General features: G+C 47.3%; 109 protein-coding genes, 1 tRNA gene and 1 pseudogene (1 of these 111 running past the window's edge). 54 read left to right on the top strand and 57 right to left on the bottom strand.

From position 1 onward, the window contains the following. The 4 genes in view from F458_RS0100580 to F458_RS0100565 are tightly spaced (at most 11 nt apart) and all read left to right on the top strand, a layout consistent with a single transcriptional unit that may run on beyond the window. Positions 1-1343, top strand: partial view of a carboxyl transferase domain-containing protein gene (locus F458_RS0100580; protein ID WP_018981423.1) — the 3' portion only. 265 nt of this gene lie to the left of the window's left edge; only the last 1343 of its 1608 coding nucleotides appear in the window; its start codon lies beyond the left edge, outside the window; it ends in the stop codon at positions 1341-1343. An 11-nt stretch (positions 1344-1354) separates the two neighbouring features. Beyond that, positions 1355-2161, top strand: a complete 807-nt coding sequence (locus F458_RS0100575; protein ID WP_018981422.1) for an enoyl-CoA hydratase/isomerase family protein — start codon at positions 1355-1357, stop codon at positions 2159-2161. After that, complete coding sequence (locus tag F458_RS0100570; protein WP_018981421.1) at positions 2154-4151, top strand: acetyl/propionyl/methylcrotonyl-CoA carboxylase subunit alpha; 1998 nt, start codon at positions 2154-2156, stop codon at positions 4149-4151. Before F458_RS0100575 ends, F458_RS0100570 begins: the two co-directional genes overlap by 8 nt. Next, a complete protein-coding gene (locus tag F458_RS0100565; RefSeq protein ID WP_018981420.1) occupies positions 4144-5040 on the top strand; it encodes a hydroxymethylglutaryl-CoA lyase in 897 nt (298 codons plus the stop codon). The genes F458_RS0100570 and F458_RS0100565 overlap by 8 nt, the downstream gene beginning before the upstream one ends. Before the next feature lie 38 nt (positions 5041-5078). Here the strand turns inward: F458_RS0100565 and F458_RS0100560 are convergent, their stop codons facing one another. The 3 genes from F458_RS0100560 to F458_RS0100550 all read right to left on the bottom strand — a co-directional run bounded on the left by F458_RS0100560 (position 5079) and on the right by F458_RS0100550 (position 8309). After that, positions 5079-6335, bottom strand: a complete 1257-nt coding sequence (locus F458_RS0100560; protein WP_018981419.1) for an NRAMP family divalent metal transporter — start codon at positions 6333-6335, stop codon at positions 5079-5081. 86 nt (positions 6336-6421) lie between these two features. Then, on the bottom strand, positions 6422-7609 hold the full coding sequence (locus tag F458_RS0100555) for an MFS transporter (RefSeq protein ID WP_018981418.1): 1188 nt from the start codon (positions 7607-7609) through the stop codon (positions 6422-6424). 166 nt (positions 7610-7775) lie between these two features. Then, positions 7776-8309 (bottom strand): SRPBCC family protein, encoded by a 534-nt coding sequence (locus F458_RS0100550; protein WP_018981417.1) that lies wholly within the window; start codon positions 8307-8309, stop codon positions 7776-7778. A gap of 305 nt (positions 8310-8614) precedes the next feature. Between F458_RS0100550 and glgC the strand changes: the two genes are divergently transcribed. Next, entirely contained in the window at positions 8615-9868 is a 1254-nt protein-coding gene (glgC, locus tag F458_RS0100545) for a glucose-1-phosphate adenylyltransferase (RefSeq protein WP_018981416.1), read from the top strand. A gap of 14 nt (positions 9869-9882) precedes the next feature. Here the strand turns inward: glgC and F458_RS0100540 are convergent, their stop codons facing one another. Further along, positions 9883-10686: an alpha/beta fold hydrolase gene (locus tag F458_RS0100540; RefSeq protein ID WP_018981415.1), complete on the bottom strand. Its 804-nt coding sequence runs from the start codon at positions 10684-10686 to the stop codon at positions 9883-9885. A 95-nt stretch (positions 10687-10781) separates the two neighbouring features. Here F458_RS0100540 and F458_RS0100535 point away from each other — a divergent pair, with 95 nt between their 5' ends. Then, entirely contained in the window at positions 10782-11597 is an 816-nt protein-coding gene (locus F458_RS0100535) for an acyl-CoA thioesterase (protein WP_018981414.1), read from the top strand. A gap of 212 nt (positions 11598-11809) precedes the next feature. Here F458_RS0100535 and F458_RS0100530 read toward each other — a convergent pair whose 3' ends face one another. Both F458_RS0100530 and F458_RS0100525 read right to left on the bottom strand, forming a co-directional pair. Beyond that, positions 11810-12655, bottom strand: coding sequence for an HDOD domain-containing protein (locus F458_RS0100530; protein ID WP_018981413.1), 846 nt, complete (start codon positions 12653-12655; stop codon positions 11810-11812). Between the two features lie 122 nt (positions 12656-12777). After that, positions 12778-13821 (bottom strand): 2-dehydropantoate 2-reductase, encoded by a 1044-nt coding sequence (locus F458_RS0100525; protein WP_018981412.1) that lies wholly within the window; start codon positions 13819-13821, stop codon positions 12778-12780. Between the two features lie 93 nt (positions 13822-13914). Between F458_RS0100525 and F458_RS0100520 the strand changes: the two genes are divergently transcribed. Both F458_RS0100520 and F458_RS0100515 read left to right on the top strand, forming a co-directional pair. After that, positions 13915-15159 carry a glycosyltransferase gene (locus tag F458_RS0100520; protein WP_026294384.1) on the top strand — a complete coding sequence of 415 codons (1245 nt, stop codon included), beginning with the start codon at positions 13915-13917 and terminating at the stop codon, positions 15157-15159. Positions 15160-15223: 64 nt separating this feature from the next. Next, on the top strand, positions 15224-15661 hold the full coding sequence (locus F458_RS0100515) for a hypothetical protein (RefSeq protein WP_018981410.1): 438 nt from the start codon (positions 15224-15226) through the stop codon (positions 15659-15661). Here the strand turns inward: F458_RS0100515 and F458_RS0100510 are convergent. Beyond that, positions 15654-16079: a SufE family protein gene (locus F458_RS0100510; protein WP_018981409.1), complete on the bottom strand. Its 426-nt coding sequence runs from the start codon at positions 16077-16079 to the stop codon at positions 15654-15656. The genes F458_RS0100515 and F458_RS0100510 overlap by 8 nt on opposite strands. Then, entirely contained in the window at positions 16076-16501 is a 426-nt protein-coding gene (locus tag F458_RS0100505; protein ID WP_018981408.1) for a DUF2750 domain-containing protein, read from the bottom strand. The genes F458_RS0100510 and F458_RS0100505 overlap by 4 nt, the downstream gene beginning before the upstream one ends. Before the next feature lie 171 nt (positions 16502-16672). On the opposite strand from F458_RS0100505, the gene F458_RS0100500 reads away from it, so the two are divergent. Both F458_RS0100500 and F458_RS0100495 read left to right on the top strand, forming a co-directional pair. Further along, positions 16673-17521, top strand: coding sequence for a hypothetical protein (locus F458_RS0100500; protein ID WP_018981407.1), 849 nt, complete (start codon positions 16673-16675; stop codon positions 17519-17521). 2 nt (positions 17522-17523) lie between these two features. Continuing rightward, positions 17524-17973 carry a hypothetical protein gene (locus tag F458_RS0100495; RefSeq protein WP_018981406.1) on the top strand — a complete coding sequence of 150 codons (450 nt, stop codon included), beginning with the start codon at positions 17524-17526 and terminating at the stop codon, positions 17971-17973. Positions 17974-17979: 6 nt separating this feature from the next. Here the strand turns inward: F458_RS0100495 and F458_RS0100490 are convergent, their stop codons facing one another. Next, positions 17980-20346, bottom strand: a complete 2367-nt coding sequence (locus tag F458_RS0100490; RefSeq protein WP_018981405.1) for an EAL domain-containing protein — start codon at positions 20344-20346, stop codon at positions 17980-17982. Positions 20347-20361: 15 nt separating this feature from the next. Continuing rightward, positions 20362-22920: an HWE histidine kinase domain-containing protein gene (locus F458_RS0100485; RefSeq protein ID WP_018981404.1), complete on the bottom strand. Its 2559-nt coding sequence runs from the start codon at positions 22918-22920 to the stop codon at positions 20362-20364. 75 nt (positions 22921-22995) lie between these two features. On the opposite strand from F458_RS0100485, the gene F458_RS0100480 reads away from it, so the two are divergent. From F458_RS0100480 to F458_RS0100470, 3 genes are read left to right on the top strand one after another with little or no spacing between them, the layout of a single operon-like run. After that, complete coding sequence (locus F458_RS0100480; RefSeq protein WP_018981403.1) at positions 22996-23592, top strand: heme oxygenase-like domain-containing protein; 597 nt, start codon at positions 22996-22998, stop codon at positions 23590-23592. Between the two features lie 51 nt (positions 23593-23643). After that, positions 23644-24453 (top strand): exodeoxyribonuclease III, encoded by an 810-nt coding sequence (gene xthA, locus F458_RS0100475; RefSeq protein WP_018981402.1) that lies wholly within the window; start codon positions 23644-23646, stop codon positions 24451-24453. A 12-nt stretch (positions 24454-24465) separates the two neighbouring features. Then, positions 24466-25113: an energy-coupling factor ABC transporter permease gene (locus F458_RS0100470; protein ID WP_018981401.1), complete on the top strand. Its 648-nt coding sequence runs from the start codon at positions 24466-24468 to the stop codon at positions 25111-25113. A 67-nt stretch (positions 25114-25180) separates the two neighbouring features. Here the strand turns inward: F458_RS0100470 and F458_RS0100465 are convergent, their stop codons facing one another. From F458_RS0100465 to F458_RS0100450, 4 genes are all read right to left on the bottom strand, one after another. Continuing rightward, complete coding sequence (locus F458_RS0100465; protein ID WP_018981400.1) at positions 25181-28771, bottom strand: LamG-like jellyroll fold domain-containing protein; 3591 nt, start codon at positions 28769-28771, stop codon at positions 25181-25183. Positions 28772-28832: 61 nt separating this feature from the next. After that, a complete protein-coding gene (locus tag F458_RS0100460; RefSeq protein ID WP_018981399.1) occupies positions 28833-29465 on the bottom strand; it encodes a hypothetical protein in 633 nt (210 codons plus the stop codon). A gap of 315 nt (positions 29466-29780) precedes the next feature. Next, positions 29781-30341, bottom strand: coding sequence for a phosphoribosyltransferase (locus tag F458_RS0100455; RefSeq protein WP_026294383.1), 561 nt, complete (start codon positions 30339-30341; stop codon positions 29781-29783). A gap of 92 nt (positions 30342-30433) precedes the next feature. Then, positions 30434-31636, bottom strand: coding sequence for a lipoprotein-releasing ABC transporter permease subunit (locus tag F458_RS0100450; protein WP_018981397.1), 1203 nt, complete (start codon positions 31634-31636; stop codon positions 30434-30436). Positions 31637-31843: 207 nt separating this feature from the next. Between F458_RS0100450 and F458_RS0100445 the strand changes: the two genes are divergently transcribed. Genes F458_RS0100445 through F458_RS0100430 form a run of 4 tightly spaced genes read left to right on the top strand, consistent with a single transcriptional unit; the run spans position 31844 to position 37822 of the window. Continuing rightward, positions 31844-32443, top strand: a complete 600-nt coding sequence (locus tag F458_RS0100445) for a PilZ domain-containing protein (protein WP_026294382.1) — start codon at positions 31844-31846, stop codon at positions 32441-32443. Positions 32444-32493: 50 nt separating this feature from the next. Further along, the gene (gene mfd, locus F458_RS0100440) at positions 32494-35985 is read left to right on the top strand and encodes a transcription-repair coupling factor (RefSeq protein WP_018981395.1); all 3492 of its coding nucleotides are present in this window, start codon (positions 32494-32496) and stop codon (positions 35983-35985) included. Next, a complete protein-coding gene (locus tag F458_RS0100435) occupies positions 35986-37296 on the top strand; it encodes a CsiV family protein (RefSeq protein WP_018981394.1) in 1311 nt (436 codons plus the stop codon). A gap of 1 nt (position 37297) precedes the next feature. Continuing rightward, on the top strand, positions 37298-37822 hold the full coding sequence (locus F458_RS0100430) for a cob(I)yrinic acid a,c-diamide adenosyltransferase (RefSeq protein ID WP_018981393.1): 525 nt from the start codon (positions 37298-37300) through the stop codon (positions 37820-37822). Here the strand turns inward: F458_RS0100430 and F458_RS0100425 are convergent. Continuing rightward, positions 37819-39189 carry an SLC13 family permease gene (locus tag F458_RS0100425; protein WP_018981392.1) on the bottom strand — a complete coding sequence of 457 codons (1371 nt, stop codon included), beginning with the start codon at positions 39187-39189 and terminating at the stop codon, positions 37819-37821. The two genes, F458_RS0100430 and F458_RS0100425, sit on opposite strands and share 4 nt — an antisense overlap. Continuing rightward, positions 39173-40168, bottom strand: a complete 996-nt coding sequence (gene nagZ / locus F458_RS0100420; RefSeq protein ID WP_018981391.1) for a beta-N-acetylhexosaminidase — start codon at positions 40166-40168, stop codon at positions 39173-39175. The genes F458_RS0100425 and nagZ overlap by 17 nt, the downstream gene beginning before the upstream one ends. Before the next feature lie 75 nt (positions 40169-40243). On the opposite strand from nagZ, the gene F458_RS0100415 reads away from it, so the two are divergent. Continuing rightward, the gene (locus F458_RS0100415; RefSeq protein ID WP_018981390.1) at positions 40244-42547 is read left to right on the top strand and encodes a penicillin acylase family protein; all 2304 of its coding nucleotides are present in this window, start codon (positions 40244-40246) and stop codon (positions 42545-42547) included. Further along, on the top strand, positions 42544-43023 hold the full coding sequence (gene ybaK / locus F458_RS0100410) for a Cys-tRNA(Pro) deacylase (RefSeq protein ID WP_018981389.1): 480 nt from the start codon (positions 42544-42546) through the stop codon (positions 43021-43023). The genes F458_RS0100415 and ybaK overlap by 4 nt, the downstream gene beginning before the upstream one ends. On the opposite strand, the gene F458_RS0100405 is transcribed toward ybaK, so the two are convergent. Further along, positions 43001-43393, bottom strand: coding sequence for a rhodanese-like domain-containing protein (locus F458_RS0100405; protein ID WP_018981388.1), 393 nt, complete (start codon positions 43391-43393; stop codon positions 43001-43003). The two genes, ybaK and F458_RS0100405, sit on opposite strands and share 23 nt — an antisense overlap. Positions 43394-43403: 10 nt before the next feature. Next, positions 43404-44165: a sulfite exporter TauE/SafE family protein gene (locus tag F458_RS0100400; RefSeq protein ID WP_169334817.1), complete on the bottom strand. Its 762-nt coding sequence runs from the start codon at positions 44163-44165 to the stop codon at positions 43404-43406. 76 nt (positions 44166-44241) lie between these two features. Between F458_RS0100400 and F458_RS0100395 the strand changes: the two genes are divergently transcribed. From F458_RS0100395 to cspE, 5 genes are all read left to right on the top strand, one after another. Further along, positions 44242-45105, top strand: coding sequence for an MBL fold metallo-hydrolase (locus F458_RS0100395; protein WP_018981386.1), 864 nt, complete (start codon positions 44242-44244; stop codon positions 45103-45105). Beyond that, on the top strand, positions 45105-45521 hold the full coding sequence (locus tag F458_RS0100390) for a YeeE/YedE family protein (protein WP_018981385.1): 417 nt from the start codon (positions 45105-45107) through the stop codon (positions 45519-45521). Before F458_RS0100395 ends, F458_RS0100390 begins: the two co-directional genes overlap by 1 nt. Before the next feature lie 9 nt (positions 45522-45530). Further along, entirely contained in the window at positions 45531-45950 is a 420-nt protein-coding gene (locus F458_RS0100385) for a YeeE/YedE family protein (protein WP_018981384.1), read from the top strand. Between the two features lie 4 nt (positions 45951-45954). After that, positions 45955-46269: an ArsR/SmtB family transcription factor gene (locus F458_RS0100380; protein WP_018981383.1), complete on the top strand. Its 315-nt coding sequence runs from the start codon at positions 45955-45957 to the stop codon at positions 46267-46269. A 654-nt stretch (positions 46270-46923) separates the two neighbouring features. Further along, a complete protein-coding gene (cspE, locus tag F458_RS0100375; protein WP_018981382.1) occupies positions 46924-47136 on the top strand; it encodes a transcription antiterminator/RNA stability regulator CspE in 213 nt (70 codons plus the stop codon). A 298-nt stretch (positions 47137-47434) separates the two neighbouring features. On the opposite strand, the gene F458_RS18810 is transcribed toward cspE, so the two are convergent. From F458_RS18810 to thrS, 8 genes are all read right to left on the bottom strand, one after another. Next, a complete protein-coding gene (locus F458_RS18810; RefSeq protein ID WP_018981381.1) occupies positions 47435-48007 on the bottom strand; it encodes a hypothetical protein in 573 nt (190 codons plus the stop codon). A gap of 147 nt (positions 48008-48154) precedes the next feature. Then, positions 48155-48454 carry an integration host factor subunit alpha gene (gene ihfA / locus F458_RS0100365; RefSeq protein ID WP_018981380.1) on the bottom strand — a complete coding sequence of 100 codons (300 nt, stop codon included), beginning with the start codon at positions 48452-48454 and terminating at the stop codon, positions 48155-48157. 3 nt (positions 48455-48457) lie between these two features. Further along, positions 48458-50845: a phenylalanine--tRNA ligase subunit beta gene (gene pheT, locus F458_RS0100360; RefSeq protein ID WP_018981379.1), complete on the bottom strand. Its 2388-nt coding sequence runs from the start codon at positions 50843-50845 to the stop codon at positions 48458-48460. An 18-nt stretch (positions 50846-50863) separates the two neighbouring features. Next, on the bottom strand, positions 50864-51844 hold the full coding sequence (pheS, locus tag F458_RS0100355; protein WP_018981378.1) for a phenylalanine--tRNA ligase subunit alpha: 981 nt from the start codon (positions 51842-51844) through the stop codon (positions 50864-50866). A 314-nt stretch (positions 51845-52158) separates the two neighbouring features. Next, entirely contained in the window at positions 52159-52515 is a 357-nt protein-coding gene (gene rplT, locus F458_RS0100350) for a 50S ribosomal protein L20 (protein WP_018981377.1), read from the bottom strand. Between the two features lie 17 nt (positions 52516-52532). Continuing rightward, complete coding sequence (rpmI, locus tag F458_RS0100345; protein ID WP_018981376.1) at positions 52533-52730, bottom strand: 50S ribosomal protein L35; 198 nt, start codon at positions 52728-52730, stop codon at positions 52533-52535. Between the two features lie 114 nt (positions 52731-52844). Continuing rightward, the gene (gene infC / locus F458_RS0100340) at positions 52845-53387 is read right to left on the bottom strand and encodes a translation initiation factor IF-3 (RefSeq protein ID WP_083928550.1); all 543 of its coding nucleotides are present in this window, start codon (positions 53385-53387) and stop codon (positions 52845-52847) included. An 82-nt stretch (positions 53388-53469) separates the two neighbouring features. Further along, the gene (thrS, locus tag F458_RS0100335; protein WP_018981374.1) at positions 53470-55386 is read right to left on the bottom strand and encodes a threonine--tRNA ligase; all 1917 of its coding nucleotides are present in this window, start codon (positions 55384-55386) and stop codon (positions 53470-53472) included. Positions 55387-55665: 279 nt separating this feature from the next. Between thrS and F458_RS0100330 the strand changes: the two genes are divergently transcribed. The 3 genes from F458_RS0100330 to F458_RS18805 are packed head-to-tail and all read left to right on the top strand — an operon-like array spanning position 55666 to position 58339. After that, positions 55666-56568, top strand: a complete 903-nt coding sequence (locus F458_RS0100330) for a fructosamine kinase family protein (protein ID WP_018981373.1) — start codon at positions 55666-55668, stop codon at positions 56566-56568. Between the two features lie 15 nt (positions 56569-56583). Beyond that, positions 56584-57327 (top strand): pteridine reductase, encoded by a 744-nt coding sequence (locus tag F458_RS0100325; RefSeq protein WP_018981372.1) that lies wholly within the window; start codon positions 56584-56586, stop codon positions 57325-57327. Between the two features lie 52 nt (positions 57328-57379). Then, positions 57380-58339, top strand: coding sequence for a DUF3080 family protein (locus F458_RS18805; RefSeq protein ID WP_018981371.1), 960 nt, complete (start codon positions 57380-57382; stop codon positions 58337-58339). On the opposite strand, the gene F458_RS0100315 is transcribed toward F458_RS18805, so the two are convergent. Next, on the bottom strand, positions 58336-59400 hold the full coding sequence (locus F458_RS0100315) for a mechanosensitive ion channel family protein (RefSeq protein ID WP_018981370.1): 1065 nt from the start codon (positions 59398-59400) through the stop codon (positions 58336-58338). The two genes, F458_RS18805 and F458_RS0100315, sit on opposite strands and share 4 nt — an antisense overlap. Before the next feature lie 97 nt (positions 59401-59497). Then, a complete protein-coding gene (locus F458_RS0100310; protein ID WP_018981369.1) occupies positions 59498-61378 on the bottom strand; it encodes a prolyl oligopeptidase family serine peptidase in 1881 nt (626 codons plus the stop codon). A gap of 201 nt (positions 61379-61579) precedes the next feature. On the opposite strand from F458_RS0100310, the gene F458_RS0100305 reads away from it, so the two are divergent. After that, positions 61580-62146 carry a DUF924 family protein gene (locus F458_RS0100305; protein WP_018981368.1) on the top strand — a complete coding sequence of 189 codons (567 nt, stop codon included), beginning with the start codon at positions 61580-61582 and terminating at the stop codon, positions 62144-62146. A gap of 22 nt (positions 62147-62168) precedes the next feature. On the opposite strand, the gene soxR is transcribed toward F458_RS0100305, so the two are convergent. Both soxR and F458_RS0100290 read right to left on the bottom strand, forming a co-directional pair. Then, a complete protein-coding gene (soxR, locus tag F458_RS0100300) occupies positions 62169-62606 on the bottom strand; it encodes a redox-sensitive transcriptional activator SoxR (RefSeq protein WP_018981367.1) in 438 nt (145 codons plus the stop codon). 254 nt (positions 62607-62860) lie between these two features. Next, positions 62861-63862 (bottom strand): adenosine deaminase, encoded by a 1002-nt coding sequence (locus tag F458_RS0100290; RefSeq protein ID WP_018981365.1) that lies wholly within the window; start codon positions 63860-63862, stop codon positions 62861-62863. A gap of 354 nt (positions 63863-64216) precedes the next feature. Between F458_RS0100290 and F458_RS0100285 the strand changes: the two genes are divergently transcribed. After that, on the top strand, positions 64217-65545 hold the full coding sequence (locus F458_RS0100285) for an NCS2 family permease (RefSeq protein WP_018981364.1): 1329 nt from the start codon (positions 64217-64219) through the stop codon (positions 65543-65545). 72 nt (positions 65546-65617) lie between these two features. On the opposite strand, the gene F458_RS0100280 is transcribed toward F458_RS0100285, so the two are convergent. Next, on the bottom strand, positions 65618-65869 hold the full coding sequence (locus tag F458_RS0100280; RefSeq protein WP_018981363.1) for a hypothetical protein: 252 nt from the start codon (positions 65867-65869) through the stop codon (positions 65618-65620). A 435-nt stretch (positions 65870-66304) separates the two neighbouring features. On the opposite strand from F458_RS0100280, the gene guaD reads away from it, so the two are divergent. Further along, complete coding sequence (guaD, locus tag F458_RS0100275; RefSeq protein ID WP_018981361.1) at positions 66305-67669, top strand: guanine deaminase; 1365 nt, start codon at positions 66305-66307, stop codon at positions 67667-67669. A gap of 69 nt (positions 67670-67738) precedes the next feature. Here guaD and F458_RS0100270 read toward each other — a convergent pair. Together F458_RS0100270 and F458_RS0100265 are read right to left on the bottom strand one after the other, a co-directional pair. After that, positions 67739-67815 (bottom strand) — tRNA-Val (locus tag F458_RS0100270). Between the two features lie 142 nt (positions 67816-67957). Next, on the bottom strand, positions 67958-68995 hold the full coding sequence (locus tag F458_RS0100265; protein ID WP_051084984.1) for a hypothetical protein: 1038 nt from the start codon (positions 68993-68995) through the stop codon (positions 67958-67960). A 527-nt stretch (positions 68996-69522) separates the two neighbouring features. On the opposite strand from F458_RS0100265, the gene F458_RS0100260 reads away from it, so the two are divergent. After that, positions 69523-69906 carry an ACT domain-containing protein gene (locus F458_RS0100260; protein ID WP_018981359.1) on the top strand — a complete coding sequence of 128 codons (384 nt, stop codon included), beginning with the start codon at positions 69523-69525 and terminating at the stop codon, positions 69904-69906. Further along, positions 69899-70378: a PTS glucose transporter subunit IIA gene (locus tag F458_RS0100255; RefSeq protein WP_018981358.1), complete on the top strand. Its 480-nt coding sequence runs from the start codon at positions 69899-69901 to the stop codon at positions 70376-70378. The genes F458_RS0100260 and F458_RS0100255 overlap by 8 nt, the downstream gene beginning before the upstream one ends. On the opposite strand, the gene F458_RS0100250 is transcribed toward F458_RS0100255, so the two are convergent. Beyond that, a complete protein-coding gene (locus F458_RS0100250) occupies positions 70375-70806 on the bottom strand; it encodes an OsmC family protein (protein ID WP_018981357.1) in 432 nt (143 codons plus the stop codon). The two genes, F458_RS0100255 and F458_RS0100250, sit on opposite strands and share 4 nt — an antisense overlap. Before the next feature lie 237 nt (positions 70807-71043). Between F458_RS0100250 and F458_RS0100245 the strand changes: the two genes are divergently transcribed. The 4 genes from F458_RS0100245 to F458_RS20320 are packed head-to-tail and all read left to right on the top strand — an operon-like array spanning position 71044 to position 73340. After that, positions 71044-71397, top strand: coding sequence for an ArsC family reductase (locus tag F458_RS0100245; RefSeq protein WP_018981356.1), 354 nt, complete (start codon positions 71044-71046; stop codon positions 71395-71397). Continuing rightward, positions 71390-72523, top strand: coding sequence for a succinyl-diaminopimelate desuccinylase (gene dapE, locus F458_RS0100240; protein WP_018981355.1), 1134 nt, complete (start codon positions 71390-71392; stop codon positions 72521-72523). The genes F458_RS0100245 and dapE overlap by 8 nt, the downstream gene beginning before the upstream one ends. Next, positions 72520-73194: a M15 family metallopeptidase gene (locus F458_RS0100235; RefSeq protein WP_018981354.1), complete on the top strand. Its 675-nt coding sequence runs from the start codon at positions 72520-72522 to the stop codon at positions 73192-73194. Before dapE ends, F458_RS0100235 begins: the two co-directional genes overlap by 4 nt. Then, positions 73191-73340: a DUF2897 family protein gene (locus F458_RS20320; protein WP_018981353.1), complete on the top strand. Its 150-nt coding sequence runs from the start codon at positions 73191-73193 to the stop codon at positions 73338-73340. The genes F458_RS0100235 and F458_RS20320 overlap by 4 nt, the downstream gene beginning before the upstream one ends. Before the next feature lie 6 nt (positions 73341-73346). Here the strand turns inward: F458_RS20320 and F458_RS0100225 are convergent, their stop codons facing one another. The 3 genes from F458_RS0100225 to astE are packed head-to-tail and all read right to left on the bottom strand — an operon-like array spanning position 73347 to position 75125. Next, the gene (locus F458_RS0100225) at positions 73347-73673 is read right to left on the bottom strand and encodes a heavy metal-binding domain-containing protein (protein WP_018981352.1); all 327 of its coding nucleotides are present in this window, start codon (positions 73671-73673) and stop codon (positions 73347-73349) included. Next, complete coding sequence (locus F458_RS0100220) at positions 73670-74086, bottom strand: HIT domain-containing protein (protein WP_018981351.1); 417 nt, start codon at positions 74084-74086, stop codon at positions 73670-73672. The genes F458_RS0100225 and F458_RS0100220 overlap by 4 nt, the downstream gene beginning before the upstream one ends. Continuing rightward, on the bottom strand, positions 74079-75125 hold the full coding sequence (gene astE / locus F458_RS0100215) for a succinylglutamate desuccinylase (RefSeq protein ID WP_018981350.1): 1047 nt from the start codon (positions 75123-75125) through the stop codon (positions 74079-74081). Before astE ends, F458_RS0100220 begins: the two co-directional genes overlap by 8 nt. A gap of 315 nt (positions 75126-75440) precedes the next feature. Here astE and betB point away from each other — a divergent pair, with 315 nt between their 5' ends. From betB to F458_RS0100155, 12 genes are all read left to right on the top strand, one after another. Continuing rightward, complete coding sequence (gene betB / locus F458_RS0100210; RefSeq protein WP_018981349.1) at positions 75441-76904, top strand: betaine-aldehyde dehydrogenase; 1464 nt, start codon at positions 75441-75443, stop codon at positions 76902-76904. 9 nt (positions 76905-76913) lie between these two features. Beyond that, the gene (gene betA, locus F458_RS0100205) at positions 76914-78587 is read left to right on the top strand and encodes a choline dehydrogenase (protein WP_018981348.1); all 1674 of its coding nucleotides are present in this window, start codon (positions 76914-76916) and stop codon (positions 78585-78587) included. A gap of 344 nt (positions 78588-78931) precedes the next feature. Then, positions 78932-79417 carry a Na+/H+ antiporter subunit E gene (locus F458_RS0100200; protein ID WP_018981347.1) on the top strand — a complete coding sequence of 162 codons (486 nt, stop codon included), beginning with the start codon at positions 78932-78934 and terminating at the stop codon, positions 79415-79417. After that, complete coding sequence (locus F458_RS20315; RefSeq protein WP_018981346.1) at positions 79414-79692, top strand: monovalent cation/H+ antiporter complex subunit F; 279 nt, start codon at positions 79414-79416, stop codon at positions 79690-79692. Before F458_RS0100200 ends, F458_RS20315 begins: the two co-directional genes overlap by 4 nt. Further along, the gene (locus F458_RS0100190) at positions 79676-79969 is read left to right on the top strand and encodes a cation:proton antiporter (RefSeq protein WP_018981345.1); all 294 of its coding nucleotides are present in this window, start codon (positions 79676-79678) and stop codon (positions 79967-79969) included. Before F458_RS20315 ends, F458_RS0100190 begins: the two co-directional genes overlap by 17 nt. Beyond that, complete coding sequence (locus tag F458_RS18800; protein WP_018981344.1) at positions 79966-80229, top strand: Na(+)/H(+) antiporter subunit B; 264 nt, start codon at positions 79966-79968, stop codon at positions 80227-80229. Before F458_RS0100190 ends, F458_RS18800 begins: the two co-directional genes overlap by 4 nt. Then, positions 80204-80896 carry a Na(+)/H(+) antiporter subunit B gene (locus F458_RS18795; protein ID WP_018981343.1) on the top strand — a complete coding sequence of 231 codons (693 nt, stop codon included), beginning with the start codon at positions 80204-80206 and terminating at the stop codon, positions 80894-80896. The genes F458_RS18800 and F458_RS18795 overlap by 26 nt, the downstream gene beginning before the upstream one ends. Then, positions 80893-81192, top strand: coding sequence for an NADH-quinone oxidoreductase subunit K (locus F458_RS0100175; protein WP_018981342.1), 300 nt, complete (start codon positions 80893-80895; stop codon positions 81190-81192). The genes F458_RS18795 and F458_RS0100175 overlap by 4 nt, the downstream gene beginning before the upstream one ends. Further along, on the top strand, positions 81185-82645 hold the full coding sequence (locus F458_RS18790) for a complex I subunit 5 family protein (RefSeq protein ID WP_018981341.1): 1461 nt from the start codon (positions 81185-81187) through the stop codon (positions 82643-82645). The genes F458_RS0100175 and F458_RS18790 overlap by 8 nt, the downstream gene beginning before the upstream one ends. A 2-nt stretch (positions 82646-82647) precedes the next feature. Then, positions 82648-85767, top strand: coding sequence for a complex I subunit 5 family protein (locus tag F458_RS20965; RefSeq protein WP_018981340.1), 3120 nt, complete (start codon positions 82648-82650; stop codon positions 85765-85767). Between the two features lie 266 nt (positions 85768-86033). Then, a complete protein-coding gene (locus F458_RS0100160) occupies positions 86034-87614 on the top strand; it encodes a sensor histidine kinase (RefSeq protein ID WP_026294374.1) in 1581 nt (526 codons plus the stop codon). Further along, positions 87592-88272 (top strand): response regulator transcription factor, encoded by a 681-nt coding sequence (locus F458_RS0100155; protein WP_018981338.1) that lies wholly within the window; start codon positions 87592-87594, stop codon positions 88270-88272. Before F458_RS0100160 ends, F458_RS0100155 begins: the two co-directional genes overlap by 23 nt. A gap of 75 nt (positions 88273-88347) precedes the next feature. Here the strand turns inward: F458_RS0100155 and F458_RS0100150 are convergent, their stop codons facing one another. Together F458_RS0100150 and F458_RS0100145 are read right to left on the bottom strand one after the other, a co-directional pair. After that, positions 88348-89199 carry a universal stress protein gene (locus tag F458_RS0100150; RefSeq protein WP_018981337.1) on the bottom strand — a complete coding sequence of 284 codons (852 nt, stop codon included), beginning with the start codon at positions 89197-89199 and terminating at the stop codon, positions 88348-88350. Positions 89200-89208: 9 nt separating this feature from the next. Continuing rightward, positions 89209-90699, bottom strand: a complete 1491-nt coding sequence (locus tag F458_RS0100145) for a SulP family inorganic anion transporter (RefSeq protein ID WP_018981336.1) — start codon at positions 90697-90699, stop codon at positions 89209-89211. Positions 90700-91000: 301 nt separating this feature from the next. Between F458_RS0100145 and F458_RS0100140 the strand changes: the two genes are divergently transcribed. Then, positions 91001-91660 (top strand): hypothetical protein, encoded by a 660-nt coding sequence (locus F458_RS0100140; RefSeq protein ID WP_018981335.1) that lies wholly within the window; start codon positions 91001-91003, stop codon positions 91658-91660. A gap of 57 nt (positions 91661-91717) precedes the next feature. Here the strand turns inward: F458_RS0100140 and metE are convergent, their stop codons facing one another. Beyond that, the gene (gene metE / locus F458_RS0100135) at positions 91718-93994 is read right to left on the bottom strand and encodes a 5-methyltetrahydropteroyltriglutamate--homocysteine S-methyltransferase (protein ID WP_018981334.1); all 2277 of its coding nucleotides are present in this window, start codon (positions 93992-93994) and stop codon (positions 91718-91720) included. A gap of 99 nt (positions 93995-94093) precedes the next feature. On the opposite strand from metE, the gene F458_RS0100130 reads away from it, so the two are divergent. Both F458_RS0100130 and F458_RS0100125 read left to right on the top strand, forming a co-directional pair. Further along, on the top strand, positions 94094-94996 hold the full coding sequence (locus tag F458_RS0100130) for a LysR family transcriptional regulator (protein WP_018981333.1): 903 nt from the start codon (positions 94094-94096) through the stop codon (positions 94994-94996). Between the two features lie 272 nt (positions 94997-95268). Beyond that, the gene (locus F458_RS0100125) at positions 95269-96795 is read left to right on the top strand and encodes an FAD/NAD(P)-binding protein (protein WP_018981332.1); all 1527 of its coding nucleotides are present in this window, start codon (positions 95269-95271) and stop codon (positions 96793-96795) included. Between the two features lie 544 nt (positions 96796-97339). Here F458_RS0100125 and F458_RS0100120 read toward each other — a convergent pair. Further along, complete coding sequence (locus tag F458_RS0100120) at positions 97340-97666, bottom strand: hypothetical protein (RefSeq protein ID WP_018981331.1); 327 nt, start codon at positions 97664-97666, stop codon at positions 97340-97342. A 1137-nt stretch (positions 97667-98803) separates the two neighbouring features. Here F458_RS0100120 and F458_RS0100115 point away from each other — a divergent pair. Beyond that, a complete protein-coding gene (locus F458_RS0100115; protein ID WP_018981330.1) occupies positions 98804-101479 on the top strand; it encodes a TonB-dependent receptor in 2676 nt (891 codons plus the stop codon). A gap of 189 nt (positions 101480-101668) precedes the next feature. Here the strand turns inward: F458_RS0100115 and F458_RS0100110 are convergent, their stop codons facing one another. Next, entirely contained in the window at positions 101669-102058 is a 390-nt protein-coding gene (locus tag F458_RS0100110) for a hypothetical protein (RefSeq protein ID WP_018981329.1), read from the bottom strand. Positions 102059-102201: 143 nt separating this feature from the next. Here F458_RS0100110 and F458_RS18780 point away from each other — a divergent pair. Further along, positions 102202-103339: pseudogene (locus tag F458_RS18780) on the top strand (IS110 family RNA-guided transposase). 429 nt (positions 103340-103768) lie between these two features. On the opposite strand, the gene F458_RS0100100 reads toward F458_RS18780, so the two are convergent. The 6 genes from F458_RS0100100 to F458_RS18770 form a co-directional block, all read right to left on the bottom strand. Next, entirely contained in the window at positions 103769-104218 is a 450-nt protein-coding gene (locus F458_RS0100100) for a hypothetical protein (RefSeq protein WP_018981327.1), read from the bottom strand. Between the two features lie 509 nt (positions 104219-104727). Continuing rightward, positions 104728-105108 (bottom strand): hypothetical protein, encoded by a 381-nt coding sequence (locus F458_RS0100090; protein ID WP_018981325.1) that lies wholly within the window; start codon positions 105106-105108, stop codon positions 104728-104730. 118 nt (positions 105109-105226) lie between these two features. After that, positions 105227-105517: a hypothetical protein gene (locus F458_RS0100080; protein WP_018981323.1), complete on the bottom strand. Its 291-nt coding sequence runs from the start codon at positions 105515-105517 to the stop codon at positions 105227-105229. 134 nt (positions 105518-105651) lie between these two features. Continuing rightward, the gene (locus tag F458_RS0100075) at positions 105652-106179 is read right to left on the bottom strand and encodes a hypothetical protein (protein ID WP_232362618.1); all 528 of its coding nucleotides are present in this window, start codon (positions 106177-106179) and stop codon (positions 105652-105654) included. A gap of 38 nt (positions 106180-106217) precedes the next feature. Then, positions 106218-107450: a hypothetical protein gene (locus tag F458_RS0100070; protein ID WP_018981321.1), complete on the bottom strand. Its 1233-nt coding sequence runs from the start codon at positions 107448-107450 to the stop codon at positions 106218-106220. A 636-nt stretch (positions 107451-108086) separates the two neighbouring features. Then, the gene (locus tag F458_RS18770) at positions 108087-108344 is read right to left on the bottom strand and encodes an antibiotic biosynthesis monooxygenase family protein (protein WP_018981319.1); all 258 of its coding nucleotides are present in this window, start codon (positions 108342-108344) and stop codon (positions 108087-108089) included. 225 nt (positions 108345-108569) lie between these two features. On the opposite strand from F458_RS18770, the gene F458_RS0100055 reads away from it, so the two are divergent. Further along, positions 108570-109529, top strand: coding sequence for an IS30 family transposase (locus F458_RS0100055; protein ID WP_018981318.1), 960 nt, complete (start codon positions 108570-108572; stop codon positions 109527-109529). 25 nt (positions 109530-109554) lie between these two features. On the opposite strand, the gene F458_RS0100050 is transcribed toward F458_RS0100055, so the two are convergent. From F458_RS0100050 to F458_RS0100005, 9 genes are all read right to left on the bottom strand, one after another. Further along, positions 109555-109923 (bottom strand): hypothetical protein, encoded by a 369-nt coding sequence (locus F458_RS0100050; protein ID WP_018981317.1) that lies wholly within the window; start codon positions 109921-109923, stop codon positions 109555-109557. A gap of 64 nt (positions 109924-109987) precedes the next feature. Continuing rightward, the gene (locus F458_RS0100045) at positions 109988-111472 is read right to left on the bottom strand and encodes an HNH endonuclease signature motif containing protein (RefSeq protein ID WP_018981316.1); all 1485 of its coding nucleotides are present in this window, start codon (positions 111470-111472) and stop codon (positions 109988-109990) included. Between the two features lie 133 nt (positions 111473-111605). Continuing rightward, positions 111606-111893, bottom strand: a complete 288-nt coding sequence (locus tag F458_RS0100040) for a hypothetical protein (protein WP_018981315.1) — start codon at positions 111891-111893, stop codon at positions 111606-111608. Between the two features lie 50 nt (positions 111894-111943). After that, a complete protein-coding gene (locus F458_RS0100035) occupies positions 111944-112207 on the bottom strand; it encodes a hypothetical protein (RefSeq protein ID WP_018981314.1) in 264 nt (87 codons plus the stop codon). Between the two features lie 146 nt (positions 112208-112353). Further along, positions 112354-112665 (bottom strand): hypothetical protein, encoded by a 312-nt coding sequence (locus F458_RS18765; protein ID WP_018981313.1) that lies wholly within the window; start codon positions 112663-112665, stop codon positions 112354-112356. A gap of 115 nt (positions 112666-112780) precedes the next feature. After that, positions 112781-112978, bottom strand: a complete 198-nt coding sequence (locus tag F458_RS0100025; RefSeq protein WP_018981312.1) for a hypothetical protein — start codon at positions 112976-112978, stop codon at positions 112781-112783. A gap of 156 nt (positions 112979-113134) precedes the next feature. Next, entirely contained in the window at positions 113135-113851 is a 717-nt protein-coding gene (locus tag F458_RS0100020; RefSeq protein ID WP_018981311.1) for a TIGR02391 family protein, read from the bottom strand. 110 nt (positions 113852-113961) lie between these two features. After that, positions 113962-114432, bottom strand: a complete 471-nt coding sequence (locus F458_RS0100015; RefSeq protein WP_018981310.1) for a hypothetical protein — start codon at positions 114430-114432, stop codon at positions 113962-113964. 526 nt (positions 114433-114958) lie between these two features. Next, on the bottom strand, positions 114959-115343 hold a 385-nt coding region (locus F458_RS0100005; RefSeq protein ID WP_018981308.1), incomplete at its 5' end, for a hypothetical protein.

The raw sequence follows: 115343 nt of genomic DNA, 5'->3' as shown, positions 1-115343 counted from the left end.
CCGGCGTCATTGCAGGGATTGGCCGGGTCAGCGGTATCGAATGCATGGTGGTGGCCAATGATGCTACGGTAAAAGGTGGCACCTACTACCCCCTGACAGTGAAAAAACATTTACGGGCGCAGGAAATCGCCATGCAGAACAACCTGCCCTGTATTTATCTGGTTGATTCCGGCGGTGCCAACCTCCCCCGTCAGGACGAAGTATTCCCTGATAAAGAGCATTTTGGGCGGATATTTTTCAATCAGGCCAATATGTCAGCAAAAAATATTCCTCAAATCGCTGTTGTGATGGGCTCATGCACAGCCGGTGGCGCATATGTTCCGGCCATGGCCGACGTCAGTATCATCGTTAAGGAGCAGGGAACTATTTTTCTGGGCGGCCCCCCCCTGGTAAAAGCTGCGACAGGTGAGGTAGTTTCAGCCGAAGAACTCGGTGGTGGTGATGTCCATACCCGTACATCCGGGGTAGCCGATTTACTGGCAAATAATGACCATCATGCCTTGGCGCTGGCCCGGGATACGGTTAGCCGCCTGAACCGCACAAAGTCTGTAGGGCTGGATATTAAAAAACCCGTCGAGCCGCACTACCCGGCTTCAGATATTTACGGCATCGTACCCAAAGACAGCCGTAAATCATATGATGTAAAAGAGATTATCGCGCGCATTGTAGATGGTTCAGAATTTGATGAGTTTAAACCGCTTTATGGTACTACGCTGGTATGTGGCTTTGCGCGTATTTTCGGCTATCCGGTTGGGATTGTCGGCAATAACGGCATTTTATTCGGCGAAAGCGCACTCAAAGGCGCGCATTTTGTAGAGCTATGTGCTCAGCGCGGTATTCCGTTAATCTTTTTACAGAATATTACAGGCTTTATGGTTGGCAAACAGTATGAAGCCGGTGGTATTGCCAAACACGGCGCCAAAATGGTAACCGCAGTGGCGTGCGCTAACGTGCCCAAACTGACGGTGCTGATCGGCGGCAGTTTTGGTGCGGGTAACTATGGCATGTGTGGACGTGCTTACGATCCGCGTTTTTTATTTATGTGGCCCAATGCGCGTATTTCCGTGATGGGCGGAGAACAAGCTGCCGGCGTGCTGGCGCAGGTTAAACGTGATCAAAAAGAACGTGCTGATGAGCAGTGGTCCGAGGAAGAAGAAGCAAAATTCCGGCAGCCTATTGTCGATACGTATGAGAAGCAGGGCCACCCCTACTATGCCTCAGCTCGTCTCTGGGATGATGGCGTAATTGATCCGGCGGATACCAGAATGGTGCTGGGATTGTCACTTTCTGCAGCACTCAACAAGCCCATTGAGGAAACTCAATTTGGCATATTCAGAATGTAAGGAGTGAGCGTATGACCATCGAAAACTCAGCCGTCCTTTACCACGTCAGTGAACGTGGTGTGGCAACGGTAACGCTTAATAATCCAGATAAACATAACGCATTCGATGATGCGATGATTGGCGCGTTGACTGATTATTTTACTCAGGCGGCTAATGACAGCGCTGTGAGAGTTGTAGTACTTGAAGCGCGTGGTAAAAGTTTTAGCGCAGGGGCGAATCTTCAATGGATGCAGCGTATGGCCGGCTACAGTGAAGAGGAAAATGAGCGCGACGCCATGGCGCTGGCAACCATGCTGCAAACACTGTACACCCTGCCCAAGCTGACCATTGCCAGAGTACAGGGTGCTGCGTTTGGTGGCGCTATCGGGCTTATCGCCTGTTGTGATATTGCTATTGGTAGTCGCTTGAGCAAGTTTTGTCTCAGCGAAGTGAAAATTGGCTTGATACCCGCCACCATCGCACCTTACGTTGTTGAAGCAATGGGTGCACGGGTATGCCGACGCTACTTCCAGACCGCAGAGGTTTTTTCTGCGCGACGGGCTCGCCGACTGGGTCTGCTTAGTGAAGCGGTAACCGAAGACGAACTTGACAGCACCATCGATGACATCATCAGCCAGGTGATTAAAAATGGGCCCAGCGCAGTAGGCCAGGCGAAGACCCTCGTAGAGTATGTTGCAGGCGTACCCATTGACCAGTCGCTAATGGAAAAAACGAGTAAGTGGATAGCCAGCGTGCGTGTATCAAAAGAAGGCCAGCAGGGTCTGAATGCGTTTTTAAATAAACAAAAGCCGGCCTGGCAGGAGTCACAGAATGATTAAAAAAATTCTTATTGCAAATCGCGGTGAAATTGCCTGTCGAGTAATTAAAACTGCACGCAAGCTCGGCATTGGCACCGTAGCCGTATACTCGGACGCCGATGCCAGCGCCCTGCACGTCAGTATGGCAGATGAGGCAGTAAACATAGGGCCTGCGCCTTCCAAGGACAGTTATCTGCGGGCTGATGTAATTCTCGATGTCGCGCAAAAATTAGCGGTGGACGCAATTCATCCTGGTTACGGCTTTTTATCCGAAAACGCCGACTTTGCCCGCGCTTGTGCTGATAATCATATTACATTTATCGGGCCTGGACCCGATGCGATATCAGCGATGGGGTCCAAATCTGCCGCTAAGAACATTATGCAGAAAGCCGGTGTTCCGCTGGTGCCTGGCTATCATGGGGATGATCAGTCAGATGAGACTTTAAAAAAGCACGCTGATGAAATGGGTTATCCCGTCTTGCTCAAAGCGGCAGCCGGTGGTGGTGGTAAAGGTATGCGCCAGGTGTGGAATGCGGATGAGTTCGACAGCGCACTGCGTGCAGCACGCCGTGAATCTATGGCGAGTTTCAGTGATGATGTAATGCTCATTGAAAAATATCTGACGCAGCCGCGTCATGTAGAGTTTCAGGTTTTCTGTGATACCCACGGTAATGGCGTGTATTTGTTTGAACGGGATTGCTCGGTACAGCGGCGGCATCAGAAAATTATAGAAGAAGCTCCTGCTCCGGGCATGGACGAAGCGGTACGCCGACGTATGGGTGAGGCAGCCATACGCGCGGCTCAGGCTATCAATTATGTGGGTGCAGGCACGGTCGAGTTCCTGCTTGATGGTGAAGATTTCTACTTCATGGAAATGAATACCCGCTTGCAGGTTGAACATCCGGTTACCGAAAAAATTACCGGCGAAGATTTAGTTGACTGGCAGATCCAGGTTGCCAATGGCCAGCCGTTACCTAAAACTCAGGACCAGTTACAGTTACATGGTCATGCCTTTGAGGCCCGTCTTTACGCTGAAGATCCGGCAAATGGCTTTTTACCCGCCACAGGCCGACTCACACTGCTGCAACCACCTCAGGAATCAAAGCATGTCCGGGTTGATACTGGTGTCGTTCAGGGCGATGAAGTCTCTGTTTATTACGACCCCATGATTGCCAAGCTAATAGTCTGGGATGAGAACCGTGAGCGCGCGCTACAACGGCTGCTAGCGGCGTTACGGGATTACCATGTCGCTGGTGTCACTACAAACCTGGAATTTTTATATAACGTGGCTGCCAGCCAGCCTTTTCAGGATGCTGAGCTTCTCACTACGTTTATTGAAAAACATGAGTCACTCCTGTTTGCCCGTCCCACGCAGATAGATGACAAAATGCTGGCCGCTACCGCTATGCTGGTACTTTTGTCCAACCAGCACCCGGTAACCAGCGACGGCGATCCTGGCTCCCCATGGGCCATGCCACTGGCATGGCGGGCAAATTTCAGGCATGAGCAAACTCTGACATTCACCATAGGTGATACCACCGCCGACGTCAGAGTTGCGCATTGCGGCACACCCAAATCGCCCAATCAATGGCAGATGAAGGTGAACAATCAAACCTACCAGGTTAGCGGGCATGTGGACAATCATGTGCTTTATGCGCAAATAGATGGCTACCAGCAGCGCATCGGCTGGGCGTCAGATTCCGCGCGCTACACGTTATTTACCCCCCAGGGCGCATTACATCTTGACTACCATATGCCAGATACCGGGCACGCTGATGATTCAGCACATGATGGCGGATTTGCCGCGCCCATGAATGGCACAATGGTTGATGTATCCGTGGCCGAGGGTGATAAAGTCAAAAAAGGCGATACATTGCTGGTCATGGAAGCTATGAAAATGGAACATAATATCACTGCCCCTGCAGATGGCACGGTGAAAGCTATTTTCTTCGCACCCGGTGATCTGGTAGATGGCGGTGCGCAGTTGCTGGAGTTTGAACCAGATGAATAATTTTCCAGAAACGGTAAGTCTGGTTGAGGTTGGACCACGAGATGGCCTGCAAAATGAAAAGTCAGAGGTGAGCACACAAACCAAAGTAGACCTGGTTGAAATGCTGGCAGATGCTGGTCACAGACATATCGAAACCGGGAGTTTCGTGTCTCCCAAATGGGTGCCACAAATGGCCGATTCAGATGCGGTTTTTGCGCAGATCAAGCGGCGCGAGGGCGTAACCTATTCGGCGTTGACACCAAACATTAAAGGTTTCGAAAATGCTCTCGCGGCCAGGGCTGATGAGGTGGCTATTTTTGGTGCGGCTTCTGAATCTTTTAGCCAGAAGAATATCAATTGCTCGGTGGATGAAAGTCTGGATCGATTCGCCCCAGTGGTAAGCCAGGCAAGAGCCAATGGCCTGCGGGTACGCGGTTACGTATCCTGCGTTCTGGGCTGTCCTTATGAAGGTGAAATTGCGCCAGCTGCTGTAGCCAGTGTCGCGAAAAAAATGCTCGACATGGGCTGCTACGAAATATCGCTGGGCGATACAATCGGCACGGGAACGCCTGTCAAAACGCAGCGCATGCTGGAAGTTGTGGCAGACGCAGTGGGCGTTGATAAGCTTGCTGCGCACTTTCATGATACCTATGGGCAGGCGCTGGCCAACCTGTATGTTGCGCTCTCTTGTGGTGTATCGACTATCGACAGTGCGGTGGCCGGCTTAGGCGGCTGTCCTTATGCAAAAGGTGCCAGCGGTAATGTAGCCACTGAGGATGTCCTTTATATGCTTGATGGAATGGGCATACACACTGGTGTAAATATGCAAAAGTTGCTTAGGGCTTCTGTCTTCATTATGCAGGCAGTGGGTCGCCCCCCGTCTTCAAAAGTCGCCAACGCGATGGGATAACAGTCCTTTGAAAAAGAGGCGGCATGCGGCCTCTTTTTTTAGCTGCTGACGAATTGCCACCAGATAAAAACGCCCAGAAAACCAAATAGATAAATCAGTCCCGCCAGGCTCAAGCGCCGTAGCCAATGAGTAGCTCCAAACGAACTTTCTGTACGCGAGGTATTAACCAAACGATGATTTAACCAGGCAAATAATGGCGTGGTAGTAAAAGCCAGAGTCATGGCGAATCCAAGCATAGCCAGTAATGCAGATTGAAAAAACAGCACAATAATAAAACTGATAATCGCCACGAGTAGCAAAGTTTTGGTAAAGTGACGTTCAGGTTCATCGTTGGTTCCCCTGAGCAAACCCAGCGCTTCAGTGATAGCCCGGCAATATCCATCATAGACAGTCAGCGCTGAACCGAATATGCACAAAAAGGCAATAGTCGCAATAAGATAACGCGACCATTCTCCAATGGTAGAGGCGTACAGGCTCACCAGTTGCCGAGAAAATCCAATGCCACCGACCGCCATATCTTTTCCACTGCCATACAATATAAGCGCTCCAAGTGCTAAAAATACCACCGCAAGTAGCGTCGTTGTAATATACCCCAGATTAAAATCAAACAGCGCTGACGCTGGCGTCACGCTAACTGAGTCTTGCTGCCGCTTGAGCCATAATGAAGTGATCGCTGATATTTCGATGGGCGCTGGCATCCACCCCATGGTAATAACCAAAAAACCTATGGCAGCAACCGTCCAGGGCGATTCACCGGAAAAATCTGGTGGCGCGGCAGGCCCGTTAAAGCCAGCGACCACTGCGGCGGTGACGGTACTAATTACCAGCAGAAGCATGATAAGTTTTGCCGCCTTATTCATCGCTTCAAAATGTCCGGCCAACAAAATAAACAATATCGTTGCAAGAACAATGGCAGCAAGCATTGGAACCGGGACTGTAAAAGGCAAGAAATAGCCCAGTAAACTGGCTGCAAACATTAACAGCGCAGCGGCATTTACCACAGCCGCAACGCAGTTTATCACCATGGCCATCAACAGATAGCCCCTACCCATGCTCAGGTAGCCCTGTTGCAATGTCTGTCCACTATCTACGGTGTAGGTGACGGCGGCTCGAAAAAACGGATATTTAAGAATATTAACGGCAATGATTAATATAACCAGCTGCCAGCCATAATGCGCGCCTGCCTGTGTCGCCGCCACCAAATGGCTCCCACCTATGGCGGCTGTGGCCATAAGTATTCCCGGCCCCAGGGATTTAATGAGACGGCTGGCAGTATTTAATTGAGACTGTAACATCACTCATCGTCCTGCTGGTGACACGCCTAAGCGTTAAGGTAAATTAGCGGTCATCATGACAGGCGAAATGGAATAGATAAACCGCGTTACTGCTTTGCTTTCTCGGCTGGCAGAATAAATGTCAGAGCAATAGCCACACACAGCATACCAGCCATCACATAAACAACTGAAAATCCGATAAGAGATTGGAGCATGGCGTAAAAAGCACCAAAGCCCAGTAAAATAATGCCAATTGCAGTATTACTGAATGCCACCAGCTCGGTTCGGTCCTGCCCTTCAGTGACATCCAGACTGTAAGTCTGACGCCCTGTTCGAACACCGGTATGGGCAATGGCCAGTACAAAAAACAGCAGTCCTGATATCCAAAGCGATGGGGCCGGTAATACAAGTAAACCAATACAGGCGGCGGTAGCGATAATGCCTGCTATTTGCAAAGCCAGGCGTGCACTTTTATCGGCCACTTTGCCCCAGACTATTGATGAAAACAACGCAGCTGAAGCCTCTGCTGCCAGAAAAAGGGGTAACAGTGACTTCGCGTCGGCTTCACTTTCCAGCATAAAGTAAGGAGCAACGAGTGCAGAATGCACAAAAAGTCCCCGAACCAAAATAAAGCGATAGACAATGGAGTCAAAGTTATGAAACCGTGGCGGTGAATGGGCGTCATGATTTTCGCTCGTCTCACGCGAAACATCCACGTAGGTTTTTATCGGCAACAAAATAATAAAAGTGAACAGGAAGGCCACAGCAGCTGCGCTGATTAGAAACAGAATTGCTTCTTGACCCAGCACATCCTGGTAAAATACCAATGGGACAGCTACAAGCAAAGTAACGATGCCAGAAATTGTCGATGCCTTGCCCAGCAGGGCACCTCGTTCGCCCTTATTGGCTATATCGGCCTCGATATCTTTTATAGTCAGTGAGCAGGCTGCACGCCCCATGCTCAGAAGCCCCAGAAGGCACAGAATCGCCCAACCAGCCTGACTATTATCCAGACTCAGGGCGGCGATGAGCATCCCCATTACAGACAACGCCTGTACGATAATTCCGGTCCGCCATATAATATGCCGGGTACGCATCTTTCGCAGCAAAATACCAATAACAGCCTGAGGCAACAAAGCGCCGGACTCTCTAATCGGCACCAGCCAGCCTATCATCCAGGGCGGCGCGCCCAGTGAAATAAGTAAAGCCGGCAACGTTGTTTTTGCTGATATCAGCAAATCTGCCAGCTTGTTGGCAGATAGCGCTCCTACCAGCCGATTTTTTTGGCCAGCCATTGATGCCCTCTGCAAAACGTTATTTTTAGGTTCACAGTCCCTCGCAAAACAAGCCATAAACAACTTTGGGCTAACTTTCCAAAGCGTAGATTTTCAATAGTTTAAATTCATTCAGGCAGATAGTACAGACTCGTATTCGGGTTGGCAGCGCACTTACCCCGGTCAATCAGGTTTTATTTTCCACCACTGTTTTGAGGTTTTCCAGGCCTGTTTCGAAATCAGGCCCAATCATGTCGTCGATCATCAACACAAAATAGCGGTCTAGTGGATTTGCACCTACTTCTCCTTTATCACTCCATATAACCCGTGTGCCATCGGGCGTTTCCTCAAGTAAAATTTGTCCGGTGGTCCCCATTTCATATTCAGCGAATCGTAAACTATAGCGAACTCTGCGGTTATGTTTGAGCTGCGTAATTTCCAGCTCACCGCTTCCTTCGCTCGCACTATGCCACTTTGAAAACATACCTATAGCACGGTCCGGCCCGCCATATTCAATTTGCATATTCGGGTCGCGCTGGAACCAGACCCCCCAACTGCTCCATTGTTTAAGATCCACGACACTGGGATAAATATCCTCAGGCGAGGCATTAATAACTATGCTTCTTTTGACCTCATATTCTTTTGGTAGTAACAAACCTACACCAACAAAAACCACCAAAACTGCTGTCATTAAAAATATGAGTTTCTTCAGTAAGCTCATGATTTATCCATGTTTTATATAACTCATATTGATTATAACACTTTTTTAACAATTTACCTTTCATGGATAGTTTCTCGGTGTTCAGCATCAGCCTGTAGTCTGTCTGGTAACTTATACTGATTGTCGTATTTACCATTGTCTCCTGAGCCTTTTTAACGTTTTTAACGTTTTATTTATATTCCCCAAGTTGTCTGGGTGGTTTATAACGGGATCATGTGTACACTAATAAGCTTGCCACCCAAAAACTAATTAATGGGCACATTTTCCCTATTTGATATGAAGGAAAATCGCACAGGAGAGATACCATGGCAGATCACAAAAATCGCTACATCAGTAATTTAACACGCGATACCTATGCGCTGATTCTGGCCGGCGGTAAGGGCTCCAGGTTGCATGAGCTAACAAACTGGCGGGCCAAACCCGCGTTATACTTTGGCGGCAAATTTCGGATTATCGATTTTCCGTTATCTAATTGCATCAATTCTGGTATTCGCCGAGTGGGTGTAGTCACCCAATATAAGTCCCACTCTCTGATCAGACATCTGACCCGGGGCTGGGGCCACTTTAAAAAAGAGCTTGGTGAATCTGTTGAAGTTTTACCCGCTTCCCAACGGTTCTCCGATCACTGGTACGCCGGCACTGCTGATGCGGTTTTTCAGAATATCGACATTATCCGGGATGAGCTGCCCAAGTACGTCATGGTTCTTTCCGGCGATCATATTTACCGAATGGATTACGGAAATATGCTTGCTCACCATGTAGAAACGGGCGCAAAAATGACAGTGTCATGTATGTCAGTTCCCACGGAAGAGGCTGCCGGCGCATTCGGTGTAATGTCGGTAGAAGACGATCTTCGTATCACCGGATTTGAGGAAAAGCCAGCTCACCCGGCCCCCCAGCCTAATCGGGAAGGATACTGCCTGGCCTCAATGGGTAACTATGTTTTCGATACAGAATTCTTGTTTGAACAACTACGTCGGGATGCTGAAACCAAGGGCTCTGAGCGGGACTTCGGTAAAGATATTATTCCATCAATTATAGCCGACCACAGTGTCTATGCATTTCCTTTTGAAGGTAGTAGTGATGCGACAGCCTACTGGCGCGACGTAGGTACTATTGACTCATTCTGGGAAGCCAACATGGAAATGGTGGCACCGGTGCCTCAGCTCAATTTATATGACCAAAAATGGCCTATCTGGACTTATCAGGAGCAGCTACCACCGGCAAAATTTGTCTGGGATACCGATGATCGGCGCGGTGAAGCAATAAACTCTGTGGTTTCCGGTGGCTGTATTATATCCGGCTCTACGCTAAGGCAAAGCCTGGTTTTCTCCAATGTCCATGTTCATTCGTACGGCCAGATAGATGAGGCCGTTATCCTTCCGGATGTGGAAATCATGCGCCATTGTCGTCTGCGAAAAGTCATCATCGATCGCGGAAGCGTTGTTCCGGAAGGTATGGAAATTGGCTACAATCATGAACATGATCGCGAACGTGGCTTTCGGGTTTCAGATAAAGGCGTGGTATTAGTTACCAAGGAAATGTTGCAGGCGCTTTAGCAGCGCCTGCATGACTACCTGCTTTTCTCCCACTGCTGAATCGTCGTCGTAATCTTTTCAGCTAACTCTAACGGGTGCTCCAGCGGCAACATATGACCACCGGGTACCCGGGTATGCGCAATGGGATTGTGTCGAATAAAACGTCGCCAGTACTCAGGTTTACAGACATTTGAGTCCTGACCGGTTATCAGCAGACCGGGGCACCGAAGCTTGCCTTTAAACTTATCCAGATTATGGGGCAAATGTCTGAATATATCGGCCTCAACCTGCGCATCAAATGTCAGTACTTGATGGTCGCCCTCAACTGCAGTGGCGGCTTTGACATAATCTGCCACGCAAGCAGGCTGCATGTTTTTGAATAACCCCTTGCTTTTAAAATACTCAACCAGATCGGCGTCTTTTGACCACCGGGTATTTCGGTTTTGAGCAAGTCCGGCGGGGGTGAGTTTATCCATGTAAGCAGTTTTTTTGGCTAACCTTATTAACAGACTTTTTGGCCCTAATACTAATGGGGGATCTATTAGAATCACGCCTTTAAACATTTTGGGATACAAACACGCTGCCATAAACGTAATCACCGCGCCAAAGGAGTGACCAACCCCGTAAACTTGTCCATCCGGGCAATTACACCTGACATAGTCCTGCAACTCCTCAACCTGGTTAGCCCAATTTTTATTAACCGGCAACTGTGGGTTATGCCCAAACTGCGGCTTTGCATGGAGTGTCCAGGTTGCCGGTAAATGAGCAAACAGTTGCTGATAGCTTTCTGCCGGAAAACCGTTCGCATGGGCAAAATGCACCGAAACTGATGAAGCCAATTGGTTGTTACCTCTACAAGAATGGAAAAAGTCCGTTGGCGATTATCGCACCTTACGGTAGGATACCATACCCTACTCATCAGACCAGAACACCTATGCATATTGATGAACTTCTGACATTTTCTCAGCCAGCGTGGATTAACGAGACAACGGCTGTTTATCGTGAACGCATTATCAGTGCCGATTGGGGCCAGGGCAGAACCGCATTTGGGGGCATCACTGCGGGCATGGTGTTTACTGCCATCAACGCTCAGGTGGAAGACAGCCGGGTTTTACGTGCGTTTAATACCAATTTTATTGGTCCTATTACGCTCGATTACCCTTTCGATATCGAGGTGGTCAAGCTCAGAGAAGGCAAAAATGTCAGTCATTTTAGCGGCCAGATAATTCAAAATGGCAAGGTTTGCGTCGCCAGTCAGGCATGCTTCGGCGTTGGCAGAGTATCAAAAATCTCAGTGGAAAATCATGAGGTCCACGCCATGTCAGCCCCGCGTAAAGCGCAGTTTATCCCACAAATCCCTAAAGTGACGCCTAAATTTTTACGCCATTTTGACCTGGCGATTGCAGAAGGGGGCGTTCCGTTCACTGGGCGCAAAACCCATCATTATCATGGCTTTATGCGCTTTAGTCAGGCCCCTGAGACACTTACCGACGGGCACCTTATCACTATGATTGATGCCTGGCCACCAACCTTACTACAGATGATGAGGTGGCCTGCCCCAGCCAGTACTGTGACCTGGAACATAGAATTCATCCACCCCCACCGGCCCGTTTCCGGTGCCGACTGGTTTGCCTACCAGGCCCACACCCGGCAGGCGGCAGATGGTTACGGTCATACTGAAGCCACAATATGGGACAAAGATAATGAAGTGGTAGCAATCAGCAGACAAACCGTTGCGGTATTTGATTAGAGCAAGTTTGCAGCAAAATAGAAGAACCTGAGAGACGCGTGTCGAGGCCGTGGCAACTAAAGACATGCAAGTATAAGAAAAAAGTAACAGGCATAGATAGATGGTGGTTGTGATATTTATCCAAAGGAATGCAGAGTGGGGTTAGCCCCTGGTTAACCTACATCCCCTACCCGTTTGTAATCAAAAAATGAGCACTGTCTGCATACTTACTTTTAATAAAGCACAAATGCGCTGGGGTTAAACAGGGCAATAACGCTGATACATTGCAGGTTAGTAATATCAAGTGCATCTTCTAAGTCTGATCGCTGCAGGTCCAGAGATTCATGCATTTCTTTTTGCAAGTTGCTATAACCGAGATAGATTTCAGGGTACACATTATCCAGTGCCAGAGTATAACTTAACTGCAAAATACGGTGCTCCACGGGGCTTGTCGACGAGATCTCATCATGAATATGCTCTACAGGCTCATAAATACAGGCAGGAATCGACCATTGTTTTACCATCTCGGCGGACAATGCAGAATAGGTAAATCCCAGTACGGCCTCTTGCAAACTGGCCGGGCTCACCCTCGCATTGAAATGCTGACACCGCTGCGCCTGCTCTGGTGCCTGTGAAACAATGACTAATTCACCGATGTTGTGTAACAGTCCGGCAACAAACAGCCGCTCTGGCTCTTTGATATTTTTGCTTTCAGCCAGATATTTTGCCAACAATGCACAGCTGACACTCTGTTCCCAGAATTTATCCAAATCTATGATGCGCGATTCTATATCGCTGAATGCATGGCTGATACCGTAGGCCAGCGCAAGATCGTAGGCTGCCCGGGTGCCAATCACCTGCAGCGCTTTTGAGATTGTATCTATCCGTTTTGGGAACCGGTATAAAGCACTATTGGCGACTTTAAGAATCTGACTGGCAAGGGCCGGATCAAAACTGATAATTTCAGCCACGTCATCAATACTGGCCGCGCCGTCATCCATACTCGCCTTTAACCGGGTGACTGCGTCAGGTAAAACAAAAATTTCCCCTGCGCGGGCGGCGATCTGCTGCAATTTCATTATGTACTCCTCGGTAACCTCTTTGGCCAGAAAGACAACACTGTCTCCATGGCGCTATCCCGGTATCCTCGTTATACATTAACTGTATGTCTAAAACAGGTATTCAGCCATTAACCTGCTTATCAAATTTTGTAACTGCTTTTTTCCAAACGTTTTATTTTTATCTCGTTGAGTAGTTCACTGGCGCTTAATGCTTTATAACTACCGGTCTCCCGGCGCTGTCTGTTAGCCTCATAAATTAAATCTATTATCACCTTATTGGCGGGGCAATAGTTTCTTGCTAATACCCCCTGGCGCACCACTTCACCATTTAAATCTTCAACCTCGGTAGGTTTTCCCTGTTGCAAATCCCACCACATTGATGTTTTTACAGTAGGATCGATGTCTAACATCGTAGCGGCAACCCGCCTGAACATAAAATCAGGCAGACTCAGGATAAATGGCAGCCACTTTCCGTCTACTTTGGTAACCTTTGCCAACGCAATACGGTTAGTGCTGGCCACCTCCAGCCATTCTCGCATTAAGTGAGCGATAACCTTACGATATCCACGATCTTCAAGCATTTGCTTTACCGGCAGGTCGCTTAATGCATTAACCGCGTTACTCAGATTAAGCTGTAATTTGGCGGCCTGAATCGCATTAATGTCTGATACTAACCGAACCTGGAGCAGCTCGGAATTGAGCGTTTTTGATAATTCAGGAAGTACTCGCCGTATCTCTTTGGGCAAGGTAAGTCTACCTTCTGAACCGCGATGCAGGGTACCGTCTTCCAGCCTCACCACGTTGAAAGGCACCACAGCACTAAAGACTTTGCAGTTTGGAAAGGCGGTTCTCATCTGGTGAACCGCGCGTAATCCGTTTTGGCAACAAATGACAATACTGCCGGTTTTGACCAAAGCCCTGAGCTCACGCACGGCTAGATTAAGACTGGTACATTTTACGGTCAGCCAGATGACTTCGACGATGTCTTGCTCGCGGCTGTGGTACTGGTAAATGGCAGGTACCTGCGCTGCGTTGCCCTGATAATCCGACAGTCGAAGACCCTTGGTCAACGCCTTAATCGTTTTATCTCTGCCTATCACGCGAACCTGATGGCCGGTTAACGCTAAATTACCAGCCAGATAACTGCCAACCAATCCGGTACCGAAAACTAAATGCATGCGCATATTCAATCTTTCAACTAACCGGCTTCCAGCATGCCCTTTATCGGAACAATTTGCTATATTTGTGCTTCTTTTGTTCGCTGGAGTCCCCCTGGTTTGACAACACGTCGTCTTGTAGTTATCGGATATGTCTGGCCTGAACCGAACTCTTCGGCAGCAGGTGAAAATATGCTGGGCTTGCTAACAGCGTTTTCTGGTGGCGGCTGGGATATCACTTTTTTAAGTGCAGCAGCAGATTCTGCCCACATGGCGAACCTTACAGAGTGTGGTATCGCCACACAGCGGATTAATGTCAACTGCAGTAAATTTGACGCACTGATAGCAACATTAGCCCCTGATGTGGTAATTTTCGATCGCTTCATGACCGAAGAACAATTTTCCTGGCGAGTCAGACAACACTGCCCGGGGGCATTGCGGGTGCTTAACACCGAAGATCTACACAGCCTGCGCCATGCAAGACAGCAGATTAGCAAAGGTAAAACTGAGCCGCCGAAAAACCCCACAATGCCATTTAACGATGATATGGTTCAGCGTGAGGTGGCAGCGATAATCCGTAGTGATTTAACCCTGGTAATTTCCCAGTCTGAGTATACCCTGCTTACTGAGCAATTTGCTATTTCGCCAACACAGCTTCTGGTGCAACCACTTATGATAGCTCCGTTAGCGGCAGTGAGCACAGATGAAAGCGCGCGCAATGGATTCACCTTTATCGGCAACTTTCGTCACGCCCCCAACTGGGATGCGTTGCTGTATTTAAAAGAAACCCTCTGGCCTAAAATACGCGCTGCCCTGCCCCATGCCTCACTTTTTGTATATGGTGCCTATCCGGGTAAAAAGGTGACTAACTTACATAACGCTAAGAACGGCTTTCTGATTGAAGGTTGGGCGCCGGATGCGCGAATCGCTCTGTCCAGACATCGGGTGATGCTCGCCCCGCTTCGGTTTGGCGCCGGGGTCAAAGGCAAGTTAGTTACAGCCATGCAATGCCAGTTACCCAGCATTACCACCGCCATTGGAGCAGAAGGTATCGCCAGCGATGATGCCTGGCCCGGAGCAGTCACAGACAACGAGGATGAATTTGTCTCGCAAAGTGTATTTTATTATGAAAATGCGGCTGCCCGTCAGCAAGCTGTCGAAAAAGGCAATATTATTATTGCCCGGCAGTTTGATACAAAAACGCATCAGTATGCGTTAACGGCAACGATCAGCAATTTACTGGAGCGTCTTGAGGCCCACCGGGCCAGTCTTTTTTACCAGCAGTTGCTATGGCATCAGAATCTGCGAGCTACTCAGTATATGTCGCAATGGATAGAAGCGAAAAACGCGAAAAACAACAGCTAAATACAGATTTCTCTGCTATATCTTTGAAGAGATATATCTTTCAGCAGATAACCCGGTGGCCGCAATGAATATATTCATACCTTTAATTGTTTTCACCACGCTTATTTGTTCAAAACCTGTGATTGGTGCACCATCGCCCCACCCGGAAGGTGTCATGCTTTGTCATGGTATAGCTGATATCGTCGGTCGTATTAAACAACAGCGGCAGACAGGTAAATCCGAATCGGATAATGACGGCCTGGAAATCCTGCGCCAGCTGGAAAGAGAAGTAAAGCAAGATTTGATCACCCCGGTGGATGCATTTCTGGCTAACACTGAACGCCTGCCGGCGCGCTGGAGTGCCGCGTTATTTACCCATGCCTGCCTGTATAATTATACCGGAAATCTTGCTCAGGTTGCCCTGATGAGTACGCTAATCAGTCAGCGGTGTGATCTGAAACACACAGGCATAGCCTGCATCGACAAAATCTTTACCACTTTACCACAACAAACCGCTATCTGAGTGGTGATGTAGCCAAACTTGCCAGCTCCTGAAGTCGGCAAATAACCGCGCCTATGCCATCTGCGCGAGACTGGCTCAGCTGACGGATCACACCCGCATTATGCAAATAAGTAGCGAAATCGAAGCTGCTGACCTCAGTAACTGTCAGCTCATTGGCCTTTTCCAACACGATAGCCAGTACCCCGCGGATTATTTTTGCATCTGACCAGGCTGCAAACTGACTATTTTCTGTCTTGTCATCACAGGTTTGCCACACATAAACCTGACTTTGACACCCTGAGACCTGAAAAGATGGATCCAGCCACTTATTATCTGGTTGCCGGAGGGTTTTGCCAGCCAGCATAATTTGTCGAGTAACATTATCCCAGCCGCGGGCACCGGCCACTGCTTCAGCCAGGGGCAGACGACAATCACTCATTTAGCAACACCACTGTCGGCAAAATACGTAAGCAGCTCGTCTGCACTCATCACCATGCCGTTATCATCGGCAATGGGAAAGATTACTACGCCAACATTGTTTTTTTTCAGACCAGGTAGCCAGGTGTCCAAGAATTCGGAAAGCTGCAGACTTACCGGCTGACTGATATTATCATCTGGTACCGGCCACAGCGCCACCAGCGACTGGTGTGGCCACACCGGCAAAAGCGCACTAAATTCCGCCACCGTTGCGCACTGTTCAGGGGCTATCATTACATAGCCTTCAGCACCTTGTCTTAACCACAATGCGCCGGCTTTCTCGCTATATTGCATGAACAGCGCCTGGCGCTCCTCTGCAGACAATGATGCGGCCTGTTTGATGAGCGAAGATGAAAGCGCGTTTGTTACAGTTTCTGGAAACAACTGAATACTCCAATGGACAAATAAACGTATTATACGGACGAAGCTTTACTGGCGCCAATCTGATACCGAGACTGCTCTCCCCTAGTTCGGAGCGTCAGATGCGCAATTATGTTTTATCCTAAATACACCTCATGGTAATGTGTAGCATACTTTTTTTACCTGTTTGCCGTAATGGATTCCGAGTTTTACTTATCGTCTAATAATAACGAAAAAACGCTGGCATTAACTGAAGAGCAGTTCAGGGAGCTAAAGCGGGCGCGTAAACGATTGTCGCTGATTCACGCAGTGTCGTACAAGTACAAGCTGGTCCTTTCTAACTACCAGCTGGTTGAAGAAAACATGGCACAGCTGGGTGAATTATATACCAGTCAGCATAATATCAGTGACATAGAAAGAATCAGGCCGCAACTCAATGCCAGCATAAATAATTATGTATTGAGCGCGAGAATTTTCACCAGCCAGCTAAAACGGCATGTGCAAAGTTGTCTGCCTCTTGAGCGTGAACTGGTAACCCAGCTTTCCGATCAAATGGATAAGCTGTACAAAAACTCGTTTGCTTATCGTTTTGTGGATTCCATGTATGACTATGTGACTTATTACGGTCTCAGCGTTCATGCTTTTCGGTGTCGCTCATTTGTACGGCTGGATGAGCAGGAACAACCTGTGCGCGAATACGATTTTCGGGCCTATATTGAGCGGGAATATATCGGTGGGCCGGCCGATTTCAGAGCATCGGTGCTTACAGAAACACCTGACCGGGTGGATGTTTTAGCCCTTTTAGCAGAGTTTAATAAAAGCCTGGAAATTTTGCATAATCAGGCCATGTCTATGCTGACAGCGGTGCTGACGAAATCTCGTACGAGCGTGGCAGAGTTTGTGAATGTTTTCATCGGGCAGTTTGGGAATCAGCATGCAAATGTGTTTGTTATTCATAAAACACGCGCATTTGGCGATAAGGTATATGAGAGTTTTCCGTTATCGGTATATCTTGATAACGAACTGCTGGCGGAGCAGGTTTGAACATGATGAGTGATGCTTCAGCACCTTTGGTGCTTTCTACCGATTACGAAACTCACGATGTCATCAGTATACATTACCGGCATTTTTCGGTCTGGCTCCGTGATGACTTGCTTGCTCCGCTTTCCGGTGTGGTGACAGAAATTGAGTTTCCCTGGAGCGAAAGTGCTATGCAGAATAATTTTCAGCACCATTTGGACAATATTGCCCAACATGCGCTGGATACAATGGCATTGATTGACAATACCCTGCGCACAGAGAACTGTAAGATTATTTATTGTGAAGTTAATAAGTACGCCTGCGCTGTGTCTTTATTAGCGCCCTTGCCACAACTGGTCTATCAGGGCATGCAAAGTATGCCCTGTCCGTCGATATTCTCGCTACCAACCATGACCAACCATGAGGTATCGGCCAGTCATTTTGTCAAAGAGCGGCGAAGTAAACTGAGTTTCTGAATAACGTTACGGTGTCGCAGCCGGGGCTTGTAAAGAAGGTAAAAGCTCATTGATGGTCATGGGACGTGAATATAAAAAACCCTGCATCATGTCACAGCCAGCTTGTCTGGCAAACATAGCCTGCTCTTCGGTTTCAATTCCTTCCAGCAACACTGACTTACCCAGACGGTTACACATCTGGATTAGGGTATCGATAATGATTCGCTTTGTTTCGTGGCCATTATCGCCGGGCAGTAATGACTTATCCAGTTTGACAATGTGAGTATAAGGCTCACTAAGCTCAGAAACAGAGGCATAACCGGAGCCAAAATCGTCAATCGCTATGGTAAAGCCGGCCGTATAAAGCTCACGTAAAATGCGTCGTGTGCCGATGTCGTGCATAGCAGATTCTGTTACTTCCAAGACGATATCATCGGCATTTACAGAAAATTCATCCAAAAATGTCATAAACTGTTTGACCAGCTCACTGGAGTTTAGCTGCAGAATAGACACATTAACATGCACTCGGATGTGCCCTAATCCGGCTTCTTTGAGTAACGCACTGGCAATGCACACTTCTCGCAACATTTTCAGCCCCAGCTCGTTAATCAGGCCCGTCTCCTCGGCAATGGGAATAAACGAATCGGGATGGATATCGCCAACCTCCTGGCTTTGCCAGCGGCAAAGCGCCTCCAGCGCCACAATTGTTCCGGTGCTATCGACGATGGGCTGATAGACAGCATAAAGTTCATGATTGACGATAGCATCCAGTAACCCCTGTTCCACATAGAGCCGGTACTGAATCGCCGCGTCCTGCTGCGATGTATAAAAGACCACCTGCCCCTTACCCTGACGTTTTGCTTCGTACATAGCGATATCAGCGTGCTTGAGTAGTTCGTTCGCGGTTTTGCCATCCTCGGCCTCAGCCACGCCAAGACTGACACCAACAGGCAATAATAAATCGTTGACAACAATTGCGTCATCAAACACCGCTAACAACCGTTCACTGAGGGCCTGCAAATCGTCACTTTGTTGTACCAGGATAACAAACTCATCGCCACCATGACGAATCAGCGTGTCATTCTCGCGAATGGTGTGTTTTAAGCGCATAGCGCATTCACATAGTACTTCGTCGCCCACGTCATGACCGTGGGTATCGTTAATCGCTTTGAAGCCGTCCAAATCAATGAAGATTAAGGCTTGAATATTGTCACTGAAAACCCGGTCATTGAGCGCTAACTTTAAATAATTTCTGTTACCTGCACCCGTTAGCGAGTCTGTGAACGCCAGCGACTCGAGTTGTTTTTCAGCACGGGTCAATTCAGAAATGTCAGAGACTGTCGCAATGTATTTTTCTTCATCACAGGAAGCTGTGAGTTCAGTCACTGTCAGCAGAGCAGGAAACTGCTCGCCCCGGGCATTAAATAGATTTATCTTTTCTCGGAGCATTATTGATTTATTTTTTGTCATGGCAACACTATGCGAGTCGACACCAAAATCAACCAAAGATTTTCCAATTAACTGCCCCGTCTTCCCCACCATCAGATCAACCAATGCCCGGTTACAATCTATAATGGTAAAATCCCTGGTCAGGACAGCCACGCCTTCGGCTAACTGATCCAGGATAATGCTCGACAGACGTAGTTTTTTGCTTTGGCGCTGACGCTCCGTGACATCTATAACAGCGCCAATATGCACCTGGGACTCTGCAACGTTGATGTCACTAAATAGAATATCGACCCAGATATCGTTCTGACTGTCGATACAAATGGTTTTATGCAGGCTTTTATTCTGCTCAATGCAGGCGGCAACTTCCTGACGCTCTTCTTGTTTAAATAAATCATAAAAGCGGTTCAAATCAATCGACGTTGAGGATCCAAACCGATGGAGCAAACTCTTTGCGCCGGTAAATATGAATCCTCGACCATCCCCTTTCATCTCCATGACGCCCAGCTGGGCCGCCTCCGCGGCCAACTTGAACCGTTTTTCACTGTCCTGGGCTCGCTGTTCAAGGGCAAATCGCTGAAGCGCCGTTTCGCACGTTACTTTAAGCGTCTTAGCATTAAAAGGCTTTACCATGTAGCCATAGGGCGAGGCCTCAAGTGCGCTGGCCAGCGTAGCATCGTCGCTGTAAGCTGTGGTAAAAATCACCGGAACCCGTTGTATTCGACCGATAGCATGCGCAGCGTCAATGCCGTTACTGCCTTCTGCAAGATGAATATCCATTAAAATAAGTTCAGGGCTGAATTTTTCGGCCAACTCCAGCGCCTGCTCTTCCGAGCGGGCCAGACCAACCACCTGGGCATCCAGTGCTGCCAGCTCTCTGGCCAGATAAGTCGCTGCGATAGTGGTGTCTTCGACCACCAATACCCGCTTATTTTCTAACAGACTCATTTTTATCCTTTTCATTTAGGGCTGAAGCAGTTCATACAAGGTATGATGCAGCAACTTATCAGATACAGGCTTGGTCAACAGCGGCACCGAGCGCAATGCGGCGGGCACGTTGAGCGCATCCCCATAACCACTTACAATTATGCTCGGTATATTCAGCATCAGCGCCTGTTCGATAATGTCAAAGGTAGTAGAGTCTCCCAGATGCACATCGCTCACCAGCAGCTCAGGCAGGCACCGGTCCAGATGCTGTCTGGCAGACTGTAGATTACCGGCAATGAAAACCTTACCAATTCCCAGTCGCTTGAGCTTTTTCTGCATATCTAATGCTATGACCAGGCTATCTTCAATAACCAATGCGCTTTCGGGCATGCCTAACTGCGGGGCAGTCGGGGTTTCATCAGACGCTATTGGTAAAGGATTGGCGTTGTAAGTTGTGAAAAACCGGTTAGGAATACGAATACTCGCTTTCAGACCATCTGGTTCAAACCTCACATCTACATCTCCCCCCAACTCGTGAGGAACGGTGTTTTTTATTAAAATCATGCCAAAGCCTTCGCGCTCAGGAATCCTAACCGGAGGGCCACCACTCTCACACCACGCAATCTGCAAATCATTGCGCGCATCGATATACCAGGAAAGAGCCACGCTACCTTTATGTTCAGACGGCGACAGTGCACCGTATTTGGCGGCATTGGTGAACAATTCATGAATAACCAGTACAACCGGTGTAGTGGCGTCGGGGACAAATGCCACCTCGGGACCGTCAAAACGGATAGTCGCCTCACTTTGTACGTAAGCCTGAATTTCGGTAGTGATTAACTGGCGAAAACTCAGGTTATCCCAATGGGACGCGGTGAGTTGATCGTGGGCGGAGGCCAGTGCGACTATCCGGCCTGAGAGGGTTTCCACAAACTCATCCAGGGTACGTCCGGACTGGTCGGTTTGCACTACAATTGCATTGACCAGATTCAGAATATTGCGCACCCGGTGATTCAGCTCTGAAATTAGCACTTCATGTTTACGTCTGGCCTGCTGCTGCATATCACTGCGATCCTGCAGGTGTCGGATGATGACTTCAAGCAGTGTCACGCGCAATGAATCGGCACTGTTAATATCTTTTTCCTGCCAGTGTTCGCATTGATCTTTGTAGGTTTGTTGCCATAGGGCAAAACTTTCACGGGGTGCAAGCCGATCTTCATTGGCTACTTGCGTTACAGGCTTATCGGGGTTGCCGGCCCAGTTGACAGTTTGGGTTTGAGCATTGCGGAAAAAAAGCAGATAATCCCGTGGATTTTTCGATATGGGAATAGCGAGTACACCGGCCACTTTATCGGTCTGTGTATCATAATCATTCAATACCTTAGCCACACTGGTTATAGCGATAACCTCACTGGAGGCCTGCCGGTTAAGGTAGCGGGTGAGCTGACGAACCTGTTCATGGCGAAGGCTAATCCCCGAACTTTGGTATTCTTCATCAACCACCGCACCAATTCCATCACAATCTATTAAACTTCGCATTGTGGCGAACTGGCGTCTCAGTAATGCTATAAGTGTTCCTTCACCGCCAATGGTTGCCATAATCTGATTATGCACATTACGCACACGATTACTTTCAGTTTCACGCTCCTGCATCAACCGCGAGGTAAGCTCTAGTGAAAATATTTCGGCAAAGAGTTCCAGTTCCGTGCGCATAAAGTACGAAGGTACTTTCGGGCTATAATGGTGACAGGCGATAAGCCCCCACAGTTTTCCATTAATCACTATACTGACTGACAAAGAAGCCTCTACACCCATATTTTTCAGGTATTGAATATGGACTGGCGAGACGGCGCGCAATGTAGACAGTGATAAATCAATATTCTGCTGCTCATCGGTTACACCCGGCACAACCGGTACCGGGTCACTGTGCACATCGTGAATTACCCGCAACAAGTTTTTAAGGTAGAGGGCTCTGGCCTGACGGGGGATATCTGATGCCGGATAGCGCAAGCCAAAAAAAGCATCCACCTGATAGCTTTTTGCCTCGGCCACGACCTCGCCGGAGCCGTCAGACAAAAACTGATAAATCATTACCCGGTCATATCCGGTAATAAGCTGCAAATACTGTGCAGTGGTACTTATCAGCGTCTGGCTATCACTGGAATGATGAAACTGACCGAGCATTGCCCGAACAAATGAATCTTCTGACACCCTGTCGGCAGTGATCTTTTCAAACTCGACAATAATAAAAGTACCGTTATCATGAACAGAAATATCGACCGCAACGCCAGTTTTTTCAATATAGCGATTAAACAGGCGTTCGTTGCGTCCGGTTATACTGGCAGCCTGATACGCAGAACGAATATCATGCAACAGTTGCGCATCGACCCAGTTGCTGAAAGGACTGGCAACAATCTCGTCACTTTCAGCGCGAAAATAATCGGTTGCATTGGCCGAACAAAAAGCAATAATCCAGTCGTATCTTAGCGCAACCAGGCAGCCAAAAGACTGTGTATGGGCAAGCAGATGGATGGGTTCTCTGTCGCAACTTGTCAGGTCTACAGACGAAGCAATTGAAGATTGGTCATTTTTCATAGTTTACTTCTTTACCGCAAAATGACGTAGGGATGTCCTACAAAAAACGAATAAACGATCAGGACACCAAATGCAATGAATAACATTTTTGTCGAGCTCAAACACGGAACTAAGGAAGCCCACACTGTATTGGAAGCCACCTATCCGTTTAATACAATGATGAAATCGGAAATATTTGATCGTCAGGCATATAGTAAAAATATTACGGTACTGGCAAGCTTCCATCACTATGTTTATGAACTATTAAAAAAGTTTAATGGTTGTGTATCGTTTACACAGTATATGCAAGCAGAAGATGTGGTAGTAGCAGTGGACAGCGATTTACACGCCCTGCTCAGTAACCCGCAATATTGTGACTTTCCCGCCGTGATAGATGTTCAGGAACCCGAAGCCATGCTTGCAGCAGCCTATGTATGGATGGGATCATCGATGGGCGCGCGAATTTTGTACCGGTGGCTCAACCACGCTGGCTTTGAGTCGCTGCCTATGAATTACTATGAGACAATGATTGGTCTTGGCAAGCAGTGGGAACTTTTCGTCCGAGACGGACAAGTGTGGGCAGATGTTCACCGAGTAAACCCTAAAAAGTGTATCACCAGCGCCAACCAGTTATTTGAAGGTCTCAGGCTTTGTGCCCAGTCGTTGACACACCAGCAGCGTCATCCGGCCTGAGCGCCTTTTTATATAATTTTTTGCACCAACCTGACAATAATGAAAAAGATTATGAAATTTATTTCTTTTAATATAAACGGCATCCGGGCAAGGCTTCATCAGTTACAGGCAATTGTTGATAAACATGATCCTGATGTTATTGGCCTGCAGGAAATCAAAGTTCAGAATGACCAGTTTCCTGAAGAGGCAGTTCGTGACATGGGCTATCATGTTTATTATCACGGGCAGAAAGGTCATTATGGCGTTGCATTCATGTCGAAAAGCGCGCCTGATAACGTTCAGTACGGTTTTCCTACTGACGATGACGATGCGCAGCGACGCATGATTATGCTGACATTTTCTTCTGGCAGAGACAAACCACTGACAGTGCTAAATGGTTATTTTCCTCAGGGAGAAAATAGAGAGCATGAAACGAAATTTCCTGCCAAACGCCAGTTTTACGCAGATCTATCCGACTATCTGGAAACACACCATACACCTGAAGATGATGTAATCATCATGGGCGATTTAAATATCTCACCGCAGGACATTGATATCGGAATTGGGGAGCAAAATAAAAAACGCTGGTTAAGAACAGGTAAGTGTAGTTTTCTTCCAGAAGAAAGAGAATGGATCCAAAGGTTGTATGACTGGGGGCTGACAGACAGCTACCGCCATCAGAATCCTCAAACTGATGACCAGTTCAGCTGGTTTGATTATCGGTCTAAAGGGTTTTTGGACAACCGTGGTTTACGAATTGACCATATACTGGCAACAGCCAATGTTCATAGTGCCTTACAGCAAACTGGTATTGACTACGAACTTCGCGGTATCGAGAAACCATCAGATCATGCGCCTATCTGGGCTGACTATAAGGACTGATCAGCTCCGCCTATGAGCGCCTTGCAAACTGTAGCTTTAGTCATATTTCTGGTCACGCTGGTTCAGGTAATCAGATCGACGGATGTTCGAGAAATCTGGACATCTTCATCAAGTCGGTTGGCAATTACTAATGCCACCGCTTTGGTGATGTTATTATGGTTCCTGCGGCTGCACACCTCGCTGGGCCCGGATATACACTTTCTGATGACCGGCGCGCTGACTCTCACCCTTGGGTTTAGAGCAGCGACGTTAAGTGCTTCGCTGTGTTTACTGGTGCTTTGCCTTGCAGGTCAGTCTCAATGGGTAATGATTGGCGTCAATGGTATCGCCAAAGTGCTGCTGCCCATAGGCATTACCTACATTATCTTTGCATTATCCTGGCATAAATTGCCCCGCAATTTTTTGGTCTATATTTTTCTGTGTGCGTTTTTACCCGCGGCCCTGGTCCTTGCCATTAGCATGCTTACGCTGGGCGGATACTACGTACTCGATGACGTTTACAGTGCGCAGGCTATTATCGACAACTATCTGATGATAATTCCGTTAATGTTATTTCCAGAGGCGCTGCTAAACGGTGTAGCAATTACCTTACTGGTTATCTATAAACCTGAATGGGTTAACACCTTTCATGATAAGTTTTATTTTGATAACGACCAGTGATTATCAGTCTATAAAAACAAAGAAGACGGCTAAGCGCCGCCTTCTTTAAGTTTGTAGTATCGAAGGTTTAATTCTGAACCCCGGTATACAGTTGAATGATATCCGCAGCTGAAATAGCTTCGTCATAAATTTTAAGCTCATCAACAATACCGTGATACGGCGTGTCCCAGAAGTTGACGCCGATACTAAATCCGGTGCTCTGCTGATTACTGAAGATATCCGGAAACTCATTACCAGCAAATACCTGCGATCCGTTGAGATAAACCTCTAGCATTCCGTCCTCTACCACATACACGATATGAGACCAGGTATTAATCGGAATTTGCGTCCCCATGGCAGCGTCATACCACTGTGTGCCGGACCAGACCATAGAATTTTCAGACACGCCTCCATGCCCTCTTGGAACCAGACTTACCCAACTATCGGCATTGGCATAGCCAAACAGTGCCGAGGTGAACATGGTTAACTCGGTAGGGTTAAGCCATACAGAGACACTGTATGTATCACTGGTTATCAGATTATCTGGTAAGCGCACACCCGATTGACCATCCAGCATCAACCCCATGCTGTTTACCCCCCCTGTATATGACGGGCTATCTCCGGCTTCGCCTATCAATGCGCCTATATCGGTGCCCGAGCCAAAATTACCCGTAGCATCTTCTAGTGTAAGCGTATCGAAATTGAATTCTGCAACCGGTGAAACCGGCCCCAGGGAGCGTACAGTAACAGTAAACTCGCGGGTCATTTGTTCGCCATCGAGCACAATCGTTGCGGTCAGGGTGACCTCTGCATCTGATGCCTCTTCACCGGGTCGGGTAACGTTACCGCTGGTACTGATAATCTCCGGGTGAGACGAAGACCAGCTGATTGATGACGCAAACATACCGGTTACCGGCAAGTGAAGGTCAGTCTTCACAGCATTGAGATTGTTACCCAGGCTCAATGCCTCGGTGACAGTCGTCAACATCTGCCGGGGTGACTGGCGTTCAATATCCAGCGCTACAATTTCGGTCTGAGACAGAGCATCATCATACACTGCTACTTCATCGATCAACCCGTTATACGGCGTGTCCCAATAGTTTACGCCCAGCGTAAAGGTTCCCTGCGCACCGGTAAATACATCGTTGAAGTTGGTCCCGCTGTACGCCTGCTCACCGTTAATATACAAGTTGATATCGCCGTTATTGACACTAAAAGCTACGTGACTCCATGTATCGGTAGGGATTCGGAAGCCTGCAGATGCATCGTACCAGGCGACGCTACCCCGCCACAACATAGTGTTATCGTCCCAGCTCCAGGGCACCAGACTTATCCAGTTGTCAGTACTTGCAGCACCGAAAAATGCCGGAGAAAACTGTGACAGCTGTGCGGGATTCAACCACAACGAGACTGTATAGGCGTTATTATCGATAAGGCCATCAGGCAGACGTACACCACTTTCACCGTCCAGCCACAAACTCTGTTGGTACTGGCCTTGTGCGTATTCTACACTACCGCCAAGGTTGTCCGGAGTCGCTCCCGTCGCAGTGCCGGCGGGCTGATAATTCAACGAGTCGGATAAATCACTTTCAAACCGATAGAACGCAACCCGGTTATACGGTTTTCGCGCCGCAACACTGACAGTGTAGGTGCGAGTTACTGATTCGCCATTTAGCTCTATCGTCGCGGTCAGCGTAACCGTTGCATCTTCCTCTCCAGGTGCCGGACGGATTACCTCACCGTCTGTACTAATCACTGACTCATTACTTGATGTCCAGGAGATTGACGCGCCCATCGCCCCGGTCTCAGGTAATACGATTGAGCTACTGGCACTAGACGGAATAATCAAATCATTACTGGTCGCTGCTACCGCTTCACTGGTACTCATTGCCGGTATTTGTGTTCCCCATACCGACGCGCCAGACTCGCCAAGGGCAGTGAAAGTGGGCACCAGCTGTTGAATATTATCATTAAACTGCCAGGCCGCGACGCCTTCAAAAGTCCCCAGATCATCGACCATCAGAGTAATCTGATTGCCATCGTGAAGTCTATATTCACCACTGAAATCGCCCGCTATCGTTCCGTCACTTTGTAAACGCATGTAGGAAGAAACTTTCGGCTCACGATTGATATCTTTTTCATGATTTACAAACCGGTAAGTGCCCTGAATGTCGTTTTCATCGACAATATTTTCACCTTGCACCGGAACATATCTGTGCGGTGAGGCGACAAGCCAGTCATCCTCGTTGATAAACATCTCATGGACACGAATTTCATGACCTTCCCCGCGGTCAGGAAAACGTGTGTGGAAAATTACGTAATGATTTTCTGTATCAGGGTCGTAGTAAGCTGAATTATGGCCGGGTGCCATATAGCCATTATCGCTGCCAGGTTCACCCGGCTGGACGTCAAACAAGTAACCGCCCATTAGCTTGACACCGTAAGGCTCAATGTTTGACCAGCCACCACTGGCCCCTATCATATCCTGGCCCTCGGCATCCACAAACGGACCTTTGGGGCTTCTGGAGCGGGCTATACGCATATTATAGCCATCATTTTGCTCGTAGCCGCCAAACGAGGTAAAAAGATAGTAGTAATCCGATTCAGGGCTATACAACATATAAGGTCCTTCTATGGCACTGTAGAAGCCCCCCATGATTTTGGTGCCAAAGCCCTGCCCTTCCAAAGGAAAACCTGTAGCGGGATCCATCTCGAGCACGAAAATACCACCCGAATAAGAACCGTAAACCATCCATAACCGGCCCTCTCTGCCGTAGAAAACATCAGGGTCAATGGCATTAGGATGGTAATTACCATTATAATTTTCGCCGTTTATGGCCGGGTTCTCATCGCCAATATGACCGGACCGTAAAAACAGCCCCCGATCTTCATAGGGGCCCTCGATATTGTCAGAAACAGCAACTCCCATATAAGAGCGAGAGGCATCACACAGTCCGGTATCTACCGAAGCACAATGGTTATAGTAAAAATAATAGTTATCATCTTCCAACTGGATAACATCTGCCGCCCAGGAACCGACGGTACCGCCAGACCATGCTATCCCTTCGGCAGCTTCTTCCTCATAGGTATCGAAAAAGGGGCTATCTTCGACACCATCGCCCGCCACGGAATACCAGTTTACCAAATCGTCACTTCTGGCTGCTGCCAGGTGTGATCCAAATACATAGTATTCTCCGCTGTCCAGACGAATAACTGAAGGATCGTGGACACTGGCATTATCAAAACTGATCGGTGCATCAACCGTTGGGTCCGGAGCGCCCTCTTCAACAAAGGCGTAAAGTGCAGAGGAGTAGTTAAGACGGGCACGTTGCATGGCGAAGCGGATTCGAATAGCTTCAGTGACATCATTAACTTTAAAATAAGGATGACCCTCTTGCGTCATCCCATCTGCATTGTTTACCTCATGGCTGCTATCTGTTACCACCAAACGTATTTGCTCGGCACCCGCTAAATCGGTTTCAAGACGAATGGTATTATCAGAGTAAAAACCGCTGCCACGTACATAAACTGGTTTGGCTTGCTCTATTGTGGCGCTCTCGACCTTCTCCCATTGTGCATATGCCGACGGTGCTAATAAACTGGCTAGCGCAATGGCACTTAACTGTGATGTGGCAGGCACCAGCCGGTTGCGAAATGTCTGGAAAGACAAATTTTTCATTTTCAAAAACTCCTGAAAAAAGTGACAAAAGCCGACAACTCAACTGGCTTTGTGATAAAAACTAGCGAGCTATTTTTCTTCTGACAGCCGCCACTGCACCTAACGCTAGTAGTAGTCCGGTAGCCGGCGCGGGTACTTCTGCTGCGGCCAGACTGATATTGCTTACCGTAAGACTGTCAGCGGGTATGAAGTCATAGTCCATTACACCAAATTCAAGACTCACCATTTCACCGGCCCAGGAACTGATATCAAAGGAGCCACCTGCGGATAAATCGATAATATCGTCAGAGGAAAGGTCACGCAGCTGGACAAAAAACAGATCCGTCGCTGCATCAGTTAGTGAGGCACTAACATCAAGTGACAACGTCTGAGCATCGGGAGCAAGCAGAGCCTCCTGAAACATGCTCACAGACCAGTAATCATTTTGAGCATCGGATGATGTTGCCAGTGTGACCTGGTTATCACCCAGCATAAAATTGTCGGCATACTGGCTAAAAATCTCGCCGGCATTGGTCACATCGGCATCAGAGTCGTAGTTGTAGCTGATAACTTCAGCTTCCCATCCGGAAAATCCTGATGAAAAGTCTGTGTTGATGAGATCTGCATTCACTGTCTGTGTATTTAGTGCAAGCAACAGGCTGCCGGCAATAAGACATTTTTGTGTGGTGTTATTTGTTAAACATTGTAAACCCATGGGTATCTCCCTCAATCATTAGGTATTATTGTAATACTATTAAAGTCTCTCTAATTGTGATTGAAAAGTAAACACCCAATAACATTATTTTTACAGAAACGCGGGTAAGCCCATTTTGGTGATATAAGGCGTACGCAGAGACGGGGGGGTAGAATGATATTCAACTAACAGGACTGGCTACTGGCAATTTGAAAAGCTGCAAATAATATTATTATATTACTTAAAAATCATAGATATAGAGCCGGATGGATGATAAAGAAAAAAAAAGCCGGTAGTCACGCTAAAATGGCTACCGGCTTGATGTGTTATAACAGCTTACTTAAATAAAATATCCATCACGTCAGCAAGTTCAGATTTACCTTCGCGAATTTCTTCTTCGCTCAGGCCAGCAACCTCGTGAGGAAAAACCAACCACTCGTCAGACTGATTAATATAATAATCCGGAACAATATCGGTTTTATTATTTTGCGGCTTATACCAGGGGCAGGCAATACGGATATCAGACGGAGTATTCAGTCGCATAAGGGTATTAATCTGGTTGATTAATGCATCCACGCTGCGCCCTGAATCAAACACATCGTCGACAATCAGTAGCTTATCGTTAGCATTGGCATTTTCTACCAGGTAGTGCAACCCGTGTACACGGATCTCTTTCGCTTGTTTGTTGATGCCATAGTATGACGAGGTTCTTACTGCAATATGATCAGTCGGACTGTCTTTGAATTCAAAAAACTCCTGTACAGTAATACCGATAGGTGCGCCACCGCGCCAAATGCCAACAATAAAATCCGGGCGAAAATCGTCCGCATAGACTTTTGCTGCCAGACGAAAGGAATCCTGTATTAAAGACTGCGACGTAATAAAATTCTTTTTCATGCGACTTCCCGCCCCAAAATTGAAAGGACGGGGATTATAAGTAATTTGAGCGGCACTTGCATCACCAAACTTTATCCATGCCCGGCCCGGGATCATTCATTTTGCAATGCGGTAGCCGGTTGGGTTTGCATCGCGCGGTAAGCCGGATACAAACTTGCGATAAAGCACAAGCCCAATGACAACAGCGTATAGGTAGCCACCTGTGGCCAACGAATATCCACCGGCACCGCAGTGCCATCTGCCGACAGAGCAAGTGAGACGCCCAGCCACTCAAGCATGTCATTAAGCGTCAGAGCGACGACCACGCCAAGCACCAGCCCTATGGCTGCGCCACGCACGCCATTAAAGACACCGTTTAGCATAAAGATAGTCATCAGTTTATACTGGCCCAGCCCCTGAGTCTGTAAGATGGCAATATCACCTTGTTTTTCACTTACTACCATTACCAGGGCCGATACGATATTAAATGCTGCTACCGCAATAATAAGCACTAACATTAAAAACATCATATTGCCTTCCATTTTGACTGCATCAAACAAAGGCCCTTGACGGGTGCGCCAGTTTTCACTGCTAAGCTTTGCCTGGTCAAGCTGCGCCACAGTACTCTGATAAGCAAAGGGTTCGTTTAGAAACAAACGATAATCAGCGGGGCTTTGCGTTGATTTACGCATCATTCGTTTTAAATCATCAACAGGCATAAAAACAAACTTTTCGTCTAACCGGGAGCCCACATTATGGACCCCGGCAACAGTGACCAGGCGCTGACTCGGTAACCGGCCAAATGGCGTGTAGACACTGGCGCCAGCCATCAGCAGCCGTACTTTGTCCCCCACGCCAATCTGTAACTGACGCCCTAACGCTTTGCTGATTACCACCCTGAAGCTACCCTGGGTCAATGTGTCAATCTGACCCAGCTGCATATTATCTGCTAAAATGCTCTGCTGCATATCGGCGGCGACCACGCCCTGGATTTGGATGCCCCGTAAACCATTGCGAGATTGTAATACGCCCTGTGCTTCCAAAAATGGCGTGACTTTTTTAACATTATTCAATCTTGCCAGCGTTTGCTGACTGACGCCTTCATCGTGCGCTACCACAATATGCGGCACCAATCCCAGGATGCGGGACTTAAGCTGGGCTTCAAAACCATTCATTACTGAAACCACGACAATCAGGGCCATTAAACCAAGCGCTATACCGGCTACAGAAAAACGATTAATAAAAGAAACAAAGCTGTTTTGCTTGCTGGCAGTGGAATAGCGCCAGGCGATAAAGGCAGATATCGGATGAAACATATCGGTCCGTCAGTTGATCGAATTGAGGCAAGATGGCTTATTCAACTTGATTGTTAAGAAGCGTCGCCAGGTTCTTTCGGATAATTGCTATCAGTTACCTGGCAATACCACGCTGCGGGTCATAACCGGTTTAGCAAAAATACTGATATACTGAGTATATAGTCTACGTGCAAGCGCATGGTCGTACAAGAATTAGGTGGTAACAATATGGACACATTATCGCTGGAAGAAAAAAAGGCCCAGTTCGATGAGTTTTTTGTCATCAGTCACGAGTTGAAGGTAAACATTAAACCGCTTGGCGCTGATGAGGTACTGCCCCACCAGTCTGAATTAGAAGATACCATGCCCTATGCGTTTCGCATTGCCGCAGAAATGTCGGCGCTGGACGCCGCCGCTTTACGCCCCCTGCGCGGAATCAGTGAGCATGCTTCCGCACTGGCCGATTATCTTAATCATCAGTCAAAGAAGATTGACCTGATGATGTCTTATATCCTCCATCAGCAGGATGAACCTGAACACCGCTTTTTAACCATTAAATTTGGTGGCGGTGGCGTTGTGGTCAATTACCCATCGCCACTTGAAATCGGTACTATTGTTCAGATAAAGCTGTTTTTGACTGAAGAAGCCGCAGCTATTTTCTGTTATGGCGAAGTTATTACTTGTCAGCAGAATGAGGATGATTACCATATATCTTTTATTTTTACCCGTATTCGCGAAAAGGACCAGGAACTGTTGGTCCGGGCAAGTCTGCATTTGCAAACATTGCAGTTGCGAAAACGCGCGCAAGCCAGAGGACAGGACCAGTAAATGCTGGCTTGAGTCAACTGGCCTACCCAACTCGTTAAGTATCAGGTGCTATGACAGTAAAACAAACCACCCTGCCACTACCTAAATCAAAATCCGAAGGGCGCGTCCAGGACCACCAGCAATGGGGGCATTTACAGGGCAGTAGTCGTGCGCTGGCTATAGCCAAAGCATTTGAAGAAAGTCAGGGGCCGGTTGTTCTGTTAACTGCAGATACCCCCTCGGCATTAAAACTTCAACAGGAGATCGCGTTTTTTCTGCCCTCCGGCGATACGCAGATTACCCTGTTTCCGGATTGGGAAACCCTGCCCTACGATATGTTTTCGCCTCATCAGGATATTATTTCCCAGCGGCTTGAAACCCTCTATCACTTTTCCTCACAGCGGCATGGACTGTTCATTGTTCCGGTAAATACACTGATGCAACGCCTGGCACCAGTGGACTATCTCAATAAATATCTGTTGATGCTAAATCAGGGGCAAACTCTTGACCGGGAACAATTTCGCCGCAACTTAGAGCAAGCAGGCTACCTGCATGTCAGTCAGGTTATGAGCCATAGTGAGTTTTCGGTACGCGGTTCTGTCATTGACTTGTTTCCCATGGGCAGTGAACGGCCTTTTCGTCTTGATTTGTTTGACGATGAAATTGAAAGCATTCGCTATTTTGACCCGGAAACGCAGCGCTCCGCCGATGAAGTCAGTGAAATAAGACTGTTGCCGGCCAGAGAGTTTCCCACCGATAAAGCGGCGATTTCTCTTTTCAGGCAACAATTTCTCGACCGGTTTGATGCCAGTCAGGCTAATGAGTCAGTGTTTGCGCAGGTCAGCAAAAACACCATGCCCGCGGGTGTGGAATATTACCTGCCATTGTTTTTTGAACACACTGCTACTCTGTTTGATTACCTGCATCCCCATACCACCTTAATTTTGCACGGTGATTTGCAGCAAGCAGCCGATTTTTTCTGGCGGGATGTCAATGAACGTTATGAACAGCATCGCTATAATCTCGCCCGACCGTTATTAAAACCTGATGAGCTTTTCTTACCGCTTAACACACTGTTTGAACAAATTAAGCAGTGGCCGCGTTTATCGCTAAAAGAAGAGGTTCTGGAGGAAAAAGCCGGCCAGCACAACGCACCTTGTGAGAAACTCACAGAGATCGCGCTTAATCCGCAGAAGAAACAGCAAGCTGAAGCGCTGCTGGCTACGCTGGATAATGTGACCGCTACGCATGGGCGTACGCTGTTTATCGCAGAATCGCCAGGACGCCGTGAAAACCTGCTGGAGATTCTTGGTAAAAGCAATATACGGCCGGGCCAGTTTACATCGTTTGATGACTTTTGCCGCAGTGATGCCAGTATGGGTATTGCTATTGGCATGGTGGAAAACAGCTTTAGCTGGAAAAGTCATGACAGCCATCTGTTTATTATCACTGAAACAGAATTACTCGGCTATAAGGTCAGTCAGCGCCGACTAAGGGAAAAGCGCTCTACCACAGATGAAAGTGCCATTATCCGCAATCTGGCTGAGTTATCTGTGGGTCAGCCGGTAGTTCACCTTGATCATGGCGTAGGGCGTTATATTGGTCTACAGACGCTGGATGCCGGGGGCGTTGCCACAGAATACGTATGTATTGAATACGCCAAGAAGTCAAAATTGTATGTACCTGTCTCTTCGTTACATTATATTTCCCGGTACACAGGCGGTGATGTTGATCACGCGCCGTTACATTCACTGGGTTCTGATGCCTGGAGTAAGGCTAAGCAAAAAGCCGCTGAGCGGGTTCGCGATGTCGCGGCCGAATTACTGGATGTCTATGCCAAACGCGCGGCAAATCCTGGCTTTGCCTATCCCATTGAGTGGGAAGAGTATCAGACGTTTGCCAATAGCTTTCCGTTTGAGGAAACCGCCGACCAGCAACAAGCCATCAATGCGGTTATTCAGGATATGGGCAGTCCGCAGGCTATGGACAGACTGGTGTGCGGCGACGTCGGTTTTGGTAAGACAGAGGTTGCTATGCGCGCTGCATTTCTGGCAGCCAATCAGGGTAAGCAAGTGGCGATTCTGGTTCCCACCACCCTGTTAGCACAACAACACTATGAAAACTTCCGTGACAGATTTGCGCAATGGCCTTTTAATATTCAGGTCATCAGCCGCTTTGTCAGCGGAAAGTCACAAAAGTCAGTGGTTGAGGGGATCAGTAATGGCCAGGTGGACATTGTAGTCGGTACCCACAAGTTATTGAACGATGATATCAAGTTTGATGATTTGGGTCTGGTGATCATTGATGAGGAGCATCGTTTCGGGGTGCGTCAGAAAGAAAAATTCAAAGCGCTGCGCGCCGATGTGGACATCCTTACGTTAACCGCTACGCCGATTCCCCGTACCTTAAATATGTCACTGTCAGGGATGCGTGATCTGTCGATTATCGCTACTGCACCGGCCAAACGTTTATCAATTAAAACCTTTGTTCAGCAACGCAACAAACCTGTTATCCGCGAGGCCATCATGCGCGAAATTCTGCGCGGTGGTCAGGTGTACTTTTTGCACAATGAAGTCGAAACGATAGAGCGTACCGCCGAGGAAGTGGCCGAAATCGTTCCTGAGGCTCGTGTGGCCATCGGGCATGGCCAGATGCGTGAGCGCGAGCTTGAGTCTATCATGAGCGACTTTTACCACCAGCGATATAATGTGCTGGTGTGTACCACCATCATTGAAACTGGTATTGATGTACCGACCGCCAATACGATTATTATGGACCGGGCCGATCATCTGGGCTTGGCACAGCTGCATCAGCTTCGCGGCCGGGTAGGACGTTCGCATCATCAGGCGTATGCCTATCTGCTCACGCCGCATCCAAAACGAATGACCCGCGATGCTGCGAAACGTCTGGAAGCTATCTCCAATCTTGAGGATCTGGGGGCCGGATTTGCGCTGGCTACCCACGACCTGGAAATCCGGGGAGCCGGTGAACTGTTAGGCGATGATCAATCTGGTCAGATTGCCTCAATCGGCTTCACTCTGTATATGGATATGTTGGATCAGGCAGTCACTGCGCTTAAAGAAGGACGTGAGCCATCGCTGGATGAAAGTCTTGCGGGCCAGACCGATGTGGAACTACGCATCCCGGCCCTGTTGCCTGAAGATTATATTGCTGATGTCAATACCCGGCTTTCGCTGTACAAACAACTGGCCAGCTGTAAAACTCAGGCTGAAATCGATGAGTTTCAGGTGGCTCTGATCGACCGGTTCGGCTTACTGCCTGATGCAGCTAAGAACCTGGTAAAAATTGCTCAACTGAAACTTATTGCCCATTCCCTGGGCATAGTAAAAATCGATTTGTCAGCTAGCGGCGGAACCCTTGATTTTAAACAGGACACTGCCGTAGATCCTGGCTACATTATTAAATTAGTACAAACCAAACCTGAGACATTTAAATTTGAAGGAAGTCAAAAACTGAAAATTGTCAGCAAAACAGATTCAGCGAAAGACCGTATTGCGTTAATAGAAGGCATCTTAAGCGACTTTGCCAGGGAGACACGCTAAATGAGAATGTTATTTGCCGGGCTGTTCGCAGCATTGACTCTGGTTGTCTCAGCAAACGCGCAGGCACAACAGGACTGGTGGTTTGATATTGAAGTGATTCTTTTTGATCGCGGTCAGTCGGTAGAAGGATTACAGGAAGAATTCGAGCGGGCCCCTGCGCTGGGGACGGTGAGCGCAAACTGGGATTTACTCGGCGCGTTATTTCAGCCGGATATTGGTTTGCTCAAACAAACGCTCCCCGCCTGTGATACCCCAACATCTCCAGTTTGGGTAGAAAAAACGTCTCTGCCGAAGATTACCGGCTACCGGCCTACGTTCGACCTGGCAGACTTTGAACCTGAAGAAAATGATGAATTAACGCAATCTCAGGCCAGTGCCACCTCCGATTCATCTTTTGACCAGTTAGCATCGACAGAACAGGAAAAGTCTCTTACACCGTCAGAAATAGCGCGTTTGTGGCTTGCATTTCACGGCCCGGACAGTACCGCTATTGAGATTCCTGAAACGCGTTACTGTGAACCCTCGCAACCGTGGATAAGCTGGCAGAACAACCAGTGGCACGTGCATCAACCCGACAATAGCCTGCCCTTTCCGGATCACATTCCGATTGAACCACAAGGCTATGATGAATTTGACGGTACTGCGCATATTCTGAGTTCACAAAGCAATGAACTGACGAAATTATCTCAGCAAATTCGTCAAACCCGCGGGCTTACCCGCTTATTGCATCTAACGTGGCGTCAACCAGTTGTATTTGGTCAGGATAAAGCGCCTTCAGTACGTATTTTTGCGGGTAAGGATTACAGCAAGCAGTTTACACATTCAGGAACAGCCCGTGCTGAGGTTCTACAAACCAGTGGAAGCAGACAACCGAATAAAGACCCCGAGGCCGATGTATCGTCTGCAGACTCTTGGTCTGTATTACAGGCGCGTCTGAATCGGCCCGAGCCGGTGCCGTTTGAACAAATGATGTCAGCGCGCACCGATGCAGGGGTTACGAATCAGGCCAACACGCTATCTTCGTTGCAGAACGAACAACAGCAAGGTCCGATCTGGCAAATGGATGGTTATTTGAAGGTATATCTGAAAAATATCAATCAAGTGCCTTACCTGCATATAGACTCCAGGTTGTTTTATCGACAGCCAGTACCGTTAGCCGCGTCTGACGCCACCCAGCCAGAGTATGAGCTAGTGGCAGTACCCTTTCATCAAGTGCGTAGGGTAATTAGCAAACAGCTTCATTATTTCGATCATCCCTTGTTTGGTATGGTGGTAAAAATCAGACGATTTAAAGTACCGGAAGGAATTTAACGTGAAAATTTATACTCGTGGTGGTGATAAGGGCCAGACCCGCATTTATGCCGATAAGCCTGTCAGGGTGAATAAAGATGATGACATTCTGGCTACCTATGGCGATATTGACGAGCTGAATAGCCACGTAGGTGTGCTCATCAGTCTCTCGCCAGCCTGTGATGAAATACTGCAAACAATCCAACAACACCTGTTTCAGCTGGGTTATGCGATTTCCGCCACCTCCTCTTTGAGTGAACAGGATGTGAGTTTTATTGAACAGCAGATTGATAGCCTGACCGAAGAATTACCGGCGCAAACTCACTTCATTTTGCCCGGCGGTAGTCAGCCAGCGGCGCAGGCCCATGTCTGTCGGACAATATGCCGCCGCGCCGAGCGCACGTTGGTGCACTTAGCCTCTCATCACGATGTCACCCCTGCCGCGCTGGCATATATTAACCGGCTGTCGGATTACTTTTTTGTGCTGGCACGGTACCTCAATCAGCAGGCTGGAGTAACCGACGTTAGCGTACCCACGCGAAGCTAAAATCGCGTCAGGGCAACACCTGCGGTAACGATCACAGCCATTATCACATTCAGCACGGCCCCCTCTCGGGCCATTTGCTTTACGGTGAGCTCACCACTGCTATAGACAATGGTATTAGTAGGCGTAGCGACAGGCATCATAAATGCGCAACTGGCGCTGATTGCAGCGGGCATCATTAACACCAGAGGATCAACCTCAAGCGCTACCGCTGCACTGGCCAGAATAGGCATCAGTAACGTTGCCGTGGCGGTGTTAGAAGTGACTTCGGTAACAAAACTCACCACAAGGCAGAGGACAAAAATAACGCCTATTAGCGGAAAAACGCCGACCTGACTAAACGCTTCACCCAGTAACTGGCTTAATCCCGATTGTGTAAATGCACCAGCCAGGCAAATACCGCCGGCATACACCAACAGCAAGCCCCAGGGAATCTGAACCGCGGTGTCCCAGTCAAGTATCTGACCCGGTTTGTTGCGATTACCATCAGGGATCAGACACATCAGAATTACACCACCAATCGCAATGGTGCTGTCACCGACCTGTGGCATATTCAGCCAGCTTGTCCAGTAAGGCCTGAAAACCCACGCCAGCGCAATACAGCCAAAGGTGATCAGCACACGGCGCTCAGCGCTTTGCCACGCCCCCACCTCAGGTAACTGAATACTAGGCATGGGACCGGTGCTTCGCGTCAGCCACAGTGCCATAAGCGGAATACCAACCATTACAATTGGTATCGCGGTACTCATCCAGTTCAAAAAGCTAATTTGCTCACCCGTGGTTTGGGTATAAACGCTCATAAAAATAATATTGGGTGGTGTGCCTATAGGTGTCCCTATTCCTCCAACGCTGGCCGCATAGGCGATACCCAACAGCAGCGCCACCGCCAGGCGTGGTGACTGCATCGCATTTATTATCGCCATGGCAATCGGTAACAGCATCAGGGCCGTTGCTGTATTAGATATCCACATACTCAGTAATGCCGAGGTGAGCATAAAGGCAATGACCAGACGCCGTGCACTGCCGGCGCCTGTGAGTTTGATCATATATACCGCCAGACGCTTGTGCACACCCGATTTTTCTAATGACTTAGACAGCATAAAAGCGCCCATCAATAGAAGAATAACGTGGCTGCCAAGCGCACTGGCGGCGTCATTAAAACTCAGTACTCCTGCCATCGGAAAAGCGACAAAGGGAATCAAGGCAGTCAGCGCAATGGGCAGCGCCTCAGTGATCCATAACATGGCCACAAGAACTGTTAACGCCCCCGTCAGTGCCTGTTCACTGGTGAGTCCGCCCAGCGCTAAACCCTGCCATGAAATAACGCTGGCTGCGGCGCTCAGCACCACCCATTTATAGCTTATCTGCATAGCCGCTTAAAATCTGTTTTGCTTGCTGATAACGGGCGTGTGTGGCATGACCAGGCTTACGGTGATGCAATGCAGTCAATCTGCCATTCTCAGTGGTATATTGCTGCAAATTATCCAGAATATGCATCGCGCCCAACGGGTTATTACAAGCCAGTACCATGTCACACCCGGCTGCCAGCGCCGCCTTAGCCCGCTCGGTATAATTGCCGGCTACCGCAGCACCGTGCATGGATAAATCATCTGAAAATACCACCCCGTCGAAGGCCAGCGATTGGCGCAAAACATCCTGCAACCAGAACGACGAGAAGCCTGCTGGCTGAGTGTCTGCCTGAGTATAAATCACATGGGCCGGCATCACAGCATCAAGTAACGGCAGAAGTGCTTTGAAGGGTGCCATGTCAAGACTCTGGATGAGTTCCAGGGGCCTGTCATCCACGGGCAGAGCAATATGAGAGTCAGGCTCAACACTGCCATGACCGGGAAAATGTTTACCGGTGGCTGGCATCCCCTGGTAGTGCATGGCGCTGACAAGACTTTGAGCCAGTAACGTCACCGTTTCACAGTCACTGGAAAAGCCACGATCGCCGATAACAGCAGAAGCCCGGTCCAAGTCCAGCACGGGGCCAAAACTCAGATCAATATCCATCTGCTTAAGTTCATACGCGAGGATATGCCCACAGGCTTGCGCCAGTTCGGCAGACGCCGCTTTATCAGCGCTGATCCGGTGGATTTGCCCCATGGCGGGCAGCGTTGTGAAGCCCTGCCGAAAGCGCTGGACACGACCGCCTTCGTGGTCCACACCTATAAGCAGAGAACGACCCGCTGCATTACGAATAGCCTCAACAAGCGCACGCAACTGCTGTTTGTCATGATAATTCCGGCTGAATAGTATCACCCCACCCACCATGGGATGACGTAGTATTTCTTGTTCTTCTGCGCTTAGTTCGTACGATGCACAGTCGAGCATAAGTGGCCCCATGCAGACTCCTGATGGTTTATTCTTCAATTAACGCCTGATACCCGATAGGATAGAGAAAAACAAGGAGTAACTCACGTGCTAAATTGGATTAAATGGTTGTTTATCAGCCTCTTGATTTTAGGGCTGGTGGCGGGTAGCTCAGTATTTTTTGTGCTCAATCAAAGTTTACCTCAACTGGAAGGCACCATACAGGCCGATGGTTTGAGCGCAGAGGTCTCAGTAAGCAGAGATACCCTCGGCCAGGCTGTTATACATGCCGACTCACGCAGTGATGCGGTGTTCGCATTAGGGTTTGCACATGGTCAGGACCGTTTTTTCCAAATGGATTTACAACGACGGGCGGCGGCCGGCGAGTTATCACAATGGCTGGGTGAACGTGCCCTTGAAGTTGATAAGCGAGCCCGTTTTCATCAGTTTCGTAAGCGCGCTCAACTGATTTTAGCCGACCTTACGCAGGATCAGCGCAGTTTGCTCCAGCGTTATGCTGATGGCGTCAATCTGGCCCTGGAACGCGCTGCAAGTCGACCGTTTGAATACTGGATCACCTTTTTCGACCCCCAGCCCTGGACGCCTGAAGACAGTTTGCTGGTAGTATTCAGCATGTACATGGATTTGCAGTTGGGCCAGGTAAAGCTTGATCTGGCTCGTACCGGCGTTATCCGCCATTTTGGTCAGGAAATGCTGGCGTTTCTTAATTCACCTTCACAGTATCAGGCCGCATTGGATGGCAGTACACTGCCACCTTACACCAAAGCAATTCCTTCGTTAAGTGCCACCGCAACCGCAATGTGGGAAGGTCAAGCGCCGCCTGATATCGGCAGTAATAACTGGGCGGTAAGTAAGGCATTCACCGGCACGCAAAGTGCCATGCTGGCCAATGATATGCATTTGGGATTACGTGTCCCCATTATCTGGTACCGGGCCCAATTAAATTACGCCGTAACCGCGACGCGAGATAATTCCAGGGTACAGGTGACCGGCGTCACCCTGCCTGGGTTACCCGGGGTGGTGGTAGGCACCAATGGCAGTATCGCCTGGGGCTTCACGAATGCCAATCTGGATAATGTGGACTGGGTAGCGCTTGGCGAAGATGATAAAACCTGGCAGGTTAACGAACAGATACTGTTGCCCGACGACAGCTATAACCTTGCGCTGACCATGAGCGAGTATGGCCCGGTTCGAATCATCGATGGGCAGGCCTTCGCACTAAAATGGGTCGCCCATGAGCGCTTTGCGGTTAATTTAGATATCATGGATTTAGATACCGCCAGTACCACCGAAGAAGCACTTGATATCGCCAGAACCATCCGGATCCCCGTGCAAAACATGGTAATTGCAGATGCTGCCGGTAAAATTGCCTGGCGCCCTGCCGGTGCCGTCGTCGCCCGCCTCACCCCCAGCCCTGCAGCAATAGCTGCCGAAGCAGTCGATAAATCAGGCTGGCAACAGCCGGCTAACGATTTGCCGGTTTACCGCTCACCGGCGTATCCGCGTATCTGGACGGCCAATGCCCGGGTTATTTCAGCTCAGGAACTTGAGCGTTACGGTGATGGTGGCTATGCGCTGGGCGCCCGGGCCAGCCAGATTAAAGACCGTTTAATGGCAAAAGCGCGTTTTGATGAACAAGACTTCTATGCGATCCAGTTGGATAATGAAGCACGTTTTCTGTTGCCCTGGCACAAGCTACTGGTGAGTACTTTACAGCAGTCGCCGGCTGAATATGAGGAGGTACTAGAGGCTTTAGCTAACTGGCAAGCCTGTGCCTGTGCAGATTCAGTGGGCTACACGCTGGTTAAAGCATTTCGCGCCGACCTGATTAACCGCTTATTGTCCCCCGTATTTACCAGACTGGAAACCCATGGGTTTGAACCCGCCGGCTTATTGCGTCAGGTCGAGCCAGCCATCTGGCGACTGCTTAATGAGCAACCAGATAGCTGGCTTCCTGCAGGGGCTGACTCGTGGCAACAGCTTAGACAAACCACTTTTGATCAAACCCTGGCGCGACTGCTAAAAAGCGCCGGACCAGATGCTACCCTGGCATCGCTGAGCTGGGGTAATGTTAATGAGCTGCAAGTGAATCACCCTTTTTCTGCTACCCTTGAAATGTTCGCAGGCGCCTTAAATATGCCAGCGGTGCAAGGCTTTGGTGATACCTTTATGCCAGCAGTACAGAGCCCGTCGTTTGGGGCTTCTCAGCGCTTCTTTATACAACCAGGCCATCTGGAAAACGCTATTTTAACGCTGCCAGGCGGCCAGTCAGGACACCCACTTTCGTCTTTTTATCAAACAGGTTTTGCGGATTATGCGAATAACGAAAGTACACCACTCTTGCCAGGAAATATTACCAGCTCGCTGACCTTAACGCCGGAGTCGCAATGACGCCGGCTATTGCGTTACTGGAAAAACAGAATGTGCGCTTTTCGGTGCATGATTTTGGGCATCAGGCCAGCACCCGAGACTATGGCAAGGAAGCAGCCAGAAAACTTGAACTGTCACCAGATCTTATTTTTAAAACGCTGGTTACCCAACTTGCTGATGAGCGGGTAGTCATCGCACTGGTGCCTGTTTCGCGCCAACTTGATACTAAAAAGCTGGCCGCTAGCTTGCGGGTAAAAAAGGCCACAATGGCACCGCGCCAGGCTATTCAGCGTCTGACTGGCTATCTACCCGGTGCAGTGAGCCCACTGGCTCAGCGGCGGCGCTTTCCCACTATTATCGATATCTCTGCACGAGCATTGGACGTAGTATACATCAGTGCCGGCAAACGCGGCGTGGATATCTGTCTGACACTGGCCGATTTGGCGCAACTTACCAGCGCAAACATTGCCGATATTAGCACACATGTTCAGGCGTAACCGCAGTGCAGGACATACCTGCCTGCTGCCAGGCCTGAAAACCACCACGCAGTGAAAAGCAGCCTGTGACACCCATCGCCTGAAGGGAGTGCGCCGCTAATGCAGAACGTGCGCCTGATCGACAATACAAAAATACAGGCAAGGGATGCTCTGCATTGCTCTTTTGCCGGTCAAGCAGCATTTCAATTTTGCTTTCCAGGATCCCCCTGGGACAACAATACGCACCCGCGATGATCCCCGGCTGCCACTCATTCGGCTCGCGAATATCAATCAGTAAATGTGCAAGTTGCAGCTTTTGCGCCAGTGTATCTACATCAATCTCATTAATACTTGCGCAGGTATCGGTGACAAACTGTTGAAAAGACTTCATTGGATTTTCCCTAAAGCAGCTGAGTGAGCATGTCAATGCTTAGTACTGTCGCAATAATCAACAGACAAAAGGCAAACACGCGTCGGGTAACATTTACCGGAACACGGCCGGAGAGAAAGCGGCCAGCAATAACGCCAGCGATTCCCAGACTGCATAGCGTTATCAACACTGTGGATTGCCATTCAGCACTGCTATCAAATAATAAGAGAGTAAGCACAGCCATACTGGTGTTAGTGACGATCAGTGCCAGACTGGTTGCCGTAGCCTGGGCCATTGTCAGGCCGGCAAACATTACTAACGCCGGAACAATCAGAAAACCGCCCCCCACTCCCACCAGCCCGGTAAGTACGCCGGTGGCCAGACCTACGGCGAGCAGCCGTACCGGCCTGAGCTCGTCAGCGTCTGCAGACACAGAGGGTGTCATCATTTTATAAGCCGCCAATGTCATAAGAACAACTAATACAGAAACCTGCCAGTAAGAAGGTATAACCGCTCCGATCCAGGCGCCAAACGCTGCGCCTGGAATACTGGAGATCGCAAATAAGCTAAACACACGGGGTATCAACTGGCGCTGGCCGCGACGCAGATGGAAAAGTGTACCGGCCAGCGCTATAACACCGACAACAATTAATGAATGAGCTATAGCAGCTTTTTCTGTCATACCCACCACATAAATAAGCGCGGGAACAGTCAGTATCGCTCCCCCAGCCCCTAGTAAACCTAAACTCAGGCCAATTATCAGGCCGCTTATAATAGTTAATATTAACGTCACGCTTGCCAACCACACTCTTTATTTCGTATATTACGAATATACAATTTTATGCCAGACATTAGCAAGGATAAAAGTTATGATTCATGTCGAAACATTTTATGATGAGACCACCGGGACAGGCTCATATGTGATCCATGATAAAAGCGCGTTAAGAGCGGCTATCATCGATCCTGTACTACATTTCGATGTGAGTTCGGGGGCGGTATCCACTACTTTGGCTGATAAACAACTGGCCTACCTTCACAGCAACAATTTACACCTCGACTATATCTGTGACACCCATGCCCATGCTGATCATCTCAGCGCAGCAGCCTACCTGAAGCAGAAGACCACTGCACAAACAGTGATAAGTCAGGGTATAGGCGAGGTGCAGCAACGTTTTTCAGCGCAGTTTAACAAACCTGTGGTAAATGATTTATCAGCGCTTTACGATATTTTAGTAAAGGATGGCGATTCACTTTATCTGGGCGATGAGCGTCTGCTGGTTATGGCCACACCCGGCCACACATCAGACAGTGTCAGTTATATTGCCGGCAATAATATTTTTGTGGGTGACACGTTATTTATGCCTGATGTAGGCACTGCACGCTGCGACTTCCCGGGTGGCGATGCAGCGCAGTTATACCGCAGCATTTTACGTATTCACGAGCTTGATGATAATACTGTTATCTGGGTCTGCCACGATTATCCGCCTGATAATCGACCAGTGAAATTGCACACTACCGTGGGTAACAGCCGTCGCAAAAATATTCATGTTAATCAGAATATGAACGAAAACGACTTTATTCGGGTACGCACAAGGCGGGATGCAACGCTGGCCACACCTAAATTGCTTTACCCATCGTTGCAGGTAAATTTATGGGGGGCGTTATTACCTGAGGCAGAAGATAACGGCAACCGCTATATAAAAATTCCGCTTACAACAAAAGGAGTGTTTTGATGCAAACTAGTATGTTCGTACAGGCTTTTATCGGCGGCATGCTGATTGGCACCGGAGCAATATTGCTGATGCTTTTCAATGGCCGAATCGCCGGTATTTCCGGCATAACCGCCTCAGCGTTTACCACCAGAATGGCTGAAGGTGGCTGGCGCTGGGCGTTTTTAACGGGTCTGATCATCGCGCCTTTACTAACCGCGCAGGCGGGTTTTACACTGCCTGAAAAAATCCCCGGTAGTCTTCTCACCTTAACGCTGGCAGGCGTTCTGGTAGGAGCTGGAACACGTCTGGGCTCTGGATGCACCAGTGGGCACGGTATCTGCGGACTCTCCCGACTGTCATTTCGCTCGCTGATTGCGACTTTTATTTTCATGGCGTCGGCCGTAGTGACCGTGTCGCTTGTCAGATATGTCTTTTAAGGAAAACACATGAAACAGATGATAACTGCGTTGATAGCCGGGCTAGTCTTTGGCGCCGGACTCACTATCTCTACCATGGTAGATCCTCTGAAAGTATTGGCTTTTCTGGATATTTTTGGTAACTGGGACCCTACATTGGCCTTTGTCATGGGTGGTGCGCTGACCGTATACCTGCCCATATACCAGTTTTACGTCCGTCGGGCGCAACGCACGCTGTTTAATGAACCATGTCACCTGCCTCAGAAAAAGAAACTTGACGGCCCTTTACTCTTAGGCGCGGTATTGTTTGGCGTAGGCTGGGGCCTTAGCGGGATTTGTCCTGGTCCGGGTCTCGCTAACCTGTCACAAGGCTCAACCGAAATATTAGTGTTCATCGTTGCTTTATTGATTGGTATGATTAGTGTCAATCGGGCAAAACGAGCACAGTAATCTTATGAATCTGAATGAAATGGCGGGCAACGCTGAGCATGCCGCTGAATTACTACGGGCTATGGCCAATAAAAACCGGCTAATGCTGTTATGTTTACTCAACGACGGCGAGCGCTCGGTTACCCAGCTTAATGCTATTATTCAGATACCTCAGTCCAGTTTATCTCAACAACTGGGCGTCTTGCGCAAGGAAGGATTAGTCAACACCCGGCGAGACGCTCAGACAATTTATTATTCGCTGGCCAGCGCAGAGGTGAGAGCAATTATTCAAACATTGTATAATCTCTACTGTGCCCCCGAGGAGATTGGACAGTTTTGATTCAATGCCCTTCTGGCATCGAATTATCTGTGACTGACTGCACAATCTTTTTAACAAAGTCAGTACGTTTTCCGGCGATATGCCTGAGGCAAGCGATTAACAGGCATAGACCACCTCTGAGGCCGGTTTCTATACCCTCGCAATGTCGCGGTGGGTTGGATACTCGCAGTTGTTTAATCAAACGCTTATAGGTCAAAACAATAATTGCCCCCCCGACTCGCACCGCCTCTCAGATGACTTTAGACTCTCAGTCCACACCATATGCGTCTGCACATAGCGTTTAGTCGGAATCTGCAACGCGATATCTTAATTGCCATATCATTTGTCCTACTTAGCCAGTGAAAGGTTGCTCTGGCTCAAATAAGGCACTGAAACTACAGGTCAAAACTAACGTTAATGGTGAAAATTAAAGTGGGCTGTTTTGAGAATATTTATTTCATATTCACTTTTTTTTAAAAAAACGCTGGACAGCCTGCCTGATTCGCTGTACTCTTTCCTGGCTTTAGATATTAAAGCACTTTACTACTACTGCACGGTTTTTCTCTATTCCCCTTTTTTAAAAGACGGCTTTAGATTTACATATGCGTTACTAGCTAAGTTCTATCTATTGCACGAATTATTTTTTAAAAATCTTAAATTAAAAAAGGTGACATCATGTCTAATCAAGAAACTGGTACAGTAAAGTGGTTCAACGAAGATAAAGGTTTCGGTTTTATCACTCCAGAAAATGGCGGCAAAGACGTTTTCGTACATTTCCGTTCAATTGTTTCTGATGGCTTCAAAACCCTTTCAGAAGGTCAAACTGTTTCTTTTGTTGTTGAGCAAGGTCAAAAAGGCCCTCAGGCAAGTAACGTAACTGTTGCATAATTGCCCCGCTTAAAGCATTCTAAAAGCCGGGTTTAACCCGGCTTTTTCTATTCTACCGCAATATCGAGTAATTTTATTAAAACAGAAAGTTCATTTCTGGCTACACCACCTATCTTTGACATCTCGGTCAATAAATACAATGTAGCCTATTCAGATAACACCAATCGCCACTTTATTTCATTCACCGATAATCAACAGACAAAACTTTTTTTAAACTGGTTATTGTCACTTTAATTATAGTAACGACAGTCTGTGCTCCCTCACCACTGGCTAACGTTACTCACTCTCAGTTGGGCGATTACCTGCCCGCATCATCCAGAACCTTACCATCATTTTGACGCGACTGATATCGCTGCTGCCAGAGTTCCCGGGCCGCCTGCTGATGCTGTTGGGTAACTGACTTACCTTCTGCCAATGTCAGCGCAATCTGCTCAATTATTGCATCTCGCTTATCAATGATCGCGTCAGCTTTGGCAAACAGACTTTTTGCCTCTGGATACTGTTTCTTTAAATCTGCAATCGGCTGAAGTGCAGCGTAGCGTTTTTCAAAACCTTCATTAAACAGCTCACGCCGGGCATTGAAAACAACATAATCTTTAGCTTGTTCAGAGGTAAGATAATCAAGATCAGGCTTGCTTAAACCAGCCTCCTCGCCGACATTCTGGCCTTTTTCCAGCCATTCCATCACTTCATCAGGCTCTTCGTTTTTTATCGCCTGTTTGACACCGGCAGACAAATCACTGGCATTGAGAATATCCATAACGGTGATAACTGGCACCGGTTTGTCACTGGCTGATTCGTCAGAAAGCCATGCCAGATAACCAACAATACCAATGATAACAACAGTCAGCGTAATGAATATTTTTTTCATAATTCCTTCTTATGCCAATAGAGTAAGCGTCTACATCAAAATCGCGGCCAACCCTAGCGGTTTGTCATAGGGATGTAAAGCAGACAAAAAAAGCGGCCGGGGTGACACTGGCCGCTTTTCTAAACACTATTATGTGTGAAAGACAAACTACTCAGAGGGTGGTTTGGAGTTTTCCACCCTGCTTTTCAGCTTCTGACCAGGACGGAAGGTAACAACCCGCCGCGCCTTGATGGGAATGTCCTCACCGGTTTTTGGATTGCGTCCCGGCCGTTCATTTTTATCACGAAGATCAAAGTTACCAAAACCGGACAATTTCACTTGTTCACCAGATTCCAGGGCCTCTTTAACTTCCTCAAAGAAGGCCTCCACTAAATCCTTAGCGTCTTTTTTATTGATACCCAGTTTTTCGAATAAGTGTTCAGCCATTTCGGCTTTGGTCAATGCCATAGTTTACTCTCTTAACGCTGCCCCGAACTCGGTTTGTAGCTCTTTTACCACGGTATCTACCGCAGCCTGAATTTCTGCTTCTTCCAGAGTCTTCTCCGGATTCTGCAGAATAAGAGACAGAGCCAGACTCTTGCTTCCCGGCGCTATACCCTTACCTTTATATACGTCGAACAAGTTTAGGCCAACTAATTGATTTGCGCCAACTTTTTCTATGTGAGAAAGAATAGCACCCACAGAAACGTCATCCTTCACTGTTATTGCTATATCTCTACGGTTTGCAGGGTACTTTGAGATCGCTTTTGCTACAGGTAATTGCCTGTTAGACAACATGTTAAGGTTCAGCTCGAACAAAAACGGGCGTCCATTAACGCCAGTAACTTTGGCAAATTGCGGGTGCAGCGCGCCAACCCAGCCTATTGATTCATTATCCAATAAAATCTGTGCACTCATGCCTGGGTGCAGTGCGCTATGCTCGGCGGCGCGAAAGCTAACCTGCCCCGCTTTTGCAGTTAATGCCAGTAGTGCTTCCACGTCCCCTTTTGCATCATAAAAGTCCACAGCTTCATCACTACTCTGCCAGCTTTCTGCTTCTCGCCGACCCAGCAATAAACCGCCGATAACAGGCGTTTGTGCCACACCATTCTCCGCGCCTTCTTCAGGGACAAAACGTAAACCAGTTTCGAATAGTCGAATGCGCGATTGTTGGCGTTTCTGATTGTAGGCCGCCGCCTGCAATAATCCTGGCCAGAGACTAACCCGCATCACCGACATATCTGAAGCAATCGGATGGGGTAATACCATCCCTTTGACCTCAGGAAACAGACTGTCCTGTATCTTTGGATCGACAAAGGAATAGGTAATTGCTTCTGAATACCCGCGACCAATTAACAGTGACTTGAATACATTTGCATGAATACTGCTTTCCCGGGCCGGTAACATGGAAAGTGCGGCGGTAGGCGCAATATTCGGAATATTGTTATAGCCGTATACGCGGGCGACCTCCTCAATGAGATCTTCTTCAATGGCAATATCAAAGCGGTAACTGGGTACTTCGGCCTGCCAGCGGTCTTCAAGCTCTGTTACTCTAAGACCTAACCGTGTCAGCATCCGGGTCACGATTTCATCGTCAATTTGCACACCCAGCACACGTGCCAGACGGGTTTTGCGTAGCACCACCGTTCTGACTTCGGGTAAATGCTTTTCACTGACAGCTTCAACGACCGGACCAGGTTCACCACCACAAATATCAATAATCAGTGCCGTAGCGCGTTCCATAGCATCGCGCTGAAGCTGCGGATCAACCCCTCTTTCGTAACGATGTGAGGCATCTGTGTGCAAGCCATACTGGCGTGCCCGCCCCATGATGGCCTCGCGGGAGAAAAAAGCGCTTTCCAGTAAGATATCTGAGGTTGCCTCTGTTACGCCGGAATGCAGTCCACCAAATATACCTGCCATGGCCAGGGGCTTTTTATCATCAGCAATAACCAGTGTATCTGACTTAAGTTCCGCGGTAGTTTCATCCAACAATGTTAATGTTTCGTTCTCTTTGGCAAACCGCACATGAATGCCACCTTCGATACTTTTTAAGTCAAAGGCGTGCAGTGGCTGACCCAGCTCAAGTAAAACATAATTTGTCACATCGACTATGGGATCAATACTGCGAATGCCACTTCGCCGAAGTTTTTCCTGTAACCATAGTGGCGTGTGAGCCTTAACATTAACATTGCGTAGTACCCGCCCCACATATCGAGGGCAGGCGGCAGGAGCGTCCAGAGTAATCTCCGGCTTGTCTTCTATCTGCTCTGCTACAGGCTCTACTACGGGCTCGACCACATCGAGATTATTGAGCACTCCCACTTCCCGGGCAATCCCTCGAATACCAAGACAGTCAGCACGATTGGGGGTCAGATCCACATCAAAGCTTTTATCATCCAAACGCAGATAATCACGTAGACTCTGACCGACGGGTGCATCAGCAGGAAGCTCCATGATCCCATCATGATCTTCACTGATACCCAACTCTGAAAAGCTGCACAGCATGCCAAATGACGGCTCGCCACGTAGCTTCGCTTTCTTAATTTTAAAATCACCCGGCAACACAGCGCCAACAGTCGCTACCGCCACCTTGATACCCTGACGACAGTTTGGTGCGCCACATACAATATCAAGCAACTCATCACCGCCTACATCGATTTTAGTCACGCGCAACTTATCGGCATTTGGGTGCTGACCACATTCGACCACTTCCCCCACCACAACGCCACTGAAATCACCGGCCACTGCGGCTACATCGTCAACCTCCAGCCCTGCCATGCTGAGTTGTTCAGACAAGGCATGAGAGGATAATGCCGGGTTAACCCATTCTCTTAACCAACTTTCACTGAATTTCATAATTTTCTCTGCCCTGCCTTAATTGAATTGTTTCAGAAAACGAAGATCGTTTTCAAAGAAGGAGCGAAGGTCGGTAACGCCATAACGAAGCATCGTCAGTCGTTCCACACCCATTCCAAAGGCAAAACCAGTATATTCTTCAGGATCGATATTTACCGCTTTCAGCACGTTGGGATGGACCATTCCGCAACCCAGTACTTCCAGCCATTGCCCATTTTTACCCATTACATCCACCTCGGCTGAAGGCTCGGTAAAAGGAAAATAAGACGGTCTGAAACGTACTTCCAGTGACTCTTCAAAAAAGTGATGCAGAAAGTCATGCAAAATGCCTTTAAGCTCTGTAAAGCTGACATTTTTATCAACCATCAGCCCCTCAACCTGATGAAACATCGGTGTATGAGTTTGATCGTAATCGTTGCGGTAGACGCGACCGGGCGAAATAATTCGCAGAGGCGGCTTTTCTACTTCCATAGTGCGAATTTGAACGCCAGACGTTTGTGTACGCAGCATCACATCCGGATTAAAATAGAAGGTATCATGATCGGCTCGTGCCGGATGATTCGCAGGTATATTCAAAGCATCGAAATTGTGGAAGCTATCCTCGACCTCAGGACCGGTTTTCGTGGCGAACCCAAGTTCCCCAAAAAATGCTTCAATACGGGCAATAGTGCGGCTTACCGGATGAATAGTCCCTGGTTGTTCACCCCGGCCAGGTAACGTGACATCAATGGCCTCTTCTGTCAGCTTTTTATTCATTTCTTCGCTGCGCAGGGCTTCGCCTTTTGCAGCAATAGCCTGGGCAATGGTTTGTTTAGCCTGATTGATTTTTTGCCCGGCGGCAGGCCGTTCTTCGGCGGATAACTTACCCAGGCCTTTTAACTGCTCGGTCAGTTTACCTTTCTTACCCATGAACTCGACTCTAACCTGATCGAGTGTGGCTGCGTCTTGGGCAGCATCAATCTGACTCTGCGCCTGACTGATAATCGCTTCAAGTTCCATGATTTCCTCAACGTGGCGATTGACGGGAAACTCTGTCACAGTGCCAGAGTGCGTCTGAACTTTAAAAGGCTATAGTCTACACGAGTGACAAAAGTTATCGCTACCCTAACGGGCTGATAAATCCGGCATTTACACAAATAAATGTGTCTAATGCCAACTGTGAAGGTGTGAACGCAGATAATTGAGATAGTTAGGCGCTGACCGGAACGATAAAACAACGGTAACGCAATTAAATGAATAGGGGGAAACGAAAAACGGCGAGCATCCTGCTCGCCGTTTTCCGAAAGAACTTAAACTTAATTTAGTTTAAAAAATTAAGCTAATGCGCCTTTAGCCGCTTCGACTAATGCGCTAAATGCTACCTTGTCATGTACAGCGATGTCGGCAAGGATCTTACGATCAATTTCGACAGACGCTTTCTTCAGACCGTTAATGAAACGGCTGTAAGACATGCCATTTTGACGAGCCGCAGCATTGATACGTGCAATCCACAGTTGGCGGAATTGACGTTTACGCTGACGACGGTCACGGTATGCATATTGACCAGCTTTTGTTACTGCCTGTACAGCTACACGATATACGCGCGAACGAGCACCGTAATAACCTTTAGCCTGTTTTAAAACTTTCTTGTGACGTGCACGTGCGATTGTGCCGCGTTTTACTCTAGCCATTATTCAGTCTCCTCGTCTTAAACGTAAGGCAACATGCGCTGAACCAATTTGGTATCTGCGTCATGAACCAGTTTTTTGCCACGTAAATGGCGTTTACGCTTAGTACTCTTCTTGGTCAGAATGTGACGCAAGTGAGACTGTTTGCTTTTAAAGCGGCCTGAGCCCGTTTTTTTAAAACGCTTGGCGGCACCACTGTTTGATTTCATTTTAGGCATTGCTAAAACTCCGCATTGTTTAATATCGGCTACTTTGGTGTGCAGTCACCATTTGGCCGGTTACGTTGTGCAGCAAGGTGTTTTGGGGTGCAGATTCCCAAAAACTTTAGACCATTACTGCTTCTTAGTTGGGGCAAGAACCATGATCATTTGACGGCCCTCTACCCGACGAGGGAAAGACTCACAATTGGCAACGTCTTCTAGATCGGTACGAATCCGATTCAGCAGCTCAATACCAATTTCCTGGTGGGCCATTTCACGTCCGCGGAAGCGAATCGTAACTTTAGCCTTATCACCACTTTCCAGAAAGCGACGCAGGTTGCGCAGTTTTACCTGGTAATCGCCTTCATCAGTGCCAGGGCGGAATTTAACCTCCTTGACCTGAATTTGCTTTTGCTTTTTCTTTTGCTCTTTCTGAGCTTTACTTTTTTCAAAGAGGAACTTGCCATAGTCCATAACTTTACAGACTGGCGGCTCGGCATTCGGACTAATTTCTACAAGATCCAGGCTTGCTTCAGCAGCTGTTTGCATGGCTTCGTCTAGCGTAACCACACCTACCTGTTCACCTTCTTTGCCGATAAGTCTTACTTCTCTGGCGTTGATTTCATCATTTATGCGGGCTTTTGCGCCCTGAGCCTTATTGTTAGCGCCTTTAATGTGCTATTCCTCCAAAAATTAAATCTTTATGCCTGCCGGCTTTGTCAGTTCCTGGCAGGCAACTCTTAATAACCTCACGATATTATTTTATCGTTTTTTGCGCAACTTCCTGTTTCGCTAATTCCACAAACGCGTTCAGGCTCATCGTGCCCAAATCTTCGCCGCGTCTGGAGCGAACTGCTACTTCGCCAGCTTCAACTTCTTTATCGCCGACAACCAACATATAAGGAATACGCTTTAAGGTATGCTCGCGGATTTTAAAGCCTATCTTCTCATTTCTCAAGTCAGACTTTGCTCTAAACCCAAATTCTTGCAATTTTTTGACAGTTTCAGTGACATAATCAGCCTGATTGTCAGTAATATTTAATACGACCATCTGTTGTGGTGCCAGCCACAATGGAAAATAGCCAGCGTATTCTTCAGTAAGAATACCGATAAACCGCTCTAACGAGCCAAGAATCGCGCGGTGAATCATGACCGGGACTTTACGCTCACCATCTTCGGCGACATAGGTAGAGCCCAGACGACCTGGCATTGAAAAGTCCAGCTGCACAGTACCACACTGCCAGGCACGATCCAGACAGTCGTGCAAAGTAAATTCTATTTTCGGCCCGTAAAAAGCCCCTTCACCTGGCTGGTAGGCAAAGTCAATATTATTTGACTTAAGCGCTTCGGCCAGCGCAGCTTCGGTTTTATCCCAGATATCATCAGAGCCTACCCGCTTTTCTGGCCGAGTTGAAAGCTTCACCGCTACTTTATCAAAACCGAATGCAGCATAGGTTTCATAGACCATCTTAATACAGCCACTCACCTCTTCAAGGATCTGCTCTTCGGTACAAAAAATATGGGCGTCGTCCTGGGTGAATCCACGTACACGCATCAACCCATGCAGTGCGCCAGACGGCTCGTTGCGGTGACAGCAGCCAAATTCCGCCATACGCAGGGGCAAATCACGATAGGATTTAAGCCCCTGGTTAAAGATTTGCACATGGCCCGGACAATTCATGGGTTTGATTGCGTATTCGCGTTTTTCCGACTCTGTGGTAAACATGTTTTCAGCATATTTATCCCAGTGACCGGATTTTTCCCACAACGAACGGTCCATCATCATAGGGCCTTTCACTTCCCCGTAATCGTACTGGCGAAGCTTTTCACGCACATAGGATTCCAGCTCTGTGTAAATTGACCAGCCATCGTTGTGCCAGAACACCATACCAGGAGCTTCTTCCTGCCAGTGAAATAAATCCAGTGTTTTACCAATTTTGCGATGGTCCCGCTTTTCCGCTTCTTCCAAGCGCTGCAGGTAGGCTTTAAGCTGTTTTTTGTCCGCCCACGCGGTGCCGTAAATACGCTGCAACATTTTGTTGTCACTGTCGCCGCGCCAGTAAGCGCCCGCCACTTTCATAAGCTTCAGATGATGGCAGAATTTCATGGTCGGCACATGTGGGCCACGACACATATCTACATATTCTTGGTGGTGATAAAGGCCTGGATGATCATCCTTGCTGATATTCTGATCCAGAATTTCAACCTTATAAGGTTCACCACGTTCTTCAAATGTCGCTTTTGCTTGCTGCCAGTTAACTTTTTTCTTGACCACATCATAATTGGTCTTCGCCAGCTCCAGCATTCGCTTTTCCAGCTTTAGTAAATCATCCTGGCTTAATGAGTGTGCCATATCGACATCGTAATAAAAGCCATTGTCGATAACCGGTCCAATGGCCATTTTTGCATCGGGCCACAATTGCTTAATGGCATGCCCCAACAGGTGAGCACAGCTGTGACGGATAATCTCCAGACCATCTTCGTCTTTCGCAGTAATAATTTGCAGCTGCGCATCATGTTCGATGACATCGACGGCATCGACCAGCTCACCGTTGACTTTACCAGCGATAGTCGCCTTAGCCAGACCAGGGCCGATATCGTTAGCGACATCCATTACCGAAACAGGGTTATCGAAAGCACGCTGGCTTCCATCAGGAAGAGTAATTACAGGCATTTTAATTCCTTTACAGTGGTGACACCTACTCTGTGCCACTTGCGGTTATCTGAGTGTGTGGGTTGTTGGTTATCCCAACAGCGGACAAGACATGCTCTGATGCCAAAACGCTGGAAATTATAACGGCTTACCTGTGTCATGCAATGCTTTAAGACAAGCAAATGAAAACAAGGGTGAATAAACAGACTAATTACTATCCTGTGGATCAAAAATTAAGCGGCAGGCGTAACCACTGAAATATCACTCACCCGCCGGTATTGGCTAAGGATACACCCTTTAATGACACTACGGTCTTCTTTACCATCTCAGGTATGCGTAGCAATCTGTGAGCATATCAGCGAGGTCACCGGAACCCGCTTCAACACTCCCCGCACCCGCCCGGTTTCCGGTGGTGACTCTCACTCAGCCTGTCTGTTGGAAAATGATACTGCGCGATATTTTGTCAAAATTCGCCAGGATCAGGGGCCGTACCAGCTTGTGCACGAGGCAGATGGGAACCATGCTATCCAGAATACTGTAAGTATACGCTGTCCAACCGTCATTTGTCGGGGAACGACCACGAATCCCGACTACGAATATCTTGTGTTGGAGTACATTCAGTTTATCCGGCCTGAACCGGCAAGCTGGGAACAGTTTGCCGATGACCTGGCGCATTTTCATCAGAGCGCGCCGGGCTCCCAATACGGTTGGCCCGACGACAATTATATTGGTTTGAGCCCGCAGCTGAACACCCAACATTCGTGCTGGGCCGAGTTTTTTGCCCAATATCGTATTGGCGCCATGTTAAATAAGCTTGATGCAAAGGGAGATTCGCTCACCGACACGCCTCGGTTTATCGAAAACGTTGCGCTTATACTTGCGGATTATCAGCCCGAACCGGCTATGCTGCATGGTGACCTGTGGTCAGGCAATATTGGTTTTAGTCCGGACGGGCCGGTTATCTTCGATCCGGCGGTATATGTGGGCGACCGTGAAACAGATATTGCCATGACGCGTATGTTTGGCAGCCTCCCTGACCATTTTTATAAGCGTTACTACACGCATTATCCGCCAGCGGATGGCTATCGGACGCGCAGCAGACTCTATCAGCTTTATCATTTACTTAATCATGCCCTATTATTTGGCGGCCACTACCTGCAAGCGTCGAAATCTGCCATTATAGATTTACAAAAAGAGTTGTAATCTAAAGGAGTTACCATGACAGGTTCTGTGGCGCTGGTCACCGGTGGTGCCAGACGAATTGGTGCACATTTGGTTAAAAGTTTACACCAGCGTGGCTGGCGCGTGATTATTCATTTTCATGAATCTGACGATGAGGCGCTGGAGCTTTGTCAGGCGCTTAACAAAGTTCGTCCGGCATCTGCCGCGCAGGTTCAGGGCAACTTATGCAACCTGAACGATATTCGCAAAATTGCCAGCAAGGCGCTGGATGCTTTTGGTCAGGTTGATGTGCTTATTAATAATGCATCATCGTTCTTTCCGACGCCAATTGGAGATATCGACAACACCCAGTGGGACTTACTGATGGGCAGCAATGTCAAAGGTGCATTATTCCTTAGTCAGGCGCTACATGACACGTTAAAGGAACAGAAGGGGTTGATTCTGAATCTGGTTGATATGCACATTGACAGACCCTTGCCAAACCATTCGGTTTATTGCGCAGCAAAGTCTGCTCTGGCCTCTGTGACCCGTTCGCTGGCCGGTGAGCTGGCGCCATCAGTACGGGTAAACGGTATTGCACCTGGCGCAATTTTGTGGCCCGAACGCACCATGTCAGAAGCAGAGAAAAATGCGCTGCTTGCCAGTATTCCGCTGAACAAACTGGGCAGCCCAGAAGTCATTGCTCATGCCATGCATTATCTGCTTGAGGCCAGCTATGTAACCGGTCAAATTTTATATGTGGATGGCGGCCGCAGTATCGCCTCAAATGCCAGTGCCTGAACAACGTTTCATCTGTGTAATTGGCACACTTCTGCTATTGTTAGGCGGATGCATGAAAGCCGATGTGCGTGACGATTTGTCGGAATATCGCACCCGTGTGGCCCGGGTTTTGGATACCTCTTTGCCGCCAGTACCTGAACCGCAGGCATTGCGATATCCTGACGCAAAGCAGATGTATAATGATGTGGCGTCGTTTAACGTAAACTTAAGGGATTTTTATCGATTGCAGGAGTGCGAACTGGGCACGCTGGTCGCCGAGCGAAACACTGCACTGGGTAAAACCGCCCACCCTTCACAGCGTTATATTTACGAAATTGAGCTGCTCAACCAGTTACAACGCTGTAGCCAGTATGTAGACGATCCGGCTTTAAAACAGCAACTTCAACAGTGGCGTGCGGCTAAACAAGCTCAGCGCCCGGCGCTATGGGCTAATCTGGTACAGACAAGTCAGGAAACCCGGGCCGCATTTGGACGCAGCACCACGCTATTAACAGTTGATGGCAACCCAGATGCCGGTGCGGCTATCTCTGCATTAATGTTTATCGACGCCATCGCAACAGGTGAGGCAATTGACCTCAGTGGCCTGGAAAACGAACTTAGCGTACTGGATTCTTCGCGCTTACCTGCCAAAATATGGCGAACCCAACGATTTATCACCTCGTACCTTAATTCCATGAGCAGCGCCTTAGAAACGTTACTGCCGCAGTTATCCTGCCCGGCCGGAAAAGCCTCCGAGCAGGTAAAGATTTTACGTAATGTGTTTTATCTGTTTTTTATAGAAAATATTCAGCCCGTAGGCAGTAAGCTCAACCAGTATCACTACCAGATGCTACCGGTTTGGCAACGCTGGCAGCAGCATCCTGCCTTGTCAGCGAAGTTCAAAGCTTATTTACAAACCCAGTCTGATCAAGCATTCAATCGGTATCAACAGGCGATCCGGGATCATGTTGCCTTATGGCAAACATTGTTCGCACGCTGTAATTTATCGCCCCAGGCCCCTGTCACCAATTAAAGAATATTTTCGCCGCCCTCAGGGTCCCTGGCTTTAGCCGCCTGACGGCGAATTTCCTGCGTCTCACTGCTGACATCTTCGTCATGGGAATCTGAGCGTTTTTTTATATCCGCCATCGCGTGATGTTGCATTGATTGTTTTTCCTCAGAAGGCGTTGACCGTTGTGACCCGGACTGATCAGTAATCACTGGCACACCCTGTGGGAAAATGATTTCACGCGCATCATCAGGCATACTAATACCTGCGCTATCAAATGTTTCCACCAGCCGGCGCATAAGTACCGACGCCATTTTCAGTACACTGGTTCTTTCCACATCGATCCAGAAATAGACCTTGAGATTTAACGTGGCAGAACCCAGCGCGTCAATGAGGATCTGCGGTTCAGGCTCGTCAAGCACTTCCTCCTGCTCCTGCAACACCTGCATTGCAAGCTGCTGCGCGTGACGGGCATTGGCATCATAGCCGATGCCGATTACAAACTGACCACGCATATTCGGATTGGCGGTAAGGTTTTTGATAACGCCTTTATACACGGTCGAATTGGGGATCTGAATATGGTTACCGTCAAAATCCACCATTGTTGTGGCGCGTGCGGTGACTTTCTGAATGACGCCCAGGTAATTATCAATTTCAACGACATCACCAATTCGAAAGGGACGCTGCACTGTCAGCAACAGGCTGGAAATGAAATTCTCAGCGATATCCCTGAATGCGAATCCGAGAATGATTCCCAACACACCCGTACCACTGATAATTGCAACAGCGAATTCGGTCAGTCCGGCCAGCTTTAAAAACAAATAAGCGCCAAGCAAGATAATCAGAATACTAATGGTTCGCTTCGACACTGAACGTATCAGCGGGCTTTGGGTGAGATGACCAAATGGCCGTAGTACAAATGATGCAACCGGACCTGATACCGCAAACATTGCTAACAGTATCAGTAACCCCAGACCGATGGTCGGCAAACGTACTACTATATCTTCCCATAACTGTACTATCGGCGAAATAGCGTTCACCGAGGCACTGCCCTGAAGTGAACCGAGAAAAAACGCTGAAGCCACATTGAGCTCCTGGTAAATAAAAACTTTATAGCGATACGCTGTACACGGGCGTAAAGCTCAGACACTGTTTAAGCATTGAAAAAGTAACGTAAGGTAATTAGCGATTTTCGGATAATAAATGTTGCTGCAAAAAGGCTATAATACGCTGCTGTAAGATAATCTGGTTGCGTGTCTGGTTCAGCCCGTGGCCTTCGTTGGCAAAGACCACATACTCTACAGTAGTGCCTTGTGTGTTTAACGCTGCGACAAAGTCATCGGTTTGAGTTTGGGGTACGTAAGGGTCTTTTTCGCCCTGCGCAATAAGCACCGGAACCTGAAATCGTTCTGCATGAAAAACCGGAGAGATCGCTTCCAGCCTTTGGGAGTTGCGCTCAGGTTCACCAAACTCACTGCTCAGGTAGGCGTGGTAGTCGGGCAACCACGAAGGCACAGACTGTAAGAATGTAAGCCAATTAGTGACGCCGAACGCATTAATTCCTGCACGAAAAACATCGGACTGCATCAGCGAGGAAAGCGCAAGAAAACCGCCATAATTGTGTCCGGCTACCGCGATGTTGTTTGCCTGAACCCATGGCAAACCGGCTATAAACCGACCACCACTGATAATATCACGTGTATCGGTGACCCCCTGCTGGTTATCATTTACCTGGCGAAACTGGCGGCCAAAGCCTGCTGAACCACGGTAATTTACTGCCAGCACGGCATACCCGCTCGCTACAAGATGCTGTATATGCGGGTGATAGTTGGTCGCAAAATAGTTATCAAATCCGCTATGGGCATAGACTACCGCAGGGACCGGAGCCTCAGACGACGCCGCCGGTGGTCGGTATAATCGTGCCGGAATCTTAAGTCCATCAAAGCCAAAATAGAACACCTCCTGTGAGCTTACCGCAGTGATTGGTTCTCCGGTAGAAAATAACTGCTCACTATTTTGATGGTTATCGAAAATAACCGGCGTTGGGACATGGCGATCATCGGCCTGCAGCACAATCCAGCGTCCAGAAGCAGCGAGAAAGCGCGGACGCCAACTGTTTCGGTCACCAGCGGTGGTAAATAGTTTTTGCTTTTTCTGATTGAATACGGTGACATACTGACGTCCGTCTATAATATGTTCGGCTGCCATAGTTTGGTTTTTGCCGAATCTAACCGCAGTAACATTTCCTTCCACAGGCAGGAAGTCGGTCACATTATCATTGTGCAATTCCCACAGATAAGATTGTTGATACGGAGTATTATCATCACTGGTAAATACCAGTGCTTCGCTATCCGGCGTAAATGTGAGCGGAGTGTACCAACCATTATCACCTTGCGCATTACCTCGCCATCTGATCACTGGCTCAGCGTACGTGACATCAGCCACATAAATCAGATGATGATTATTTGAAATAACTTTTTTACCTGCCACATAGCGACCGTCGGGACTGACAGCGGACACATTAAGCTTCATCGGATTTTCAAAAATTGTGACAGAAGCAAAATTATCCGTTCGATACCGCTGAACTTTTACTCCGTCGGCGCCAGCGTAAGACAACGCCAGGAAAAGATCTCTTCTGGTAGCACTAAAGCCTAAAAAACGCGCATGAACCTGCCGTCCGGGTGTAAGGTCGATAATATGCCCATTGATGCTAGCTTTAATGTGCGTGCCCCCGTCTGCAGCAGTAGCGGAAAATAAATAACGATACTGCCCGGCTCGGCTGCCAGGTAAAAATTCTATTGCCTGGCGGGCAATCCCGTCTGCGTGACTCAGCCTGGCAAACGCTTCGTTATCTGATTCATACACGAAGACTGCCGCTGGTTTTCCCGGGCGTGTTCTGGTCATAAGCACACTGTCGCTCTTCGTATCAGTGGATATATCACTGATTATCGAATGGGCAAAAAAAGGCGCAACAGGAATATCTTTGGCACCGGAAAGCCCCCGGGTCTGACAGCCGGAAATGAGGCTGGTGAAAACAATTAAGACGAGAAAACAGAACTTCATGCCACACCCGGAGTCACAACAAAATATGCATACAGTGGTTACTGTAAAGAAACGGGCGTGGATTGAATTTAAATAGCGGGTGTTAGACTAAACCTCATACCTACGGGTGACGTAATAAATAAGCAACAACAAAGTTGACTAATTTATGTACTCATCCACTATAGTACACCAAGCCTTGTGACCGGAATAGGGAAAGACGGAATGGATGTTAAGCCGCTAATTACTATGGAAGAGGCCACCGAAGTGGTTTCTTTCTGGTTTGATGAACTTGAACCACAGCAGTGGTTCAAACCTGATGACGGATTAGACAACATTATCCGCTCCAGATTTGGCGCAGTTCACCAAGCTGCTGCCAATGGTGAATTATGGCCGTGGCGGGCCACACCTCATGGTCGTCTTGCAGAGATTATCGTGCTTGATCAGTTTTCCAGGAATATTCACCGGCATACTCCTGCGGCTTATCGGTGTGACTTAGCCGCACTTCTGCTGGCACAGGAAGCCGTGGCGGCAGGCGCCGATCAAGCGCTAACAGTACAGGAAGTGACATTTTTATATATGCCGTTTATGCACAGTGAATCGTTAGACGTTCATGATATTGCCCTGGAATTATTCGATGTGGCGGGCCTGGAAAAACAAATGGACTTTGAAGTGAGACACCGGGACGTGTTAGTCAAATTCGGACGTTATCCACAACGCAATGAAGCGATGGGACGTAGCTCTACGCCTGAGGAAAAAGCATTTCTAGCCTCTTCCGAAACACATTTTTGATATTCGCTGAACGCTGCCTTAATCAATATTTGCGCTGCAAAAGAACCGGACCGGGTCCTTCAGCAGCCAGTTTATCTTTAGCATTGTAGAGCGGACACGACTGCATAGACAGACAGCCGCAACCAATGCATCCTGTCAATGATGTTTTCAATGTCTGCAACTGGCTAATTCGTACTTCCAGCTGACGTTGCCAGTTGCTGGCCATCAGCTGCCACTGGTGCTGACTTGGCGCAGCAAACTTCGGCAACTGGTCAAATACCTGTCGAATTTCCTCCAGGGAAATGCCCAATTGCTGGGCTGCCTTAATCAATGAAACCCGGCGAATGGTAGAACTGGCGTAACGCCGCTGATTTCCCGCGTTGCGGCTGCTGAAGATAAGACCTTTTTTCTCGTAAAAATGCAGTGTGGAAACATTAACACCGCAACGCTGAGCAACTTTCCCTACTGATAAATGAGTCATCGTAAAAAACACTTTACCTCAACCAATGTTGAGGTTTTAGCATGCGTTTCATCGGATGTAAATTTAGTGCAAAGGAATAGTCAGATGAAGGCTCATGATATCAAACAGCGCACTACACCAGCGCAAAATACAAAAAACCGCTTATTAGCAAAAGACCGGCTGAACACCATCCTAAAAACGTGGCAGAAACTCATTATCAGGACCATGACAATGAAATGATACGTATTGTCACCCCTGATCTACACACTTAACAGCTAAAAGTAAGCATTAACTTTATCAATCCAATGCTGTTTTTGTGCATCTTCCATAAAACTTGCTTTGAAGCTGTTGCTCACAAGCTTACGTAGTTGCTGCGCATCCATGTTCAACGCTTCATGCAGGACATTGAAGTTTTTGTTCAGGTAACCGCCAAAATAGGTAGGATCGTCAGAATTCACTGTAACCAATAAATCCTGTTCCAATAAGGTAAACAATGTATGTTGGCCCATATCTTTGATGACTTTTAATTTCAGGTTACTAAGCGGGCAAACTGTAAGAGGAATTTGCCGTTCTCTTAACAAACTAACCAGAGCGGGGTCTTCCAGACAGCGAACACCGTGATCGATTCTGTCTACGCCCAATAAATGGATAGCCTGCCAGATATAATCTGACGGCCCCTCTTCACCAGCATGAGCGACAACTTTAAAACCGAGTTGACGAGCGCGGGCAAACACATTTTTGAACTTTGCCGGAGGGTGACCTTTCTCGGAACTGTCCAGACCTACCGCTTCAATAAAACGATAATACGGTTTTGCCTGCGCTAAGGTAGTAAATGCTTCTTCTTCACTAAGATGTCGCAAAAAGGACAATATCAGCTTTACGCTCATGCCCCACTCATCCTCGGCCCTGGCTATCGCCTTAATAAATCCTGGCATAAATGTCTGATAAGAAATGCCACGGCCAGTATGGGCCTGGGGATCAAACATAATCTCCGCATGCACAATATTCTGTTCGCGGCAACGGCATAAGTAAGACCACATCAGCTTAAAAAAGTCGTCTTCATCAAGCAATACGCTAGCGCCTGCATAATAAACGTCCAGAAAGCTTTGCAAATCAGCAAACTGATATGCTGCCTCTATCTGAGCCACACTGGCATAAGGTAGGCGAATAGCATGCTTTTTGGCCAGGTCCCACATTAATTGGGGCTCCAGTGAGCCTTCAATATGCAGGTGTAACTCTGCTTTTGGCAATGACGAAATAAGAGAAGATAAAGGCATAAGCTCACTTAATTAAAAAGGAATACGGTTGCCATGTTAACAATCACATAACACAGTAAAGATTGCACCCACTCATTGGTTCACGCACAATTGCCAGATATCTGCCACGCCGAATGCAACTGTCTCTATTTTAGTCATTTAAGGCACCTCATGAAAGCTGATTTCGTAAATTACTTACGAATATACCTCCTGAGACGATGCTGAAAACCATGGCCATTTGGGTGCGGTAGATTTACAGATGAATATATGAAAAAGAGTTGGCATCGCGCAGGGCCACGCTGAGAAAAAGAACTGTCTCGATGAATATGACCAATTTGAAATTAATACTGACGACTTGCCCGCTTGAGATCCCCCATGACGACATTACTTGACCGACTATTTAAGCTGACTCAACATGGTACAACAGTAAAAACAGAGCTCATCGCCGGCTTTACTACGTTCGCAGCCATGTCCTATATACTGGTGGTCAACCCTGGCATTCTGGGACTTAGTGGTATGCCGGTAGAAGGACTGATTACCGTTACCGCATTATCTGCATGTATTGGCACAATGCTAATGGCGTTAATGACCAATTATCCCATCGCACTGGCGCCGGGCATGGGGCTGAATGCGTTCTTCGCGTTTACCATCTGTATGACCCGGGACATTTCATGGCAGGCCGCACTGGGGATTGTTTTTTGGAATGGTATTTTATTTTTGTTGCTGACGCTCACAGGCGTACGCACCAGGGTAGCGGAGGCGATTCCCGCCTCGCTGAAAATTGGCGTACAGTGTGGAATCGGCTTGTTTATTGCCTTCATTGGTCTGCGCAATGCAGGGCTTGTGGTAGATCATCCGGCTACATTTGTCACGCTGGGTGATTTGTCCGAGCCAGCGACAATGCTCGCACTAGCGGGGATTTTGCTTACCATTGTAGTGGTTATCAAACGTATCACCGGTGGCATTCTGCTATCCATAGTTGTACTCACTATAATTGGTCTGTTTATCCCCACCGAAAATGGCATGCTGACAGCACGCCCCAGTGCCTTCCTAGGCTTGCCTGATAGTATCGAGAGTACCTGGATGGCCATGGATCTGTGGTATCCCATACAGCACTTTTCTGAAACCTGGGATCTCATTTTTGCACTCATGTTTGTTAATATGTTTGACACCATCGGAACACTGATAGGGGTTTCCAGACGGGCCAACCTTCTCGACCAAGAGGGTAAGTTACCGCGTATTGGTGCTGCAATGAATGCAGATGCGACAGCCAGCATCGCAGGCGCTGCATTAGGAACATCTCCGGTTACCAGTTATGTCGAGTCAGCGGCTGGTGTCTCCTCCGGCGGTCGTACGGGACTGACTGCATTAGTAGTGGCGGCCTGCTTTTTACTATCCTTGTTATTTACGCCCCTGATGAAAATCATACCACTCATGGCTACCACTCCAGCACTGATTATGGTGGGTATTCTTATGATGGATTCTATCCGACAACTCGATTTTGATGATTTAGGCGCACTGGCTACAGCGTCGGTGGCACTATTGGCCATGCCACTGACCTTCAGTATCAGTGAGGGCATTGCACTGGGTTTTATTACCTATGTAACAGTCATGCTGGGAACAGGCAAAGGGCGGGAGGTCAGTTTGCTCACCTACGCGCTGGCGGTGATATTTTTGTTGCGGTACGCGCTGGATCTGAAGTGATACTGATTTGCTCACACGCTTATCCGTGCAAGCACAGCGGCGTCGGCAGATGTCACCGGCGCTATTTAATAGCTACAGACCTTCGTAAGAAAAAGTAACGGCTCTGTCACTCATGAACATAACCTTGATATGCGTGTTATCTTCGCTGCCCCAGGTACAGCTGCGGGTGCCTAGTGAACGGCTGCAGGTATCTGCTTTGCCCAGCACTTTTTCAACATCAGCCTGAGACATCCCCATTTCAAGTTTTTCATAATTTTCCTGAGTGAGTTTTGAACACCCTGTCAGGATCAGGGCTAAACCTACGATTGCTGCGTATTTGATCATGCATTAGCTCCTTTTAAAGCACGCTGCTAATGAAATTACCAGTAATGAGACCAACTACGACACACAACGGTATTTGCTAAATGATGCCATAATAGTATTTCTCAAAACCATTATAACTTTATGATGACGCGCACAATGATTGAGCGCAATGAAAAATTGCCCGCTGCGACCTTATTTAATACTTTTGGCATCATGCGTAGTAACAAAAGAAGCTGCATGCTACCTGCCCTTGTGCCTCAGAGCATATCGACGATAAGACATAATGCGCAGGCGGGTTTTAATAATAATCAGCCATCAGGCGCCCATTAGCTGCATAGCGTATTTTATGGCACCTGCTGTTTATTAGAATAAATTACTTTGTCACTAATACTATCCGTCCATGCCTCTTGCCCTGCCATATCCAAGCACTGTAAACTCCCGCAGCAACCGCTGTTCATGCACTGTATACGCTTGTGGGCGGTTGTTTTTTGTTTTCAATTCCGCTTGAGGCTGTTAGTGATTAAACACCAAATTTTCCGCGCTGGTATCGTACATTTTTCTCAATCGACCACTGATCCTGATAAGGATGTAAAGTGCTATTCTGATGGTGCCCTGGTCATAGCCCACGATAAAATAGTGGCGTTAGGTCCTTATAAAGAAACAGCCACCGACTACCCGAATGCGCAATATCATGATCATCGCGGAAGATGGATTATTCCGGGTCTGATAGACAGTCATTTGCATTACCCGCAGACCGAAATGATTGCCTGTTATGGTAAGCAACTTCTTCACTGGCTTGAAACCTATACCTTTCCTACAGAAAAAAAATTCGCAGAGGACGCTTACAGCAGAAAGATAGCCAGCACTTTTTTGCGCCAGCTGCTTAAGAACGGTACCACCACCGGGCTGGTTTTTTCGTCTGTACATGCCAGCGCCACTGATATTTTATTTGACGCTGCCAGCGAGCAAAATATGGCCATAATAGCAGGCAAAGTCTGTATGGACAGAAACTGCCCACCCTGGTTACAGGATACGGCTGAGTCAGCTCAGCGCGAGAGTGCCTCCTTAATTGACAAATGGCATGGCAAGGGCCGTAATCTGTATGGCCTCACCCCACGTTTTGCCCCCACCAGTACTCAGGCGCAGATGTCTGCACTGGGTGAGCTGGCTCAGCAATATCCGGATGTATTTATTCAAACGCACCTTTCTGAAAATATGGATGAAATTGAGTGGGTTAAGTCGTTGTATCCGGATACTGATGGCTATCTTGATGTGTACGATAAGTATCATATGGTAAGACCCCGGGCAGTATTTGGTCATTGCATACATTTGACTGATCATGAGTGGCAGCGACTGGGAGAGAGTGGCGCCACTGCAGCATTCTGCCCTACTTCCAATCTTTTTCTCGGCAGTGGTTTGTTCAATCTGGACAAAGCCCGGGCAGTGGAGGCCAACCTTGCGCTGGCCTCAGATGTGGGGGCCGGGACCAGTTTTAATATGTTTCGTACCTATGGGGAAGGCTATAAAATCGCTCAGCTGCAGCAGCAAACATTCTCTGCGCTGCAAGGTCTGTATATGATGACTCAGGGCCCCGCCTCTGCCTACAACATGGAAAACGCAATTGGTAATCTGAATCCCGGCACGATGGCTGATTTTGTAGTTTTATCACCCGAGTTTGACGAGCTTAGCGCACTTAGACTGGCTGATACTGCCTCGGCCCAGGACATGCTCTTTGCACTAAGTATGCTGGGCGACGACAGGGCCATCCATCAGACATGGGTAGCCGGAAAATGCCTTTATAACCAAACAGAGGTTATATAACGGCAGAACAAAAATAGTATAAAATTGGGGATTCTGTAATTGCGGAGGAGAAAAACAAAAAATAAGGAGTGGTGCGTCTACCCTGACTCGAACAGGGGACCTCTACCATGTCAAGGTAGCGCTCTAACCAACTGAGCTATAGACGCATAAAATACTGATTTAACTCGATGTGAACCGCGTTAAGATGGCGCGTATAATAACCATGGCTTTTCCATCAATCAAGGCATTTTTTTATTCTGTGAACTGTTTGCTTATTTGATGACCGCTTATCTGCGCTACGCTGAGAGTTCAGAAGCATTCAAACGGTAAGGGCGCTACATGGTCCATGATAGTATCCTGCTCTGTCTGTTCCATAAAAAAGTCGCCGAGCCGGTCAGATTCACTAATAACCGTTTCCCAGTAAGGGATTCGTTGTGCGGGGGACATAGTTTCAAAGTCTTTACGGTCGGGGATTTTCTGGTATGGCAGTTTTTCCACAAAGCTGGCAGAAGGTACAATCATTACCACGCTGTCATAGCTGGAGCTGTGTACAAGGCGTTTTTTAAGCGCCTTATCAAACCATCCGGTTACCGGCCGTGGATAAAAGTGCGGGTATAGCACCAAGCCCTTGTGTGGACCAAACGCCAAATCAAAATGATAATCGATAATGCCCCCGTCTCGATAAACACCTCGAGGTGCGCCTACAATATCTGATACGCCATCCAACACCATTGGAATTGAGCCCGATGCCAGTAACGAGTCCTTGATATTATTGTAACCAAGCTCTACCCGATCGGTTTCTATAGCATATGGATCGCTGACCAGCAATTTACTTTCAGGCGCTGAGAAAATGGTGCGAACAAAAGAGCGCTGCAAGTGACGACGATGTAAAGCATTGGCTGCTGCACTGAGTGCCAGACCAGATAACTGAGATAGTTTCCCACGGCCGGAGACCAGCCCACGGCAACGTGCTGTAATGATATGCGCCTTAAAACGAGGATTAACCAGCACGTCCTCCTGACCATGTTCGCCCAACATATCCTTTAACAGTGCCTTAGCCTTTTGCGTGATCTCCTGCGATGTGGGTTTAGCTGAATAAACCGTGTTAGCATAGTTTTTTGCCAGTCTGTTGATGGCGGCAAGAGGATCTCTTTGAACCACACATGCTGCACGAAATGCACCTGCTGAAGAACCTATCACCTGTATCTGGCCACCTCGATTATCAAAATACTGAGGAAACAGTACCCGGTCCAGGCCTGTTAATACAAACCACTTCGGACCGCCAGACGCTCCGATAAAGTAATCGAAAATAAGAGGATGAAAACCATATTTTTTCAACATCCGCATAGCACGGGGGCCTGCATAAATGTTCAGAGGAGCACTCACGGTAGTTTGCCTTTCACAGTTTAGATGACACAGTTAATGTAGCATTTTAGCGATTACAGCAACATAGTCGTTTAAAATACATATTTATCACTGATTTGTATAAATATGATCTATGAGATCACAGCTGAAACCCCTTTCAAAGTGCATAAATTTTTAGCTGACCAGGCTTATCAAACACATACGATCTGTGGGTCAGGCACAGAATAACTGGTCAGATGTCAACATGATCATTCTGCTTTTTTTCTCTTAACTCGGCTTTTTTTTATAACAAATACTGGACACGGCAAAACTAAAATGCTTGGTGATAACTATTTTTTATCCACTGAGCAAAAAACAAACAACATTTTAAATCGAATTAAATCATGAAGTTACAAACAAGCTCCAGACTACTCAACAAGGTTATCCACAGAATGCGTGGATAAGACGTGACACTTATCCCAAGTTGATGATTTAATACCTTTCTCTACCGACAGCTAAGGTTGTAATGCATGGCTATTCAAACTCTGGCCGTATTACCTGAACAATTTAACATTCATGGTTTAGCCCCAGATGCACCGATCCCGCAGGCTGTTTTAAGCAGTGATATGTATTTCATCGGTAAAACTGACGATCAACTTTCTCTGGTTGTTCCTGACACTATTGATATCACATCCGAAGATATTGATAAAAACTGGCGAGTGCTTGAATTAATTGGCCCTCTACAGCTTTCTATGGTGGGTATTATGGCCCAGATCGGACAGGTATTAGCTAAAGCAAAAGTTAGTATTTTCATTGTTTCTACCTTTGATACCGATTTTTTTCTGGTAAAAGACAATAAACTTAGTGTTGCGATTAGCGCGCTGCGTCAGGCAGGCTATACAGTGAATGAGTAATTTGCCAGTGAGTGTATCCTCCAAACACCTGTTCGTCCCCTCTCCTGTTTCAGGTAAGTTACTTGAAGATGAGACGCAGCAACTCGCCTATTCGCGCTTATTTGAGACAGTGGTTGTGTTGAAGATTACAGGAGCGCGCTTATTTGCCCCGTTTGACGGGTATGTCAGTCAGGTTGATCCGCTAAATCAAAGCATTCGGTTTACCTGTCTTAACGGACTAAAATTCTGGTTTAAAATGGGCAAGCAAACGATGCACTTGCATACCCGGGGTTTTCAGATGTTATCGCCCGTGGGCAAGAAGGTTGCCCGTGAAACTGCACTTGTTCAGGTAAATTTGCCAATGTTAAAACAGGAGGATATGGCACAAGCCACGATTATGTTAATTAATGGCAACAAGTTGAAAGGGTTTGAGATCAAAAAAGCCAGGCAGTACCTGGCTTCAGAAGATATCTTGATGAAACTGGAATTTTAGTTCTGGAACGTATAATCCAGTGAAATATCTGCTTTAAGTAATTTAGAAATCGGACAGTTGTCTTTTGCATCTTTTGCAATGGAAGAAAATTCATCCTCATCGATGCCGCTGACTTTAGCATCCAGAGTCAACGCAGAACGTGTAACAGCAAAACCATCACCGTCTTTTTCCAGCGTCACTTCAGCATCCACTTTCAATTCACCGCTGTCATAACCAGCATCCGCTAGTGCGAAGGATAAGGCCATTGCATAACAGCTTGCGTGTGCACCAGCAATTAGCTCTTCAGGATTGGTACCTGATTTGTCTTCAAAACGCGTATTAAAACCATAAGGTTGTTCAGACAATGCACCGCTTGCAAGACTAACGTGACCCTGACCTTCTTTGCCAAGTGGTTGATAATGTGCAGAAGCTGTTTTTACAATCGCCATGATGTTTCCTTATTCGTTTGTCACTAATTTTTGCCATGTGACTGAGTGTATGCATGCTCCGTGCCGTCAATAAAAAAATGCCAAAACCCCTGATATCAGGCGTGTTAAACCGCTACGCCCACTAAAAAAGCAGGAGGCTTTGGTCCTTGGGGATGTAATAAATGCAATCGCTATGTAGCTTTTGCATCGAATATAGCGAAACGATAAACTCGATAAAAAAACACAGGATCTACAACAATGAACACGGTTGTGTATGGGATTGGTAACTGCGACACCATAAAGAAAGTAAAAAAGTGGTTTGAGAAGTACGATATTGAATATCAGTTTCATGACTACAAAAAAGATGGAATTAATCGTCAGTGGCTGGAACAAACCGAGACGGTGCTTGGCTGGGAGGCCATGCTTAACAAACGCGGCACCACTTACCGACAACTGGATGCACAGACAAAATCGACCATGGATAAAGATGCTGCTCTGGAGGCCATGGCCACTTATCCGGCAATGATTAAGCGTCCGATCCTTGCGCATAATGACAAACTATATGTAGGCTTTAAACCCGAACAGTATGAGGAAATATTCGTCAATGACTGATACATCAGTAATCGCGCTGGCTAAAGATCTAATCAACCGTAAATCGGTAACACCTGAAGATGCCGGCTGTCAGACGCTGATGCAGGATATTCTGACCGCGGCCGGGTTTGAGAACGAAACCCTGATTTTCGAAGATACCACTAACCTGTGGTCACGCCGCGGTATCCAGGGGCCTGTTTTTTGTTTTGCCGGTCACACCGATGTGGTGCCCAGCGGGCCGGAAAATGCCTGGCAGACGCCGCCTTTCGTAGCCACAGAAAAAGACGGTTATCTGCACGGACGTGGCGCTGCCGATATGAAAGGCAGTCTGGCGGCTATGCTGGCAGCGACCACGCGCTTTGTCACAGATTATCCCACCCATCGCGGCAGTATTGCCTTTTTGATAACCAGCGATGAAGAAGGGCCGTTTATCAACGGCACCACCCGCGTCATTGATACCCTGGAAGCGCGCAATGAAAAAATTGATTGGTGTATCGTTGGTGAACCCAGCAGTACTACCGATATTGCAGATGTGGTCAAAAACGGGCGGCGAGGATCACTTACGGGTGATTTAATCGTCAAAGGCATACAAGGTCATGTTGCGTATCCTCATCTGGCGAAAAATCCGGTGCACGAAGCTGCAGCCGCATTAAACGAACTGGCGCAAACGCATTGGGATGATGGTAATGACTTCTTCCCACCAACCAGCTTTCAGATATCAAACCTGCACGCGGGCACCGGTGCAGGTAACGTAATTCCCGGTGAACTAAACGTCTGCTTTAATTTTCGTTTTTCGACTGAGGTCACCGATCAGGCATTAATTGCACGGGTCACAAAAATTCTGGACAGCCACGGGCTTGATTATTCCATCGACTGGACCTTCAACGGACAGCCATTTTTAACCGACAGCGGCGAGCTGGTAACCGCTGTGCAATCTGCCATTGAGTCTGTCACTGGCTCGCCGGCAGAATTATCCACAGCAGGTGGCACGTCTGATGGCCGCTTTATCGCTCCCACTGGTGCTCAGGTTGTAGAGCTTGGTCCGGTTAATGCGACAATTCACAAAATTGACGAATGTGTTCGAATGAGTGACTTGGAAGCACTGGAAGAGATTTATTATCAGACCATGGTAGCGTTACTTTCATGAATATAGCCTGGCTGGGTCAAAGCAGCGCCCATGTCACTGATGTAGGTGATGGGCACCGGCTGCATGAAGATATTATTGGGCCGTTTACGGCCATGCAAAAGGCCGCCGCGCGCGATAATATTGATTGTCAGCTGGTCAGTGGCTTTCGCGATTTTGAGCGTCAACTGGCTATATGGAATAAAAAGTGGCGCGGTGATTTACCGCTTCTGGATTATGACGGGCAACCGCTCAACAGTCATCAGCTCAGTGACTATGAAAGGATGCACGCCATTTTGACCTGGTCGGCGCTGCCAGGTGGCAGTCGGCACCACTGGGGCACGGATATTGATGTGTATGATAAACAAAATGTTATCCGTCATGACCACAAGTTTGCGCTGGTAGACAGCGAGTATCGCGCTCAGGGCCCCTGTGCAGCATTATCACAATGGCTTGATGTGCATGCCCGTGAATATGGGTTTGAACGACCGTATCTGACATACACCGGCGGTGTCGCCTGTGAACTCTGGCATCTGTCGCACCAGCCAATTGCTGCCAGGTTTGAGGCAGCCCGAGACTGCCAGCAATTAGCCGTGCTTCTGTCACAAAGTCAGATTGAAGGCAAAGAGATTGTGATCAAACACATCGAAACCCTGTATGAACAATATGTTCTTAACAAGGGAAAGACATCATGAGTCTGGGCTGGATATTACTCATCATAGCGCTGGTAATAGGCCTTATCGCCGGCAATATGTTATTGCTGCGTTCAAATAAGAAATTTAATCTGCCGCCGGATTTCAAACCCCGCGACTACGATGACAAAGATGAAGATAAATGGTAGCGGCGGCTAAAGACCTGCCGCCCTCACTGCTGTGCCACTGATACTCACCATCAGCATGCTGCCTTTCTGGCCGATCACCTCGTAATCGATATCGATGCCTACCACAGCGTTCGCCCCCATGTTGCGGGCCTCTTGCTCCAGTTCAGCAAATGCCACCTTACGGGCTCTGGTAAGCTCATCTTCGTACGCACCAGAGCGACCACCAACAACGTCTCGAACCGATGCAAAAAAGTCTTTAAATACATTGGCGCCCATTACAGCTTCACCAATCACGATGCCGTGATACTGTTCAATCACATGATTTTCTATTGTCGGCGTGGTGGTTAATATCATCGGTTTTCCTTAGTAAACAGGCATTGCTGCAAATCATATATCCGTTGCGTTTTTTGCGCATCAGAATAAGTAACTGCTGGCTGACGGCCCCATACGGGTGCCGGCCATGCGATATCATTTTGGAAACGGGCTACATGATGAATGTGCAGCTGAGCAACGACATTTCCCAGCGCAGCCACATTAAGTTTATCTGGTTCAAACAACTTATTTAACGTCTGACAAACCTGACTGGATTCTTGCATAAATGCTAACTGGTCCTGCTCAGACAGCTCGAACAGTTCACGCGCGTCTTCACGACGGGGGACCAGAATGACCCACGGGAATTGCTGATCATTCATCAGCAGTACGCGACATAATGGCAAATCACCAACAAGGAACGTATCTGCGGCAAGACGAGCATCCAGATCAAACATCTTGTTGCGCCAGGGTGGTTGGCACCACAGTCAGAATAGCCCGCTGCCCGATGGCTACATTCGCATTGGGAAAAACAATCGCTTCGCCGTCTTGTTGCGTGACGTACTCCGCTCCCGTCTCGGTAGCCAGCACGGTGCCCGCGTTAAAGTCAGTAAAGTTGGGTGTATCATCAGCGAAATGCAGCGTGAAATCATCCTGATGCTTATTGATTACCTGGTTTACCGTATAGATATCCACAGTACTCATATCCACCGAAGGCGTATAATCATCTTGTGTAATAAGTTGCGTAATGGCTTGCCTGGCATCGGCAAAACGCCGCATATCGTTCTGGCCAAATGGCTGGACTTTGCCCAACTCTACGGTAAACGCATGAGCCTGATGAATATGGCTGGAATAATAGCTAAATGTAGTCGTAGGACTTTGCGATAATAAAATGGTTTTCACACCACACGCAGCAAGAAATGCAATCTGGCCCGGGTTGTGAGCGCGCTCATGAAGATACGGGTAAACCGCAAACTTTTCATTCTTTGACTCGCGAATCGCCGTGTGTAAATCATAGTGAAAACGCTCACCCGGCGCATCAGCGAAAAATGCTGTCACTGCTTCCTCCAGCATTTTTGCCCGCTTACGCTCCTCATTAACCAGCCCTTCTCCCTCAGAATGCGCGCCGCTAAAGAGTCGGTTCATATTTTCTTCGACAAACCGCTCGGCAATATCCATTGCGGGCAGGTTTCCGAACAAAAAGAGCACACGATGAGCACTTGTAATCTGAGCAGTTAGTAATTCTCTGACCCAGTCGTCACACATTTCAATCGGCGCGGTTTCATTACCGTGAATGCCACAGGATAATACAATGCTTTTGGTTTGCGCTGTAATTGTAGCCGGCTCAAACATAATGATTCCCGGTGCCTGGATTGATACCTTACTAGCGTTGGCCAGCGTGAATGCTTCAGCGGTCGCAAACTGGGCGGGTTGGGTCCGTGAGAGATGCAAAAAATCGCCGGATTCAATGAGTTGTGATTGCATATTTAAAAGCATCGTTATTATGTAATGTTACTAAGTTTACCGAGATCCGTCGCTAAAGCCAAACTATGACAGTGGGTCTGTTTTAACTATTTTGAACGACTATTCACAGTAAACCTCGGTCACTTACTAAGAAGATCTTATCGCGATGAGCGTATTGTAATGACATTACAGCAATAGTTTTTGCGGTTTACACCCGTAAAGTGAGCCGATTAAGCATTCTGTCAGGTATAAAGACGATAATGATTAATGAGTTGCCGATAGCAGCACCTTCCTGCGCAAAGTGGTTATCAGGTAGCGTGCTAACACTTTACAACGACGGAGCTAACGATGAGCATCCCACGTCTGCAAAATTTTATAAATGGCCAGCCCATGGCAAATAAAAGCGGCGAAACAATTGCCGTAGAAAACCCGGCCACCGGGGAAGAAATTTATCATATTGAGGTTGCTGATGAGCACATCAGAGAGGCCGCCATTGAAAGTGCCCGCGAAGCATTTAAGATCTGGTCAGCCACACCCGCTGTCGAACGAGCTCGGGTTTTGCACCGTGCTGCGGCATTGCTAAGAGAACGCAATAACGAGCTGGCCGGCTATGAGGTTCAGGACTGCGGCAAGCCTTTGCAGGAAGCCGAGGCGGTGGACGTGGTGACCGGCGCTGATGTCGTCGAATTTTTTGCCTCGCTGGCGCCTACACAGGTGGGTCAGCAACAGGATCTGGGTGGCGATTTTTATTATACCCGTAAAGAACCATTGGGTATCTGTGCCGGCATTGGCGCCTGGAATTATCCCCTGCAAATCGCCTGCTGGAAATCCGCACCAGCGCTGGCCGCTGGAAATGTGATGATTTTCAAACCCTCCGAGGAAACCCCTCGCGGCGCTGTGGAGTTAGCAAAACTATATATTGAAGCCGGTGTACCTGCTGGCGTGTTCAATGTTGTCATTGGTGCTGGCGAGGTCGGCCAATGGCTCACCAATCATGCGTCCATTGAAAAGATTTCCTTTACCGGTGAAGTCCCCACAGGCAAAAAAGTGGTGGAGTCGGCAGCCTCTACCCTTAAAGATGTCACTATGGAGCTGGGTGGCAAATCACCACTGCTGGTGTTCGAGGATGCTGATATTTCTCAGGCAGTCAGTGCCGCGATGCTGGGTAATTTTTTTACTCAGGGCGAGGTCTGCACAAACTGCACCCGGGTTTTTGTTCATGAAAGTATTATGGAAGCCTTTATGGATGAACTGGTCAGGCGCACCCAAAACAATATTGTGGCCGGAGACCCGATGAATCCCGATGTTAACTTTGGGGCCATGATCTCCAAAAAACATCAGGAGTTGGTAATGAGTTACATTGAAAAAGGTAAGCAGGAAGGCGCCCGACTGGTAACCGGTGGAACCACCTTGTCACCCGACGATGCACCGGATGGCTACTTTATTGCGCCAACGATCTTTGCTGACTGCACAGATGACATGACCATAGTTAAAGAAGAGATTTTCGGTCCCGTGATGAGTGTTTTGGCGTTCACAGATGAAGACGAGGTCATCCGGCGCGCCAACGACACCCCGCTAGGTCTGGCGGCCGGCGTAATGACACAGGATGTCAAGCGAGCCCATCGCGTGATTCACCAGTTGCAGGCGGGCATATGCTGGGTGAATAGCTGGGGCGCATCACCGGCCGAGATGCCTGTTGGTGGTTACAAAATGTCGGGTATTGGCCGTGAAAATGGTATTGAGACACTCAATCAGTACACGCAAACAAAATCAGTTTATATGGGCATGGTCGATCTGGAAAGCCCGTTTTAAGGAGCCACTATGGATACTTATGATTACATCGTTGTAGGTGCCGGTTCAGCGGGCTGCGTGCTGGCTAACCGATTGTCTGAAGATAGCAGTAAACAGGTTCTGCTTATTGAAACTGGCGGTAGTGATAAGAGCATTTTTATCAAAATGCCTACAGCGCTGTCCATACCAATGAACTCAGAAAAATATGCCTGGCAATTTTACACCGAAGAAGAGCCTTATTTGAATAAACGTAAAATGCACTGTCCACGAGGTAAAGTATTGGGCGGCTCTTCATCGATCAATGGGATGGTGTATGTGCGAGGCCATGCGCGCGATTTTGATGAATGGGAAGATGAGGGCGCACAGGGCTGGAATTATCAGCACTGCCTACCCTATTTCAAACGTGCCGAAGAGTGGTATTTAGGGGGCGATGAGTACCGTGGAGGTGACGGTCCTCTAGGTACAAACAATGGCAACGAAATGGAAAACCCGTTGTACAGAACCTTCATCGAAGCCGGCAAGCAGGCAGGTTACGCCGAAACCTTTGATTATAACGGTGCACAACAGGAAGGCTTCGGGCCGATGCACATGACCGTTAAAGACGGCGAACGCTGTTCATCCGCCCGCGCTTACCTGGATCCTATCAAAGATCGCGATAACCTCACTATTGTTACCCATGCCACTGTGCACAAAATTTTGCTGGATGGAAAAAAAGCTACCGGAGTGCGTTATCAGCATGACGATGAGATGATTGATGTGGCCGCCAGCGGTAAAGTTATTCTCAGTGCCGGGTCAATTGGATCGCCCCACTTATTGCAATTATCCGGTATTGGTAATGAAACGCACCTGGCGAAAGCGGGCATTGACTGTGTACATAACCTGCCCGGCGTAGGTGAAAACCTTCAAGACCACCTGGAGTTTTATTTCCAGTTTCGCTGTACACAGCCGGTGAGCCTTAACAGCGATTTGGGCATGATTTCCAAAGGTATGATAGGGGCACGCTGGATGATGTTTAAGTCAGGCCTGGGGGCCACTAATCACTTTGAGTCCTGTGGATTTATTCGCTCAAAGGCGGGTGTCAAATGGCCGGATCTGCAATATCATTTTCTACCGGCAGCTATTCGTTACGACGGTAAAAGCGCTTTTGACGGCGACGGATTTCAGGTCCATATCGGTCACAATAAACCCCGCAGCCGTGGTTTTGTCAGAGCAAAAACAAACAGTGTTGAAGACGCGCCGGCTATTCAGTTTAACTATCTGCAACATCAGGACGATATCGAAGGATTTCGGGCTTGCGTTCGCTTAACAAGAGAGATCATCGGTCAGACAGCATTTGATGAATACCGTGGTGAAGAGATCCAACCCGGTGAAGACGTGCAGACCGATGAGCAGATTGATGCTTTCGTCAGAGAGGCGGTGGAAAGCGCGTACCACCCGTCGTGCACATGTAAAATGGGCGAAGATGATATGGCGGTGGTGGACTCGCAGACTCGGGTACATGGCATAGAGAACCTGCATGTAGTGGATTCCTCTATCTTCCCCACCATTCCTAACGGGAATTTGAATGCGCCCACTATTATGGTCGCGGAAAAAGCCGCGGATCATATTCTGGGCAAATCTTTGTTGCCAGTTGAAAATGCACCCGTGGTGGAAGAGCAAAACTGGCAGAGCACACAACGAAGCAAGACACTGTCAGCCTCTTAACATCCTTGTCGTATGTCAGCGTGCGGACCTTCCTGTGTCCGCGCACTGATTCAACCCCTGGTTGCTGGAATTAAAGCAGCCTCACCGATATCGCGTTCTGCTAGCAGCATGCTAATTACTGGAATGACACCTGTCCTGCTGCCTCCATGTTCTCACTCACCACCACACCACTATTTGTTATATGATATTTGCCTAAGTATAAGAATTTAAGCTATAAATAATGTATAGCAGTAATCTTTGTGCTTTTAACACCACGGCTGACCAATTGACACAATGTAGCACAATTGCCGTTTTGCTCACTTGTGTTGTTTATTCAAATGGTCGGATAAGAGGCTTACCCCACAATGCTCAGTATTGTCAGTCTTTTTGTGTTTTACGGATTGCTTTGGCTAATACTCACCGAAGCATCACTTGCTTCCTGGTTATTCGGCGCCATCACGGCCCTGCTTGCCGCTTTAATTCATAAAAAATTTCACATCAGCGGCAACCAGCATCGTTTATCGTTGGCGCATTTATCAGCGTTGGTGCATCTTGTAGGCTATTTTATATGGGAATCCTTAAAAGGCGGCATTTATACTGCGAGGCTCGCCTTTCAATCTCAGCCATGTGCCTCTGAATACTTATTTCATTATTACACCGAGTTACGAAGTGAGCGGGCCAATTTCTTTTTTGTCCAAATGATAAGTCTTATGCCAGGCACACTTGGGGTAACAATTCGTGAAAACCACGTATTGGTGCATGCGCTGGATCCCAAAATCGCAAACCCGCAAACGCTTTATGCCAGTGAAAAAGTGGTTCAGGCCTTTTTTCAGGAGGGATCTCACGCGTGAATGCATTGTACGGCTTATTTGGTATCGCGTTTTTATTCTGTCTGCTATTTGGTCTGATTCGCGTGATTATTGGCCCCGAACAGTCAGACAGAATGCTGGCGGTTCAGCTGTTTAGTACAACAGGTATTGGTTTCCTGATAATGCTTTTCTTAATGCGCAAAGACAGCGCCATACTTGATGTCGCCCTGATCATGGCATTGCTAGGCTCGCTTGTTTTTATTGCCTATGCAGTTTTTAAGCAGCCAAAGGAGCCGCTTCATGATGATGATCACTGATATATTTACATTCATCTGTCTGATAGCCGGTTGCGGCTTTTTCTTCAGCGGTTCTCTGGCATTACTGCGTTTTCCGGGCACGCTTTCAAGGCTGCATGCATTAACGAAAGTAGACAACCTTGGATTAGGGCTGGTGGTCATTGGCACTATTCCCCAGACCGATACCCTCTTGCAGGCAATGCAAATACTGCTTATCTGGTTTTTAGTCACATTTTCAGGCGCTGCCGGCGCATTTTTCATTGCCCGCAAGCACTACAACAGGCGGCCAGCAAAATGATCGTACTTGTCACTGATATTCTCTTAACGCTCTTTGCCCTGGTATGTGCTATCGGCGCTACTAATGAGTCTAAGCCATTTACCAGTGTGGTATTTTATATAACATTTGGATTGGTCGTGGCGCTGTGCTGGGTCAGGCTCAATGCACCAGATATCGCACTGGCAGAAGCCGCCATTGGGGCAGGATTAAGCGGCATCGTTTTCATGAAAGCCTATAAACTACTGGGTGACCAAAATGATACCGACCGGAGCAATACGTAAAAAAACCGCGCATCTCAAAAATAGAGTCATCGCAGCGGGGTTCACCGGGTTTTGCCTGTTCAGCATCATTGTGGCGCTTTCGACACAACCGATACATCCGGCCAGAGACCTTGTTTACAGCATGCTAAACCAAAGCGGAGTGGAAAACCCGGTTACTGCAGTCTTGCTGAACTTCAGAGGTGTAGATACTCTGCTAGAGCTGGTAGCTATCTATGTGGTCTTGGTGACAGTCTCGGCCCTGAGCTTTAATCGTCTCGACAGTATCCGCTGCGTTCATTCCGATACTGTATTGCGCGGGCTGACTAATATTGTTGCACCGGTGACCTTTGTTATCGCTATCTATTTACTATACAACGGTACGCGTTTACCAGGTGGGGCGTTTCAGGCGGGCGCGCTGCTTGCCGCTTTGCTGGGACTGATCGCATTTTCCGGCCATCATCATCTGGCACAGGAACGAGTATTGTCGCGAATTGGCATGGTTTCAGGGCTGGTAGTATTTAGCCTGACGGGTCTGTCAGTCTATAGCGATGCGCAATCTTTTCTTACCTACCCGCCGGTCTATGCCACCAGCCTGATTCTGACCATTGAAATCGTGGCCACCGTTTCCATTGCGCTTACCCTGGGCCGCTATATCAGTGCATTGCCGCAGTCTCAGGTCAGTTTATGAGTGAGCAGGCTTTGTACACTGCACTGGGTATCGCTTTGTTCTGGCTTGGGCTGTACCGGGCAGTAACAGTAACGTCCATGCTGATCAAAGTTGTTGCCTATAATATAGCCGGCGCCGGTACCTTTATGGTTTTAATAGCCACTGCGTACTCGCCCACAGAGCCTGCCGATCCCGTTCCTCACGCCATAGTGCTTACCGGCATTGTGGTATCACTGGCAGCTACAGCGTTAGCAGTGCTGCTCGCTCTGCGGTGTCAGCGTGAAGATAACGGCGGTGGGAGGCACAACAATGACTGAAAATGGTTACGAACTGCTGACGATTTCACTCATTTTTTTGCCGCTGCTTTTTGGTTGCCTTATCTTTGCAGCCTCAAAACACGCCAGGAATATTGCTTTGCTGGCAACTGGCGTACAGGTTATTGTGTGCTTTGTCAGCCTGCTCTGGTTACCGCAAAATGCCATCAATGTGTATATTGGTAGTTGGCAGCCACCGCTTGGCGTACGCTGGCAAATTTCCGGTGTAAGTGTTGTGATGGCAACATTCTGCAGTCTCGTTTTTTTTCTGATTAGCCTTTTTGCACGCCATCAGGTAACCGCAGCAGCGCGGCAAACCTTCTGGCCACTGATGCTTAGTTTGCAAACGGGTATTATTGCTGTTTTTTTTACCCGTGATTTGTTTAATGCCTACATAGTACTTGAGATAGTTGGCTTATCTGCGGTGGGGCTGGTGGCAATATCACCTGGCTCGAAAACCAGTGGCGCAGCATTTCATTATCTGTCAGTCAATGTCATCGGCTCATTATGCTATTTATTTGCCGTAGCCTTAATCTACAGAACCTATGGTGTGCTGGATTTTCAGCTTTTGCAGCAGGTGCTAGCCCATGGCCAGATTCCAACTGCGGCGTATATTTCAGTGGCATTTATTACCTTGGGACTGACCTTCAAGTCGGCGCTGGCGCCCATGCATGGATGGCTGCCCGAAGTTCATGGCGCCGCATTGCCAGTGGTCAGCGCGCTGTTATCCGGGCTGGTGGTAAAATGTAGCCTGTATCTGCTTTTCACATTATGGTGGACGGTATTTACACCGTTAATCAGTGATGCCCTTGCATGGGTTATCAGTCTTGGCGGCGCCACTGCCATAATTGTTGGTGCATTGAAGGCTTGCCGCATTAACCACTTAAAACAAATAGCGGCTTACAGCACCGTTGGACAGATAGGTTATTTGTTCTTGTTTCTGCCGCTGAGCACTAATCCAGTCCTTGATTACAATGCTGTGCTTTCTGCTTTTATACTTTTCATCATCGCCCACGCGCTGGCGAAAGTTACGTTGTTTCTGACAGTAGGTTATATTAAGTATACCGAGGGCTGTGTTACCTCTCAATCAACTGCCGGCCTCGCCTTACGGCAGCCTCTGCTGGTTTGCGCGTTTGCCATTGCCGCTATATCACTCATCGGCCTGCCACCCAGTGGCGGTTTTACTGCAAAATGGGCGCTACTATCTTTGTATGCATCGGTCCACGCCTGGTGGGTTTTTATGATTGTTATCATTGGCAGCGTGCTATCTGCAGCCGGCTTTTTCAAAGTACTGGTGGTCACAATGACCGCCGCGGACAACAATGAGCAGCCACTGGCCTCATCGGACAAACCTGGTGCCACGCCGCTGGCTATTATCCTTCTGTTGTCCTCGCTTACCATAGTGGCTGGCTTTTGCTTTCCATGGCTGTCAGCCACTTTACTGCGAGGTAGCTGATAATGACTAGTGCTGCCTGGCTCCCCGTGCTGATTTTACTGCTGGCATTTTCTGCCGGTGTCATTTGTTTGCTGGTGCCTGAAAGAAATCGCATTTTGCGTAATGCTGTCAGCCTGACCTTTGCCATGGCCGGGCTCATAACGATAGGCATAGCGGGGCTGGGTACCGCTGATAACACCGACTATTCGTTCGCCCTGCCATTTTTGCCACAGGCGCAAATCGCCTTACATATTGATGCCCTTTCCATTTTATTTTTGGCCCTGACCGGCGCCCTTTGGTTACTCACCAGCACCTATGCTATTGGCTACCTAACCCATTACAAAAATAAGTCGCGTTTTTTCGGGTTTGTACACTTAAGCGTTGCAGCCACACTGGGAATTGCGCTTTCAGCGAACCTGATTACGTTTGTTATCTTTTATGAATTGCTGACCCTGGCGACATTTCCGCTGGTTGCACACAAAGGCGATGCTGCATCGCTTAACGCTGTAAGAATCTACCTTCGCTATACTATTACTGGAGGTGTTTTTTTACTCGCCGGCGCAGTTTGGCTAAGTGCCGCAGTGGGCCCACTGCCTTTTACACCAACCGGTATTTTGCAAAACCAGAACTCGCTGGGGCCTGCTGAGCTTACCATTATTTTTACCTTGCTGATCGTCGGACTTGCTGTCAAGGCGGCGATCGTTCCATTACACGGATGGTTACCGGTAGCCATGGCCGCCCCAGCGCCAGTCAGCGCTTTGCTTCATGCGGTTGCAGTAGTAAAGGCCGGTGCATTTGGTATTGTCAGAGTGGTTTACGATATCTTTGGTATCGAATACGCCCGCGAACTGGGATTAACATTTTATCTGGGTGTCGCAGCAAGCATAACCATTATATACGGATCTGTGCTGGCGCTGCGCCAGAAAGATATCAAAAAACGCCTGGCATACTCCACTGTCAGTCAGGTTTCCTATATCGCGCTTGGCACAGCCATAGCGGGGCCTATTGCCACTATCGGAGGCCTGATCCACTTGGTCCACCAGGGACTGATGAAAATAACCCTGTTCTTTTGTGCCGGTATCCTTGCTGAGCGTCTGCATGTTACCAAGGTGCACCAACTGGACGGCGCGGGCGCACAACTTCCCCTACCGATGCTGGCATTTACTGTCGCCAGCCTCGGTATGATTGGGGTACCACCGGTAGCCGGCTTCGTGTCTAAATGGTATCTGAGTAATGGTGCTATCGAAGTCGGGGCCTACTGGGTATTGATTGTACTGGCTGTCAGCTCATTATTAAATGCATGCTATTTTCTGCCTCTGATTTATCGTATCTGGTTTAAGGCCACGCCGGCAGACCGTTTACTTAAAACGCATCCTTACAGCGCGCTGATGACATTACCTGCGGTAGTCACTGCACTGGCAGCGCTGTTAGCCGGCTTGCTGGCTAATTTATCAATCAGCCCTCTCAACTGGGCCAAGCTTATTGCGGTTCGCGAGTATACCCAGGACTTTTTTTATGTCGCTACGCAAAGTGGTGGTACTGACTACCTACTGCTTTGGGTTATCGTCATACCATTGATTTGGTTGTTATGCTGTCTGGTTTTTCGCGCCCACGGCTTTTTGCATAAATGGTCTGCTATTACCGCGTTACCAATAATTGCATTGGCATTGCTCGCCGACGGCCAGCAACTTTACCTCGATAGCCTGTTCCTCTCCACCCACTTTTCGCTCACGCCATCCAATCAGTATTTCCTGTTACTATGTGGCATTGTTTGGTTTGGCGCGCTACTTTATGCCCGGGGCTACCTAACCTGCACAGTATCAGCAAAACCATTTTTCATCTGGTCGTTACTTGCCATGGCTGGCAATATCGGACTTATTCTGGCTGATGATTATTTTTCTTTCATCACTTTTTACACTCTGATGAGTCTGGCTTCTTATGGTCTGGTTATCTTCACCGGCAAACCGGATGCTAATGTCGCGGCTCGCTCATATATCAGGTGGGCTATACTGGCAGAATTGCTACTATTTGCCGGGTTTAGCCTGCTCTCTCAATTGCACACAGGCTCAGAAGATCAACAGGTAACCACCCTTTTAAATATCCTTTTAATTATTGGCTTCGGTATTAAACTCGGCGTCGCCGGTTTGCATTTCTGGCTGCCTCTTGCCCATCCGGCTGCACCGGTACCGGCCAGTGCTGTGCTTAGCGGCGTGATGGTAAAAGCAGGGTTGATAGGCATGCTTAAATTTTTATCTGATCTGCCGCCGGAATTTGGACCAGCCCTGGTTATCGCGGGTACCACCGGCATATTTGCAGGTGCCCTGCTTGGGCTGTGTCAGCAACAGCCTAAAGCTATACTTGCCTATTCCACCATCAGTCAGATGGGAATTATTACCACGGCTTTAGGGGCAGCGGTTATGGCGGGCTATGACTGGGCAGTTATGTCACTGGCTCTTGCGCTCTTTTGTTTTCACCATGGCCTCGTCAAGTCAGCGCTTTTTTTCAGTGTGGCCGCTGTTCCGGCCGCCGGACAATGGCGGCCGTTGCACTGGCTCATCGTAATTTTTCCCGCAGCCTCGCTCCCGGGGCTGCCTTTTACCAGCGCCATGCTGGCCAAGACACAAATATCGCCGTTGATTGCCAATCCTTATATTTCATACATATTAACCGCTTCAGCCTTTGCTACTACGGTCTTAATGATACATTTTGTCGTGATGTTGCGTAGACATGCCACATTCGCTCAGCCTGCCGGTTCTGTTTGGCTGGTATCACTGGTACTGAGCGTGCTGGCACCTTTTACCCTATGGTTAAGCCCGCACCTGATCCATCACTTCGAATCCACCCTTTCTTTGCATTTAAAAGCACTCTTTGTTATCGCCCTGGCGGCCATCTGCTATTACCTGTTATCAGGATTCATACAGAGCATTTCACGGCCTGCAAATCGCCCCGGGCCTGGTAACCCGGTGCGCAGACTGGCAAAATTGTATAAACCGCTGGGCAATTGGAACATGCCTGAATTGTCTGTACGCAGACATCTTAGGCTTAATAGCTATCTGCCCTCTTCCATTTCTTCTGAGCTCGGTTTTGTAATTTTTGTGACGGTCTTACTAGTCGCTGTATTGCTGGATAGAACAGTGCTTTGAAACAGAATGTCTGGCCTGGCGCAATAAACCGATCTGCCCTGACCTTCGTCCTACATGAATAGCGTTGTTGAGGAACAGCTTGCCACCGCAATATCATTCAAGTTATAAAACCAGAGTCTGCCGCGCGCATCGAAGCCGAACCCAAGGTGTTTTGTCAGTCCTTACGGTTACTTCGTTTGCGGGCCTTCAGGCAGGTTTTTGCTTGATACTCATGCCAGGTTATGCGGCTATGCCTGTCAGATAACAGTAAACCCAGCGGGGTGACAATGTATAAAAGAAAGTTGTTTTTCTTCGGGCTTATATCAACCTTTATTCTGCTTATTGCGCTGGGCAGTGCCGCGCTATCTGCTCATCTGACCCGGGAAAACCTGCAGCAAAGTCAAATTGCACAGAGCCTTCTGACCGAGCACTTACAGCTATCCAGTGTCTCTTATCGGCTATTTAAACAACTCACGGATGAGCTTTTATTTGGCCGCAATGCCAATCAGGCCAAGGTCAGAAATAAGCAACAGCTGATTACTCAAGCCCTGAACCGTATCCGTGAACTGGAAATTGTCCAGCGAGAGGCGCTGGGCAAAGAAGTAACCGCTGGCAGTATCGAAGACACTGCTCAGCTTGGTGAATTACTTGAAACCATCATAGAAGAGTTTAATTCTATCACCGCGGTGAATTTAAATGAGCCGTTAGGTCAGCAGGCCCGGGTTCAGGCGCTTCTGGAAGACACTATCGATAACCAGTTTAGGGAGGCGATAAATGCCGCAGTGGCCCGGCAGACCCGCGTCGTTACCACCATCAATACAAAAATCGAAACGTTAAACACGGCCATTGTCTGGGTAACCATTGGTCTGGGGCTACTTACCGGGCCATTTATTATTGCCGGTTGCTATTGGCTGTTCAATGCACTTTATCAGCCACTGATTGTCTTGCGTACCGGCACTGACGCCATTGCTGCAGGAAACTATAATTATCGCTTACCTGAGACCCTTGATTCAGAGTTCAGCGATCTGGTCAAAGCATTAAACGGGTTGGTCGAAAGGCTGGCAGAACACGAGGCAAAAGCCCAGGCACACAGAAAACAGCTGACCTATGAAGTTGCCCAGCGTACCCGCGAGCTCACCGAGGCAAACCGTTTGTTAACCACCATTGATGCCAGACGGCGCCAGTTTATTGCCGATATATCCCATGAACTACGTACACCGCTAACCATTATTCGTGGCGAAGCGCAGGTAACATTGCGCCAGCGTACACTTAGCAAAGACGATTACAGAGCAACTCTCAACGCGATTTTGAACCAATCGGTTAATCTCAGCCGCCTGGTGGACGATATGTTACTGCTGATCCGCGCTGAGATGAATCAACTTCAGCTCGAGCCGGCAACGGTAAAATTGTCCCGGCTGATTCAGGATCAGATTCTTTCGTGGAAGAAGGTCTACGCCTCACGTGAGATAAGTTTTCGGTGCCATCTTGTTAATGAACAGACTATGAGCGTGGATAAGCAGCGGGTCTCCCAGGTCATTGCTATTTTGCTGGAAAATGCCCTGAAATACTCTGGCCCCGATGCGCCTGTCAGTGTGTCTCTGGAGGCAAAGCAACAGGGTTATGCGGTAGTTATTAAGGACAGTGGAGACGGCATATCCCCGTCGGATCAGGCACAAATATTTGAGCGGTTTGTCCGGTTACGAGGCACGGGCAGCGGATTGGGGCTTGGCTTGCCCATAGCAAAAGCCATTGTTGAGGCGCACCATGGTACCATTGATGTGGCTTCAGAAGTTGGTCATGGCGCCCGCTTTACCGTTTATCTCCCCTTTACAAAAGACGTGATACATGAAGATATTGATCGCAGATGATGAAAAGCAGTTATCCGGTTTTTTAAAACGCGGCCTGGAAGCCGAAGGTTTCGAGTGTATTGAAGAGAATCAGATGCAGAACCTGGTGGTGACGGCGCGTCAGTACAGCCCGGATATTCTGGTACTCGACAGAATGTTTGGTAGTGATGACAGCATTACGGTTTTAGACAGCCTGAAAAACCTGCCCGCAAAACCTTTCATTCTTTTACTAACAGCTGTTGATGATGTAAAGGATCGGGTGGAAGGCCTTAAGGCTGGTGCGGATGACTATCTGTGTAAGCCGTTTGATTTTGATGAGTTGCTCGCCCGGTTATGGGCGCTGAGCCGGCGACGGTCGCAGACCGGCCAGCTGCATGATGATACCGTCAGTGCAGGAAACTTGGTTATCCAGACAGACTCGCGCCTGGCATTGGTGGATGAAACAGAGTTGAGCCTGACCAAGCTGGAATATGATCTGCTGCTATACCTGGTTGAAAATAGCGCAAAAGTGCTCTCCAGAGAAAGAATTTTAAGCCGGGTATGGAAAAGCCATTCCGACCCCCTTACCAATATTGTGGATGTTTACATCAGTCGTTTACGCAAGCAGCTGCCTGAAAATTCAGGTCTTTTGTTGGAAACACTGCGGGGAAATGGCTACCGGCTCAGACCAAAAAATTAGCTAAAACCTATTTGCCGCTGTGTAACCTGCCGGTTGAACCGGCTGCCAGCTACCTGAAAGCCGGTTTAACCAGCATCAGCGTAAAATAATCAGCGGGCTACGGGTGCGCTCCAGCATTTTTTGTGTGTTACTGCCTACAAAAAACTGCCGTAATCGAGAGTGGCCGAATGCCCCCATCACCATCAAATCAATATCATTGTCTGTCTGATACTGCGTCAATGACTCATGGATATCGCCTTCAAGAAACGCCGTAGTTACATCGAGTCCTTTGTCCTTAAGTTTCAGCGCGGCATCATCAAACTTGTTTTTCAGCGCAGACTCATTGTTTTTGATACTGACCAAATGACAACGAATACCATGTAACAGTCCGCCGTCCAGAACCTTTTGCAATGCGCGATCTGCAGACTCTCGGCCATCATAGGCAATCATGAAAGAGCGCGGCTCGGTAAACCCCTCTGGCACAATAAACACGGGCTGGTGAACCTTCCTTAACAAGGTTTCAATATGCGACCCCAGCGCTTCAAACTGGGCTTCGTGATGGCTGCCCCGCCGACCCAGCACGATTAACCGGGCTTCGCTTTCCATCTGCAATATCGCATCCACTACATCACCATGCCGTTGCTGTGTCTGCACGTCGGCATGGCCTGCCGCCCTGGCAGTAGCCGCCACCGAAGTAAGCAGTTCCTCACCCAGCTTCAGGGCTAGCTTATTTTTTTCCTCATCCAGTGCAGTCATTTGCTCCAACAAGGCTGAACGGGCTCCCAGACCGATAGCGCCGGAATAATCATCAGCGCCATGTTGGGTTTCTTTTTCAATAGTATGCAAAAAGCACAAGGTTTTATTCAGTTTCGCAGCCGCCCAAATCCCCGCCTCTGTGACTGAGCGGGTCATCCCTGAACCATCGATACATGTAATAACTTTATTCATCACTCACTCCTAGTGCCCGCCCAGTAATTTATCGACTTCAGCCGGGTCATTATGCACACCAAATTTGTCCACCACGGTTTCTGTCGCTTCGTTCATACCGGTTACGGTGACGGTGGAACCTTCTCGTCGAAATTTTATCACAACCTTATCTAACGAAGAGACCGCTGTGACATCCCAAAAATGAGCGTGGGACAAATCAATAACCACGTTACTGGCGGCTTCTTTAAAGTCAAAGGCGGCAATAAACTGTTCAGCTGATGCAAAGAAAACCTGCCCGACAACTTCATAGGTCCGGGTATTTTCTGTCTCACAGAAACGGGATTTGACGGCCATAAACCGGCCAATTTTGTTAGCAAAAAACAAGGTTGCCAGCAGTACGCCTATAAATACACCAATTGCTAAGTTATGGGTTGCCACCACCACTATTACTGTCGTTATCATAACGATGTTTGATGAAAGCGGGTATTTAGGCAGATCGCGGATGGAGCTCCAGGAAAAGGTACCTATAGAGACCATTATCATTACCGCCACCAGCGCAGCCATTGGAATCAGCTTGAGCCATTCATCCAAAAATACCACCATCACCAGCAAAAAAGCACCGGCAATAAAGGTGGACAAACGCCCCCGGCCACCAGATTTAACATTGATAATGGACTGACCGATCATGGCACAACCTGCCATTCCACCGAACAGACCAGCACCAATATTAGCGATGCCCTGCCCTTTACATTCTTTATTTCTGTCACTGGAAGTATCGGTCAAATCATCCACAATAGTGGCTGTCATCATTGACTCTAATAGACCCACTACTGCCAGACCCGCAGAATACGGAAAAACAATGGCCAGGGTTTCAAAAGTCAGAGGAACATCCGGCCATAAAAATACTGGCAGAGTATCAGGCAATTCGCCCATATCACCTACCGTGCGTATATCCAGCCCGAGTACCACCGCCACTATCGTCATTGAGACAATGCAAATCAGCGGCGAAGGCACCGCTTTGCCTATCACCGGTAAATAGGGAAATAAATAAATAATGCCCAACCCTGCCGCTGTCATCGCATACACATGCCAGGTCACATTGGTAAGTTCTGGTAGCTGCGCGGTAAAAATCAGGATAGCCAGTGCGTTAACAAAGCCGGTGACGACAGAGCGCGACACAAAGCGCATGAGCTCACCCAGTCTCAAGGCGCCGGCGATAATCTGCAATACCCCGGTCAGTAGCGTTGCGGCCAGAAGATATTCCAGCCCATGTTCTTTGACCAGTGTCACCATCAGTAGCGCCATAGCGCCGGTGGCGGCCGAAATCATCCCCGGCCGGCCTCCCACAAAAGCAATCACAACGGCGATACAGAATGAGGCATATAATCCAACTTTAGGATCTACACCAGCAATAATGGAAAAGGCGATAGCTTCAGGAATGAGGGCCAGAGCCACTACAATACCTGCAAGCACATCCCCACGAATATTAGAGAACCACTCTCTTTTAGCGCGTTCGTACATGAAAATACCTGGATTGGGTGTCCTCATTAATGAGGAGCGTAAAATTTAAATAACTGTAAAACCGTAAGAAAACCTACGATTTGTATGCTTTGAAAACCGAGCTGGGAAAATCCGGTTTAGGGTGGCGTGAGTATCAACAGAAGCTCCGTACCAATTGGCAGTATGCTCAGATTGTAACCTACCTGTGATCTTTTTTATAGCCCGTAAGACGCATCAGGAGTACTGCCGGTTTGTATTTATGTAGTCTAAGTGACAATATTTGCTGCAACCTTAAAAAAACGACAACTGGCAGGAAGCAATCATGAAGTATGCAATAACGGTAATGCTATTAATACTGGCGTTTATAGGAGGTTATTTCACCGGCACTCTGTCAACAGCGTCAGATGCGACCGATGCGCTGCAGTTGCAACATCAGCGCCAAACTTCTGCACAAGCGCCAGCAGATTCTCAGCCTGCTGAATCTACCATCACAAATAAAGATGAAGATGCAACGTCGTCGCCCGTGCCCCCCCGTGCTCAGCAGGAATTGGAACAGTGGCTTACCAATCATAGGCGAGTGCTTAAAGCCAGTATGCAGGAAAAACTGGGTGATCATGCCGGCTCAATGTATGAAAAGGTCGTCAATGATAACCTTCTGCTTGACTCACCGGTTGCTGAAAACAGCCTTGAGCAGGATCTTATGTGGCGCCGACAGACTGAGCAACAACTCAGGGCGGCTGTTGCGGCGCTCAATTCTGATCAAACCCTGCAGATTGAAAGCACCGCATGTATTCAAAACCACTGTGAGCTGATTATGACTGGCGCTGCAATGCAGGCAGCGTCAGTGCTGTATATACGCCTAATCACAAAAGCCGAAGCATTTGGCCTGAGCGAAGCCGCCCAGCCGGTCTTTCATATATTTGAAAATGGCGGCTACTGGGTATACGTCCACCTACGTTTTTCCATCCAGACAGCCCGATAGCAGGATCAGACGCAAGTAAGCTAAAAGTAATGACTTATTACCTGCGCCCAGGCCCCCTCAGGCGCTGTTTTTTTGCCTGCCCGATAATCGCTCTCGGGCATGTTTTGTTGCATCAACCATGGCCTGTAAAGCAGCAGTTACTTGCGGCCAGGTTCTTGTCTTAAGCCCGCAATCAGGGTTAATCCACAACCGGCTAATATCAAAGTTGTCGGTAAGATACTCAGTAAGCTCCCTAAGCGCCTGCTGAGTCGGACACACCGGCGAGTGGATATCATAAACGCCCGGCCCAATTGCATTGGGATAGCCCTGCCCGCTGAAAAGCGCCAAAATAGTATGTTGGGAGCGCGCCGCTTCAATAGTAATAACATCTGCATCCATGTTGATTATCGCATCGCGGATATCACTGAATTCCGAGTAACACATATGCGTATGTATCTGCGTAGCCGGCTTCACGCCGGACGTACAAAGTTTAAAGGCGTTGACCGCCCAGGTAAGGTAGGTCTCGGTTTCTTCCTGACGTAGCGGAAGCCCTTCTCTTAGTGCAGCTTCATCAACCTGAATAATCTTTGTACCCTGGGCCTCCAGCTCCTGTACCTCTTCACGAATGGCAAAGCCAATCTGCTGCGCGACATCCGCCCGCGCCAGATCGTCCCTGACAAAAGACCAGTTCAAAATAGTTACAGGCCCGGTCAGCATTCCTTTAACCGGTTTATCCGTTAACGACTGCGCATGAGCGATCCATGAGGTGGTCAGTGGCGCGTGACGCTTAACATCATCGTGAATCAGAGGTGGCTTAACACACCGCGAACCATAACTCTGGACCCACCCGAAGCTTGTAACTGCCACCCCGGTGAGCTTTTCGCCGAAGTATTCCACCATATCATTGCGTTCTGCCTCACCATGCACAAGCACATCCAGGCCCAATGCTTCCTGGGTTTTAATACAGTGTGCAATTTGCTTTTTGATGAAGGCTTCATAGTCCGGCGCAGGTAACTGACCACGCTTATAACGAAGCCGGGCTTGCCGGATTTCAGCCGTTTGCGGAAATGATCCGATGGTCGTGGTAGGCAATACGGGAAGATTCAGCGCGGCTTGCTGAAGCTCGTATCGGCGCGTAAACGATGTTGCGCGAGTGAGCAGGGTAGCATCCTGTCCGTTTAACAGAATATTATTCGCGCTTACCGCCGGCTGCCTGGCGAACCGGACAGCTCTGTCATTGCCTGGCAAGCTTGCATCCTGGTTGGTTAGCGCTTTTTTTAGTAACACCAGTTCGTCAAGTTTCTGAGTGGCAAAAGCGAGTTTATCTTTAATAACAGCGGGCAGCCGGGTTTCACTTTGTACATCCACAGGAACATGTAGTAAAGAGCATGAGGGGGCCAGCCACAGCCGATTGCCGAGCTTTTCATTTAGCGGTGATAGCCACTGGAATATCTGGTCTAACGGCGCTTTCCACACATTTCGACCATCTATAACACCTACTGACAGCACCTGACTGGCGCGTAACTGGTTTGCCAGTTGGTCAGCTTCATCCGTACCGCGAGTGACATCCAGATGAAAGCCTGCGACCGGCAGCCCGGCGACCATATCAAAATTATCCTTAAGCGAGCCAAAATAGGTGGTCAGCAATGTGTTGATATCCTCACGTTTGAGATACTCATAGGCAAACTGGTATCCCAGTTGCCAGGCGACCGGAAGCGTGTTTGTGAGCGCAGGCTCATCTATTTGTACCCACTCCACACCCAGACCAGAAAGCGCATCTAACAGCGCCTTATACACTGGCAGCAGATCACGCAAATAATCCAGTGGTTCGGTGTTATCCACCGTACGTGATAACCACAGATAGGTGACCGGCCCGAGGATAACCGGCTTAACATCATGCCCCTGACATCGCGCAGCTTTGACAGCCTTAAGCAAGGGGGCAGCGTTGAGCGAAAACGATGTGCTGGCGTCGATTTCCGGCACAATATAGTGATAGTTGGTATCAAACCACTTGGTCATTTCTGCAGCGTGAGCGCAACCGCAGTCGCCTTGCTGTGCCGTGCCTCTGGCAGCGGTAAAGTACTGTAATAAGCTATCGTTAGTGTTACGTTTGAAGCGTGACGGTACATTCCCTACCATGAAACTGGTATCCAGGACATGGTCGTACAAAGAAAAGTCACCCACCGGAACGCAGTCCAGATTGGCCTGGGCCGCCAGGTTTTCGTGCCAAAGCGCACTCGTTTTTTCTGTCAAAGCAGATTGTGAAATCTGATCATTCCAGAAGTCTTCCAACAGATACTTTAGTTCACGTTTTTTACCGATTCTGGGGAATCCTAAATTATGTATTTTAGCCATCTCTACGTCCGTTTCATTACCGTGCTATGAGAATAACGCAGACAAATCATGAGAAATAATGGTAAATTTTCATTTATTGATGAAATAAATTCATAAATCATGATTGACCGGCAACATTTAAAAATTATCAAGGCTATTTATACCTGCGGTTCCATGACAGAGGCTGCCGCATCACTGCATCTTTCCCAGTCGGCGCTCAGCCATGCTATGAAAAAGGTTGAAACCACATACAAGGTGCCGGTGTGGCGCAAGGAAGGCAGAAAACTGGTCCTTACCCAAGCAGGTCGAAGCATTCTGGGGCTTGCTGAACGCGTGCTGCCCCAGTTTGAACACACCGAATCAATGTTGCACAGAATGGCGCAGGGTAAACAGGGTATTTTAAGGATCGGCATGGAATGTCACCCGTGCTTTGAATGGTTACTTAAAGTAGTGGCGCCATTTTTAAAAGCCTATCCGGATGCCGATGTCGATGTCAGACGAGCCTTCTCTTTTGGTGGGCTTCAGGCGCTGCATGGCTTTGACATCGACTTGCTGTTAACCCCCGATCCTTTAAGGCTGGATACTATTACCTATACGCCGGTGTTTAATTACGAACAGGTACTGGTGATGTCCACTAGCCACCCGTTGGCGTCCAAATCATTTATTCAACCTGTTGACCTTTGCAGTGAGACGCTCATCACTTACCCGGTGGAATTAAGCAGACTTGATGTATTCTGCCAGTTTCTGACGCCGGCTAATTGCGCCGTAAAGGCTCACAAAACCATTGAAACCACTGAAATCATGTTGCAAATGGTGGCAGCCGGGCGCGGCGTTACCGCACTTCCAAAGTGGCTTATTCAAGAATTAGATGAGCAAAGTGAACTTGCATTTCGTTCCCTGGGTGAGCCAGGGATCCACAAAACCCTTTATTTGGGCCACAGGAAAGGCGGCGACCCATTCGGCCTGGTGGATAAATTTATTGAGATGGCCTTATCGGGGTTACATAATGACGACGGTGAATAGTGAATGTGCGGCGCGCCTGCCAACTGCCCAAACAGCTTACGCCGTTTATTTTTATCAGGCGAAGATAGTAGGTGAAGGCCTGTGGCCAACTTATGTTTGCTTTTTACTTCTTCTGTTCGTGACTCGGTTGCAACAATAATATACCTACAATAATTATTGTATTTGCACCTGCGTCCAAAGTTTATAAAGTGTCGTAGTAAGAGCTTCGATACCTGTTCACATCTGCGCAGGTTTACCTGACTTGTTTTATTTTTGAATTCGGAGCGTCGAGTTTGAGCAAAAAATTCCATATCGCTATAGTCGGTGCCGGCACAACGACGTTGTTTTTGTTACACGAGTTACTCAGCCTGGATGATTGTGCCCTGTCTCGTATAGTCTTAACCATTTTTGAGGCCACCGCGGACGCAGGAGCGGGGTTTGCATTCAGTAAAGATGCTGTTCATCCAGACCTGTTAAGCAACAATGCACCAGAGGAAATACCAGACCTACTAACCTCGTATATAGATTGGAAAAAAACTTGCGATACCACTTCTCAGTCAAATAGAAAAGTAGAACGTCGGGCTGATGTTGGCTTGTTTTTTAAACATAATTATCAGGCTATTCTTGCCCAACTTACTCAACGCGGTTTATCAGTATATCAGCGGCGTGCAGTAATACAGGATTTAGAAAAAGCTGAACAGGGATATCGTCTTTACGCCGATGACTGGCTTACTGATAGTTTTGATAGGGTCTTTATTAATATTGGCAGAGAAAGAGCGGCACCTCCCCTAAAAGGTACAGAATATCCCTACCCCACATCACATTATTCTGCAAAAGCTTACCGCCATTACAATGTTATTGGATCATCGTTAACGGCAGTTGACTGCGTAGTGGGTATTGCAAACAAAAAAGGTAACTTTTGTTCCAGCAATGAAGCCCTTACCTTTTCAAGTCACACAGACTGGTATATTAGACTTTTCTCTTCTCACGGGGTATTTCCCCGGGTGTGGTATCCCTCTGATGACAAACGATATTTTTCAGCTTATTTACGTCGTCTGTCTAACCAGCATTATCAGACCGTTGATGAGGCTTACAAGTCCCTGCTCCTGCCAGCATTGAAAGCGCATACGCCCTCCATATTTTTACAGGTAAGTCACATGTCGTTTGACCAAATGCTCACTTTTCTGGCGGGCAATGAAAAATCCATCGACCCCTGGCAAAAGCTACAGACAGAACTTACCAGCACAGCCAGCGAGTATTCACAGTGGCCGGTCATTCTAGAAGCATTTCTTGAAACCATCGAATTTAGTAATCTGTCCGGTGAGCATCGCAATAAAAATGAGGATGATACCCTCCATGCACTTATTGCATTTCACACGGCGGCTCTGCCCTATGAAAGTTGCCTGAAACTTAACGCACTACATAATGCCGGACGGCTGGAGGTGATAAGCCGACATATTGACGAGGATGAGCTGGCGGGAAACACCCGCGAGGATTCGGTATATATCGACGGAACCGGTGTGTTGCCCGCAATAAATAAAAGCCTGACAGCAGAGAAAATTAAACAGGCGCTGAAGGTCAGTGGGTTTCATTTTTCATCAAATAACCGGACACCGGGAGAGCGCGACTTCGAATTACTGTGTGACGGAAAGCCCAGTGGTGTGTATCTCGGATCAGCCTATCTTCAGCCAGATCGCTGGAATACCCCGGGTTTGGATACCTGTAAAGAAATAGCACAGTCGCTTCGAAAGAGCATTGAGCAGACACTGTACCCCAAACAGAAAATCCGTCTCCCGTTTCAGATTAAAGTTCCAAACTAACACATTCTCATAAGCTGCTTTCGATATATTAGACACCTGTCAATATAGAACATGCTTTCTACTTCATTTAAAACTTTGCATTCTGAAAGTACATAAATATCGCCAACCAAAATGGCTTTAATTTATGCCTATCTTATTTTTTAATAAATTTTATCAGGCAAATATTTTTAATTAGATTTTTATGTTTATTTTGACTCACTTACACAATTTTAATAAAAGTTAAAAGCTATTAAGCCACCCCCCTGCTAGTAGCTTCACATCGCTAAAATCTTTGGTATCACCCTACCCTCATTAACTTAATATAAAAATTTATAGATAAACATAATACGCAGGTAAAGACCTAGAGCAAGAGTAAGATAGTGAAAAACAAGGCCTTCAGAAAAGTGGTTAGGGCGACGCCTTTTCTGGTTATTTAATGTCAGTATGGTTACTAACATGATTCGCTATTGGACTGATATTCTGTATTTCAGTTTCCGGCATTTATACTCTGGTATAGCAGATATCAAACAAATCATAGCCGCTTGCCATACAAACGAGATTCTTGTTAAGCCTTCGGTTCATCGAGTCGTTGGTACCAATCCTGGTAAGGGGTGTTTTTAACAAGATAACGATTAAAATCCTGGGCGCCATCTTGCCACCATACTGGCCCACGCTCACCCAGAGCCACCTTAGCATCATTCACTGCACGTCTTGCAGCAGCCAGACGAAGGTCATCCTTTGCATCTTTAGCCGCCTTCACTTCACGGCGCGCGCTCATCAGACTCTTAACATAAGAAGTACGCTCAGATTCAGACAGGTTTGGATTGGCAACCCGCCACAGCCGCCCCCGCACCACCATATATCGCCCGTCAGGCGTTACCGGATACTTCATACAAGCCAGAGCCAGGCATAGCGGGAAGCACTTGGTCTGAGCATTTCTTGCTTGAGATCGCTGTAAAAATGGTTTCTACTCATATCATCATTTTGTTTACTGTCAGTGTATTCATCCAGACGCTTTTTTTAAAATAAGCGGCGAGTCGGTGCGCTATAAGTGTTGTTGTGCAAAAGCAGCTACTGCCTGCTATGACTAGTCTATACGGGTAAATTACACCAAGTAAACAACAGAAGTTCCAGAACCTGGTACTCTCTTTATTACGTCAATGGCAATAAATAGTATTACCGCCAGACGGATTATAGGTGTTGCTTAATGGTACTTTAGTAAACCATCATTGCTTATCGGCGCGATTTGTAAGATAACCAATGACTTTGAAAAATATAAAAATTTACTAAATATTGCCATATTGCAGAGTCAGTTATTTAAAATTACCCACTCTCAACCAAAAAAAATCACTTTAAGTATCCGTCGTTTATTTAACTTTTTTATAAAAACACAGCCTCTATAATTACCAATTTTTATCTGAAATTTTCGAACCTTAAATTTTATACATCTTCTTAAATGAAAAAGAATCAATTAGAAAAAAACACTATTACATTTTCGCTTTAAAAATTATATTATCATTGCTAATTAAAAATATAGATTTATTCGAAATTGACAAATGGGTTTAATTTAATATTTTGTCATAGACCATGTAATCGAAGTGCTTTTGATTAGTTTTATTAAATGCAATTTGCTACTTATATTTTGTTAGGCTTTATTCTGGATAACGTACAATCACTACTTTGAGGAAGCCTTTCACGAATACTCTACTGAATGTACCAGGCCCCCTGCAGCCAATCTAACCCCAGCCCGCAATTGCTTCTTTTATCGTAAGCAGCAAATCAAAAAATACCTTAATGGTTCTTTCAACAACCGACGTTACGTGTTGATGAAATTTTTGTTAATAGAGTGTTGACCAGATTCTTTCCATATGTCATATAATAATATCTATAGGTCACGAACAACAATGACGTTACCTTTGCTCACTCACATGTGGGGCATCAAAAGCCTGGATGTGCGCATAGATCACTTTAAACAAGCAAAAATGAAGTATGTGGAATGCGCAAAATTACTAATAAATGGAGAAAGAACATGTTTAAACGTGCACACTTAGCTAGTGCTGTTATGTTAGCGCTGACCTCACAGCCCTTATTTGCGCAGGACACAAATGACCAAGAAACAGACGATGACACAATTGAAGTGATCAATGTTCGTGGTGTAAAAAGCAGTTTGAACTCTGCACAAAATATGAAAATGGCGGCATCGAATATTTCCGATCTTATTGTTGCTCAGGATCTCGGCAAACTACCTGACAACAGCGTTGCTGCAGCCCTTCAGCGTGTCACTGGTATCCAGGTTGCCCGTACCAACGGTGAGGTGGCGGAAGTACTGATTCGTGGTCTGCCCGATGTAATAACGACGCTGAATGGCCGTAACGTTTTTACTACCACCGGACGTTCAATTTCTCTGGCCGACATTCCTGCTGATCTGGTTTATTCTGTCGATGTGAAAAAATCTATCAGCGCTGCTGATATTGAAGGTGGTATCGCCGGTAGTATCGACATTCAGTTACGTCGCCCTTTCGACTTTGAAGATGGCTTCTCCGCGGCGGGCGGCCTGCGCTACGCTTACAGCGACGAAGCCGAATCATGGAACCCTATCGGTAGTGTAACAATCAACAATAACTGGGATAACGACAATGGCCGCTTTGGTGCCATGTTGAGTGTGTCTCATCAGGATCGGGATTTTCAGGATCAGGTAAACTTTGTTACCGCGCCTTTCATACTGCCAGACTCTGTGGTGAATAATCCCAATTCAGCCCCGCTTAATATAGCCGATGCACCAGCCATGTCACCCAATGTTATTGGTGGTTACTTTCGTTATGGCGATCGTACACGGGATTCGTTCAATGCATCTTTTCAGTGGGCGCCTGACAATAACAGCTCATACTACCTGGATGTATTTGGCGTAAATTACGAACAAAACAGTCAACTTAACTTCTGGGTGCCGTTACCAGACTGGGGTGGCTGGGGCCAGGGCTACGTCGAGTCATACAAAGACGGTTCTAACGTTGCCCAGTCGGTTGTGCGTCCTGATGCGCCCGGCACAATTACCAGTAATCAGTCGTTTTTAAATGAATCTGACACTTACCAGTTTGCAGTGGGCGGTGAGTGGCACTTCGATACCGTAACATTGAAATCAGATTTAGCTTATACCGATTCTAAAGCCAGTAGTCAGGGTTTCATACTTGATTTAACCTTTTTCGCCGACACCATTATTTATGACTTAGATAAAAATGGCGCAGGCATCTCAGACGTAGAGATTCTCGGGGCCGACGGTCAGCCCTATGATATGACCAATCTTGACCAGTATAATCTCAATACTATCTTCGATAATCGAAGTTATCAGGAAGGCGACGCCATTGATTGGACGCTGGATGCCAATATTGCAATTGATTCATGGATCCACTCGGTAGATGTGGGTATTCGTCTTAACGAACGCACTGCATTTAACCAGGAAGCAGACACCGGTGGCCGGGGCAATAACTCTGGCAATCAACTGCTGCTTTCAGACTTCCCCGGGCTAGAGGATTATTCACCTTCCGGTTATATGAGTGACGTAACCGACCTAAATAACACACAGTGGCTAACGCCCAATGCTAATTACCTGCTGAACAACCGTGCCGATATTCGCGAGGCGATGGGATACTCTCGCGCTGAGCCCGAATTTTTACCCGCACGTTACTACGATAACACCGAGAAAAATTACGCTGCCTATGCTCAGGCAAACTTTTCCCATGAATTTGGCGATATGATTCTTGATGGTCAGGCAGGACTGCGTTATGTGCGACTGGAATCTGAACTAAACGGTAACAACATTACTGATGGCGTGCCTGAACCGATTACTGTAGACACTTCAACAAATCAGCTACTGCCTGCCGTGAATATGCGTCTGCAGGTTACTGATGAAGTATTTCTTCGTGCTGCATACGGTAAAACCATTAACCGTCCGGGTTTTGCTGCGCTAAACCCAAGTGCAAGCTATTTTCTACCGTCAGAGACAGGCGGCAATCTTGGTTACGGAGATGGTGGTAATCCCCAGCTGGAATCCGTTGAATCGGTAAACTACGACGTCGCTGCAGAATGGTACTTTGACGAAGCCAGCTCATTGACAGGCACCGTATTTTATCGCGATATAGATGGCTACGTGAAATATCGTGGTTTCATTGAAACGGTAAATGGACAAGACTTTAATATAACGCGTCCTGTTAATAGCGGGGCGGGTTCTTTAGAAGGTGTTGAACTGGCGTACACGCAGTTTTTTGAAAGCCTGCCCGGATTTTTAGATGGGTTAGGTGTTCAGCTAAACGCGACATTTATGGATCACGAAGCTGAAAATGCCGAGGGAGTAATGGAGCCATTACCTTCGGTGTCTGATGAGTCTTACAATGCGATTCTAATTTACGAACGTGACGGCTTTAATATGCGCTTAGCTTATAACTGGCGCAGCGAATGGTACGGCAGCTTTGATGAAGCCGGAGACCAGCCTGGCAGCTCAGTAGTTCATGAGCCAATTAGCTCTCTGGACTTCTCGGTTAACTATGATGTGAATAAACACCTGACAGTGACTTTTGATGGCACCAATCTGGCTGATGACGTAGCTAATGACTACTTTGGCGGAGGCTCTGCTGACGATGCACGTTTATATCCAAGAGATACCTATATTCGCGACCGCACCTTCTCTTTAGGTGTTCGTTACAGAATGTAGATACAAAAGTAATATTGTTCATAACAAACCCCGCTCTGGCGGGGTTTTTGCGTTTAGTTATATGTGTCCACAAGTAAAATAAATTCTTATCTTAGCCAAAAACCAAATATGCAGGTCGTAATAACGAAGCGCCCTGCGTATTTGCATCCCAGAGTGCGCGTAGCGCAGAAAGTCTACGTTTTTTTGTCCCTAGCGAGCGCAGCGAATGTTACTCCGTTTGTTATGCGTATCCTTTGCAATCGAAAAACCTAGTGACAAAGAGCCGAAAACCACAAGTAAATGTGTCCAATAAACTGAAGAGGTAAACGGATACATTAAAATGACTTGGCTTATTGCGAGAGGGATAAACAAGCTCTTAAGCAAAGACCCTGAGAAAAACTTGGTATGAATAAATGCTAGGACGATTGCCAAAATACCAAACCCAAGAAACTGAATAACAAAAACGTCCCACAACCACATTATATTTGCAAAGGATTTAGGCATAACAAATGCTGCTGTGAACCCTGTGAAGGATGAACCAACTTTGGCTAACATTAGGCCAGCAATACAGGCCGTAACAATTGAAATTCCACTTTTCATTTCTCGAAGTCTCCTTGACGCATAGACACAATGACTCCCTGTGAAATGCTAGCCTCCGCATTTTCGTGGGTTAGCTGAAAGCCACCGGGTGCCGGCCAGAGCCATAATTAGTTTGCTTAAGACTAAATCATTTGGAGGCTAGCATGAATAAACATAGCATGATTTTTATCGGGTTGGATACGCACAAGGAATTCCATGAAGTCGCGTATTGCGAAGAGCAACGCGGTGCAACGGCTGTTCATTATGGCCGTATCCCGTCCTCGAAAATCAGCCTGAAAAAGCTGATCCGCCAGTTTGAATCGAAATACCCAGGCGCCACCCTTCACTTTGTTTATGAAGCTGGCCCCTGTGGCTACTGGATTTACCGACTTATCACCAGCCTAGGCCACTGTTGTTATGTCGTCGCCCCCTCGCTTATTCCTAAGAAACCGGGCGAGCGAATTAAAACAGACCGGCGTGATTCACTGAAGCTGGTTCGGTTACTGAAATCTGAAGACCTGACACCTATCTACGTGCCAGAACCGGCAGATGAGGCGGTGCGCGACCTATCCCGCGCACGTGAAACCGCCATGAAGGATTTAAAAGAGGCCAAATACCAGCTCAAGGCATTGCTGTTGCGCAACAACATTCGCTATGAAGGAACGCATTTACGCTGGCTCACTGAACTCATATTGCCTCATCCTGCCCAGCACATTGTTTTGCAGGAACAGCTTCAAACTATCAACGAACGCACTCGACGGCTAGAACGGCTGGATAATGAACTGACACATCATGTGCACCAGTGGCGTTATTATCCGGTGGTTAAAGCCATTCAGACCATGCGAGGTGTCAGGTTGTTGGTGGCGGTAGGGGTTGTCGCAGAGCTCGGTGATTTACAACGCTTCGACCATCCCAGAAAGCTCATGGCCTACTTAGGTTTAGTACCCAGTGAGCATTCATCAGGCGGAAAGCGTCACTTAGGGGCCATTACCAAATGTGGTAATGGCCGGGCTCGGCGGCTACTGATTGAAGGTGCGCACAGTTACCGTTACCCGGCGAACGTCTCAACTGAATTGCAATTGCGCCAGGAAGGCTTACCCAAAGATATCGTTGATATTGCCTGGTAAGCACAGCTTCGCCTGTGCAAACGCTACCAGCGAATAAGCAAAAAAAGGTAAACACTACAACCTGATAATCACAGCGATTGCCAGAGAAATGGCAGCCTACACCTGGGCTATCGCAAAGGAAGTGGTACTCACACCGGTTAACCCGATACTAAGGCTGAGCAGAGTACCCGCATGATAAACGAGTTTGAGCTAACGCAGTCGGATCAGGCCGCGGAATGTGGCACAACCTACGAGGGCGTTATGATGGCAATCACTTAACCGTGATTGATCCACGAGCATAGACTGATGAGAATGGCTGAGCGGTCCCCGGGACACGGCGGAGTGAGTAAGGTAGGCGCTGTTCACTGAAAGGTGAATAATCCACGGATACCAGCATGACAACCGACGACATTACTGCCTCATCCGGTGCGTAAGCTCATTTTAACTGGGCGTTGAAAGAACTAATTATGGACCGAAATAATGTCAGGGAGATACTCGGTTATTATTGACAAAGGGAGTCATACCAACTTTCCAATAACGGGCGCAGACATGTGGGGCATAATGGCGAAGCCGCCCCGCGTGTATGCGTCCCAGCCAGCGCAGCAGGCGAGCTTAATTTTTTTTGTTAGGCATGTTCGTCCACAACCTTCAGTTGCGATATGTCCATTACCCTTACATGTGTTTGGTAGTAGTATTTGCCAGTAGGTTTGCCGTCTGATAAAAATGCAATCTTAACCCGCTGAGCCTTACCATTAACTACTACTGCTTTATTTAAAAAATATTCCTGCGGCGGCATTCCATATTTAGCTGATAATTGTGCAATTACGTTTGGGTGTAAAGCGACGGTTACTGCTCTCTGATCACGATAGTCTTTTTCAGTATTTAAATAGACATATTGCCCTTGGCTACCAGTTGCGACTATTTGAAGAGTGTATTGACCTGGAACACCTTTGGGCGCTGAATCTGCAGCGGCCTTTATTATTCCCATCGGATCTGAGAATGTAGATGTAGTATGCGAGGTTGTGGAAGTGCAACCAGCGAGTAAAAAGATAAACGCTAAAACAACTTTTTTCATAATTTATTTCCTTATAAATGCCTAACTTTAAGCTAACGGGTTCAAATGTGGCGGCATAATAGCGAAGCGCCGCTGCGTTTGTGTCCCAGTGACCGTAGGGAACGAGTTTAGCGTTTTGTTATGTTTTTGGGACGTTTTCATTTTGGTTGGCCAACAAGCTTTTTATAATGAGGAAAACTGCATAGCCCAGCCAAGACGTTATGAAGACTAGAATTACCCACCCGAATTTTTCCGCACCATTGGCTTTTTTTGAAAGCATAGTAAGAAGAATTGGCAGTCCATAAAGAAAGAGTAAAATGAAGAATAGTGAAAATATACTAACACCCATGTTTAACATTGCTCCTTAAATGTCATTGTTTGTTCAATTTACCGGAATTTTGTATTTACGCAAAACATAACTTCCAAATATGGGGCGCAGGCGCGTGCGCGATAATGGCGAAGCCGCGCACGTGTTTGCGTCCCAGCGAGCGACAGCGAGTGCCATTATTTGCTTGTTATGTGCCTGCTTACTAAAGCACGTGTACGTCATTAATAGTTGCCGCATATTTACTGCCGCCGCTTTGTGAAAATTCAAACTCAACGGTTAAGTCTGTGATTTCACCATTTGCTGGTAGGTAGAAACCGAATATAAACGAACCGTCATTGGATTCTAGGCATTCTGGGTAACAATTAGCAATTTCTTCGTTTTGAAAAGAAACGGGCTCATTATTGTCAAAGTAGTCTTGAACAGCCGTTTTTAGTTCATGCTCTGTCCAAAGAATGCCATAGTTATTTGGTTTATCCAGCATCTTTCTAGCTGCGCTGAATTCGCTTACAGAGAGCAAGCGTAACCACTCTTGGCAATATTGCTTTAATGCGGCTGTTTTATCTTCCGTGACAATAGAAAGCATTAATTACCTCTTGGCACATAACTTTTAAATAAGGGGCGCAGACACGTAGGGCATAATGGCGAAGCCGCCCTGCGTGTTTGCGTCCCAGCCCGTGAAGCGGGCGAACTTGATTTTTTTGTTATGTGCCATCGCTTGATACTTCCACGAAAAAACCACTAACCTTTTGGCCTTTAACTTTTGCGCACCACCGTTTATAAAAAGGATACGCTACTAAGGCCATCATAACGCCATTAACAACCGAAACTGCCGGTGTTGCTATCACTGAAATTAAATCGACTATGGTCGGCTCTCCGAAAAGCGCCATAATAAAAATGAGAACTCCAAATACTAACCCACCTATAAAGTTTATAGTTGCAGATATTTTGATAAGTGATTTTAAGCTGAGTTGAGTATGAAAAATTCTAGTCATAGGTTTCTTATTCTAAGTGGCACATAACTTTTAAATAACGGGCGCATGCACGTGGGGCAAAATGGCGAAGCCGCCCCGCGTGTATGCGTCCCAGCGAACGCAGTGAGTGAGTTTATTGAGTTGTTATACCGCTCTTAAAACGTCCATAAGTATCCTGCTTGAAATAGCAGTTGCGGGCTTGAATAATCTCCTGAACCAACAGAAATGCCGGGCTCAATAAAAAAACCGCCCCATGAGAATGTTGCAGATGCACCCACGTACGTCCATTCGTCAACAAAATCATTAGAGTCTTCTAAGCGAGAATAGCCTGCTAGTACTTGTGCGCTTGAAAAAGCGCCCCCCCGTTCAATAAACCTGTAACCGATTTCGATACCACTGTATGCGTCACCCCAATAACCGGCAGCCACCTGTATAGGAACGTCAGCGACTTCACCTTTGTAAACAATATTGGCTACGGCAGGAGTGCCAATAGATAATCCTAATTGGTCATCGGCAAGTGCTGAGGTAGATAAAAGTGAGATTGATAAAGCAAACAAGCATTTTTTCATACTAATTCCTTTTATTTGATTAATTCCAATTTGTGTAAATAAAATGAGGTATAACGCCCTGTTAACAGGCAAAATATAGTTGGCTAAAATTAGCGACAAAGGAGCAAGAGCCAACTGTATTTTGTCCTTGTTTAACAGCTTGTTAGCTAACTTTAATTCTGAACCTTGATTTTACTAATCTGATTACCATTACTATCAGTCGTTACAATAATATTATCACCTTGAGATAAAAAGACTGATTTGTGGTCGCTTTTAGATAAAATTAGCACTCTGTCCAAGGGGACTTCATTTTTATTATTAAATTTAAAAACGTCAACCATGCAAGGGTACCTGTTTTTACAATCATTTGTACTGACGTTGTAATTAACTCGGTCTAAAGAAGCCCACTTTGGGCGTCCATTAAGGTAATTTGTTCTTGGCCAAAAAATTGAGATATCCCATTTACTTGAATCAGAACTCCAAACCTCGCTCCCTTTTACAAAAACAAATGGTTCTTGTAATACTACTTCTTTAACCGCTTTTGTGTATGTTGGGTGCTCAAATTCTGTATTACTTCGCTCTATCCGTGTTGTTTGGTCTATAGTCAGAGTTTCTAAGTTGGTAAACCTCTTAAGTTTACTCGCTAACCATTCCTCTTCATTTATATGGGAATAACCAACATGAATGATGATTTTTGCATTAGGTTCTTTATCAAATACTTTTTCTTTGATAGTTAATGCTGAGTTAGTTTCCCGTTCATCGATAGTATCGAGTTTACTAGGTTTATGTAAATCATAAGATATTATTTCAAAGCCAATTTCTTTTGCTTTAAGTACTAGATTTGCATAGGTACTTTCACGGGTGTAATATCCAATATCGTTAGTAACATATCCTTTATTAACTTGTGATGAAGCTGAACTATTTAAAGATTCAGCCGCAAAATAACGATATCCTTGCTTCCATAGCCCCGAAAGCATACGGTACGTTAGCACCCTATGTTGTGCAATATCGTGAGCTTCGTTGAACATTACAATTTGATGTAGTTGCGAGCGTTTTAGTATTTCACTTTCCGCACTTTTTACTTTGTAGTTAGTTAAATCTTCAAGGGCTAAAGTTTCACTTTCAGCACTAGTATCTTTAGCAATAAGCACTTTTTTATGTAAGCCAGCAAACGAATATTGAACACCAAGATCTTGCATAATAATATCTAAAGCTACAGGGCTTTCAGTATACTCTTTTGCAAAATTTTCAATGATTGGAAGTTTCTCAACTAAGCTTTTACCTTTCGTTTGTTCTTGAACCTGATTTCCAATTTTTATTGCTTCTAAAAGAAACTGTTCGTGATCATGCTCTGAAGAGAAGGCAGAATTAGAAGCAAGTAGACAAAGTAGTATTATTTTCTTCAAGTTAAGTCCTTTTATATGAAATGTAATGCTGAGCGTTATGATAAGTTAGCTAACGCTAAGCTTTGGGGCGCTAGCACGTGGGCTAAAATCCGAACGAAGTGAGTCAGCCCACGTGTTAGCGTCCCAGCGACCGAAGGGAGTGCCAACAGCGTTTTGTTAGGCGTACAAAGGAACGTACGCAGCGTTGCTGCCACCACTAGCCGACAAGGCCACTTATTTAAATTGTTGAAATTAAGATAAAACAACCCTGTGCGAAATGCCAGATGTTAACGACATTGCTGGATAAAAGAGCGAGTTTAGAAAGCTGGTGATGTTGAATGTTGGCGTTGCGATGTTGATGAAAAGCGCGTTGCTAATGCCGTTGAAACAACCGAGAAAGCTAGCCGCGAACACGACCTAGCGAAACAACCTTGATGCTGGAATGTCACAACTGAACCAACATTTTAATGCTGTAAGTAAATGACGCCTAACTTTTAAATATGGGGCACAAACAGGCAGGCTACAATGGCGAAGCCGCCCTGCGTGTTTGCGTCCCAGCCCGCGCAGCGGGCGAGCTTAATTTTTTTGTTATACATCAAAGCGTCTACGGTGTAAGTAATCGATCTCCACCTCCATTTCATGGATCGTTCTGGTGGATTATAAATTAAGACTTTCATGCATCAACTGTCGTTGTTTTTCGTAATTTTCACTCATTTTTATATTTGATGCTTTACGGTACGTTTCTTCGTTAGGCCACTGTGCATAGGCAATGAAAGCACCATTTTTGTCGCGATGTAGTCGTGAACCCAGGCTACCTTTGAAAAGGTAAATGCCCTGTGTGACTTTTGGCCAAGCGGCTAGAAATTGGTCTTTACAGCCATCCTTGACTACAAATTCAAACATTACGATAAACATAAAGTGTCCTCCTTGATGTATAACTTTTAAATATGGGGCGCGAAGGCGTGGGCTACAATCGCGCTACGCGCGAGCCCACGTTTTTGCGTCCCAGTGCGCCCTGCGCACGACATAATTTTTTTGTTATGAGTCCCGAATTCATATAGTAACTGCAACCTACCCAAAAATTAAAACGGTGAGCTATCGTTACTTCTCCATTTTCTTTCCGGCAAGAAGGTAAATGATATGAAGTACAAACAGCTCACCGAGAATGAAAGGTATATGTTGTCTGCGCTTAGAAAGCAAGGGTTGTCTGTTCCTCAGATTGCTACGGCATTAGGCAGACATCGCACCACAATCTGGCGCGAAGTAAAGCGTAATTCATGCTGGGGCATCGATGGTGCGTACAGACCACCGATAGCGCAGCGCCGCACACGCGTGCGACGGCGTAAAAGCCGCAGTGGCATAAAGTTAACGGAGTCTGACTTCATTCTGGTCCGAGTATTACTCGGCTATGAATGGAGTCCTGAGCAGATATCAGGTTTCCTGAAACGACATTGTCACAAGTGCGTCAGTCATGAGAGTATTTATCAATACATCTGGCGGGATAAAGCCGCAGGTGGTGATTTGTGGCAATGCCTGAGACAGTCCTTAAAGCGCCGTCGAAAGCGTTACAACGCCTATGATAGCCGTGGTCGCTTGGCAGATAAACGCCATATCTCTGAACGTCCTAAATCGGTTGAGGACAGGCAAGAAGTTGGGCACTGGGAAATTGATACAGTCATCGGCCACGGTAGCAAAGACTGTATTGTCACGTTGGTTGAGCGGGCTACGGGTTATTTGCTGATAGGGAAATTGCCCGATAGAACCACCACTTCACTTAATAAAGCTACAATTCGCTTAATCAGAAACAGTCCGCTGCCAATAAAAACAATTACCGCCGATAACGGCACTGAATTCCACCAATACAAAGAAATTGAAAAGCGAACCAAGTCACTATTTTATTTCGCGACTCCCCACCATTCCTGGGAACGAGGTAGTAATGAAAATGCGAACGGGCTAATTAGGCAATATTTACCGAAGCGAACATCTATGACAGATGTCACTCAGCAGCAATGTGAGGCCATTGAGCGACGTCTGAATAGTCGTCCGCGCAAACGATATGGATTCAAAACACCATGGGAATTGAAGAATGAATATTTATGAGCGATGTTGCACTTGGGAGTTGATACTAAGAGTCATGCCCGCAAACAACTTCATCGTTAAAGACATTAATTAAGATCCGTTCATTTACCGCATTCTGAGTAACGTACATGCAGTTACCACTTAGTTCGCTTCCGTCAGGGAAAGTAAATTGATACGCAATTTCTCCGTCTGTTTGGTCTAGCGAGTAATGAATAGTATTGCTTTGAGCATTTTCCATTGAACCAAAATCCAAGTTTGACTTAGGTAGTTTGGTAACAGCATGTGTAAGTAAACTGCCTGAATTATTCACGATTTTGACACTAGGTAATACCCAAAAAACTACTTCTCGAACAGCTAATAGGCAAATCAACAGTATGAGAACAATTTTAATTATTTTCTCCAGACTATCCTTCATGACACATAACGCCTGCGTAACAGGCGCGAGCTTGCGAGCGTCCTTGTTGACGTACTTGTTATGTTCATATTGACCTCGAACGTCTCTGCTCGACTCTGAATTTGCAATCTTCAAGATAACTACCAATTGCTAAACAGCTGACGTCAATGTTTAAAAGTTCGTTTCGTTCGTAGATGGATTTAACGATGCAAATCACAGTTGAGACTGAGTGTCCTGACAAACTATCCGAATAAGCTGATGAGCTAGTGGCCTCATAAGGGTCGAAAGTGAAATCAATTTTAATTCCTCTTTTTTGGTAGTGAGCCCTTCTGAGCTGTCCTCCGCCGTACTCTCGAGTATTTGATTTCTTGTAATAGAACCCCGCCTGAAGAGCAATAAAGCTACCAGGCCGCAACAATGAGATGATATGGGATCGATTAAATTTATCAGTAATATCTACGATGGGCAGGCCCGCTAACACAGCCTCAAATACTTCTTTCATATAGAATGCTGTTATAAACCCATTACCATCTCGGTACATATAGGATTCACGAGCATTCATTTTCTGAATAGCATCGATATTCATTATCCCAAGTGAGTCGACATAGCCAGCATCATTTAACTTAGAAAATGTTTTAAAATCGGTTGGATCAATATCCATAGTAAGAAAAAGCTCATAGACTCGCGCATGGTTGAAGTAATCCCATCTCGCAAAATCCCGTGAAACTAATCCCAATATGGCCTCGGCGTCTGATGTTTTGTTCTCTTTTAGCCATGTGGATTTAAATTCGACGAGCTGCTTTTTGTTTAAAGCAATGCTTAATTCCTTTTTTGTATGAGCCTGATCATGATGCTCTAAGCAGAGGACGACTAAATTAGACTCATCGTGGCTTTTGCTTTTGCTCCATTCTTCTATGTGGTGAATTATTATTGGCTTTGAAGGATCTCGACATACACAACAAGTGCGCTTGGACTCATATAGGAGTTTGATGTATGTATCTTCAGGGATAGGAGGGCGTGCCCCATCATTGACTGCCTCGATTTGAGCATCATGCAATCCTAGCTTGGAAAGCTCTGATACCTTCATCATTTTAAGGCTAGAAAGAGTATGGCCCTCCCTTATTAAGCGCTCTGTTAACTCACTATCAATACCCCTTCTAAGCAAGGCATTCCTTGTGTTTCCGCTACTTTTAGCTTTTTTTGTGGCCATGATTCCTACAGGCTTTCCATTCTCAATAACAGTGTTGACAAAAAGTGGAGCTTCGGGAGCTTTATGCTCCTGCATTGCTTCCTCAAACATCGAAATATCATTCATGCTTAGCATTTGAATGACAGAGGAAACCCTGATGCAACCTTCCGTTTGACTTCCATCAGGGAAAGCAGATATGAATCGTTTAGGCACCTCGTACAAAATGGCATTGCTGTAGTCGTGGGGCACCTGACTTTTCAAATATTCATACTTTTCTTGATCTGTTCCACCTATTCTGTGAGGTTTGACACCGTATTTTGTCATTAGCCCCAAGTCCGAGTCATCGGTGTAAAGGAATAAGTTGAAGATCTTTTCTTCCATCAGATCAAAGAGCCTTGAAGAACATAACTTCCAAATATGGGGCGCAGACATGCAGGCGATAATGGCGAAGCCGCCTGCGTGTTTGCGTCCCAGCGAGCGGCAGCGAGTGACATAATTTGTTTGTTATGTGACGCTACCAAGAAAAGTGAGCCAACGCTTCTTTGTACGAAGCCAAGGCTCTATAAACTGCATATTTTAACCGTACCTTTTTAATGAACACCTGATAAAGAAAAACAGGTCCCAACCAAAATAGAACTAAGAAAGCTTGGATGAACAATAAAACGAAAACAAATTCGTTGTACAGCCCATCAGCAAGGAATAAAAATAAGACAAAAGCATTTAAGATGACAAATGCCCAGATAGCCCACCTGGCATCTTTTACAAGCTGTCTTAAATCCTCTTCAACGTTTACATTTTGCATGAGCTTCAAGTCACATAACGCCCTAATTTGGCGGCACAAACATTTGATTGTTATGCATAGCCAAACTCTAAAAGAGCCATAAATGCTAACAGAGAACCAACACTACCGACCAAGTAAATCCTGGCTTGGTTGTAGCTGTGAGGGTTCTCTGTTTTGTTTAACATTTTGGCCAAACCTGATACAAACATTTGCCCGCTGGCAGTAGATATTTTCCTTTCTAAAACAACCATACCCAAATTGATACCAAAAAACATAAACAAAATTAAAACAATAAGCGTTGAGATAACCGTTGCTGTACTTTCAATATTTACCAAGCCGAGTCCTTTCTATGCATAACTTCCAAATATGGGGCGCGGACACGTGTGCAATAATGGCGAAGCCGCGCACGTGTTTGCGTCCCAGCGAGCGGCAGCGAGTGCCATAATTTGTTTGTTATAAGCCATTGTTAAAACTGCCTTGCTTAGTCTTTTTTATAGTTTAACCACATTGCAACGGAAAGAACAAAACCACCGATTAATATTAGAATGGCCCTGTTTGTTTGAGTTGGCTGAAGTACGGGTGCGAGTGTGTTGAGCCATAATGGGAAAAAGAAGGCAAACGGAATAACCACGCCGATAAATACAGCAAAAAAGAGATAGCAAATTGCGTTGTTAGTTAACCCTGCTGGTCTTGGCCAACCGAAGCGAAGGTTTAACATTTTGTGACCTTTAACTAGCAAGTTTATGGCAACCAAATAGACAGCAGCGCCAATTGTAAAAATGATTATTTCCATGGGCTTACACTGGCTTATAACACCCACATAAGGGGCAGTAATACGTGGGCTAAAATAGGAGCGAAGCGACAGAGCCCACGTGTTACTGTCCCAGCGAAGCACCTTAATGTGATTGTTATATGGCACTTTCTGCCTCGTGGTCAATTAAAAGCGTATATGAGGTGGTAACGCCGAAAAAGTTACAGTTAGATTGAACGGATATTACATTCCAGCCATTACTTTCAATTTCTGCAATTTGTCGATTTAAAAGATCTAAATCTGGCTCTGTATAAAACCAATTTTTCGTCTTTGAAAAATGCACTATTTTTCGCATTTAACTCTCCTTGTTTACCCTTTAGTACATCATTGTATATCGGGCTGTCCTCGTGACATATAACTTTAAGCTTTGGGGCGCAGACGCGGGGCTATAATCGCGAAGCGGCCCCGTGTATGCGTCCCAGCGAAAGAAGTGAGAGACAAAAGCGCCTTGTTATGCATTTGCTACATCTGCTTCTTCTATTCTGCGTGCAAGCAAGCTTGCAAATACGAGATACTGCGCCGCTTTTACTTCGGTAAGATCATGCGTAAGACTATGTGCTTTAGGGTTACGTATGCCTTGATAAGCTCCTTTGTATATTTGCATAAAGCCTTTCTGGTCATTTTGCCCCGAATCAGTATTAAGCTCGGATAGTATTAACTGTGGGTCATTAGGAGAAAGTACTTGACCAATGAGTCGATCTCCATCTTCCTCTGAACCAGTGCGAGTCCTTATAAAATCATAAACAGCGGTTACAGAATTTAATACCGCCTCTCGAAGGTGACCATTGCGATATAATTGGTATGCGTGTTCTACGATAATTGGGTGTAACAGAGTTTCGAAGCCTATTTCGGCTTCTTGTTTTTCTTCGCCGACAGAGTTTAGGAGATGTGCCTCTGCGCGCTTTTCAAGCTCTGGCAAATCATGATTTATTATGTCTGAATAGTCACAGTCCATGCCAAAATGAATATGTCTACCCAGGTTTCCCAGGTTTTCATCTGGAAATTTTTGTCTCCATAAATCCCAAAGCTGTTCGTAGTCAGCTGACATGTACCCGTTAATTGCAGCCGAGGCTTCTTTTCCACCTTGCTCATATAGAGGAAGAGCATCCCGTGCTTTTTGCTCGATTGCTCGCATTGTATTTTTTACGGATAAAAACCAGTGAATCATTTAGTCCCTTTTTTATGCATAACGCCCCAAGCAGGGGCAATAACACGTAGGCTATAATACGGAACGAAGTGACGGGAGCCTACGTGTTAGTGTCCCGCTGACTTGGTTTGTTAGGTGCGTTCTTTAAACACGGCAATCACTAACACTAATGTAGACAATAGCCAAATATATGCTCCAATTTGAATTGACACTTCAACTATAGCCATCGCTTGGCCTATGGAAGCCAGAGGCTTTAAAAAGAAAGTAATTGCACAAATTAGGGCAAGCATAGCCACAATTTTAACATGTCGCTGCTTATATAAATGTAGTGCGAAGCTAGTTAGAAAGAATAAATTGGCAAGCCATGGTAGCGCTAAAACCATTACCGACAACGCAGACTTCACTTCAAGTAATAAAGTCAGTTGAAGCGCGCCTAGCAGATACATAACGCTTTGCACCACTCCAAAAGATAAAACTAAATAACCACCGTAACTTTCCCCGTTACCGCTAAACGCCGGAAGTAGCAGCGATAATACGTAAAGAAATAATGCTAGAAGGCTAAGAGAGTAACGCTTCAGTGAGTCCAAATTGAATCCATTCATTAGAGCACCTAACTTTTAAATATGGGGCGCAAACAGGCAGGCGATAATGGCGAAGCCGCCTGCGTGTTTGTGTCCCAGCCCGCCTGCGGGCGACATAATTTTTTTGTTAGGTGCTATGGAGCAAAAACAACGAAAGCAGACCTAAGTAAAATAATAAATACACCATAGCCGAGAAGTGAAATAGAACGTCTACGGCGTTTTGGCAGGAGCTCTTTTACAACAACGGAATCGTCTTTTTTTAAAGACGCTCCCCATATAAGAAACCAATATACACTGAGCGCATAAGAACTAGAACCGATTTGAACGGTGGCATTATGTCGAGGCCAGAACCAAAAGTGCTTAGAGTAAGCAACATTGTCGCCCACCTTAACTTCAAACTTTGTAGTGAAGCGGTCGTACGATACGCAAACCTTATTATCAGCTACGATGTGTCGATGTTTATGAAATCTTTCGAAGCTCATATCCCTGAAGCACCTAACATTTAAATGAAGCGGACCCTAAGAACCGCTTATTAATTTATGTGCGTTCACGCCATTACTCCGTTTAGCAGCATGCCTGGCATAAAAAAGCTAAAGGCAAAAATACCAGAACCAGTGAGAGCCAACGCAAGACAGCAAAATGTAGCCTGTAACGCGAAAACGCTAGGTTTAGCTGAGTTGCTATGTCTGAGAGAAATCACAGCGACACTTGCAGTGTTTTTGATGTGGGCATAGAAACGATTTAGCCAAGTCATAATTGGCTGAAAAGCTACAAGTAGAAAAGCGAATGCTACCTCTATACCACCAAACTGAACCAGTAGTGCGATTTCAGGAGCAAACGCGGCAACTAGGACTATGCTGATGCCTATTGCAGCTTTCTGAATAAATGTGAAATCTTCCCAATTTTTCATATAAATCCTTTTAGCACATAAC

This window comes from Salinimonas chungwhensis DSM 16280, from assembly GCF_000378185.1.
Lineage (GTDB): Bacteria > Pseudomonadota > Gammaproteobacteria > Enterobacterales > Alteromonadaceae > Alteromonas > Alteromonas chungwhensis.
Note: the sequence above shows the minus strand (reverse complement) of the source record. Positions and strands in the feature narration are given on the sequence as shown.

What these genes read in the sequence shown, in the direction of transcription:
- F458_RS0100575 (WP_018981422.1), top strand. Translation starts at nt 1,355, where the DNA reads ATGACCATCGAAAACTCAGCCGTCCTTTACCACGTCAGTGAACGTGGT.
- F458_RS0100570 (WP_018981421.1), top strand. Translation starts at nt 2,154, where the DNA reads ATGATTAAAAAAATTCTTATTGCAAATCGCGGTGAAATTGCCTGTCGA.
- F458_RS0100565 (WP_018981420.1), top strand. Translation starts at nt 4,144, where the DNA reads ATGAATAATTTTCCAGAAACGGTAAGTCTGGTTGAGGTTGGACCACGA.
- F458_RS0100560 (WP_018981419.1), bottom strand. Translation starts at nt 6,335, where the DNA reads ATGTTACAGTCTCAATTAAATACTGCCAGCCGTCTCATTAAATCCCTG.
- F458_RS0100555 (WP_018981418.1), bottom strand. Translation starts at nt 7,609, where the DNA reads ATGGCTGGCCAAAAAAATCGGCTGGTAGGAGCGCTATCTGCCAACAAG.
- F458_RS0100550 (WP_018981417.1), bottom strand. Translation starts at nt 8,309, where the DNA reads ATGAGCTTACTGAAGAAACTCATATTTTTAATGACAGCAGTTTTGGTG.
- glgC (WP_018981416.1), top strand. Translation starts at nt 8,615, where the DNA reads ATGGCAGATCACAAAAATCGCTACATCAGTAATTTAACACGCGATACC.
- F458_RS0100535 (WP_018981414.1), top strand. Translation starts at nt 10,782, where the DNA reads ATGCATATTGATGAACTTCTGACATTTTCTCAGCCAGCGTGGATTAAC.
- F458_RS0100530 (WP_018981413.1), bottom strand. Translation starts at nt 12,655, where the DNA reads ATGAAATTGCAGCAGATCGCCGCCCGCGCAGGGGAAATTTTTGTTTTA.
- F458_RS0100525 (WP_018981412.1), bottom strand. Translation starts at nt 13,821, where the DNA reads ATGCGCATGCATTTAGTTTTCGGTACCGGATTGGTTGGCAGTTATCTG.
- F458_RS0100515 (WP_018981410.1), top strand. Translation starts at nt 15,224, where the DNA reads ATGAATATATTCATACCTTTAATTGTTTTCACCACGCTTATTTGTTCA.
- F458_RS0100510 (WP_018981409.1), bottom strand. Translation starts at nt 16,079, where the DNA reads ATGAGTGATTGTCGTCTGCCCCTGGCTGAAGCAGTGGCCGGTGCCCGC.
- F458_RS0100500 (WP_018981407.1), top strand. Translation starts at nt 16,673, where the DNA reads ATGGATTCCGAGTTTTACTTATCGTCTAATAATAACGAAAAAACGCTG.
- F458_RS0100495 (WP_018981406.1), top strand. Translation starts at nt 17,524, where the DNA reads ATGATGAGTGATGCTTCAGCACCTTTGGTGCTTTCTACCGATTACGAA.
- F458_RS0100490 (WP_018981405.1), bottom strand. Translation starts at nt 20,346, where the DNA reads ATGAGTCTGTTAGAAAATAAGCGGGTATTGGTGGTCGAAGACACCACT.
- F458_RS0100485 (WP_018981404.1), bottom strand. Translation starts at nt 22,920, where the DNA reads ATGAAAAATGACCAATCTTCAATTGCTTCGTCTGTAGACCTGACAAGT.
- F458_RS0100480 (WP_018981403.1), top strand. Translation starts at nt 22,996, where the DNA reads ATGAATAACATTTTTGTCGAGCTCAAACACGGAACTAAGGAAGCCCAC.
- xthA (WP_018981402.1), top strand. Translation starts at nt 23,644, where the DNA reads ATGAAATTTATTTCTTTTAATATAAACGGCATCCGGGCAAGGCTTCAT.
- F458_RS0100470 (WP_018981401.1), top strand. Translation starts at nt 24,466, where the DNA reads ATGAGCGCCTTGCAAACTGTAGCTTTAGTCATATTTCTGGTCACGCTG.
- F458_RS0100465 (WP_018981400.1), bottom strand. Translation starts at nt 28,771, where the DNA reads ATGAAAAATTTGTCTTTCCAGACATTTCGCAACCGGCTGGTGCCTGCC.
- F458_RS0100460 (WP_018981399.1), bottom strand. Translation starts at nt 29,465, where the DNA reads ATGGGTTTACAATGTTTAACAAATAACACCACACAAAAATGTCTTATT.
- F458_RS0100455 (WP_026294383.1), bottom strand. Translation starts at nt 30,341, where the DNA reads ATGAAAAAGAATTTTATTACGTCGCAGTCTTTAATACAGGATTCCTTT.
- F458_RS0100450 (WP_018981397.1), bottom strand. Translation starts at nt 31,636, where the DNA reads ATGTTTCATCCGATATCTGCCTTTATCGCCTGGCGCTATTCCACTGCC.
- F458_RS0100445 (WP_026294382.1), top strand. Translation starts at nt 31,844, where the DNA reads ATGGACACATTATCGCTGGAAGAAAAAAAGGCCCAGTTCGATGAGTTT.
- mfd (WP_018981395.1), top strand. Translation starts at nt 32,494, where the DNA reads ATGACAGTAAAACAAACCACCCTGCCACTACCTAAATCAAAATCCGAA.
- F458_RS0100435 (WP_018981394.1), top strand. Translation starts at nt 35,986, where the DNA reads ATGAGAATGTTATTTGCCGGGCTGTTCGCAGCATTGACTCTGGTTGTC.
- F458_RS0100425 (WP_018981392.1), bottom strand. Translation starts at nt 39,189, where the DNA reads ATGCAGATAAGCTATAAATGGGTGGTGCTGAGCGCCGCAGCCAGCGTT.
- nagZ (WP_018981391.1), bottom strand. Translation starts at nt 40,168, where the DNA reads ATGGGGCCACTTATGCTCGACTGTGCATCGTACGAACTAAGCGCAGAA.
- ybaK (WP_018981389.1), top strand. Translation starts at nt 42,544, where the DNA reads ATGACGCCGGCTATTGCGTTACTGGAAAAACAGAATGTGCGCTTTTCG.
- F458_RS0100405 (WP_018981388.1), bottom strand. Translation starts at nt 43,393, where the DNA reads ATGAAGTCTTTTCAACAGTTTGTCACCGATACCTGCGCAAGTATTAAT.
- F458_RS0100395 (WP_018981386.1), top strand. Translation starts at nt 44,242, where the DNA reads ATGATTCATGTCGAAACATTTTATGATGAGACCACCGGGACAGGCTCA.
- F458_RS0100390 (WP_018981385.1), top strand. Translation starts at nt 45,105, where the DNA reads ATGCAAACTAGTATGTTCGTACAGGCTTTTATCGGCGGCATGCTGATT.
- F458_RS0100385 (WP_018981384.1), top strand. Translation starts at nt 45,531, where the DNA reads ATGAAACAGATGATAACTGCGTTGATAGCCGGGCTAGTCTTTGGCGCC.
- F458_RS0100380 (WP_018981383.1), top strand. Translation starts at nt 45,955, where the DNA reads ATGAATCTGAATGAAATGGCGGGCAACGCTGAGCATGCCGCTGAATTA.
- cspE (WP_018981382.1), top strand. Translation starts at nt 46,924, where the DNA reads ATGTCTAATCAAGAAACTGGTACAGTAAAGTGGTTCAACGAAGATAAA.
- F458_RS18810 (WP_018981381.1), bottom strand. Translation starts at nt 48,007, where the DNA reads ATGAAAAAAATATTCATTACGCTGACTGTTGTTATCATTGGTATTGTT.
- ihfA (WP_018981380.1), bottom strand. Translation starts at nt 48,454, where the DNA reads ATGGCATTGACCAAAGCCGAAATGGCTGAACACTTATTCGAAAAACTG.
- pheT (WP_018981379.1), bottom strand. Translation starts at nt 50,845, where the DNA reads ATGAAATTCAGTGAAAGTTGGTTAAGAGAATGGGTTAACCCGGCATTA.
- pheS (WP_018981378.1), bottom strand. Translation starts at nt 51,844, where the DNA reads ATGGAACTTGAAGCGATTATCAGTCAGGCGCAGAGTCAGATTGATGCT.
- rplT (WP_018981377.1), bottom strand. Translation starts at nt 52,515, where the DNA reads ATGGCTAGAGTAAAACGCGGCACAATCGCACGTGCACGTCACAAGAAA.
- rpmI (WP_018981376.1), bottom strand. Translation starts at nt 52,730, where the DNA reads ATGCCTAAAATGAAATCAAACAGTGGTGCCGCCAAGCGTTTTAAAAAA.
- thrS (WP_018981374.1), bottom strand. Translation starts at nt 55,386, where the DNA reads ATGCCTGTAATTACTCTTCCTGATGGAAGCCAGCGTGCTTTCGATAAC.
- F458_RS0100330 (WP_018981373.1), top strand. Translation starts at nt 55,666, where the DNA reads ATGACACTACGGTCTTCTTTACCATCTCAGGTATGCGTAGCAATCTGT.
- F458_RS0100325 (WP_018981372.1), top strand. Translation starts at nt 56,584, where the DNA reads ATGACAGGTTCTGTGGCGCTGGTCACCGGTGGTGCCAGACGAATTGGT.
- F458_RS18805 (WP_018981371.1), top strand. Translation starts at nt 57,380, where the DNA reads ATGAAAGCCGATGTGCGTGACGATTTGTCGGAATATCGCACCCGTGTG.
- F458_RS0100310 (WP_018981369.1), bottom strand. Translation starts at nt 61,378, where the DNA reads ATGAAGTTCTGTTTTCTCGTCTTAATTGTTTTCACCAGCCTCATTTCC.
- F458_RS0100305 (WP_018981368.1), top strand. Translation starts at nt 61,580, where the DNA reads ATGGATGTTAAGCCGCTAATTACTATGGAAGAGGCCACCGAAGTGGTT.
- soxR (WP_018981367.1), bottom strand. Translation starts at nt 62,606, where the DNA reads ATGACTCATTTATCAGTAGGGAAAGTTGCTCAGCGTTGCGGTGTTAAT.
- F458_RS0100290 (WP_018981365.1), bottom strand. Translation starts at nt 63,862, where the DNA reads ATGCCTTTATCTTCTCTTATTTCGTCATTGCCAAAAGCAGAGTTACAC.
- F458_RS0100285 (WP_018981364.1), top strand. Translation starts at nt 64,217, where the DNA reads ATGACGACATTACTTGACCGACTATTTAAGCTGACTCAACATGGTACA.
- F458_RS0100280 (WP_018981363.1), bottom strand. Translation starts at nt 65,869, where the DNA reads ATGATCAAATACGCAGCAATCGTAGGTTTAGCCCTGATCCTGACAGGG.
- guaD (WP_018981361.1), top strand. Translation starts at nt 66,305, where the DNA reads ATGCACTGTATACGCTTGTGGGCGGTTGTTTTTTGTTTTCAATTCCGC.
- F458_RS0100265 (WP_051084984.1), bottom strand. Translation starts at nt 68,995, where the DNA reads ATGCGGATGTTGAAAAAATATGGTTTTCATCCTCTTATTTTCGATTAC.
- F458_RS0100260 (WP_018981359.1), top strand. Translation starts at nt 69,523, where the DNA reads ATGGCTATTCAAACTCTGGCCGTATTACCTGAACAATTTAACATTCAT.
- F458_RS0100255 (WP_018981358.1), top strand. Translation starts at nt 69,899, where the DNA reads ATGAGTAATTTGCCAGTGAGTGTATCCTCCAAACACCTGTTCGTCCCC.
- F458_RS0100250 (WP_018981357.1), bottom strand. Translation starts at nt 70,806, where the DNA reads ATGGCGATTGTAAAAACAGCTTCTGCACATTATCAACCACTTGGCAAA.
- F458_RS0100245 (WP_018981356.1), top strand. Translation starts at nt 71,044, where the DNA reads ATGAACACGGTTGTGTATGGGATTGGTAACTGCGACACCATAAAGAAA.
- dapE (WP_018981355.1), top strand. Translation starts at nt 71,390, where the DNA reads ATGACTGATACATCAGTAATCGCGCTGGCTAAAGATCTAATCAACCGT.
- F458_RS0100235 (WP_018981354.1), top strand. Translation starts at nt 72,520, where the DNA reads ATGAATATAGCCTGGCTGGGTCAAAGCAGCGCCCATGTCACTGATGTA.
- F458_RS20320 (WP_018981353.1), top strand. Translation starts at nt 73,191, where the DNA reads ATGAGTCTGGGCTGGATATTACTCATCATAGCGCTGGTAATAGGCCTT.
- F458_RS0100225 (WP_018981352.1), bottom strand. Translation starts at nt 73,673, where the DNA reads ATGATATTAACCACCACGCCGACAATAGAAAATCATGTGATTGAACAG.
- F458_RS0100220 (WP_018981351.1), bottom strand. Translation starts at nt 74,086, where the DNA reads ATGTTTGATCTGGATGCTCGTCTTGCCGCAGATACGTTCCTTGTTGGT.
- astE (WP_018981350.1), bottom strand. Translation starts at nt 75,125, where the DNA reads ATGCTTTTAAATATGCAATCACAACTCATTGAATCCGGCGATTTTTTG.
- betB (WP_018981349.1), top strand. Translation starts at nt 75,441, where the DNA reads ATGAGCATCCCACGTCTGCAAAATTTTATAAATGGCCAGCCCATGGCA.
- betA (WP_018981348.1), top strand. Translation starts at nt 76,914, where the DNA reads ATGGATACTTATGATTACATCGTTGTAGGTGCCGGTTCAGCGGGCTGC.
- F458_RS0100200 (WP_018981347.1), top strand. Translation starts at nt 78,932, where the DNA reads ATGCTCAGTATTGTCAGTCTTTTTGTGTTTTACGGATTGCTTTGGCTA.
- F458_RS0100190 (WP_018981345.1), top strand. Translation starts at nt 79,676, where the DNA reads ATGATGATGATCACTGATATATTTACATTCATCTGTCTGATAGCCGGT.
- F458_RS18800 (WP_018981344.1), top strand. Translation starts at nt 79,966, where the DNA reads ATGATCGTACTTGTCACTGATATTCTCTTAACGCTCTTTGCCCTGGTA.
- F458_RS18795 (WP_018981343.1), top strand. Translation starts at nt 80,204, where the DNA reads ATGATACCGACCGGAGCAATACGTAAAAAAACCGCGCATCTCAAAAAT.
- F458_RS0100175 (WP_018981342.1), top strand. Translation starts at nt 80,893, where the DNA reads ATGAGTGAGCAGGCTTTGTACACTGCACTGGGTATCGCTTTGTTCTGG.
- F458_RS18790 (WP_018981341.1), top strand. Translation starts at nt 81,185, where the DNA reads ATGACTGAAAATGGTTACGAACTGCTGACGATTTCACTCATTTTTTTG.
- F458_RS20965 (WP_018981340.1), top strand. Translation starts at nt 82,648, where the DNA reads ATGACTAGTGCTGCCTGGCTCCCCGTGCTGATTTTACTGCTGGCATTT.
- F458_RS0100160 (WP_026294374.1), top strand. Translation starts at nt 86,034, where the DNA reads ATGTATAAAAGAAAGTTGTTTTTCTTCGGGCTTATATCAACCTTTATT.
- F458_RS0100155 (WP_018981338.1), top strand. Translation starts at nt 87,592, where the DNA reads ATGAAGATATTGATCGCAGATGATGAAAAGCAGTTATCCGGTTTTTTA.
- F458_RS0100150 (WP_018981337.1), bottom strand. Translation starts at nt 89,199, where the DNA reads ATGAATAAAGTTATTACATGTATCGATGGTTCAGGGATGACCCGCTCA.
- F458_RS0100145 (WP_018981336.1), bottom strand. Translation starts at nt 90,699, where the DNA reads ATGTACGAACGCGCTAAAAGAGAGTGGTTCTCTAATATTCGTGGGGAT.
- F458_RS0100140 (WP_018981335.1), top strand. Translation starts at nt 91,001, where the DNA reads ATGAAGTATGCAATAACGGTAATGCTATTAATACTGGCGTTTATAGGA.
- metE (WP_018981334.1), bottom strand. Translation starts at nt 93,994, where the DNA reads ATGGCTAAAATACATAATTTAGGATTCCCCAGAATCGGTAAAAAACGT.
- F458_RS0100130 (WP_018981333.1), top strand. Translation starts at nt 94,094, where the DNA reads ATGATTGACCGGCAACATTTAAAAATTATCAAGGCTATTTATACCTGC.
- F458_RS0100120 (WP_018981331.1), bottom strand. Translation starts at nt 97,666, where the DNA reads ATGAAGTATCCGGTAACGCCTGACGGGCGATATATGGTGGTGCGGGGG.
- F458_RS0100115 (WP_018981330.1), top strand. Translation starts at nt 98,804, where the DNA reads ATGTTTAAACGTGCACACTTAGCTAGTGCTGTTATGTTAGCGCTGACC.
- F458_RS0100110 (WP_018981329.1), bottom strand. Translation starts at nt 102,058, where the DNA reads ATGAAAAGTGGAATTTCAATTGTTACGGCCTGTATTGCTGGCCTAATG.
- F458_RS0100100 (WP_018981327.1), bottom strand. Translation starts at nt 104,218, where the DNA reads ATGAAAAAAGTTGTTTTAGCGTTTATCTTTTTACTCGCTGGTTGCACT.
- F458_RS0100090 (WP_018981325.1), bottom strand. Translation starts at nt 105,108, where the DNA reads ATGCTTTCTATTGTCACGGAAGATAAAACAGCCGCATTAAAGCAATAT.
- F458_RS0100080 (WP_018981323.1), bottom strand. Translation starts at nt 105,517, where the DNA reads ATGACTAGAATTTTTCATACTCAACTCAGCTTAAAATCACTTATCAAA.
- F458_RS18770 (WP_018981319.1), bottom strand. Translation starts at nt 108,344, where the DNA reads ATGTTTATCGTAATGTTTGAATTTGTAGTCAAGGATGGCTGTAAAGAC.
- F458_RS0100055 (WP_018981318.1), top strand. Translation starts at nt 108,570, where the DNA reads ATGAAGTACAAACAGCTCACCGAGAATGAAAGGTATATGTTGTCTGCG.
- F458_RS0100050 (WP_018981317.1), bottom strand. Translation starts at nt 109,923, where the DNA reads ATGAAGGATAGTCTGGAGAAAATAATTAAAATTGTTCTCATACTGTTG.
- F458_RS0100045 (WP_018981316.1), bottom strand. Translation starts at nt 111,472, where the DNA reads ATGGAAGAAAAGATCTTCAACTTATTCCTTTACACCGATGACTCGGAC.
- F458_RS0100040 (WP_018981315.1), bottom strand. Translation starts at nt 111,893, where the DNA reads ATGCAAAATGTAAACGTTGAAGAGGATTTAAGACAGCTTGTAAAAGAT.
- F458_RS18765 (WP_018981313.1), bottom strand. Translation starts at nt 112,665, where the DNA reads ATGGAAATAATCATTTTTACAATTGGCGCTGCTGTCTATTTGGTTGCC.
- F458_RS0100025 (WP_018981312.1), bottom strand. Translation starts at nt 112,978, where the DNA reads ATGCGAAAAATAGTGCATTTTTCAAAGACGAAAAATTGGTTTTATACA.
- F458_RS0100020 (WP_018981311.1), bottom strand. Translation starts at nt 113,851, where the DNA reads ATGATTCACTGGTTTTTATCCGTAAAAAATACAATGCGAGCAATCGAG.
- F458_RS0100015 (WP_018981310.1), bottom strand. Translation starts at nt 114,432, where the DNA reads ATGAATGGATTCAATTTGGACTCACTGAAGCGTTACTCTCTTAGCCTT.